This window comes from Sediminicola arcticus (assembly GCF_040566695.1).
GTDB lineage: Bacteria > Bacteroidota > Bacteroidia > Flavobacteriales > Flavobacteriaceae > Sediminicola > Sediminicola arcticus.
Window position 1 is genome coordinate 1 of sequence record NZ_JBEXAE010000008.1, and the last position, 106351, is coordinate 106351.

Genomic DNA, 106351 nt, shown 5'->3' on the forward strand with positions numbered 1-106351 from the left:
GCTGCAAACCTACAACCTTTCCACAATTCAACAACGCTTTTTTTTGCCTTTTTTTAATCTTTTCTTTTGCCATTCCCGAATAGCTTATAATACAAGGATTTACGGTTTCAATTATTTTCAGAAGTAGTGCGTAAAGGATAGAAATGATATCCCCACACCTCGTGTGGGATACAATAGATAGCCCGGCCTATCTTATATATAAGATAGGAAACGCCCAAAAACACATTTATTATTATTGTCCGCATCAATACTAGATAGTATATTTGCAACCTTATAATTAGGTATATATAGGTATGATCAAAATTACATTACCAGACGGAACGATTAAAGAACATGCAAAGGGGAGTTCCCCAATGGACGTGGCCAAAGGAATTAGTGAAGGTTTCGCAAGAAATGTCATCTCTGCAAAATACAATGACACCATTGTAGAAACGGAAACCTCCTTAACCGAGGATGGAACACTTACCTTATATACATGGAACGACAAAGATGGTAAAAAAGCTTTTTGGCATTCTACTTCTCACGTGGTGGCCCAAGCATTGGAAGAATTGTACCCTGGTATAAAACTAACCATTGGACCGGCCATTGATAATGGATTTTATTACGATGTTGATTTTGGTGACCGCAGCATATCCGAGAAGGACTTTCCAGAAATAGAGAAAAAGGCGCTTGAAATTGCCCGTGGCAAACACACCTATAAAATGCGTGCCGTGACCAAAGCGGAAGCATTGAGCAAATACAAACAACAAGGCAATGAATACAAGGTAGAATTAATAGAAAATCTTGAAGATGGCACCATCACCTTCTGCGACCATGACACCTTTACAGATCTTTGCCGCGGGGGACATATTCCTAACACAGGAATCATAAAAGCTATAAAAATATTAAGTGTTGCCGGTGCCTATTGGAGGGGTAACGAAAATAACAAACAGCTGACTAGGGTTTACGGAATCTCTTTTCCAAAACAAAAGGAACTTACAGAATACCTGGAGTTATTGGAACAGGCCAAGCAACGCGACCATAGAAAGCTAGGCAAGGAACTAGAACTTTTTACTTTTTCTGCCAAAGTTGGACAAGGCCTTCCTTTATGGCTTCCAAAAGGCGCAGCCCTTAGGGAACGTTTAGAAAACTTTTTAAAGAAAGCCCAAAAGAAGGCAGGTTACGAAATGGTAGTTACTCCACATATTGGTCAGAAAGAACTGTATGTAACTTCTGGTCATTATGCTAAATACGGCGAAGACAGCTTTCAGCCAATAAGGACTCCAAAAATGGATGAGGAATTTTTGTTAAAACCAATGAACTGCCCTCACCATTGTGAAATTTATAATTTCAAACCACATTCTTACAAAGATTTACCCAAACGTTTTGCCGAATTTGGGACCGTATATAGATATGAACAGAGTGGCGAATTGCACGGACTTACCAGGGTGCGCGGTTTTACTCAGGATGATGCCCATATATTTTGCACCCCGGACCAATTGGCAGAAGAGTTTAAAAATGTTATTGATCTAACCCTATATGTGCTGGGATCTTTAGGCTTTGGAAATTTCACGGCCCAAGTATCCGTTAGAGATCTCAATACCCCCGAGAAATACATTGGATCGGTAGAAAATTGGGAGAAAGCAGAAAATGCAATTATTAATGCTGCGAAAGAAAAAGGTTTAGATTTTGTCATTGAAAGTGGAGAAGCTGCCTTTTATGGCCCTAAGCTAGATTTCATGGTGAAAGACGCCTTGGGTAGACAATGGCAATTGGGAACCATCCAAGTAGATTACAACTTACCAGAGCGCTTTGACCTTACCTATAAGGGCAGCGACAATGAATTGCACAGACCGGTAATGATTCACCGCGCCCCCTTTGGAAGTATGGAACGATTTATCGCTCTTTTACTAGAACACACAGGAGGTAATTTTCCGTTGTGGCTCATCCCAGAACAAGCAATTGTACTGCCTATTAGTGAGAAGCATGAAAAATATGCTAAAAAAGTTTTAAATTCCCTAGAAAATCACGAAATTCGCGCCCTCGTAGACAAGAGAAGTGAGACTGTTGGCAAGAAAATACGAGAGGCAGAAATGAACAAGATCCCGTTTATGCTGATTGTAGGAGATAATGAGGAACAGGAAAACACGATTTCTGTTAGAAGACATGGAGGCGAAGATTTGGGCTCCATTTCCTTGACAGACTTCACCAACTTGGTTACTAATGAAATAAATAGTACCTTAAAGTCGTTTTAAAAAATTAATGTTTAACTAAAAATTATAAGCCATAGCAATACGAAAAAGATTTAGGCCACAGCCTAGAAGAGAAAATAAGAATCCGCACAATATTAATAGGTCTATCACCTCCCAAAATGTACGTTTGGTTGGTGACAATATCGAAGTGGGAGTTTACTCTTTAAAGGACGCACTAGCAAAATCTGAAGAATTAGAGTTGGATTTAGTGGAGATTTCTCCAAAAGCAGATCCACCCGTATGTAAAATTACGGATTACAAGAAGTTCCTTTACGAACAGAAGAAAAGGGAAAAAGTCATGAAAGCCAAAGCCACCAAAGTAGTGGTAAAGGAAATAAGATTTGGTCCACAGACAGATGATCATGATTATGAGTTCAAAAAGAAACATGCTGAAAAATTCTTAAAGGATGGCGCTAAGCTAAAAGCTTATGTCTTCTTTAAAGGACGATCTATCGTATACAAAGATCAAGGTGAGATATTGTTGCTGAAACTAGCCTCCGAATTGGAAGAACTAGGGAAGGTAGAACAGATGCCTCGATTAGAAGGAAAACGTATGACGATGTTCCTTGCTCCGAAAACAAAGAAATAAGAACCGTATTTCTTTTTATTTTCCACCGGCAATAGCAGAAAAAATACCTGTTGAGACTCCCTAAGTTCAGGGGCAACAGCCAAGATAATAAGCGAGATAAACCATAAATAGGAACAAGATGCCTAAGATGAAAACAAAATCCAGTACCAAAAAGCGTTTTAAGCTTACGGGTACCGGTAAAATCAAAAGAAAGCACGCTTTTAAGAGCCACATTCTAACGAAGAAGTCTAAAAAGCGTAAGCTGGCGTTAACCCACTCTACTTTAGTACACGAGGCGGATGTTAACAGTATTAAAGAACAATTACGTTTAAAGTAATCGTTTCTTTCGGTAATTAGTATTAACCCTGGAGTTAGGCCATAAAAGATTTTGAAATACATTCAAAACGCCTACTACAAAAAAACTTAAAATTATGCCAAGATCAGTAAATTCAGTTGCTTCACGCGCTAGAAGAAAAAAAGTGATGAAGCAAGCCAAAGGTTACTTTGGAAGACGTAAAAACGTTTGGACAGTAGCTAAAAATGCGGTTGAAAAAGCAATGTTATATGCTTACAGAGACCGTAGAAACAAGAAAAGAACTTTCCGTTCTTTATGGATCATCCGTATCAACGCAGGTGCTAGATTACACGGAATGTCCTATTCTCAGTTTATGGGCAGAGTAAAAGCCAACAACATTGAGCTTAACCGTAAGGTTTTAGCCGATTTGGCAATGAATCACCCAGACGCTTTTAAGGCTGTTGTGAATAAAATAAAGTAACATTAACAATACATCTCGCTTATAAAAAATCCGATTCAAGACGAATCGGATTTTTTTTATTTAATTTTTAATATTGCCTACTTAAACTACGCCCAATGTATAAGTTCATCCCCGGATTTATCGTACCCCCCACCAGTTTGGAAGACACCATTCCACTAATGAATCCATTGATCTCAGCTTTTTTTTAGCAGTTTCACAATCTCCCCTTTCGTCAATTAACCATCACTATCCTCGTTAAAGAAAGCAAATGCTTCTTCTGGAGATTTAAAGTGATTCGTTGTCAATATTTGAACTTTAGTTAAGATATTCTCTTTAGCTCGCATATTCCATTTAACCATTAAAGACCAAAGGCAGAAACTACCAGTTTTCTCCCCTCGGCCTGGTTTCTGTGTTCGCAAAGATACATGCCTTGCCATATCCCCATATTCAAAACTCCACTTGTAATTGGGATCTGAATAGATGCGCCCATCAATGAAGATTTAATGTGCGCTGGCATATCGTCCGAACCTTCATAATCATGTTGGTAATAGGGTGCATTTTCAGGAACCATTATATTCATATGACTCTCAAAATCGCTTCTCACTGTAGGATCGGCATTTTCATTGATGGTTAAACTAGCGGATGTATGTTTTATAAAAACCTGTAACATTCCTACTTTAATACCTTTAATTTCAGGAAGCGCCCTAACAACATGTTCCGTTATAATATGAAATCCTCGCTTATAGGGCGGCAACTTTAATTCTGATTGATAAAAATTCATAATATCCTGTTTATTGTAACGTCACAAAGATGCCAATCGTTCCTGAAATAACAAAAATACCACAAACTTAACTTTTCAAGTTCCTGCAATTAACCATAGAACAAATACCTTTGCACTCTAATACGAATGAACGAATGGATTTATCAAAAATTAGAATGGTTGTAACCGACATGGATGGTACCCTGTTGAATTCTAAGCATGAAGTGAGTAATCGGTTTTTTGAACTCTTTGAAGAGCTAAAAAAAAGGGATATTCTCTTTGTTGCAGCTAGCGGAAGACAATACAACAGTATTGTACAGAAGTTACAGCCCATTAAAAATGAGATAATCGTTATTGCAGAAAATGGTGGTTTTGCCATGCAACAAGATCAAGAGCTACTTTCCACTCCTTTGGAAAAAAGGCATATTGATATCATCTTGAAATCTTTAGAAAACACCCAAGGTGCACATGCCGTACTTTGCGGGAAAAGAAACGCCTATCTCAACGGGGATTCCAAGGAATTTTTAAGCACATTGAAGGAATACTATTCCGAATATACGGTTATGGATGATATTTCCACTTTTGAGGGGGAAATTCTAAAAGTTGCTGTATATCATTTTGAGAGTTCCGAAAAATTTATTTACCCCTCCGTAAAACATTTAGAAGCCCATCTAAAAGTTAAGATTTCTGGGGAGAACTGGTTAGATCTATCCCATCAGAATGCCCATAAAGGGTTTGCACTGGAACAATTGCAACAAAAACATAACATCTCTAAATCGGAAACATTAGTTTTTGGGGATTATAACAATGACTTGGAAATGTTAGGGTTGGCAGATTATAGCTTTGCTATGGCAAATGCGCATCCTAATGTGCTTGAGGCCGCCAATTACAAAACAAAAAGCAATGATGAAAATGGGGTTGAACTTATATTAGAAGAGCTCATTTCCCAAAGAAAAATCTAAGTTTTCTGTTTCTTTTTCTGAGCTGCGGGAAATAAGACGTTATTAAGAATTAACCTATACCCAGGGGAAGTAGGATGCAGCTCCAATTCTGTTTTGGGATCCCCTACTCTATGTTGGTAATCTTCAGGATCATGGCCACCATAAAAAGTAAAAAATCCCTTCCCTTTGATTCCATGAATGTATCTAGCCTCCCCGTTAATTTTATTTTCACCCAACACCATTACGGTTGGCTTTATTTCATCCCGCGTAAAAGCAGTAGTCTGCCCCATAAATCCTTTTACAAGGGAGGTGTGATTCTGGCACAACATGGTGGGCACCGGATCCCATTTTGCAGAAAAATCCATCAATGAAAAATAGTCAGACTCCTTAGGTACCATGCCTCTTTTGGTGGTCATATCTATGGAGGAAAACTCATACTGCAACGGACTTCTCTCTAAGGTAAAGTTGGTGAATGCAAAGGTTTTATTATAATTCAACTTATTTTGATAATTGGCCTCTGAGGGATCTCCGTCGAACATGGGTTCACAAATATCCACCCCATCGGCCGCTAGTGCAATATCAAAACTATCGGTAGCCGAGCACATAGCGAACATAAATCCACCCCCAATCACATAATTTCGAATTGCTTTTGCCACGTCCCTTTTTTCCTCAGAAACTTTACTATAACCCAATTTTGATGCTAAGGCTTCTGCTTGTTCCTTACCTTCTAAATACCAAGGAGCCGCCCTGTAGGCACTATAAAATTTACCATATTGACCAGTAAAATCCTCATGGTGCAAATGCAACCAATCAAAAAACAACAGTTTATTGTTTAAAACCTCCTCATCATAAATAGTTTCGTAGGGAATCTCAGCATAGGTAAGCACCATAGTCACGGCATCGTCCCATGGTAAATTTTCTTTAGGAGAATAGACTGCTATTTTTGGCGCTTTCTCTAAAATCACAGCTTCTTGATTTTTTGAGGGACTACTAATTTCTGATAAGATGGCCTCAGCCTGAGCATCTGAAATAATCTCAAAGGAAACGCCTCGTATCTGACATTCTTTGCGGATGTTATCCCCATCTGGCAGCAAAAAAGATCCACCCCTATAGTTCAACAACCATTGAACCTTTTGTTGTTTGGTGAGTACCCAATAAGTAATCCCGTACGCCTTTAAATGATTTTTTTGGCTATCTGCATCCATTGGAATAAGGATGTTGGAAGCTGAAGCGAACAAAGAAAAGAAGAATAAGAGCATAAAGCATCCTCTCGAAATTAGCCGAGTGGATGTCTTTCGATTTTTTTCTTTAAAACGGTACCTCACTGTCATCCATATCCATATCATCATTCATAGAACTTCCAAAGGCCTCATCGGCATTAGGTAGATTTTTTGTTATGAACGGATTATCCTCGTTGGCATTCATCTTTGACTGGAATTCGAAAGGAGAATCGAAGTCGTCCAAGTTATCAAATTTACCAAGTTGGCCAATAAATTTCAATCGAATGTTTTCCAAACCACCATTCCTGTGCTTGGCAACAATAAATTCACCCTGACCGGCAGTTGGGGTGCGCTCATCGTCATCCCATTCATCAATTTTGTAATATTCTGGGCGATAAATAAAGGCTACAATATCTGCATCCTGCTCAATTGCTCCTGATTCTCTAAGATCCGAAAGGATTGGCCTTTTACTTCCCCCTCTAGTTTCTACAGCCCTAGACAATTGTGACAGGGCTATAACGGGACAATTCAATTCTTTCGCTAAAGCCTTAAGGTTTCTAGAAATGGTAGATATTTCTTGTTCTCTATTCCCTCCTTTTTGACTCCCTCCTGCGGTCATCAACTGCAAATAATCAATAACGATCATTCGAATACCGTGTTGTGAAGCCAATCTCCTAGCCTTCGCCCTAAGGTCGAATATAGAAAGGGACGGGGTATCATCTATAAATAACGGGGCGCTTTCCAATGCCTTTACTTTAACATTTAACTGTTCCCATTCATGTTTTTCCAATTTACCAGTTCTCAACTTTTCAGAGGACAGTCCGGTTTCCGAAGAAATTAAACGGGTAATCAACTGAACAGAGGACATCTCCAAAGAGAAAAAGGCAACAGGAATATTATGATTTACGGCCATATTCCTTGCCATGGACAAGGTCAAAGCCGTTTTACCCATACCTGGACGGGCAGCGACAATAATCAAATCACTTGGTTGCCATCCTGAGGTTAGCTTATCCAATTTATCAAATCCGGAAGGAACTCCACTTAAACCTTCTTTATTAGCAATCTCTTCTATCCTCTTTTTGGCTTGAATCACCAAATTCTGAGCAGTCTCGGCGGAACGTTTTAAATTTCCTTGGGTAACATCGTATAATTTAGCTTCCGCAGTATCCAAGAGGTCAAATACGTCTGTGGCATCTTCGTAAGCTTCCTGTATAATCTCACTGGAGATTTTTATTAGACTTCGTTGAATGTATTTTTGAAGGATAATACGGGCATGGAACTCAATATGAGCCGAGGAAGCAACCTTTTGAGTGAGTTTTATCAGATAAAAATCTCCTCCAGCTGCCTCTAATTTCCCGTCCTTCTTCAATTGAGAAGAAACGGTTAATAAATCCACTGGCTCAGAGGTCTCAAACAGTTTGAAGATGGCCTCATAGATGAACCTATGGGCGTCCTTATAAAATACATCGGGATGTAAAATATCAATTACCTCATCTACCCCTTTCTTATCAATCATCATAGCCCCTATCACAACTTCCTCTAAATCAATAGCTTGAGGTGGTATTTTACCCCTCTCTAGATTGATTAATGAAGATTGGTCTATTTTACGACCGATAATTGGACTTGGTTTTTCCATGAGCGCTAAAGTATGCTATTTAACCTTTAGTTAACAATAAAATGGGTCATAGGATGTTCACCATTAGTTAACAATAGGGGTGTTGATAAGTTACGAAATTGTGTTGATAACGCGAAAAATCTGGAGTTTGATTCCTCCAGATTTTAAAAAAGTTTGTTAAACATGCTTATTAGCCGTTAAAGACACCCATATTGGCATATTTATCCATTCTGGCATTCACTAAATCTTTTGGTGATAACTTTTTTAACTCCTCATAATGAGAGGTAATCTTATTTTTTACAATTTCAAAAGTCTTTTCTCTATTAGAATGGGCTCCACCTGCTGGTTCTTTTACCACCTCATCAATAAGCTTTAACTTCTTCATATCGCTAGAGGTTAGTTTCAAAGATTCTGCCGCTTGTTCTTTATATTCCCAGCTTCTCCAAAGAATAGATGAACAAGACTCAGGTGAAATTACAGAGTACCATGTATTTTCCAACATCAACACCTTATCTCCAACACCTATTCCCAGAGCACCACCTGAAGCGCCTTCCCCAATAATCAAAACGATTATTGGCACCTTCAATCTGGTCATCTCCAAAATATTTCTTGCAATGGCCTCCCCTTGTCCGCGTTCCTCTGCTTCAATACCAGGATAAGCACCAGGAGTATCAATTAAACACACTACAGGCACACCAAATTTTTCTGCTGACTTCATCAAACGCAAAGCCTTCCTATACCCTTCGGGATTGGCCATCCCAAAATTTCTATATTGTCTTGTTTTGGTATTGTATCCTTTTTGCTGACCTATGAACATATAACTCTGGTCTCCAATCTTTCCAAGACCGCCAATCATGGCCTTATCGTCTTTCACGGTTCTATCTCCATGAAGTTCCAACCAGCTATCGCCACAAATTGCATTGATATAATCCAAGGTATACGGCCTATTTGGATGTCTCGAAAGTTGCACCCTTTGCCAAGCTGTAAGGTTTTTGTAGATTTCTTTTCGGGTTTCAGAAAGCTTTTTCTCTATCTGCTTGCAGGTCTCGGTTACATCAACATCGCTCTCCTTTCCAATGACCATGCACTTATCTAATTGTTCTTCAAGTTCTTTGATCGGAAGTTCAAAATCCAAATACTCCATGAAACTACAGTTTAAATTATAAAAGCAGACAAATATAAAACTTTAAAGGAGAACCTTAGCGAACTCTCTTACTTTTTAACCTTGTCCAATTCTTCAGAATACCGTTAGCAATAACGGTGGAAAGAATTACCAAGGCCCCAATGTAAAACATGGGGTCCATTTTCTCACTTTCTCCTAGTATAATAAATGCCAAGAAAATACCATAAATAGGTTCCAAATTAATGGTTAGCATTACCGTGTAGGGGGTAATATATTTCATCACCTTTACCGAAGCTATAAAGGCATAAGCCGTACATATGGAAGCCAATATAAAAATATACATCCAATCATTGGAGGAGAGCTGAAAGAATTCCGTCGTAAAGCTTCCACTAAAGAAAAGGTAAATGGATAAAAAAACAACCCCACTGGCCATCTCGTAGATGGAAATAACAGATGGCTTCTCCTTTTGTATCAATTTACCATTGATCAGGGAAAAGGTTGCCGACAATAGGGCAGATATAAGGGCCAACACAATACCTTCTATATAAGTTGATTCTACATTAAAAATGAGGTATAGACCAAACATTACAATGATCCCAAAGAAAATCTCATACCATACAATTTTCCTACCATACCAAATGGGCTCTAATAAAGCAGTAAAAAAAGCTCCTGTGGACATGGTAGCAAGGGCCACAGAAACATTGGAAACTTTAATAGCCTTAAAAAAGGTTATCCAATGCAGGGTGATGACTATGCCTGCAATGATTAAGATGAGTAAAGTCTTAGTAGGTACCCGAAGTGAAAATTTCTTATAAGCGATATAAACAAAAATTAATCCCGAAGCCATGAACATGCGGTACCACACCAATGGTAAGGCATCTACGGTTATCAGTTTTCCTAGAACAGCAGTAAACCCCCAGATGAATACAATAAAATGAAGATGAAGGTAATTTTTGAGCTTATCGTTTGGCATTCTGCAGCAGATAAAATCCTACAATCCCGAAGGCTACGTTTGGTAAAACGACTGCTAACAATGGAGAAAATCCTGACTGTTCTGCCAAGGTCCCAAAAACCTTATCAAAAAAGATATAGATAAAGGCCACCCCAATACCGAAGGCAAGGTTCACACCCATCCCACCTCTGCGTTTTGCAGCAGATACCGCAACGGCAATAATAGTCAATATAAAGGCGGTTACGGGTAAGGCCCATCTCCTATACTTTACCAATACATAACTATTTATGTTAGAAGCTCCCTTTTTTCGCTGGGCATCGATAAAGCTATTTAATTCAAATAAATTTTTTGTTTCCGCTATATAGGACACTGGCGTAAGATCATCTATCTTAAAATTAAAAATGGTATCCAATTTACGCTTGGTCTCTACAACTTCTTTATTATTCACTAGTTTTCTTTTCATGTAAGAGGTAAGCTCATAGACACTATCTTTTTCTTTCCATCGGATATTGCCTGCAGAAATTTTATACTCTAACTGGTCTTGATCGTTAAAATGCTCGAGGGTGAAATTATACCCTCGTTGCCTGGCTGGATCAAAACTGCTGACATAAATGAAATCGTTTTCATTCAATTGATTGAATATATTGCTAGTAACCCTATCTTGTTTTCCCTTTTTAAGATATTTAAATTTAAACTCATTGAACCCCTTGCTGGCGTTGGGCACTACGAACATCCCCATAACGAACATGATGATCGCAATAATTGAAGCTCCTATGAAATAAGGTCGCAAGAAACGACCATAGGAAACTCCAGAACTTAAAATGGCTACGATTTCTGTATTATTTGCAAGTTTTGAAGTAAAGAAGATTACGGATAAAAACAAAAAGATTGGAAACAGTAAACTACCAATGTAGATGGTAAAGTTAAGATAGTAATAAGCAATCTCGTTTAAGGGTGCATCGTTGTCTATCATTTTGCCAATCTGCTCAGCCAGATTTGCCATGATCCCGATGGGGATAAAAAGCAACAACATCACTGTAAAGGTTACGAGATAACGCTTTAGTATGTATTTATCCAGTATGGTTAACATTACAGTCTCTTATCCATTTGTTTTACCATTATATTTTTCCAGTCGTAAAAATCCCCAGCTAAAATATGCTTTCTTGCCTCACGGGTCAACCAAAGATAAAAACCTAAGTTATGTATGGTAGCAATCTGTTTGCCTAAATATTCATTAGCAGCGAACAAATGCCTTAAATAGGCCTTCGTATATTCTGTATCTACAAAGGTGATTCCCATTTCGTCTATAGGAGAAAAATCATCTTCCCATTTTTTATTTTTTATATTGATGGTCCCATGAGCTGTAAATAACATCCCGTTTCTAGCGTTACGCGTTGGCATTACACAATCGAACATATCAATCCCCAAAGCTATATTCTCTAATATATTAATAGGGGTTCCTACGCCCATAAGGTAACGAGGTTTATCTTCTGGTAAAATTTCTGTTACCACCTCGGTCATGGCGTACATTTCCTCTGCCGGTTCTCCAACGGACAACCCTCCTATGGCATTCCCAACAGCCCCTACCCCTGCAATATATTCTGCAGATTGCCTTCTAAGGTCTTTATATGTTGATCCTTGAACAATAGGAAAAAAGGCTTGTGAGTACCCATACTTAAAAGGTATTTTATCTAAATGTGTCAAACAGCGTTCCAACCACCTATGGGTCATGTGCATAGACCTCTTTGCGTAATTGTAATCGCATGGATATGGGGTACACTCGTCAAAGGCCATGATAATATCGGCGCCAATGGTGCGCTGTATTTCCATAACATTTTCGGGAGTAAAGACATGATAGGACCCATCTATATGAGATTTAAACTTCACCCCTTCTTCCTTTATCTTGCGGTTATCGGAAAGAGAATATACTTGGTAGCCTCCGCTATCGGTCAATATATTCCTATCCCAATTCATAAATTTATGCAAACCTCCAGCCTGTTCTAAAATATTTGTTTTGGGTCTGAGATATAAATGATATGTATTTCCAAGAATAATATCCGGATTTATGTCTTCCTTCAATTCCCTCTGATGCACTCCTTTAACCGAGGCTACGGTACCAACTGGCATAAAAATAGGAGTTTCTATGGTTCCGTGATCTGTCACCATTTTACCGGCACGTGCTTTACTCTTGGGGTCTGTATGTAATAGTGTAAATTCCAAATCCTAGTTTAAGACGGCAAATATAATCAACTAAGCCTCAAATGTCCTTAACAAAAAAATAAAGTTCACCATTGCCCTGACAGTTAACAAAATATAACAAATCATACTTGTGTACGCAAAAGATTGCGTTTACTTTTGAAAAGTATAAAACAACATAAGAAATGCCAACAACACGAGAATTACAGGATATTACGTTACAAACACGTAGGGATATTGTACGGATGGTACATAAAGTGAACTCAGGACACCCTGGAGGCTCTTTGGGCTGCACAGAATTTTTAGTAGCCTTGTACAATGAAATTATGGAACTTAACCCAGGGTTTGATATGGATGGTATTGGAGAAGACCTTTTCTTTTTATCCAATGGTCACATCTCTCCTGTATTCTACAGCGTTTTGGCACGAAAGGGATATTTCCCTGTTAAAGAATTGAATACTTTTAGGTTAATTAACTCCAGACTGCAGGGACACCCAACGACCCATGAAGGACTTCCTGGCGTAAGAATAGCATCTGGCTCTTTAGGACAAGGAATGTCCGTTGCCTTAGGCGCCGCCCAAGCAAAAAAATTGAACAAGGATTCCAAATTGGTGTATACCTTACATGGTGATGGTGAATTACAAGAAGGTCAGAACTGGGAAGCCATTATGTATGCCGCTGGTAAAAAAGTAGACAATATCATTGCTACGATCGACTATAATGGTCAGCAAATTGATGGAGCTACCAATGATGTAATGCCCATGGGTGACCTAAGAAAGAAATTTGAAGCTTTTGGATGGGATGTTTTAGATGTTATGGAAGGAAATAATTTAGAGGCCATTATTAAAGGACTTAGGGAAGCAAAAAGCAGAACCGGGAAAGGCAAACCAGTGTGTATTTTATTACATACCATTATGGGACATGGGGTAGACTTCATGATGTATACCCATGCATGGCATGGTAAAGCACCCAATGATGCGCAACTAGCTACAGCCTTGGCCCAGAATCCTGAAACCTTAGGGGACTATTAACCTTATCCAAACTCATACTACAAACAGGTGTCCTTAGGACAATACATTAAAGAAATACACAAATGAAAAAATATATAGATCAAGGAAAAAACGATACACGAAGCGGTTTTGGAGATGGGTTAACAGAATTGGGAAGAACAAACCCCAACGTTGTAGCACTTTGTGCCGATTTGGTAGGTTCCTTAAAAATGGAAAAATTCATAGAGGAGAACCCTGAACGCTTTTTCCAAATTGGGATTGCCGAGGCTAACATGATGGGAATAGCTGCTGGATTGACCATTGGAGGCAAAATTCCGTTTACAGGCACCTTTGCAAACTTTTCCACAGGTAGGGTTTACGATCAGATCAGGCAATCTATTGCCTATTCGGATAAAAATGTAAAAATCTGTGCTTCACACGCAGGGGTAACCTTGGGTGAAGATGGTGCCACCCATCAAATATTGGAAGATATAGGACTTATGAAAATGCTTCCCGGCATGGTGGTTATCAACCCTTGTGACTATAACCAGACCAAGGCAGCTACGATAGCCATCGCAGATTATGAAGGTCCTGTTTATTTGAGATTCGGAAGACCAAAAGTGGCCAACTTTACACCGATCGACCAAAAGTTTGAAATAGGAAAAGCAGTAATGCTCAACGAAGGTACGGATGTAACCATCATCGCGACCGGACATTTGGTTTGGGAAGCCCTAATTGCGGCAGAAGCATTGGAGGCCCAAGGGATTTCAGCAGAAGTGATCAATATTCATACGATTAAGCCATTGGACGAAAAGGCCATTTTAAAATCTGTAAAGAAAACAGGTTGTGTCGTTACTTGTGAAGAGCACAATTTCTTGGGCGGATTGGGAGAGAGCGTTGCTAGGACCTTAACCTTGAATCACCCAGCACCACAGGAATTTGTTGCTACCAACGACACTTTTGGTGAAAGTGGTACTCCAGAAGAATTAATGGAAAAATACGGCTTAAATAATAAAGCAATAGAAAAGGCCGTTTTGAAAGTTTTGAAAAGAAAATAGAGATTGGCATCTTTTTTGGAACTAGGTTATTCATAAAACAAAACACATTATGAAAAAAAATTTTTTAGTAGCAGCTTTTGCATTGATCGGCGCTTTTTCATTTGCTCAAAATGGATCAGGATTTGGTATCAAAGGGGGTCTTAACTACGCTGGTAACGGAGACTATTTTGATTCCGCGGAACAAGCTTACAGAAACCCAGACAGAAATGTGGGGTATCATTTAGGATTCTTTGGAAAGATTGGGGACAAAATCTACTTCAGACCGGAATTAATGTATACCAAAACAAAGTCCGACTACGAAAACAATAGTTTGGCTATGAGCAAATTGGACGCTCCCTTATTGGTTGGAGTAAACATTATTGGCCCATTAAATGTTTTTGCAGGACCTGCTTTTCAGTACATTTTAAATACTGATTTTGATGGCGTTATTATTGGTGATGTTGAAAAAGACGTTACCGTTGGGTTGAACATTGGAGCTGGTTTAAGTTTTGGAAAATTTGGATTAGACCTTAGATATGAAAGAGGTTTCAGTGAAAATGAAGTGGCTGTATTTTCAGCTAATAATGTTCCAACAGGAGATAGAATCGACACAAGACCAGACCAACTAATCTTGAGTTTATCCTTGAAGATGTAATTTTCATCAAATGACTTTTATAAAAAAAGCCCGCTACTAGTAGCGGGCTTTTTTTATATGGTAACAGAAAAAATGTTATTTAGTATCCTTATCCAAATAATCGGGAATACCGTCACCATCTGTATCAGGGAAGGTAATATTACCTTCTGCATCAATTACGATCTCATCTCTAGTAGGCGTTCCATCCCCATCATCATCCGCATCCAGATAGTTTGGCGCTTGATTCGTTCTGGCCTTTACCTCAGCATCTATATCTGTATTGTCGTTGAACAAATAACCGTCTCTATCTAGATCTTCCTGAATAGATGGTATACCATCTCTATCATGATCGGTTGCGTTGTAGGCATACAAGTCTATTTTGAAAACTAAAGGACTGTAGGCCGGAATGATTGATTGTGATGTATTGAAATAACCAAGACCTGAAGGAAAAATCATTAATCCAACTCCTGAACCATCTACGGAAAATGTTCCATCATTATTGATGATTGGTTGCCCTCCAGTCTTAAATTCTGACATTGCTTCCGTAAACCCGCGAGTTCCTTGCAAAGGAGCCTGGATTCTTGCTAGATCAAACCATACAGGTGTTTGAGTAGATCCATCAAAAATTCTACCATTCAATAAGCTTCCTTCATATTTGACAAATGCAGAATCTGCAATAGTTGGACTAACTCCAATTCCACTACGAGCGATAATATAATAATAGGTATGAACAACACTTTCATTCCCATCTATACCAAATTCATCTGACGACACTGTCACTGATCCGGTTTGAGCTTGATTTATCAGAGCTATTTTATCCGCATTAGCTCCCGCAATGGTATCTATCTTAATTTTAAAATCGAATTCTGCAGATGGGTTGTCAAACTCTTCATAATTGTAAAAATGGGTCTCTAAAAATTCTTTTATGGATGCATCATCCTCGGCAGCTACCTCATCCAACGCCCTAGGAGGTATTGCCTCCAACCCAGTTCCGTCATCTTTTTTGCATGACCATACCATTCCTATTAATAAAAACAGTAAAAATATTCTGTTTACTCTCATGAATCTCCTTTTAAGGCTCGCAAGATACAATTTTCCCTTATTTTTGTGGAAGTCATCAATAAAGAATTTCAATAGTTTATGCGCATAGATAAATTCCTTTGGAGTGTTCGGTATTTTAAGACTAGGAACATCGCTACAGAGGCTTGCAAGAAAGGTCATATCAAAATTAACGGACAGGCGGTTAAGCCTTCCAGAGAAGTGTATGTTACCGATAAAATTGTGGTCCGCAAAGATCAAATCAATTACGAGTTTACCGTATTGGATATCCCTCCAAGTCGCGTTGGAGCCAAACTAGTTGACATCTACAGGGTAGATACTACACCTAAGGAAGCTTTCGCCCAAAACGACCTTTTAAAATATTCCAAAGACTATTACCGCAAAAAGGGTGCTGGAAGGCCAACAAAAAAAGATCGCAGGGACATAGATGATTATGTAGATGAATCTGAATAGAGATTTTTGGGAGGAGAAATATAAAAATGGCCATTTAAAATGGGACATTGGTTATATTTCCACGCCATTAAAAGAATATATTGACCAATTAGAACATAAGGAGATCAAAATTTTGGTCCCAGGTGCAGGTCATGGGCATGAAGTGGCCTACCTACTCCAATTGGGATTTAAAAATGTATATGTGGTTGATCTGGCCAAACAACCTCTTAAACACATTGCTTCAGTTTGTCCAGGATTTCCAAAGGACAGATTGATACAAGCAGATTTTTTTGATCTCAAGCAAGATAAATTTGATCTGATTCTGGAACAGACCTTTTTTTGCGCGTTGCTTCCCGGTCGTCGTGCAGATTATGTTCAAAAAATGGCAGAATTATTGAGCCCTAAAAGTAAAATTGTAGGCTTGTTATTTGATTTTCCTTTAACAGAAGCCGGCCCCCCATTTGGAGGCATCAAAACAGAGTACGAAACATTATTTAAACCATCTTTTCATATAAAAGTATTGGAGAGGGCCTATAATTCCATTCAACCACGAAAAGATAAAGAACTGTTCTTTATCTTTGAAAAGTAAACCAATACCTCATGCAAAACCAAATTCTTTCACATACGCAGATACAGCACAAGATAAAACGTATTTCTTACCAGATCTACGAGGCTAATGTTGAAGAGTCGGAAATAGTCATTGCTGGTATTGAGGGCGGGGGCTTGTTGTTCGCAAAGAAGATCAGAAGGGTACTTCAAAAAATAACGGATGCCGAAATTATCTTATGCAAGGTATCCATGGATAAAAAAAATCCTGTTGCCAGTGGTGTGCAGACCTCTATTCCTGAAGAGGAGTATGCCAATAAATCTGTGGTATTGGTAGATGATGTGCTAAATTCCGGCACAACCCTAATCTATGGGGTTCACCACTTTCTTAGGGTCCCTTTAAAACAGCTAAAGACTGCTGTTTTAGTAAATAGGAACCATAAAAAATATCCGGTAAAAGCAGATTATAAAGGTATTTCCCTATCTACTTCTTTACAAGAGCATATAAAAGTTGAGTTTAAGGCGAAGAACGACTCTGTTTCTTTAGCGTAATCGCGATTTTATTTCCAAGGCAATATCCTGAGGGGTTCCATCACTAGGTATGGTATGTGTGGCCAAGGAATAAAATGGTGAACGCTCAAATAAATGTTTTCCAAAAAATTCTGGTAAAGCCTCGTCTTCAATATGGGCAATCAAGGGTCTCTTGGACTTTTCTTTGGAAAGACGTTTTACCAGCTCCGGTATGGACACCCTAAGATAAAACACATTGTTTGTATGCCTCGAAATCACTTCCATATTTCCACTGTAACATGGGGTACCTCCGCCCGTGGATAGAACAACATCTAAATTATTTTCCAGAATCTCCAATACAAATTGATGCTCTAATTTTCTAAAACTAAGCTCTCCTTTTTCCTTAAATATTGCGGCAATTTTCATTCCGGTCTTATCCTCAATATAAGCATCTAAGTCTAAAAACCTGAAACCCAAATATTTGGACAACTCCTTGCCCACAGTGGTTTTACCACTCCCCATATAACCAACCAAAACAATTTTCATCTGTAAATTTTGAGTAAAAATGATTCAAATAAAGGGGATTTCAAAAAAAAATAAATTTATTCCAAAAAACACTTGTGAAATAAAATAATGCCCTTATATTTGCACCCGCAAACAGCAATACGCTAGAGCTAAAATAATGACCTGGTAGCTCAGTTGGTAGAGCATCTCCCTTTTAAGGAGAGGGTCCTGGGTTCGAGCCCCAGCCCGGTCACAAAATCTTAAATGATTAAAAAAAGCCCAAAACTTGATGTTTATGGGCTTTTTAAATTTTATGATACCACTGCTGGTATTTGTCCAATCTAAATTGAATCTACACGTTCACAATCTAACTTCAATTAACAATTTAGGTCAATAATTCCTTTACTTTTTCAGCCGTCTATGGCTTACTAATCATATTTATGACCATATCATATTCTTTTAATTTTTCCTTGTCCCTAATATCTAAAGAGGAGCCAACGACATAAATATCTATTTTTTCAGGGATATCCAATTTTGCAAATTCGTCCAAAAACTCCCAACCATCAATAACTGGCATATTTAAATCTAAAAATATTACCTCTGGCAGGCTTTTTTTTGCCTTTAGCATAAACTTTAAATTCTCTAAGGCTTATTTCCCGTTTTCATATACTATAATATTGGAGCAAAAACTACCGTCATAATTCAGCAACACCTTTGTTCCATAAACAAAAATCGGATCATCGTCAAAGATATAAAAGGGTGTTTAATCTAAATTCGGGTAAAAATCAATCAACTACTCGAATATGAGCGATTTTTTTTAAAGAAAATATAATTTATTCCAATTTATTTAAAAAAATTGAAAACATTTAGGCAATACTTTTTTTTTACTCTAGATGGGTATAACAATCGTATGATCCGAAAACCACACGCAACCCTTATAATAATTATTGTTGGGCTTATATTTTCACTGCTCAACTCAAATTACGGTATTTGGTTTCAATCAATTATGGATTCATAAGGTCATCTACTACAAGGAAAGGTCTTTACGTGAGGTGTAAAAAAGAATATTATAATTGTTGTGAAAAATTATTACTTCCCACAATTGTATTTAAAGATCTGAGTAATTTGTCATAACTGTACCAAAACGTAACAGTCTTTAATACAAGACCATGAAAAACATCAAAATCCTGTGGTTTGGTGATAAACCCTGACGCATCATTCTCCTACGCCTTTTTAACATCATGCATTGATGAAGAAGTACTTAAGATAACAACTGGAATATGTATTGTTAATTCTTGACTTTTAATAAAATTCCAAGACCTCATGACCATTCTTTTTAGGCAGATTGATGTCTAGAAATATCAATTCCGGAAGGTTAGTGGTTTTACTCAAAATTCCAATAGCTCATGCACTATCTAACCTTACAGAAATTTTTCTGATTCCAATGTATGCCAAGACTTCACTCATGAGACAGAGATCAACTTCATTATCATCTACTACCAAAATATGTGTATTTTTCATTTATTTAGGATATACCGCATTTATATTTATTTGGATATATCCAAATTTCCCCATCTTACATTTGTACTCTTTTTTTTACAAACAATACCAATTCCCGCCCGTTAATATTCTGGATGCTGTTTTAGCGGTATAAACAGGAAAAAGGGAAGGGCATGATTTTCTTCGTCTACACCATTATCCGTAATCTTAAACAACCAATTTTATTTTTGTGGCACCGCAGTTTACATTGTTGAGGGCTACCCTCTGGGTCGTATTTAAGTACATCCCCTATAATAATTATGCTTTTTACTTGGGTAATTCTCTCCAATTGGCGCTTGGCAGGCATTACCAAGAAGAAAGATTTTTAATCTGAAAGTGCTGAAAATATTTTCAACAACCTTGCCAGTGAAATGGTATACTTAAAAAACATGTCTATATTTGCATCCTCTTATTAAGCCCACGTGGTGAAATTGGTAGACATGCCACCTTGAGGGGGTGGTGTTCGCAAGGACGTGCTGGTTCGAATCCAGTCGTGGGCACAAAACCGCTTTTATAGCGGTTTTTTTATGTGAAATTTTAACGAAGACAGATGGTTCATGAATTACTTCATCCGTACGAACATCCTGATACCATATAAATGATGTGATGGCTCCCCAGAAGCATCGGGTCTGTCGTGTGCACAAAACCGGTTTTATATTGGTTTTTCTTATACTATTTAGTGTCTCACAATGATCGATGATTTAAAAATTAAACGTCCATGCGAATATCAAAAATATTTTAAAAACCACTTTTATCATGTCAATTCACATCAAACATGTGATATTTTAAGGAGTAATAATTTACTGTAAAATACCATTAAAAAGATTTTTCCTGTTATCATCTACTCAATCTTATTCTTTGTAATTTAGTTTCTTTGACCACATCCTATTTGGATGTTAGATATATACTTAAAATATGGGAAAGAATGTCATTATTATTGGTGGTGGGATCATTGGTTTAAGCAGTGCCTATTATTTACTTAAGAATGGACATCAGGTTACCGTTATAGACAAATCGGACCTTACTAAAGGTGCTTCTTTTGTAAACGCTGGGTATATTACACCAAGTCATATTATTCCATTGGCCTCTCCCGGAATGATGGCCAAAGGCATTAAAATGATGTTCAATAGTAGCAGCCCTTTTTATATTAAACCCCGTTTGGATTTTGACTTCCTAAAATGGACCTTGAATTTTAATGCTTCCTCCACCAAAAAAAACGTGGAAAAAGCCATCCCGTTGATCAAGGATATTAATCTTTTAAGTAGAGATTTATACACGGAGATATTCGATTCTGGTGATTTGGGCAACTTCCAGCTAGAAAAAAAGGGATTGCTCATGCTTTATAAAACAACAAAAGAGGGAAATCATGAGGCAGAAGTTGCAAAAAGGGCCGAAGATGAAGGACTAGAGGTAAAAATGCTGACCTTAAAAGAGCTTAATGCCCTGCAACCCAATTTGAGCCAGGATATCTTAGGCGCCATACATTACGAATGTGATGCCCATACCACCCCTACAGAGTTGATGCCCAAATTAGTAGACTATTTAAAACGAATGGGAGTAGTGCTAAAGACCAATGAAGAAGTTACGGACTTTTCATTTCTAAACAGAAAAATTTCATCAGTAACAACCAATAAAGAAACTTATACCGCGGATGAATTTGTTTTGGCATCTGGATCTTGGAGTGAGGGAATAGCTAAAAAATTAAAATTGAAGTTGTTGGTACAACCTGGAAAAGGGTATCGAATTAACGTACATAGAAAAACAGGAATACTTCTTCCAGCTATCTTAATGGAAGCAAAAGTTGCAGTTACCCCCATGCAGGGCTTTACAAGATTCGCCGGGACCATGGAACTTTCTGGTATCAACCATGATATAAAAGCAGAACGTGTGCATGCCATAGCCAATGCTGCAACATCTTATTACAATGAACTGGACATCACGGAAACCGAAAAAAATGATGCTCAGTGCGGCCTGCGGCCTGTTTCCCCTGACGGACTCCCCTACATCGGCCGCACCTCAAGATATGATAATTTGACCATAGCTACAGGACACGCCATGATGGGATGGAGTTTAGGTCCGGCTACAGGAAAATTGGTGACTGAAATAATATCAGATCAAAAACTGTCTATGGATCTTGCTGGATTTCATCCTGATCGCTGCTTTTAGATATAATAGAACTGTTTATTTTTAAAACAAAACCCTGTCCCCATGATCTTGGGAGACTCAATTACTATTGTTACTTTTACCGTGATACAAATAACCCATGCATCTCAGTATTAAATTCAAAACATCACAGATTATTACCCAGAACACCTGAATTTTTTATTAAAATTTAACGATGTATTTAACATTTACTAGGGTTTTTCTTGTAACTTTGTTTAACTATTTTAACCAAATCATGAACAACGTAAAAAAGATTTTTAGCATTAGGGATTTGGAGAACCTTTCGGGCATAAAGGCTCATACAATTAGAATTTGGGAGAAAAGGTACAACCTGTTATCTCCAGAAAGAACTTCAACAAACATTCGAAATTACAGTTTGGTAAGTCTACAGAAATTGCTAAACATTACGCTTCTTTACAACAATGGTTATAAAATATCAAAAATAGCTAAAATTGAGGAGCATGATATTCCTTTGCTAGTGAAAGAAATTGTAGCGAAAAATAGTTTTAAAAACCATGCCATTAATGCATTTAAATTGGCTATGGTTAATTTTGACCAGACCATGTTTTTTAATACCTACAATAGATTATTAGCAGATAAATCTTTTAGGGATATTTTCAATGATGTGTTTATTCCTCTGCTTAACGAATTGGGACTCCTATGGCAAACTGATACCATCAGCCCAGCCCATGAACATTTCATTACCAATTTGATTAAACAAAAAATAATAATAAATACTGAAAAATTACAGAGTATTGAGCCTACCCGAAAAGATAAAACTTTTGTACTCTTCTTGCCAGAAAATGAAATACATGAATTAGGACTTCTTTTTGTCAATTATGAGATTATTCTTAGGGGATACAAGTCTATTTATCTCGGACAAACAGTGCCATTAGAATGTTTGATAGACTTGACCAAATATTACGAAACGCTTCATTTCGTATCTTATTTTACAGTAGAACCCTCAAAAGATAAGATCGATAAATATCTAGAAGAATTCACTACTAACGTTAACCAAGATGGTAAGTCCAAATTATGGATTCTAGGGTATCAAGTTCAAAATTTGAACAAAACCAAACTACCAGCTACCTTAAGCACCTTCAATTCCATTGAGCAATTGGTCCAAGAAATATAAAACATAGCATACCACAACACCCCTTCATGAGTAAAAAAATAATTATTATAGGTTCAGGGTTTTCTGCCTTATCAGCTTCTTGCTACTTGGCTAAAGAGGGATATGAAGTTGTCATATTTGAAAAAAACGATACTGTAGGAGGTAGGGCCAGACAGCTAATAAGAGATGGTTTTACCTTTGATATTGGACCAAGTTGGTATTGGATGCCTGATATTTTTGATAAGTTCTTCAATGATTTTCAGAAAAAAACTTCGGATTATTACCAATTAGACAAATTGAGTCCCGCATACAAAATTTTCTTTTCAGATGACGTTATTACCATTGGTGATCACATGGATAAAATCTGTGAAGAATTTGAACGCATAGAAAAAGGAAGTTCGGCTCGCTTGCGTAAGTTTATAAAAACTGCCCAAGAGAATTATGATATTGCCATCAATAAAATTGTTTTAAGACCAGGGTTATCCCCATTGGAACTTGTAACCAAAGAAACCATATTACGCGTAGATCAATTTTTTAAGACGATAAGTCAGCAAGTACGCAAAGATTTTAAAAACCCAAAATTAGTATCTACCTTGGAGTTTCCTGTATTATTTCTAGGTGCAAAACCCAATAAAACTCCATCTTTTTACAACTTCATGAACTTTGCTGATTTTGGTCTTGGAACTTGGCATCCCAAAGGAGGAATGTATGAAATTGTAAAGGCGATGAAGAGCCTTGCTGAGGAATTAGGAGTGACAATCCACACCAATAGTCCTGTGGAAAAAATCATTATATCTAATAAAAAAGTCAAGGGTATCATTGTAAACGGGGAAGAAATAGATGCTGATGTCATTCTAAGCGGAGCCGATTACCACCATTCTGAAACCTTATTGGATAAAGAACACAGGCAATATTCTGAAGCCTATTGGGACAGTAAGACCTTCGCCCCTTCCTCTTTGCTATTCTATGTAGGTTTTAACAAGAAATTAAAAAATATAGAGCATCATAATCTCTTTTTTGACACAGATTTTGAAAAGCATGCTGAAGAAATTTATGATGAGCCCCAATGGCCAAGCGACCCTTTATTCTATGTTAACTTTCCTTCAATAACAGATGCTAGTATGGCTCCCGAGGGATGTGAAACTGGATTTTTTCTAGTTCCAATCGCTCCTGGCCTGGAAGATACTCCAAAGTTAAGGTCACACTATTTTGATTTAATCCTAAAACGATTTGAGAAGCGCACTGGTGAAAAGGTGAAAAAAAATATTATATTTCAGGAATCGTTTTGTGTAAATGATTTTAAGGAAGCGTATAATTCCTACAAGGGAAATGCCTACGGAATGGCAAATACCTTGTTACAGACGGCCTTCCTAAGACCCAAGTTGAAAAGTAAGAAAGTGGAAAATCTTTATTTTACTGGTCAACTTACAGTTCCCGGACCAGGAGTTCCGCCGGCATTAATATCCGGAAAACTTGTATCTGAACTAATTGCTATGAAAAATTAATATCTGGATTATGAAAGACATTTTTGATAACGTCTCCTTTCAATGCAGCAAGACTGTAACGGAATCTTACAGTACTTCTTTTGCTCTGGCTACAAAAATGTTAGCCACTTCAATTAGGGGTGACATCTACAATATCTACGGTTTTGTGCGATTTGCAGATGAAATTGTGGATACCTTTCATGACTATAACAAACCAGAATTATTCGATAAATTTGAACAAGATTTAGAACATGCTCTTATCCATAAAATAAGCTTAAACCCTATTTTAAACTCTTTTCAATATACATTTCACAAATACCAGATACCAATGCATCTAGTCTCCTCTTTTATGAAGAGCATGCGCATGGACCTCACTAAAAATGTGTATAGAACAGATGAAGAATATAAAGAATACATCTATGGTTCTGCAGATGTTGTTGGTCTTATGTGCCTCATGGTCTTTGTGAATGGTGATGAAAAAGAATATGAACGTTTAAAGGTTTCCGCAATGGCACTGGGAAGTGCCTTCCAAAAAGTAAATTTTCTTAGGGATCTGAAAGCTGATTTTGAAATCCTAAATAGAACTTATTTTCCAAATACAAATTTGAACGAGTTGAACGAATCTTCAAAATCTAGAATAGTAGCAGAGATCAAAGCAGATTTCGATTTAGCCTATTCTGGAATAGTTCAACTACCCAATGAAGCTAAATTTGGTGTGTATACGGCATTCAAATATTATTCCAAATTATTACAGAAACTTCAGAACACTCCCCCTTTGGAAATTAAAAATGCTAGAATAAGCGTACCCAACTATCAAAAATTTCAATTGTTGGCCAAATCTTACGTCAACTGTAAATTAAAATTAGTGTAATGAACATCTTAATTGGATTACTCATATTTTTAGGGACCTTCTCTATCATGGAATTTATGGCTTGGTTTACTCATAAATATGTTATGCACGGCTTCTTATGGTCACTACACAAGGATCATCACAGAAAGGATCATGATTCCTGGTTCGAGAGAAACGACGTATTCTTTATTTTCTATGCCGTTATTAGTATGAGCTGTTTCTATATTTCTTCAAATACAACATTTTGGTATGCCATACCCATTGGTTTTGGTATTATGGCCTATGGTGCTACCTATTTTTTGGTACATGACATGTTTATACACCAACGCTTCAAAATATTTAGAAATGCTAGCAACTGGTATGCAAAAGGCGTACGGAGAGCACACAAAATGCACCATAAACATTTAGGCAAGGGACAAGGCGAATGTTTTGGAATGTTATTTGTCCCCTTCAAATACTTTAAGAAATAGGAATGCCCAACGCCATAGTAATCGGTGCAGGAATTGGTGGTATAGCCACTGCCCTGCGGTTAAATAAAATTGGCTATGATGTTACCGTTTTAGAAGCCAACAGTTACCCCGGCGGAAAACTATACACCAAGGACGTACACGGCTACCGATTTGATCTAGGACCTTCCCTTTTTACGATGCCACACTTAGTGGATGAATTATTTACACTTTTTGATATTGACCCTAAGTCCTTTTTTGAATATTCAAAAAAAGAAGTGATCTGTAATTACTTTTGGGAAGATGGCACTACTTTTTCAGCCAACGGGGATAGTGACGTCTTTATTAAAGAGGCCGCCAAAACCTTTGGGGAAAGCGAGTCTCATTTAAAGAGTTATGTAAATAGCAACACCAAAAAATACGATCTTACTTCCTCCCTTTTTTTAGAGAAATCCCTTCATAAAGCAAGCACATATCTATCTGTAGATACCATAAAAGCCATCTTACAAATAGGAAAATTGGACGTAGACATTACCCTGAATGCCCTTAATGAGAAAACATTTCAAAGTGCAAAATTAGTTCAGTTGTTCAATAGGTTTGCTACCTATAATGGATCTTCACCCTATCAAACCCCGGGTATCATGTCTATGATCCCACATTTGGAAATGAATTATGGCACATTCTTTCCCAAGGGAGGTATGGTTCAAATAAGTAAAAGCCTATATGAATTGGCTGTTAGGCAAGGTGTGACTTTTAAGTTTAACGAGAAAGTAAATCATATTAAAGTAGAACAAAACAAAGCTATTGGAGTTGCTTCTACCAAAAGAGATTATATGGCGGATATTACCGTATCCAATATGGACATATTTCCCACCTATAAAAATTTGCTCCAGGATCAGTCTCATCCTACCAAAGTCCTCGAACAAGAACGCTCTAGTTCTGCTTTGATATTCTACTGGGGTATTTCCCGAGAGTTTCCTGAACTAGACCTTCATAATATATTTTTTAGCGAAAATTACCAAGAGGAATTTTCTGCTATCTTTGAGAAAAGAACCATCTTCAAAGATCCAACAGTCTATATTAATATTACTAGTAAGGAAGAAAAAGTTGACGCTCCTGAAGGACATGAAAATTGGTTTGTAATGATTAATGTACCAGGAAATTATGGACAGGATTGGGAACAATTAAAAACTGAAGCTCGTATTCATATTATTTCAAAGATCAATAAGATCTTAGGTGTAGATATTGAACCATTGATTATGGCTGAACATATTTTAGATCCCATAGGCATTGAGAGAGATACGAGTTCCTATAGGGGCTCTTTGTACGGGGCTGCAAGCAATAGTAAATTTGCTGCCTTTCTACGACATCCAAATTTCAGCAATTCCATTAAAAACCTATATTTCTGTGGAGGATCGGTTCATCCAGGCGGTGGTATTCCTTTGTGTTTATTATCAGCCAAAATAGTTGGGGATTTAGTCCCTAAAGTTTAATATGCTGGATAAAATAATTAAAAATAAAACTACAGTAGCGATAGGGGTTGTATGGTTATTCCATGTTGCAGCGCTTATTGGGATCAGCATAGGATACCAAGAATGGTTTGTATCTAAAACCACTTTAAATCTTTCTATAAGCCTACTTTTGTTCTTTTGGGTATACCCCATGGATAATATAAAAAAATATGTGGCCTTCGCATTATTTTTTGTGGGGGGGATGTTTGCAGAATGGTTAGGTGTTAATTACAGCATTCTTTTTGGCACATACAGCTACGGGAGTAATTTTGGACCCAAGCTAGATGGAGTACCTTATTTGATTGGGGTATATTGGGGTATTCTTACCTTCATATCTGCTACTTTGGCTTCGCATGTCTTCTCAAAAGCCCCACTTAAAATTATACTTGCAGCCGTATTGATGGTCTTACTCGATTTCTTTATGGAACACAGTGCTCCTATTTTCGACTTTTGGACGTTTAAGGGCGGTTCTGCACCCTTAGAAAATTATACTACCTGGTTCGCGATAGCAGCCATCTTTCAGACCGTATTACATTTTTTAAAACAAGAAGGTAACCTTACGTTTGCCCTGCATTTATATACCGCCCAATTGGTCTTTTTTGGGTATTTCTTTCTAATCCTGGGATAGCCCTGGTAATTGCTGTTTTCCATTCCAAGTGCCCATAGAACGATAGGGCTGAAAACGGGAAAACAATTCTTCCTTATACCATTCCAGTTTTCTAGTCTGCTGTATTGCACTTTGATGCTCCTTGCTGCCATAAGCGAACTCCATTAGGGCTTCTTTGTTCTTCCAAACACTAAATGTAGCCATTTGTGTGACAGGAACCTCTCCAATACCTTTTGTAAAAAGAAGGCCCTTATTCCCGACTAAAGAGGCTTGTGAGGTAGGTACGTATTTCCAAAATCTATACAATAACTTTTTCTTGATGGTAGCCCTAGTGATAACAGCTATAAATGGGTTATCAGGATCTATGTTATTACTTTTCTCGAAAGGATTTTTTCCCGACCATTCCCCTTTAGCAACAAGATTTTTCATATAGAGCGTCCAACATTCTTCACTATTATTTTTATATTTTTCTATAAGTTCGGAAGAGCTAAAAAAATTATTTGCAGACACTTCATTATCCCATATTTGTAGAACTGCATATACCGACCAATCTGGAAAAGGATCAAAACCCTCTTTACCACTTCCCATCAACTTATAAAATAGCTGGCCAGATAGCTTGGACATGGGTGCATGACCAAATTGCATCATACCAAAAGCCCATAACTTCTGCCATAAACTGCGATATCTGTAAAATGTAAGCGTAGTGATCTGTGACATAAAGTTACTCCTCTAATAGGGAATCCAACAATTTTCTAGTAGCTGCACTATTCCAATCAGCAGCTCCTGTTTCAGCTACCTTTATTTTTCCCTCCTTATTGATAATATAGGTTGTTGGAAGTACTTTGGAGCTCAACACTTTTGGTTCTTGGGACTGTGGAAAATACACAGGAAGATTGTATTTTTTTTTGTTCAAAAAATCTAACGCTTTTTGCTCCTCCTCATTGGTGACAAACATAAAGGCAACCCTATCCCCATAGTCATTATAAAGTTCCTGCATACTCGGCATTTCAGCTATACAGGGCGGACACCATGTGGCCCAAAAATTAACCAAGATTACCTTTCCCTTTTGAGATTCAAAATTAAAATATTGCATTTTAGAATCTTTCAATTCCCATCTATAGGAATCCAAAGGCACCTGAAACTCAGCCTTTACCATTGCGGCACTACTGGAAAGCAATCTGCTCGCTAGAACCTTAACTTTAAATCCAATAGGCGTAAACAACAAAAGGATAACCCCCAATATTAAAGCAGCATTCAACCATTGTTTCTTGCCTATTTTTAATGACATATTTACTCTTTTATGAGTCCGTCTAAAATCGCACGAACTTTACTATTGTCCCAATCTGCTATCCCCTCCTTATGTATTACAATATTCCCTAATTTATCTAGTAAATATGACGCAGGCACCACTTCATCACTAATGGGCATCTTTTCCCCAATAATTAAATAAGTCACCGGAAAAGTAAAATTGTGTTCTTTCATAAAGGCTTCTACAGGTTCCCGCTCTTCATTGGTAATGATATAAAAATCCATTTTGTCCTTATACTGATCGTATAGATCCTGTATACTGGCCAATTCTGCAACACAAGGTAATTTCCATGAAGCCCAAAGATTGATTAATACGACATTACCTTTGGATTTTTTGAAGTTAAAAAAGTTCCAATTCGCATCTTTCAACCTCCAATTATAATCCGTTATTCGTTCCCTATCCGATACTTCAGTAACATCTGGACTAAATGAAAATATTTTATTCAACAAAACCTTTCCATAATACCCAACAGGCGTTACAAAAAACGATACTATAAAGGCAATAAGCAATATGTTTAGAAAGGTCTTTTTTGTAATTTTCATATGTTAATTTATTTCCAATCAAAACTAAAAAACTCCTGATGATAATCAGGAGTTTTTGTGAACTATTTAAAAAATGAATTTAGGAAGCATTTTCCCTTTTTATCACGTTTAAGGCAGAACCTTCATTGAACCAATCTATTTGGGATTGGTTGTAGGTATGGTTTACTTTTATGGTATCCTTAGTACTATCATTATGAACCACTTCTATAGTTAGTTCTTTGTCTGGTGCAAATGCTGATATATCTAGGAAGTTAAAAGTATCGTCTTCCTGAATAAGATCATAATCTCCTTCATTAGCGAACGTTAAGCCCAACATCCCTTGTTTTTTGAGGTTTGTTTCGTGTATCCGTGCAAAAGATTTTACCAATACCGCTGCTACTCCCAAATGCCTTGGTTGCATGGCCGCATGTTCCCTTGAAGAACCTTCACCATAGTTGTGGTCACCCACTACAATGGTGTTAATGCCCGCAGCCTTATAGGCTCTTTGTGCATCTGGTACCCCAACATACTCTCCAGTAAGCTGGTTCTTTACAAAATTAGTCTTCTTATTATAGGCGTTTACAGCACCAATTAAGGTATTATTTGCAATATTGTCCAAATGACCCCTGTAACGTAACCATGGACCTGCCATAGAAATGTGGTCTGTGGTACATTTTCCGAAGGCTTTGATTAATAATTTTACGCCTTTCAAGCTTTCCGATGTGATGGGAGTGAACGGTTCTAATAATTGTAATCTCTCTGACTTTGGATCTACTCTTACGATCACACTGGATCCATCTTCTTTAGGTGCTAAATATCCGGCATCCTCTACGTCAAATCCTAATGGTGGAAGTTCAATTCCTAAAGGTTCGTCCAATTTCACCTCTTCCCCATTCTCGTTCAACAGGGTATCGGTCATTGGATTAAAATCTAATCGCCCTGAAATTGCTATTGCAGCTACCATTTCCGGTGATCCCACAAAGGCATGGGTATTTGGATTCCCATCTGCCCTTTTTGAGAAGTTTCTATTAAAAGAATGTACGATGGTATTCTTCTCCTCCCCTTTTAGATCACTTCTATCCCATTGCCCAATACATGGACCACAGGCATTGGTAAAAATGGTGGCTCCTAGATTTTCAAAAATCTGTAATAAACCATCTCTTTCTGCTGTGAACCTAATTTGTTCTGAACCTGGATTGATTCCAAAATCTGACTTTGGCTTTATTTTTTTATCTACGGCTTGCTTGGCAATTGAGGCAGCACGTGTCAAATCTTCATAAGAAGAATTGGTACAAGAACCTATCAATCCCCAATCTACCTTTATTGGCCATCCATTTTCTCTGGCTTTTATTCCCAATTCACCAACTGGAGTGGCTAAATCTGGCGTAAATGGACCATTTAAATGAGGTCTTAATTCATCTAGGTTGATCTCTATCAACTCGTCAAAATATTTTTCCGGATTGGCGTATACTTCTGCATCAGCTGTTAAGTGTTCCTTTACGGCATTAGCGGCATCGGCAACATCACTCCTGTCCGTTGCTCTTAGGTAACGCTCCATAGATTCGTCATACCCAAAAGTAGATGTGGTAGCACCAACCTCGGCACCCATATTACAAATGGTTCCTTTACCGGTACAGGAAAGGTTTTTAGCACCTTCACCAAAATATTCTATTATGGCTCCGGTTCCACCTTTTACGGTAAGAATCCCAGCCACTTTCAATATTACATCCTTAGAGGAGGTCCAACCAGAAATATTACCGGTCAATTTAACTCCAATTAGTTTTGGGAATTTCAATTCCCATGCCATTCCGGCCATCACATCTACCGCATCAGCGCCACCAACTCCTATGGCTACCATTCCCAATCCTCCAGCATTCACTGTATGCGAATCTGTACCGATCATCATTCCTCCTGGAAAAGCATAATTCTCCAATACCACTTGGTGAATAATTCCTGCCCCTGGCTTCCAGAATCCTATTCCGTATTTATTAGATACCGATTCCAGAAAATCAAATACCTCAGCGCTTGTGCTATTAGCAACCTTTAAATCGGCGGCTGCACCACTTTTTGCTTGGATCAAGTGATCACAATGTACTGTAGTAGGAACGGCAACCTGAGGCTTTCCGGCCTGCATAAACTGCAATAAAGCCATTTGTGCAGTCGCATCCTGACATGCTATACGATCTGGTTTAAAGTCTACGTAGTCTTTACCCCTTTTAAATTCCTTTGTAGAATTTCCATCCCATAAATGGGAGTATAAAATTTTCTCCGAAAGGGTCAGTGGTCTTCCAACGATCTCGCGTGCTTTATCAACTCGCTCGGCCATATTGGAATACAATCCCTTGATCATATCGATATCAAATGCCATTATTATGTTTTTTGTTTAAGTTAATGCAATCCAACAAAAATAATAAAATAGAAGGGGCAAACGAAATTTTAGGCCTACGATTCATATCATTTTCATTGAAAAATCAATGAATGCTTCACAAAAAAATGAATTTGTTAATTTTTTGGAAGAAAATAAGCATATTCGCTTACGATAACGTTTGAAATTTGAGTATTGGAACTAAAGTAAACGGCGAATTAGATCGTCTTCTGAGATCCCTTCGGCCTCTGCCTTGTAGTTTTTAATGATTCTGTGCCTTAAAATACCCCAAGCAACCGCTTTTACATCTTCTATATCTGGAGAGAATTTACCATTAACGGCAGCATGTGCCTTTGCTGCTAAAATAAGATTTTGTGATGCCCTTGGTCCTGCTCCCCAATCTATATATTGTTTAACGTAATCTGAGGCTGTAGGTAAATTTGGCCTGGTGCTGTTCACCAATCGCACAGCGTATTCAACCACATTATCAGGGACAGGAATCCTGCGGATCAGATGTTGTACATCCACAATTTCCTGTGCACTGAAAAGGGAATTTATAGAAGCGGTATGATCAGAGGTTGTAGACTTAACCACTTCAATTTCTTCTTCAATGGAAGGATACTGTAATTCTATAGCGAACATAAATCTATCCAATTGCGCTTCTGGCAAAGGATAGGTCCCTTCTTGTTCTATAGGGTTCTGGGTTGCGAGCACAAAATAAGGCTCCGCCAATTTATATTGGGTCCCTGCAATGGTAACGGATCTTTCCTGCATGGCCTCCAGAAGGGCTGCCTGAGTTTTAGGTGGGGTACGGTTAATTTCATCCGCAAGGACGATATTGGAAAATATTGGTCCTTTTATAAACTTAAAATTACGGTTTTGGTCCAAAATCTCACTTCCTAGAATATCACTAGGCATAAGATCTGGTGTAAACTGTATCCTTTTAAAATCTAAGCCCAAGGTCTGGGCAATGGTGTGAACCATTAAGGTTTTTGCCAATCCGGGCACACCAATTAAAAGGGAATGCCCACCAGTATAGATGGACAATAGTATTTGGTTTACTACCTCATCTTGACCTATGATCACCTTTGCAATTTCTTGCTTTAGTGCTTTGTGTTTTTCTACTAAGCTATTGATGGAAGCAACGTCTGACATGCACTTACTGCTTTACCCAATTGTTTGCAAAATCGCATCCCTTATTGTCCTTGTTTACGCTGATATAGGTGTCCTCAATATGTTCTGACATCCACTTTTCAATAGCCTTGAACTGCTTATCACGAAGTGCCAACTCCTGAATCTTTAAATAATCCTTGGAAAAATTTGCCTCGTGCTCATCATACCTATTGGTAATCTTCATAATCTTATATTTTGGAGCCCCTCCTCTTGGATCTTCCTCTAAAATAGGCTGAGAAATCTCATTATCCTTCAAGTTACGAACCTGATTGTAAAGGGTAGGATCCATTTTTGTCAATTCAAAATGGGAATCAAAATTGGTAGGGTTCCTCAATAGACCACCATCAAATTTGGTTTCCTTTTCATCTGAAAAATTTTGGGCTGCCTCAGCGAAGGTATATTTTTCATCCATCACATTTTGACGCACACTATCCAGTTCTACCTTGGCGGCATCCATAGCTTTTTGAGGGATTTCTGGTGCAATCAATATGTGCCTAAGATCTACTTCTTGACCTCTTATTTTTTCAATATAAATAATATGATAACCAAATGTGGTCTCAAATGGCTCTGATATCTCCCCTTCTCTTAAACTAAAGGCAACGTCCTTAAATTCTTTAACGAACCCTGTCTGTCTGGTCATACTGTAAAAACCACCTTTGGATTTTGATCCTGGGTCTTGAGAGTAAAGAATGGCCTTTACACTAAAACTGGCGCTATTATCTTCTACATCAGCTTTTATGGCCTTCAATTTGTCTATTACCTTTTGCTTTTCCACTTCTGGGGCTGCGGGCTCCTTTACTATTTGTGCAATTTCTAATTCGGCCCCAAATACAGGACGCTCATCTGTAGGGATCTTGTTAAAGAATTGGCGCACCTCTTCTGGGGTAATCTCTATTTCGCCTACAATCTTTTGCTGCATTTTCTCTGACAGCATTCTTAACTTATTGATCTTAAAAAGCTCCTCTCTAAAACTCTCCTCATCGTTCTTGCGATAGAACTTTAGAACTTTTTCAATAGAACCTACTTGGGATACAAGAGATTGCAACTGTCTTTCACTAGTGGAATTCACCTCGTCGTCTGAAACCAAAATACTATCCTGAACTGCCTGATGGGCATACAAACGATCTTCCATTAATTTTCCCAGTAAGCCACAGCGGGTGATATCTTCTGTAGAGGCTCCCTGACTTCGCAAATCGATCAAGGTTTTTTCTATATCCGATTCCAGAATTACATAATCTCCTACCACAGCTGCTACCCCGTCTAATTTTATTCTTTTAAAATTGTTTACGGTATCTTTTTTATACCCTTCATTAGCTTCCACTGCAGTATCTTGTGGTTCTACCTGAGTATCAGGCGTTTTATCGTTTTCCTGTGCATACCCCATTACCGTTAAAAGTAAAGCGGTTAAAAAAGTGATCGTCTTATTCATCTTGTACATATATCTCAAATTCTTTTTCTTTTATAGCCTCATCAATAATTTCGGTCTCTAGCTTTCGCATATAATCCAACCTTCTTCTGTTCATGAGAACCTGTCTTATGGAAGGCCTTATAAATGATAATGGGGCAATATCATTAACTTCTAACACATCAATTACCTTGCCCAAATATACCCCTAATGAATCCTGAATTTCAAAAAATTGTGATTTTTTTAAGTACAACGCCTCATTTTCAAGACTTAAGGGAGTTATTTCCTTTACAATTCTAGAAACCTTTACCCAAACAGAATCATTAAGGTTTAGCTTCCTAAATTGCATGCTTATAGAGTCTAAAAAAGCTATATCCTTCTTATTGAAACGCTTTAGTTTCTCTGCTACAGCATCTTTTTTCAAAAATTGCGGGGGTAATTCCACAAATCGGATCATCATGAGTTTCTCCCTTAACTTAAAATTTTCTTTTTCATTCTCATAAAAGGCGAATAGCCCTTCTTCATTCACAATAGTATCTAGAGCCTGCTGTACCAATGCTTCTTTATAAGCCCTAGTATATAGATCTATCCTATAATCGTCTACTAGCTTATCAAACTCGGCAAGTTTATCTACTGGTAGGTTAATCCTTGATTTTGAGAGTAGCAATTGCTTAGATGCCCATGTATTTATATAATTGGATACAAGCAATACACTATCAGCTTTAGACATGTTATCCGTTATTAGAGGGGCAATATCCTCTTCATAGAGATACACTTCTCCAACACGGGCTATAGCCTTGTTATCCTTCTTTTTTTTCCAGATTCCTTCGCATGAAGCTCCTAGAAAAAGTAACGCAAACGCGGATAGTAGGACAAGAAGTTTAATGAAATGTCGAGTTATTAAAAACATCCTGCAAAAGTAACAAATAACCATCGCTGTGCAAGTTCTGATTTTCTGCCAAAAATCAACTATTTTTAACAAATGTTTAGAAATACTAAGCTTTTGTAACCCAAAAACACCTTTAGGATCTATATCCTTGCAACGTATGAGCAATAGAAGAATAAAATTGATTTGGGACTTTAGGGGCCCCGCTGCCGCTAAAACAGCTGAACACCACGAAATACATTTAACAGATTATATAATTGCAGAAAAATTAGATTTAGGAATAACAGGCTGCAAAACCTTTAGTGAAATGCACAGCATTGCCTTTTTGGTAGTGGATGAATCAAAAATGATTGAGGTCCGTGACGCCTTAAAACCTCATAGGGGAGAAGTTTATGAAGACTAAACCCTTACCTATTATTAGTTTCTTTTAACCTTACTATGAGCACCCGTGAAAAATAAATATTTATACGTTTTTTGGATTCTCCTAACGGTCATTGGTTGTAAGGATGACGTGCCCCTTCCTGATAATCCATTGGCATATGTTCTAAAATCAAAAAATCAAAAAATTAAAAGGGTACTAGACAGTATCGACAAATACGAAGTGCAGATAAGATTTACCTCGATCTTCCGAAGAAACGATAGTATTATTTTAGAGGATCACGATTTTCAGGTGAATTCAGAAAATTATTTTTACCCTGCAAGTACTGTTAAATTTCCCTTAGCTATTCTTGCCTTAGAAAAACTAAACGAGAATGATAGCCTTACTATGGATACACGTTTTTTTGTGGAAGGAGACACCATCACTACCACTTTTGCAGAGGAAATCAACAAAATATTCGCAGTTAGCGATAATGAGGCCTACAATCGCTTATTCGAATTTTTAGGAACAAATGAGATCAACCTGCGTTTGGCAAACAAAGGAATTAGCCCTGTACGCATCTCACACCGCTTGTCTACCGAAAATGCAGACCGTACCACCACCAAGCCCCTTGTTGTTTATTTAAACGATAGCACCCTTACCAATAGACGAAAATCATACAACAAAGCTCCAGAAAGACTGTCCTTGAATGGTGTAAAAAAAGGCCGAGGGTATTATAATGAAGAGGAACTTATTTTGGAACCCTTTGATTTTTCCCTTAAAAACTATTATACCATTGAAGCGCAACATGCAGTCTTGAAACGGATTATTTTTCCAGAATTATTTTCAAGAAAGGAACAATTTCGCATTAGTAATGAACAACGACAACGGCTTTTGAAAGCGATGAGTACCGTCCCAAGACAAGCTGGTTATAATGCAACTAAATTCTACGATAGTTATGGAAAATTCTTTATCTACGGTGATACAAAAGAGCCTATCCCAAAGACCGTAAAAATTTATAACAAAGTTGGCTATGCATATGGTACTTTAACCGACTGTGCTTATATAAAGGATACGGTTAACAACATAGAATTTTTGATCACCGCCACTATTCTAGTGAATAGCAATGAGACTTTCAATGATGACCAATACGAATATGAAACAATAGGCATCCCGTTCCTGGCAGAACTAGGTAGAGAACTTTACCAATTACAACTATCCATAAAAAACGGAACCTTTGGAACTTCTACACCTTGATTTGTGTACCTAGAAATACGTATAATAGTGCTCTTGGCAGAATTGCGTTGGTAATGTGCCCCTTTTAGCATCATGTCTTAGAGCTAAAGAATGGTAGAATACCAATTAGAGGAGGTTGCCATCATAGAGCCCAGACTACCATGAACAAACTCATGCTAATAGGCTAGTAATTCCTTCATTAGGATGGACTAGAGAAAAAGGTGTTTTCTAGTTCCTAAAGATCTTAAATTTTTAGACATCCGCTTCCGAGGGAATTGCGTAGTAGCCAAGACCTTCAAATATAAAGCCCTGCCAGATTGGTTGTCCTTAAACAACACCATAATCCTGCAGACGAGTATGGCTAGTTGGCAATTTATACCTAGGTGATCCTTAGAAAAGGGCAAAATAAAATTCATTTATGGTTCATATTAGAACAACTTAAGCAAGGGAAAAGAACACCGAAAAATAAATATTATAAGAGCTATAGGTCAGACCAATAATAAGAAGTAGCTTTGCGCCCAGTTAAAAAAAAATGACAGTACTCCACTCAAAACCAATTCTTTACAAACGGCTAGTTGGAGTTAAAAAAAAGAAGATGCATGAAGCGTATTAATGAATACAAGAAATTGTTCAATGTTGAAAAGGAATTAGACCTAAAACAGCTGAAAACAACCTATAGGAATTTGGTAAAGGAGTGGCACCCAGATAAATTCCAGAAAGAAGATGCCTTATTTGAAGAAGCTCAGATAAAAAGTCAAAAGATCATAGATGGTTATCACTTTTTGGTTAGCATAGCACCTGAAACCAAGCAAGCAAATTTGGAAGAGTACAAGGTAACCACAAATGAATCTGGTATTGCAGATTTCACCCATAAAGGCTTGTTAATGGAAATTACCTTTTTGGATGGTAATACCTACGAGTTTTTTGGAGTTACTAAGAACATATACGTAAAGATGATTAATTCTGATAAGCAACTGAGATTTGCCAAAAGGAACATTTTTAATTCATATCTCTACCGAAAATCGAAAAAAAGCGCATAATAATAAAAGATTAACGTTAATATAATGTGAGAATTAATTTTTTAATGCGATCTTTGCCAACTATTTAGTAATTAATTTAATTTTTATAATGAGTACAGGAACAGTAAAATTTTTCAACGACGCAAAAGGATTTGGTTTTATAACTGAAGAAGGTTCTAACAAAGAACATTTTGTACACGTATCAGGTTTAATCGACGAAATCCGTGAAGGAGACGAAGTTGAATTTGAATTGGAGCAAGGAAAAAAAGGATTGAACGCAGTTAACGTTAAAGTTATCGACTAATTACGTTTCTTTTCTAGAAATAAGGCCTATCTATTGATAGGCTTTTTTTATGCCCAAAAATGAGATTCATACATTGTTTATTTTATAATGCTTGTTTTTACTTTGCCTATATTGTTCACAGAAAAACAACAGCATGGCACTATTGGCGAAGTGGATCCTTATTTTTTTTGGAATATTCCTTATAGGTACAGCAGTCCTAATGCTTTTATTACCAAGTAAGGCCAGAGAAATCCTTAGAAAAGCCGGAAGCACACCTTTTATCAATTATATGGAAATATCGGTTCGTATGATTCCATCAGCTGCCTTGATACTTTATGCCGATTACTCCAGATTCACCATGGTATTTCTTTTGTTAGGATGGTTTATGTTAGGCACTTCCGTTATACTTTATTTTATACCTAGAAAGATGAACCACCAATATGCCTTAAAATCTGCAGATATATTAAATCCACTTTATATACGATGCATCTCCCCTTTATCTTTTCTTTTTGGCATCTTTATCATCTACGGGACTCATTCTTAGCATTTTTTTAATTAAATGGTATCCGTATCGCTACAACCAATTAATTTTTTATTTCTCTTGGGGTGACCCTCTTATTTAAAGTCTGACTGCATCCTATACTACGTATTTAGACATTATTTTATATCTTTAAGTAATCCCCAATTAAAGGTCAACCCATATCTTCTTGGCACCCCATGAAGATATGCTAATAAAATTAGGTAGTTGTTTATACTTCTAAACGTGAATATACGTCTGGAACTCAAACCAACAAGCGAAAACATTGGAAGATAAGATTCTGTAGCTTGAAGCACAGAACGCCAAGAAAACATGATCTACTTATAAAAATGGCATTAAAAAAAACAGATTATACCTTCATTTTTGGTATTCTCTAAAGCTGTGTATTTTAGATACCATAATATCTAATATACAATGGGATCAGGACTTGGACCCAAGATGACATTTCAATTTGTAGAAGTATTAAAGGTGATAGTAGAATTTACAATTACAACAAGTAAAGAAACTCCCTTTATTGTATTTCTTCTTATTAAACTTTAAAAAAGTAAATCGAATAACCTAAAAACAAGCATTATGAAAAAAGCCATCAGGAATGTTTTAGCGATCATTTTAGGGTTGGTCCTTGGAAGTGTGGTGAATATGGGACTCATTATGACCGGTGGCGACGTTGTCTCCCCTCCCCAAGGTGCAGATATCACAACCATGGAAGGACTTAAGGCTTCCATGCACCTATTCGAAGCCAAAAACTTTATTTTTCCTTTCTTGGCACATGCTTTAGGTACTTTTGTGGGTGCTGTAATTACAGCATTGATTGCCGCCAACTACAAAATGAGGTATGCTTTTGGTATAGGGGCCACCTTTATGTTAGGAGGCATCATCAATAGTTTTCTATTCCCTGCCCCATCGTGGTTTATTGTCTTAGACCTTATGGCTGCTTATATTCCCATGGCTTGGTTTGGCGGTAAATTAGCATTGGCCTTACACCAAAAAAGCACCAACACAAACCTTTAGAACTCATAAAATATAGTGTTTCTATAGAAATTAACAGCGCTATTGATCAGGTTATTGAACTTTTTGACAATCCAGATAATTTAAAGGAATGGATGGAAGGTCTGCTGAGCTTTGAACATCTGAGTGGCACCCCTTGACAAATTGGGGCCAAATCCAAATTGAGATTTAAAATGGGAAAACGGGACGTTGAAATGATTGAGACTATTACCGTTCGCAAACTGCCTCAAGAATTTAGTGGCACCTATAAGGTCAAAGGAGTCTTTAACATAGCAAAAAACAAGTTTGTAGAACTCTCGGATACGAAGACCAAGTAGATCTCGGAGCAGGAGTTTGAATTTATGGGCATAATGAAATTTATGGGTGTTCTGATGCCATGGGCCTTTAAAAAACAATCCTTGAAATACCTGAAAGCATTTAAAAAATTTGCAGAAAGCCAAGCGTATTAGGAAATAATCTAACACAATACCTAATTCAGCATGAGAGATGTATTCCATATTATCATAAGGGTACTATTACTCGCCACCTTGGTCAGTTGCCAAGGTCTAACAAAGGGCAATACCATTAAAAAAGCCGCTGTCCAAACACCTTAGTTGATCGGGGGTGGATGTGATGGTTGCGAACTGATGTATGTGGGCATGCCCAAAAATATTGCTGCAGTTGACACCAGTGCTGGATGGTCCGAAGTGGGTCATAAATTACTCATGACTGGTACAGTATTTAAATTTGGCGGCAAAATACCAGCGCCCAATGTAATAATCTACTACTGGCAGACCGATTCCAATGGGTTCTACTCCCCTGTTAAGGGAATGGACGCCAAAGCGAGAAGGCATGGACATTTAAGAGGCTGGGTGAAGACCGATAATAAAGGACATTATGCCATTTATACTATTCGGCCCGCACCTTACCCGAAGGATGTGATGCCTTCCCATATCCATACGTCCATCAAGGAACCCAACATAACCAATGAATACTATATAGACGAATTTGTTTTTGATGACGATCCCCTACTGCTCCCCGCTTGGAAAAAGAATCCACCAGAAAATAGAGGCGGAAGTGGCCTTTTAAGAGTGATGCTTTCCAATAATCTACAAATTGCCGAACACAACATTGTTTTGGGGTTAAACATTCCCAATTATCCCGAAAAACCTGCTTATGGTAAGCAACCCGGATTGGAAATTGGGGAAGACCAACCATCATTTACCCCATACATGCCTTGGGGCCAGACAAAGGCACCAAAACCTGTCCTGTTTGTAAGTATGGGAGCTACCATGTCATCATCTATTTTGCGGGCAACAACACTAACTGGAAAGGTATTAAGCAGTGGTTGGTGTATTTGGAACAGGAAAGAAAAAACCGTAACACGTATTTAAAGGCCTATTTCGTTTACGGAAATAGCAATAGCTATTCCAAAGAAAAGAGGATAGCGGAGTTGGAACAGGTGGGCATTGGATTGAATTTGAAACATATGGCTCTGAAGTTTGTACCATTCTTTTCGGATAAGGGCAGTGAGATAAATCTCAACAAGTTAGATCCCAAAGTGGAAAATACCTTTATCATTTACAAATACCGAACTATTATAGATAAGTATGTAGACCTAAAGCCCACAGCTGCTAATTTCCTGAAACTATCCAAAACCTTGGATGCCACTACCAATAACTATTTTGGCCTGCCCATACCCAAACAAGACTAATTCCTTGGCGTTACTAATTACACTATAATTTTGATTGTTGTATGCTAAAGGTTTGTTATTAACACCACCTTAGATATGGGTCTTTTTTGTTTTTTAATTTGAGCATCAAAGGGCTATATTTTGTACTTTTCCCTATTACAATTAATCCCTTTATGGACCAACTTTTAGATTTCATACTTCATACCGATGATGCTTTACTGTCTTTGGTTGCCGAAAATATTTACAAGGCCTACTTTATCCTTTTCCTAATTATAATGCTGGAAACCGGGCTGATTGTTTTCCCTTTTTTACCTGGAGACGGACTCCTCTTTTCTGCTGGGGTAGTTGCTGCTTCTACAGATATGAATGTATGGGTGTTATTGCTATTGCTTATCATAGCTGCAATCATGGGAAATATTATCAACTACTATGTGGGCATGACCCTAGGTGCCGGTTTAAAGGAGAGCAACAATTACATCATTAAAAATTATATCATGATCCATGTCCCCAAGGCAGAAGCATTTTATGCAAAACATGGCGGCCGCGCTATTATCATTGGTCGGTTTTTTCCTTTTGTACGCACCTATATCCCATTTTTGGCAGGGATTGTACGTATGGAACGCCCTACCTTCATTAAAAACAGCGTATTGGGTGCTCTTTATTGGATCTCATTGTTTCTCTTGACAGGATTTTTTGTAGGAGATATCCCTTGGGTAAAAAACAATTATGGACTTATATTTATATGCCTCATTATAATTACCATGTTACCCTTATTATTTTCGATGCTAAAGAAATTATTCAAAAAACTGAACTTAATTTAGAGTATTCTTAAAAGTACATTATGCCCTATACCCTTACAAATAAACTTTTGGAACTCCATGTAGATTTTCCCTCAGAAAATTATACAGGTTCACGTTTCGATTGGTCTGGAAAAATAACCTCTGTGAAATTCCAGAATATATCCATTACAGGCGTGGAACAAACAAACCTAGCGGAAGGCATCCACCGTGGTAAAGGATTTTACAATGAATTTGGGATTAACTCCCCCCTAGGTTTTGATACTACGGAGATTGGGGATTGGTTCCATAAGATTGGGGTGGGACTCTTAAAAAAAGATTCAGATATCTACGACTTCCAAAAAAACTACGAAGTGCACCCTGCCGAATTTAATGTTATCAAAAGCAAAACTCAAATAACTAGTACTTGTATTGCTAAGCTTTACAATGGTTTTGGGTATATTCTAAACAAAGAAATAGCGCTATTTAAAAGTGGTTTTACGATCCGTTATCAATTAAAGAATACAGGTGATAAAACTATAAAAACCAATGAATACAACCACAATTTTTTGGCCGTAGACAAAAGTTTAATTGGAATTGACTATCACTTAAAATTTTCATTTCCCTTACAGCCCAATCTTTTTGGGGAAACGGTAAACCCTGAAAAGAAGGCGATCTTAGGTAAAGATGACGTTTCCTTTATAGGAACGCCCCAAGAACAATTCTTTTTTAGTAATCTGTCTGGAGGTAAAACCGTCTATGCCCAATGGGAACTGCTGAATCTCAAAAGTAATATCGGGATCCGTGAAACCGGAAGTTTCCCGACTAATTCCTTTAACCTCTGGGGATGGACCCATGTGATCAGTCCTGAAATATATCATACAATTGCCCTTAATCCCGGAGAAACCACGTCTTGGTCTAGAACGTACGATATTTTTACCATAGCCTAGTCCAACGAATCTAAAGAAGAGGTTCCCATCTTTTTCAGTGGGCAAGTAATCGTGAACTGAATTTCAAGCAATGTAAAAAAATCCATAAACAACTGTTATGTAGTAATTTATGTTCGTTTTATTTTTGCTGATCAGCAATTATATTCTGTATTAGGTATGTCAAATCCCCCCTTACTTTTAAAATTAAAGGTTTGGATAAAGTGTTGCAATCCGATTTATTCATATGCTATGCTAGATCCTGATACCATACAGGCATATATTCAAGGTATTATCATTCTTAAGTTTTAAACGGGAAAGCCGAAAACCAATCCAAGTAAGCACCAACAAATGAAACCAAATGAAAACTAAAAACACCTTCATCCTCTTCATTACTCTTGTAAGTATGGCGACCACCTTCGCCCAAAAAAGCAACATTAACAAAGACCTTAAAATGTATTCCCAAGTTTGGGACGACATTGTAAACAAGGGTCAGATAGACCGCATTAATACCGAAAATTTCGCCACGGACATTACTTTGGTCACAAGTCCAGAGAACATTGTAGGGATTGAAGGTTTTAAAGCCTATTACCAAAAAACCTCACAGGGTTTTCGGATGTTTCCTTTACCATTCTCGATGTCTTTGGACAAAACGATAAAATAGTAAAAAAATGGAATTTTAAGGGCACACACACGGACGACTTCTTTGGTATCCCCGCCACAGGAAAAATGGTGGACATAGATGGGGTGACCTTGGTGAAAATGAAAAACGGAAAAATTGCCCAAGAACAGGATTTTATGGACAATATGTTGTTTATGACTCAATTGGGAATGCTGTCCAATCCAGAAAATACGTGTATTGTGGACAACCTCTATAAGGCCTTTGCTGTTGGGGATATTCCTTCTGTACTCAGCACAATGGACGCCAATATTGTTTGGAACGAGGCCGAAGGCAATGCATATGCCGACGGTAATCCGTACATAGGACCAGATCCTATTTTAAATGCCGTTTTTGCACGCCTCGGAGCAGATCACGAATACTATAACCTTACCGATATCCAATTACATGAGATGAGCAATGACCAAGTGCTTGCCACCTTACGCTATGATGCCAAATTGAAGGAAAATGGTGTCTTAATAGATGCCCAGGCCGCCCACCTTTGGACCCTGAAAGATGGAAAAGTGATCGGCTTTCAGCAGTTTGTAGATACCAACCAATTAGCGGATACTCTCAGTAAATAAGCAAACACTATATAAAGGAAAAGCGGAAATTTGTTGAGCCTATTCCTTTAATAATGCCGAATAATCTTAAAAAAAAGCTACTAAAGCGCAAGTGATCACGGCTTGTGCTTTTTTAATATATTTATAATATCCGTTCAACCATAACTTTTCGTCTCGATAGCCATTGGGATTATAAGGATGGGTATAACCTAACCACCAATGGAAAACATGATCAAGCTTTTTAGGAGAATTCGGCAAAACCTGTTGACTGAAAATAAGTTCAACAAATACCTTCTTTATGCCATTGGGGAGATTGTACTAGTGGTTATTGGTATTTTGATCGCTTTACAGATCAATAATCTAAATGAGGAAAGCAAGATCAATACCTCTGTTGCCAAACATTTAATTATTCTAAAGTAAAACATACTGGAGGATCAAATACAATTGAGGGAATTACAACACATTATGATGGAAAATTCCCATTACGCAGACTCATCCGTGTTGCAAATAAGAACCTTGATTCCTCTTGATAATCAAATTAAAAAGTATTTAAGCAAATTAATACAAGAATATCAGTTTAGACCCAATACCAATGCCATAGAAACCATTACACAATCCAATGAAATTCCTTCCTTAGATTCTGAACTACAAACTGCTATTCTTAATTATTATGCCCTGATAGAACGAACAAAAGAACGGGAACACATTTCAAACACCCAAAGACAAAGTAAGTATGAGAACCATATAAATAATTATTATCCCGAAATATTTCAAAAGGACAATGAATGGGACTTCGTTAAAACATTCTATAAAAATGACCCCAGACCTATAACCCCTATTAATGAAAACAAATTCCTTTTGGATAGACCTCTGGAAGCATTGTTAGTCTCAAGATATTTTCAGAGTAGTGTTCTTCAGGAGTATTACACCGATTTATTGGAGTCCTCAGAAACTATTCTGAAATTATTGTCAGAAGAATCATAGCGGTAAACTTTTATCTATAAAAACCTATAGGTATGAAAACAATGACCTGCAGACAATTGGGAGGGGTCTATGATCTGCCATTTAGGACCAACACTTTTGATGAAATAGCCGAGATGAGCAAAAAGCAAGAGCTTATAAAACCCCCTAAAGCCATGAAAGAGTAGTTCTAAAAAAAGAGAACTGAATTTAATGCTCTATGAAAGGATAAATAAAATATTCCAGAAAGGCAGGAGCAATAGCAAATACCGGTATATCAACGTATACTGGACAAATATTAACTAATCTCGGTGCTATATCGGGCTTTGAAACCGCTACTCATTATGGAGAAATTGTTCCTCCTAGTGGAGATGTTGAGATAATTAAGGAGATTGATGGTACTGCTACTTTTAGCCTGTATCAAAATGGAGTGCTAATACCCAATTCTAGCAGAATTAGAACAACAAAAGTTAATACGGTCGATGTTACTTTACGAGCAATGGCTACTATCGCTCAAGATGAAAATATTGAGGTGAGATGGATTGCGTGTAATGAGCGCTGCGAAATACCCCATCTATATGGATTTTGTCCGTTGGGAATTAATTGCTAGATCAAAATCATTAAAAGCCATTGTAAAAAGAGGACTTGCACCAACATTAGGTTCCCAAAAGATTATTTACAGAAAACCTTTAAAAATCTGGTCAAAATTTGATGTGGTATTGGAGAGTGTTGGCATGGATGATAAGTGGATTTACAATATTCATTATTTTGAACAAGAAAATGAAGTTAAGGCAATAGGCATTACAGGAATACTTATTTGGAGAAAAAATATTCCCACTGACCTCACGGATATCATGAAAGAAGTTGGTGAAAATGGAAAAATAGTTCCCCCCTCTTGGGTCTTAAAAATCTTTAAAGAGGATAAAAAAATTATAGAAAATGCCAACGAAATAATCTATAGCCAGCAAGGCACTAGTATTTCATAGAAACATACTGCCCCTCGCGCACAATGGAGAGGGCTGGACACAAAACCCCAATAAATTCATGATGATGAGTAAAATAGGTTTCGACTGCGCTGAACCTGACAATGAAAAATTTCATAAGATTCCCCGATGCCACCTCTAAGGCAGGCGGGGATCTTTCTTTATAACTAAATTCTCACTACATACAAGAGGTCCCACCCTAGCTAAGAACTCCATCCTATTCCCAATAACCTTTATGAAGAATAAAGCCACTTAAATTTTTTAACCCATCTTTGGACTACCCTGAAAAGAAGTAGTATGAAAGATAACATAAAACTTGGACTAAAAGAAAACTGGCCACAATTCACCATTTTGGTGATTGTTAATGCCTTTGTAGGTGGTATGGTAGGTTTGGAACGCACCATTATCCCCAAATTTGCTGAATTGGAATTTGGGATGGCTTCCAAAACCGCAATCCTTTCCTTTATTATCGCCTTTGGCATCACCAAGGCCGTCACCAATTACTTTACAGGAAAATTGGCCAATAGGTTTGGCAGAAGGAATCTTTTGGTACTGGGTTGGATCATTGCCCTTCCCATTCCTTTTCTATTGATCTACGCCCCTTCCTGGAACTGGGTTATTTTTGCCAATATCCTTTTGGGTGTAAATCAAGGATTGACATGGAGCAGTACCGTGGTGATGAAAATAGATCTGGTAGGGCAAAAAGATCGCGGCTTGGCCATGGGCATTAATGAGTTTGCCGGCTATTTCGCCGTAGGGGTGGTCGCCTTTCTAACGGGTATTATTGCACAAGAATATGGGGTTACTCCCTACCCTTTTTATTTGGGAATCGGTATTTCTATTATTGGTCTATTATTAACGGTATTCTTTGTTAAGGATACCCGAAAATTTGTGGACCAGGAACAAAAGACCACCGAGACCAATACCTTGGAAAACGTCTTTTTGGAAACCTCATTTAAGGACAGAACATTAAGTTCCATTACCCAAGCAGGGTTGGTGAACAATTTAAATGATGGGATGATCTGGGGTCTTTTGCCCATCCTCCTATTTTCCTTTAATTATGATTCAAAAAGCATAGGTCTTATTGCCGCCATTTACCCTGCCGTTTGGGGAATAGGTCAGCTTTTTACAGGAAAAATGGCAGATCTCTATTCTAAAAAAGGCATGCTTTTTTGGGGCATGCTCTTGCAGGGACTAGCCATATTGTTCATTCCTGTTTTTACAGGTTTTTATGAATTGGCCAGTATTGCTGCCCTCTTGGGTCTTGGAACAGCCTTGGTATACCCTACATTTCTATCGGCCATTGCAGAGGCTACCTCACCAAGACAACGGGCAGAAAGTATTGGGGTCTTTAGGTTATGGCGAGATTTGGGCTACGCCATAGGTGCCATTGTATCTGGGGTCATTGCGGACATGTTTGGGATAACCTATGCCGTATTGACCATTGGGGTTCTCACAGTGCTGTCTTCATTGGTGATTCAATTTAGAATGCCAAAGGATCGCAAAAAGTAGTTTTACAGTGCCCTCATTTTCCCAGCACACACTATTACCTCTTAACTGCGCCCGAGGCGACAATTACTTCCATTAGTATTTCATAATTAAAATCTTTTTGGTTTAAATAGGTGTTTTTTCTATATTGTCGAAATTAACGAACTACGATACTAAAATTATACTTGTAGATTTCAGTAATTAATTAAGTGCCATTACATAAAAAATCAGTGATAAAATTATGAAAACTGCATTTCGAGTAATTTCAACATTTATATCATTTATTAGTAGCTACCTTTTTATATATTGGGTTCCATTCTCCTTGATTCCCGGAGCACACACTATTGCTTGGATTCCCAATGTTGTTTCATTGCTTTTGGCAATGGGTATTGCCTTTTTTATTTGGAAAAAAACGAGAGCTATGTCAAACAACTTGGCTCTATATATTATCATGGGTGGGGTCATCACGGGAGCTATCGGATTTATATTAGGCTTTTTCGGCCCCATTATTTTCACCCCAAATTCTGCCCAAGGCCCTTTACTTGGAATTTTCATCACAGGACCAATTGGTTTTCTGATTGGAATTGTGGTAGGTGGAATTTATTGGAGGGTTAAAGTAAGAAACAATCCATCTTAATTAAGATAGCAAGGCACGAGGTTTAAGCCCCGAAATATGCCAATATTTTATACTATTAAAAGAAAAAATAACTGGATAAAACGGTTGCCAACAAGGACTATTACATATTGTAACCCACAATATCCTCTCGAGCGCAGTCGATATGTTCTTTTTTAGCTCCAACCCACCTGGTTTGCTAAAATTTTTTAAAGTTTAATAGATTATATTTTCTAAATTGGAGCAAAGAATAACCTCTTTAAGCCAAAGAAAACCAATGGCCTTCTGTAATTAATTAACTATATCCAAAAACCCGCATGATTTATTACTGGTGCAGTATTTTAAAAATATTGGTCCTGAGAAATTTACAAAGTGAAGTGAAATATGACCAGACCATAAGAAGATCTTTTAGGGTCGGACTCTTTGATTGTGACGGATTGCGAGTAATGACGGCCGCCAAATACCCTATCTATATGGACTTTGTTCGATGGGAGTTAATTGCCAGATCTAAACTATTCAACGCTATTGTAAAAAGAGGTCTTGCACCAACGTTGGGATCCCAAAAGATTATTTACAGAAAGCCTTTGAAAATTTGGTCAAAATTTGATGTGGTACTGAAGAGTGTTGGCATGGATGACAAGTGGATCTACCATGTTCATTATTTTGAACAAGAAAATGAAGTCAAGGCAATAGGCATTACCCGTGCACTGATATGGAAAAGAAATGTTCCCACTGCGCTTACAGATATCATGAAAGAAGTTGGTGCCACTGAAAAAACAGTCCCCCCCTCTTGGGTTTTAAAAATATTTGAAGATGATAAAGAAATTATAGAACATGCCAACCATTTGAAACAGCCTAAATGAAAAAGACACGAATCAGTTTAACCATTATTGGTCTCCTTCTTTTGGCCTCCTGCTCAAAAAGGCTCACCGCCATCCAAAATAAAACACCTGAACAGATTGGAACTGCTTACACTATACATAAAGATGTTTCATATGGTTCGGATGTCGAATAGAAGATGGACATGTATCTTTCTAAGCATGCTACATCTTATGGCAATAAGAATTACACCATTGTATTCCTTCACGGGGGCGGCTATTATGTAAGCGATAAAACCCAAGAGGAAAAATACATTGAGCCTTATCTTAAAAAAGGCCTTAACATTATCAACATGAATTACCGACTAAAAAAGGGAATTCCATTGGCAACAAGTGACTTAACAAATGCTTTAAACTTTCTCCACACGAATAACAGCGCTTATAAGTTAAATTTATACAATGTAATTGTGACCGGTTTTTCTGCGGGAGCACATATAGCTACAAATGTTGGGGTTAACCCAAAATAATCCTGAATATCCCAATCAATTACATGATGGAATTTCCATCACTGGAATCATTAACTTTTCTGGTCCCGTAGCCGGCTTGGACATTGTGGAAAAAATTTTTTCGGATAGTGATATTGAAATAATGAGCGAAATAGGCAGGGCACTATTTCCGTTGAGCGAAGGTTATGAATCTAAGGAGAACATAGCAGTCTATGAACCTATAACCTACTTTGACCAAAACGATCCACCAATATTCTTGTGGCACGGAGGTAATGATAATCAGGTACCCCCAAAAACATTTGAAAGGTTCGTTCCAATGCTTCAACCTCAAAAGGACGTGGTGATGTTCTTAGCAGAGGGACAACACAGCCCAAACCTTGAAGAATTACAGAATGCCTATAATACCATCTTTCTCTTTTTAGATACTTTATAAAAAAACTCCTTCCAACATGCGCATTGGGTATACCTTCATATCCCCTAGCGCGCAGTCGAGAGGTATGGACACGCAATCCTTGATTCCAGTCAAGCGGTTTCGTCTGCGCTCAACCTGAAAAACGAACACTCCCTTACACTTTACCAAAAACCTTCAAATTAAAAATTTCATCCTTCTAAGGCACTGGAAAACAAATTAATACACTTAGGTTTAGGCAGTTACCTTTATTTTATAAATGGCCATTGTTAACTTAATCTCTGGATTTTAAGACAGTATTAATACAATTTGAGTATTAAATTTTTATACTGCGAACTAACTATTAAAACAAGTATATATGAGTACTACTTTTTTGAATACAAAGTCAAGAGGAATGACCAAAACAGTAGCTGAATTCTCCAAAGAGGAGGGTCAGAGCAATAAAGAGTTCCGTGAATTCATCAAAGAACAAGTGTTGGAGTATAGAAAAGAGGGATTAGACGTATTTAAGTCACCAAGACCAGGAGATGATCAAAGGAACTAAATACTTCATATCCAGATCGGATAAAGAAGGAAATAACAGAGAACTAAAAGGCTATTTGCCTTCGCTAAATAGCCTTTTAGAAATTTAAACCAAAAATTATAGCATATGACGATTCAAATTAATACCGACAAAACGATTTCTGGAGAAAAAAGAAGTGAAGATTATTTTACCTCGCTCATTGCCGAAGCCCTGCAAAGATTCGATTCTCATATTACCAGAATTGAGGTACATTTAAAAGATGAGAATGGAAAAAAAGATGGAATCAATGATATCTCATGTTTAATAGAAGCCAGACTTGAAGGTAGGCAACCCATTGCAATCACTAATCAGGCAGACTCTGTAGATCTGGCAGTAACAGGTGCCATTGATAAAATAAAAACGGCGGTAGAAAGCATTATTGGAAAAATGCAAAAACACTAATATTTTTTAAAAATGAAAGTTGGTCATTAACTAACCTCCTTCCCTTGCTTTCCCCTCGAGCGCAGTCGAAAGGTATGGACACGCATACCCCGTGCAATCCATAATTCCAGTCAAGAGGTTTCGACTACGCCCCTCCTCCCAACATTTCCTACCACGTTACGGGAAACCGTAAAGAAAAACTAATAGTTATTCTCTTCTTTGTGATCGTAAATATCCAAGAAAAAACGATTACATATTATGAAAAATATCACCTTACTTCTTTTATTAGTTGCCATCAGTTTAGTTCCTAAAAGTACCATGGCCCAAAACAAAGGTGCAGGCGTTGCAGCTGCTGCAGGAGCGCTTTTAGCTATAGGCGCAGGGGTTGCGGCCGTAGAACAGATGAAAGAGCGTGCAGAACTTACGGCTACTGAATATATGCTGGCCAACAACCCAGAGTTTGAAAATTTCTCGTTAAAGACACTCGATTTTGAAGGAAAAAAACTGAGCGATATGTCTGCGGCTTCTGTGATCACCTTTAAGATCCAGGAGTTCGTACCTGCCGACAAGCCAGAGCTGAACGGAAAAAAACATATCCTCTTTGGCTTTACCAGCTATGGTTGGATTAGTGAATACGGAATTGATTTTGATAAGGTAAAATGGTATTTGATTGACTCCACCGAATGGCTCAACATGATGACCTCCTATGTCTCTGTAGCTTCTGGAGAGGACAATGGCGTTGTTAAATCCCAATTGGCCGATGGTAAAATTGTAAATAGAGGCGTAAAAGTAGGCAGTAAAATGACCATCCCTTTTTACCAACTGGAAGGGGATATGTATGTGGTGACCGACTATTCCCCGGACATGAAATTTATTTATAACGAACGTTCCTTGGGTATCTTTTTAAAGGAGACCAGAAACCTCATCCAAATTAGACGTAGCAATATCATAGAGATACACGACTTCTTCTTTGAAGGATAAGCATATCTAAGCAACAAACTACCTCTTGTCCCTAACCTGGGCAAGAGGTTTTTAGTTTTCTGCTACTAGTATCCATAAAACAACCAAATACACCTCAAGACACTTAATTCCTACAGCGTTAATAACTTCTTACAACATCATAGAATTTTAGCTAAAATTAAGGCAATACACTCTATATTGCTCTTGTTTTAAAAACAAGGTTGGATAAAGTGACCTGGTGGACTTTAGCCATTAGTTATGAGTAATAATAAAACCACTACAATATGAAGTCATTAAAGAAAGTGCTTTTACTAATAGTATCACTAATTTTAGTTTTTGCAATCTATCTAGTTATTAATACCCTAAATTTTAAGTCAACTCAAATAACTTATGAATCTGCTAAAGTTCTTGAAGTTAATTTCTCTTCAGTAGAAAATTTCTCTAAGGCAATAAAAATAAAAACAATATCACCTGAGAATACAATAGATTTTGACTCAATTCAATTCCAACTCTTTTCAGATTTTTTAAAAAACACTTATCCATTAGCAGATTCTCTTCTAGAAAAGAAAACGTTTAATTCATATAGTTTTCTTTATAAATGGAGGGGTTCAGATCTAACTCTTAAACCAATTGTTTTAATGGCACATCTAGACGTTGTTCCTGTTATTGAAGAAAATCGGGCTAAGTGGAAACACGATTCGTTTGGTGGAGAAATTATAAATGATACTATTTGGGGACGAGGATCTATAGATGATAAAGTTGGTGTTGTTGGAATAATGGAATCATTAGAACTTTTATTGAAAGATGGTTTTTTACCAAAACGGAGTATTTATATTGCTTTAGGACATGATGAGGAAATAGGTGGGGTAAATGGCGCTAAAACAATTGCTCAATACTTAGAAGAAAAAAAAATTAAAGCAGAATTTGTTTTAGATGAAGGGGGAAGTATTATACAGAAACTAATTCCCGATATTGAAAAAGAGGTTGCTCTTATAGGTATTGCAGAAAAAGGCTTTGTTTCTTTAGAATTATCAGTGAGTTTAGAAGGTGGTCATTCATCAATGCCAGAGAGAGAAACGGCAATAGATGTACTCTCTAATGCTATAGTTAAACTTAAAGAAAATCCTTTCCCAGCTGTAATTTCGCCAACAATTGAAGAGTTTATAGAGAATCTAGGTCCCGAGATGCCATTTGCAAATAAATTAGTATTTGCAAATAAATCAATTTTCAAGTCTTTGATTACAGGCATATACGAAGAATCTGCTTCAGGCAATGCACTTGTAAGAACAACTACTTCGCCCACTATCTTTAATAGTGGAGTAAAGGATAATATTATACCACTATCAGCAAGTGCTGTGATAAATTTCAGAATTATTCCAGGAGAAACAATTTCTACGGTTACAAATCGCGTCAATCAAATTATAAATGATGAACGCATTACAATTAAAACAGGTGCGTTTGTTTCCGAACCATCAAAAGTGTCTAGCACAAGTTCCTTTGGCTATAGAACACTTAATAAAACTATTTCAGAAATTTACCCAACTGCACTTGTAGCACCATACCTAGTAGTAGGTGCAACAGATTCGAGACATTTCAATGCTATTTCTGATAATATTTATAGGTTTTCTGCGATCAAAATAAATAAGGAAAACATAAAATCTTTTCATGGATTTAACGAACGATTACCAATTAGTGATTATGAAAATTCAATTCGCTTTTATCATCAATTAATAAAAAATAGTACTTCAAAATAAATACTCATAACACCATGTATAAAAAATAGGTCAGTGATAATCCGAAAAGTTAGTGTCTTTTTAATACGCTATGTTTCATAATCAAACCGTTGTACGTAAGTTAACAAAACAAAAAGTTATGGACAAAAAAACACTGATTGCCTCTATTTTTGAGATTGCAGCTTTTACAGGTGGAATATTAGCCTTCATCCATTTCAATAACGACCATATAGAATGTGAAAATACTATTGAATATTCTGTTGATCAAAATGGTTAAAAAATATCGACTTAAAGGCACATTTGCCAAGAAAGGTTTAATCTTTAAAGTCAATATTATTGGATAAAATAAATTGAAATTAAGACCTCGACATTATATGTTAACCAATAAACTATATAATAACCTACGTACGACAAGGGCTATAATTCATTGTGAAGGTCTGTAAGAAACAATAATTTTAAACACCAAACAGACTGTTTTCATAATTGAAAAATGAATTTTACAGAATTGTCGGCAAAAATATCTGAACGAAAGGCAAAACAATGAAAAAAATATTATTTATCATTTTTCAAGTTTTAATTGGAATTGTTTTAATCGGAAAAATATCCAATTGGTTTTTGAATTATAGCGACGAAACGAATCAAATTCTGAACACTGTAATGTTTACTCTGATCGGAATTGCATATTTGGCTGGAGGTTTCATCTGGGACAAAAAACTGACCACTATAATTTTTCTGATTTGTGGAATTTATTTAGTTTCGGTAAATTTCATTGGTGATTTCGGATTGAAATCAATAATCAAAATTATCTGTATTTTGACACCACTCTTAATTGCAAGATTCTCACCAGAAGAAAATGACGAAAAGGAATTAGCTGAAAATTAAACATACTATTGCCGATAAGGGACAAAATCCATAGTTTAGTATATTTACTGCAATTCAAAAGATTTCGTACATTTAATCCGGCACAATTCATGGCTCTTTTTGCTTAACATCAAATATTAACAACGGAATCTGAGCCTAACCGCAGGCCCATAACAAAAAAAGCTTTGAGATTTTTAAAACGGTATTTCATTGGATTAATATTTTTTTATCTAATCATCTTTGTTGTAATTTTCATCTTTCTGATAAAGATTAATAAGATCGATTCTGATATTATAATTCCCCGTATCTCATTAGAAAATCAATTTGGAGAATTGAAAACATTTAGTGATTATAAGGGAAAAGTGCTTTTGGTGGATTTTTGGTATCAAGGCTGTCAACCATGTTTGGAAGAAATGAAATACTTCCCTGAATTATTAAATAAATATAATTCAGAATTGGCTATTATGAGCATAAGTATTGACTCTAAAGAAGACACTCAAGATCTACTTGAATTAAAGCCAAAGCCTTGGAATTTTCTACAATCTAAAAACTCGGATTGGACTTTTTACAATGACGATAAAAAAAATAGTTTAGTTAAAGAATTAAAAGTTAGCGAATACCCAACGTATCTATTATTCAACAAAGAAGGAGAATTAATAAGCTCACCATACAGCGGCGTTGCAGCAGTCGAAAATAAATTAAGTGGTATTTTCGGTTTAAATCTGGCTTATGTAATACAAAAAGAAAATTTAAAAAAATTACCAGCTTTGGTAATTCCTTATACAGTATTTGTTCTTTTAATTCTATTTATAGAATTTTTAGTATATCTGTTCAAAAAATTATTTCAAAAAAAAATACCAATGCCAATACATTACAAAATTAATTGCTAGTGCCAGCCTACTCACGAATCCTGAAGCATTAGGGCTTACAGGCATGCGAATAGACAACATGTCCACCAAACCTATACACAACCCATCCTAAAACATCCAAATACCAAGGATGCAATACATCCTACACCTTCAGATCTATCTCCTTTAAATTCTCTATACGGTTACGGATCAGGAAGGCATCTATGGTCTCAAAATGCTCTATCACCCGTTTCTCCTTAAACTCAAATACCTTCTGGCTCAATCCCTGTAAAAAGTCACGGTCGTGGGACACCAATATCAGCGTTCCGTCAAAAGACAACAACGCCTCTTTCAATACGTCCTTGGACTTCAGGTCCAAATGGTTGGTAGGCTCATCTAGGATCAATAGGTTCACCGGTTCCAATAATAATTTTACCATCGCCAATCGCGTCTTTTCCCCTCCAGAGAGGACACTTACCTTTTTCTCCAGATCGTCCCCGCTAAACATAAACCTGCCCAAGATATTTTTTATCTGGGTACGAATATCCCCTGCCGCCACTTCATCCACCGTCTGGAAGATGGTCAGGTCTGGATCCAATAAGGACGCTTGGTTCTGGGCAAAATACCCCACTTTAACGTTATGGCCCAAGGAACATTCCCCCTCAAAATCAATCTCGCCCATAATAGCTTTGATCATGGTAGATTTTCCTTCCCCGTTCCTACCCACAAATGAGACCTTCTCCCCCCTGCTGATAGACATATTGGCATCCTGGAACACCACATGGTCCCCATATTTCTTGGTAAGGCTGTTCACCGTTACAGGATAATCCCCTGAACGTATGGAAGGTGGGAAACGCAATTTTAGGGCAGACGTATCTATCTCATCGATCTCTATGATCTGCAGCTTCTCTAACATGCGCTCCCTAGAGGTCACCTGGTTGGTCTTGGAATAGGTGCCTTTGAACCTGTCTATAAACTGTTGGTTGTCCGCAATAAAACGCTGCTGCTCTTGGAAGGCCTTTATCTGGTGGGCACGCCTGTCTTCCCGCAATTGCAGGTAATGGGTGTAGTTGGCCTTATAGTCATAGATGCGGCCCATGGTCACCTCTATGGTCCTATTGGTAATGTTGTCTATAAAGGTTTTGTCGTGGGAAATGACCACTACGGCCTTGGCCTTGTTCAACAAGAAGTCTTCCAACCAGATCACGGATTCTATATCCACGTGGTTGGTAGGCTCATCCAAGAGGATCAAGTCCGGCTTTTGTAACAAGATCTTGGCCAGTTCTATACGCATACGATATCCGCCACTGAACTCATTGGTCTGGCGTCCAAAATCTTCCCGTCTAAAGCCAAGTCCCCTCAGGGCCTTTTCCACTTCTGCCTCATAGTTGATCTCCTCTAGGGCGTAGTATTTCTCCCCTAGGTCGGACACCTTGCCAATGATTTTCATATAGGCATCGGACTCATAGTCGGTCCGAGTTTCCAGTTCCTTGTTCAGGCGGTCCATTTCGTCCCTCATTTCAAAAATTTCCTTAAAGGCCTTGGAAGCCTCCTCAAAAACGGTACAATTGTCATTGGTGAGCAAATGCTGTGGTAAATAGGCAATCACAGCATCCTTGGGAAAGCGGATATGTCCACGGGTAGCCTTTTGCTCCCCAGCGATGATCTTCATCATGGTAGATTTCCCCGCCCCGTTCTTCCCCATAAGGGCAATCTTGTCGTTCTCATTGATCACGAAAGACACGTCACTAAAGAGCGTATCCCCACTAAATTCTACTGCAATTGCGTCTACGGAAATCATACCATTTTCTTTGAAGCTGCAAAACTAAAAAAAAGCGGGTCACTACAAAGAAATTGAGCGCTATAATGCAGTCCGTCAGTCAATAAAAAACGCAAGTACCAAAAGCTATTTTTAGTACATTAGCTCTTTTAAGTACCCTATGAACAAGCCACGTTTAGCCTTGGTGATCGGCATTTTTGCCATCTCTGTGTATCCCATCCTCATAAAACTGGAGCTTGCCCCTGGGCTTATCTCTGCCTTTTACCGTATGGCCATTGCCTTGGCGCTCCTATTGCCCTATGCGTGGTATACCAAACAGTTAGGCGTACCCTCCTTAGAAGTATTAGGCCTGGCGGCTTTGAGCGGCATCCTTTTTGGCGCCGATGTGGCGGTATGGAACATCTCTATACAGGAATCCACGGCTACCCAAGCTTCGTTGTTGACCAACCTCTCCCCGGTATGGGTAGGGATCACCACCTTTTTGTTTTTGGAGAATAAGCCTACCAAGAATTTTTGGATAGGGACCGTTATTGCCCTTTTGGGAATGGTCACTTTGGTAGGGTTTGGAGTCTTTGCTAATTTCGCTTTTGATAGGGCCTTTGTGTTTGGGGTGCTTTCGGGCATCTTCTATTCGGGATACCTCATGGTGAGCAAGGAAGCCCTTGCCAAGATTTCTATAGTCACTTTGATGGTTTATAGTTTAATGGCGTCTTCATTGTTCTTGGGTCTTGCAAGTTGGTTTTGGGATGAACCTTTTAGTGGTTTTGGGACGGCAGGATGGTTATTACTGGGATTACAGGCGGTACTCTGCCAGTTAGTGGCGTGGCTCTTGGTGAGCTTTGCCCTGCAACATATGAAAACCACCAGGGTGTCCTTGGCAGTCTTAAGTCAGGCGCTTATCTCCGCCTTTTTAGCATGGGTGTTTTTGAAAGAGGTGATTACCCTACAAATGATTTTGGGTGGTATTATCCTCCTTTTTGGGATACGGGTGACGTTTTACAATAAGCCTATAACGATAAAAAGGTGGCTTACGAAGCCACCCTTGGTATCAAATAGGAGCGCAGCTCCACAATAGTACTATATACTTCTTTTTTTTTTTAAACCGGTTCCCCGTAAAGGTCAAAATCTGCCGCTTCGGTAATTTTCACATTGGTGAACTCCCCTATTTTTACATAGTGTTTGGCAGCATCTATCAACACCTCATTGTCCACATCCGGAGAATCGAACTCGGTTCTCCCTACAAAATAAGGTCCTTCTTTACGGTCAATAATACAACGGAAGGTCTGTCCTACTTTTTCCTGGTTCAGTTCCCAAGAGATCTGTGATTGTATTTCCATGATTTCAGCAGCGCGTTCCAATTTTACCTCTTCTGGCACATCGTCCTCCAAATTAAAGGCATGGGTATTTTCCTCATGACTATAGGTGAAGCATCCCAAACGTTCAAAACGCATTTCTTCTACCCAACTTTTTAGGGTCTGGAAATCCTCTTCGGTCTCTCCAGGGTATCCTACGATCAAGGTGGTACGGATGGTCATTTCTGGTACGGTAGCCCTAAAATCCTGCAATAATTTAGTTGTTTTGGCCTTGGTAGTACCACGACGCATACTCTTTAGAATAGGGTCTGCAATATGTTGTAATGGAATATCTAGATAGTTGCACACTTTTGGCTCTTGCTTCATCACGTCCAAGACATCCATAGGAAATCCTGTTGGGAAGGCATAGTGCAAGCGGATCCATTCGATCCCCTCTACTTTTACCAATTCTTTCAAAAGCTCTGCTAAGTTTCTCTTTTTGTAGATATCCAAACCGTAGTAGGTAAGGTCTTGGGCAATCAACACCAATTCCTTTACCCCCTTGGCGGCCAATTTATTGGCTTCCAATACCAAATCTTCAATAGGGGTACTCTTGTGCTTTCCACGCATTAGGGGAATGGCACAAAAGGAACAAGGCCTGTCACAACCTTCGGCAATTTTTAGATAGGCGTAGTTTTTTGGGGTTGTCGTTAAACGCTCCCCGATCAGCTCATGCTTATAATCGGCTCCCAGGGCTTTCAATAGATTAGGTAGGTCACTGGTCCCAAAATATTCGTCCACATTGGGAATCTCTTTTTGTAGGTCTGGCTTATAGCGCTCACTTAAACATCCGGTCACAAAAACCTTATCCACAAGACCTGCTTCTTTCTTCTGCACATACTCCAAGATGGTGTTTACACTCTCCTCCTTGGCATTGGCAATAAAACCACAGGTATTAATAACCACAACATTTCCCTCCTCTTCATGTACCACTTCTTTATTGTTGGCACGCAACTGTCCCATGAGCACTTCTGAATCGTACACATTCTTGGAACACCCTAGGGTTACTACGTTGATTTTGTTCTTCTTAAGAGTTTTTGTCCGCATGTTTTTTTCTAAATAGTGTGCAAAAGTACGATTTGATAAAAGAATGGCATCGTAATAAGACTAATATTAACGTTTTTACGTTAAACTATTACACGAAATAATGGTCAAAAACAAAAACCTAGTAGCATGAAAACCAAATCATTACTTCTGATCCTATGGACCACCGTAGTTTTTATGAGCTGCTCCACAGAAACCGAACCCGCTCCTAACCCCAATCCAGAACCGGAACCGGAACCGGAAACACAAAATCTCTATTTCCCTCCCATAGGGAATGATACTTGGGAAAGTGTTTCCTTAGAGACCTTGGCATGGAATGCAGATCAGGTAGATCCATTGTACACTTTTTTGGAGGATAACAATACAGACGCCTTTATTATCCTTAAAGATGGGAAGATCGTATTGGAACAGTATTTTAATGGATTTTCGGCTTCCCAAAACCATACTTGGAATTCGGCGGCCAAGACATTGACCTCTTTTACTGCAGGAATCGCCCAAGAAGAAGGGTTCCTAGCCTTGGATGATGCCTCTTCCGATTATATGGGTAGTGGCTGGTCTTCTTTAACTCCGGAACAAGAAGTTATGATCACGGTAAAAAATCATCTTACCATGACTACAGGACTAGATTATACCGTATCCAATAGTTTTTGTACCGATAAAGAATGTCTCCTCTATAAAAATGAACCCAACTCATATTGGTATTACCATAATGCTCCTTATACGCTTTTGGATGCTATTATTACAGGAGCTGTTCAACAAGATTTTAAGGACTATTTCAATACTAAAATAAGGGATAAAATAGGAATGCAAGGAACATGGGTAAAGACAGGATATCTCAACCTGTACTTTAGTACTGCCAGAAGTATGGCCCGCTTTGGGTTGTTGAATCTGAACGAAGGTACCTGGGAGGATGCCCCGATCATGACCGACAGGACCTATTTTAACGCCATGACCACTACCTCTCAGGAATTAAATTCTTCCTATGGGTATTTGTGGTGGCTGAATGGAAAAAATAGTTTCAGGATTCCAGGTTCTGAAGACTCCTTCCCTGGGAAATTGATCCCCGACGCCCCTGACGATCTAGTTGCAGGCTTAGGTGCCAATGACCAAAAATTATATGTAGTTCCCAGTATGGGACTCGTAATTGTACGTATGGGCGATGCTGCCAATAGCAGTGAATTGGGCCCAACCACATTCGATAACCAACTTTGGACCCAACTCAATGCATTAATGGAATAGGAAAACTCCCTTCCTAGTTTTTAAAAGTCTCTGGCATTTTACGGACTTTGGTGGCCATTTCATAGGCCTGGCCCAATTGCAACAACGTATTCTCTTGGAACTGTTTTCCAATGAAGGTAAGACTGATGGGTTCTCCTGTTTCCTTATATCCCATAGGTACCGTTAAGGCCGGGTATTTGGCCACGGCGGCATACCCTGCATGGTAATTGTTAATGGATAGGACGGCATCCAGATTCTCTTTATCCATGGCGGTATCAAAAAAGACCCTCCCTGTTTTTTCCAATCTGCTTTTTATTTCTTCCAAACCTTCAGCGGTAGTAGAGTCTGCCACGATCCCTTCAAACAAGGCTTGTCCGTAAGGAATACGCACCAAAGAATCCATATTGTTAAAGGCGATGGCATCTTGGATACTGCCGATTTTCACGGCATCCTTGTTTTTAACTTGGGTGTTCAGATAGGCAGGCAAATCGTTCTTCATATCAATATTCAAAATACTTAGGAAGCCTTCCATTTCTACGGTTGGTGGGGTCACCACTACAATCTCTGCCCCCAAATCCTTTAATTTCTCCACAGTATTCTTATAGATTTCGTTTTCTTCCATAAGGTTGGAGAATACGCCCAAGCGCTTTCCTTTTAAGGAACTGGTGGCAACCCCGTTCATATAATCGGTGGTAGAAGCCACAGATGTATTATCCGATAGGTCTTTCCCCAACATGGCCGATAATAAAATGGCATTGTCAATAACGTTTTTGGTCATGGGGCCAGGGGTATCCAAGGTACTGGAAATAGGTACTATTCCAGATCTGCTTAAAAGGCCAATAGTAGGTTTTAATCCCACTACCGAATTCTGACTGGAAGGAGACAAAATAGATCCAGAAGTTTCTGTACCTACAGCAGCTACCGCATAATTGGCAGCTACAGAAGTACCACTCCCAGCACTAGAACCACCGGTTTCAAATACTTTTCTCCCATAAGGGTTCAAGGTTTGTCCCCCAACGGCACTATACCCTACAGGACATCCTGTACAAAGGAAATAGGCCCACTCACTTAGGTTGACCTTCCCTAAAATAAGGGCTCCGTTCTTTTTTAATTGCTGTACGATAAAGGCATCATCGGTCTCATTATCCATCAAAGCAATGGATCCTGCAGTGGTGTTCATCCCCAAGGTATTTATATTGTCTTTCAACAAAATGGGCATACCGTAGATGGCATGATGCTTATCGCTCGGATTCTTTTTACGCAACTGGTCCATTTTACGGGCTTCTGAAACTACATCCTTATTCAACGCCAATATGGTGTTCAAGGTAGTGGCATTATCAAGCTCGTATTTATAAATTCTTTTCAAGTAGAAGAGCACCAACTTCTCATAGGATAGCTTCCCTTCCTTGATATAGGCTTGTAGGGTAGGAATATCCTGTTCCAAGACTAGTGGTTTTAGGCTTTCATAATCTCCATCGGACATTTTGGAAACCTCCTCGTAAAGGGGCAAGAACACCTCATTTTTATCCAACATCTTAGATTGGATGAGCTTATACTGCATTCTCCCTATTTCATGGTCGGTATTTGCCGCAACTTCTGCCGAATCGTTATAAGCTTCCCAAAGCACCACCGGTGCCTCTACCTTTTCTTGTTTTTGCTTGCAGGAGGTGAGTCCCAATGTTGCTGCTACACCTAAAATAAAGAGTCTTTTCATAGTTGTTATTTTTTCAATTAATTTTTTTCCAATTTATACTATTTTCCTGATTCATTCGCACAAATTCATCCTTTCCTTCCTTTGCTGCTATGACCATTGATTTTTGGGCAGAGACTAGGGCGGCCTTATAATCTCCCAACGCTGCTTCTACCAAAGATTTCACCCGATGAAAATAATAGGTATCCCCACCCAATGCAATGGCCTTGTTAAGGTATTCCAACGCCAAAGGGTATTCCATTCCCTGTTCCTGGTAATACCGCGCCGCTTCATAGTAGGTCTGTGCCGTAGGATTTTGATGCAGTTGTTTGGCGATCTCCCCCAACATGGCGTTATGGGTATCTACCGTCATGGGCACCACTATTTTAGCGTTTTCCCATATCCAGATCATATCCAGGCTATTATGTGTGATGTTGTCAAAGGTGATCAAAAAATTCTCTTGAGAATAAGGGATCTTTTCAGGGATCACGGTAACCCTCAGGGCATCTTCCGCTGGGTCATAAGCTGTCCGCCCGTCTCCCCAATGGGTGGTGGTATTATGAAACACTATTTCCCATGTGTTCTCATTTGGAAAGGCATAGAGGGCATAGATCCCTTTGGACAGTGTATTGCCAAGCACCTTTATATCTGAATCCAAGGTGATCTTAGTAGACGCATTTGCCCCAACCCGCCAAATACGACTATAAGGTACGAGCTGACCAAAGACGGTCCTCCCTTTAACGGCAGGTCTTGAATATTGAATGGTGATTTTGGAAAGTCCCACCTCCTGTTCCATTACAGAAAATGGACTGGCTTTGGGATGTGTAATTTGTGCGGCGCTATCTAGCGCTAAAAAGAGGAATAGTATGAATGTAGAAATTCTCAATTTTTGGCACCAAAAAAGGAATCTACGAACTCGTACTTATTAAAAATTTGAAGATCTTCGAGGCCTTCACCAACCCCTATATATTTTACTGGCACCTTAAATTGATCGGAGATCCCTATGACCACTCCACCTTTAGCAGTACCGTCCAATTTGGTGACGGCCAAGGAGGTTACTTCTGTAGCTTTGGTAAACTCTTTAGCCTGCTCAAAGGCATTCTGCCCTGTAGAACCATCAAGGACAAGCATTACATCATGAGGAGCATCTGGAACCACCTTTTGCATCACCCTTTTCACTTTGGTCAATTCGTTCATCAGGTTTATTTTATTATGCAAGCGACCAGCGGTGTCGATGATAACCACATCGGCACCTTGTTTCATAGCAGAACTTAAGGTATCAAAAGCTACCGAAGCAGGATCACTACCCATGGATTGTTTTACAATAGGCACGTCCACGCGGTCTGCCCACACCTGTAATTGGTCAATAGCCGCTGCACGGAACGTATCCGCGGCACCCAATATTACCTTATAGCCTTGTTTTTTAAATTGATATGCTAGTTTTCCAATAGTCGTAGTCTTGCCAGCACCATTAACTCCTACCACCATAATCACGTAGGGTTTTTTATCTTTAGGCACCACAAATTCTGTTTCCTCCCCTACGTTGGTCTCGGCAAGAAGGCCTGCAATTTCTTCTCTTAGGATTACATTGAGTTCATCCGTACCCATATATTTGTCGCGGGAAACCCTTGCCTCAATTCTTTCTATAATTTTAAGTGTAGTATTCACTCCAACATCCGAAGTGACCAATACTTCCTCTAGATTATCCAAGACATCATCATCTACCTTGGTTTTCCCGGCAACTGCTTTACCCAATTTTGAGAAAAAACTGGTTTTGGACTTCTCTAATCCCTTATCCAGGGTTTCCTTCTTTTCGGAAGAAAATATCTTTTTGAATAAACTCATTTCTTATACTACTTCTATTACCCAAAGATATGAAAATAAAAAAGCTACTTTCGATGGAAAGTAGCTTTAAAATCTATTTTGGCAAGTATTATTACTGCTTTGCCATCCAATCGTTTACCAATTCAGGAGCCATTACTGATTCCACAAAAGTGTAAGCACCAGTTTTTGGTGACTTCACCATTTTAATGGCTTTGGTTAATCTTTTTGAGCTTGTCTGTAAACTCGCTACGGTCTTCTTTGCCATGACGTATTATTTTATTTCTTTATGAACTGTCATTTTCTTCATGATAGGATTGAATTTCTTAATTTCCATCCTATCTGGAGTATTTTTTTTGTTCTTGGTAGTGATATACCTAGAAGTCCCAGGCATGCCGGAATCTTTATGCTCCGTGCACTCCAAAATAACCTGGATTCTATTTCCTTTCTTTGCCATTGTTATCTTTTTCTTTACGGATTACTTAACCAATCCTTTTGCTCTTGCTTCTTTTATAACTGCAGAAATCCCCTTTTTATTGATGGATTTCAACGCCTTAGAAGTTACCTTTAGGGTTACCCAACGGTCTTCTTCAGGGATATAAAAACGTTTTTTAGAAAGATTTACATCAAATCTTCTCTTGGTTTTGTTAATGGAAAAAGAGACGTTGTTACCAAACATAGCTTTTTTTCCAGTAATTTCACAAACTTTTGACATTTCGCTACTTTTAGTGTGATTTTAAACAGGATGCAAATTTATATCTTTTTTATGGGAAGGCAAAATTCTTTTTTCAGAATTTTAGAATTTCTTTTTGTAAAAGCTCAAAAGCCTTGTTTACGGTCTTCTGAATAATGCGCTCCCGATGGTTCCCCATCATAAATTTTTCTACATAAACTCCTGATGGTGATGCTATTGCAATAAAAACAGTTCCCACATCGGCATCCGAATCCCCTTTTGTGGGTCCGGCATTCCCCGTGGTGGCAATCGCAAAATCTGTACCCAAAAGTTCCTTTACGTTGCTCGCCATGGCCTCTGCTACGGGTGCACTGACCACGGAATGGGTCTTTATGACCTCCTCGGACACGTTTAAGAGCTTTATTTTAACTTCCGTGGCATAACAAACCACACTTCCCTTAAAATAAGCCGAAGCCCCTGGCACAGAAGTAATTCGTTCTGCAATTGCGCCCCCAGTACAACTTTCTGCCGTGGCTACAGTACATTGTTTTTTAGTCAATATTTTACCGACAATTTCTTCCAAAGCTCCATTTTGGTCTTCCCCAAAAATGATATCTCCAATAATTCCGTAGAGTTTTTGGATTTCCTCCTCCACTGCATTGGCAATCCCAACCTTATCGGTTCCTTTGGCCGTTAACCTAAGTCTTACTTTCCCTAGATTGGGGAGATAGGCCAACTTGATAAATAGCGGCAATGCATTCTCCCAATCTTCTATCTTCTCCGCAATGGCACTTTCCCCTACCCCATAAGTAATCAAGGTTCTGTGGAGTATAAATGGGCGGTGAAACTCCTTGACGATCCTAGGGATCACCTCGTTCTGTATAAGACCTTTCATTTCAAAAGGCACCCCAGGAAGGGAAACAAATACTTTGTTATTTCTTTTAATCCACATTCCAGGAGCGGTACCGGAAGCATTTTTGAGTACGATGGCCTTGGAAGGCACCAATGCCTGCCTGCGGTTCATATCTGAAATGGGTGTGGAAATATATTTTTTGAATAACTCTTCTACATGAGTCAAAACCTCTTTGCGCTCCACCAGCGTATCCCCAAAATACTCACATAGGGTTAGCTTGGTGATATCGTCCTTCGTAGGCCCCAGACCTCCCGTGATAATAATGACGTCTGCCCTAGATTCGGCTTCTTCAAAAGCCTTAAGAATATGACTCCGCTCATCCTGCACCGAAGTAATCTGATATACAGAGACCCCTATTTGGTTCAATTCTTGGGCAATAAAAGCAGAATTGGTATCAATAATTTGACCAATGAGGATTTCGTCTCCAATGGTTATAATTTCTGCAAGCATTATAGATTAAAGTCTTTTCTAAGCTCCGACACCACTTGATGAATATCATTTTTCAATAATGGAAATAATTTTTCTATTTCGGCACCACTTCCTGCCTTTTTACCAAGCGTCTCTATCTCCAAAGCATTGGCACGGGTCTGTTCCATGCCTAAAAGATCTACGTTTGGCTTTATTTTGTGTGCCAATTGGTACACATTGCCGTAATCTTTGTCTTTGATAGCCTGCTCCAATAACTCCAAATCGGTGGGCACTTCATCTAAAAATACAGCTACTACAGAGTTGATGAAGTCATCATCACCTTCCGCCATTTCATTTAATTTATCTAAACTGTATATCATTATTTTATTTTTACTGTAAATAGTTCCTCGTTTTCTAGCCTACCTGAAAGGTAGTCATTTGAAGTTATTTTCCCTACGCCGGCAGGTGTCCCCGTAAAAATTATATCTCCCTTTTTTAGCATAAAATATTTGGATACATAGGCAATGATCTCATCTATCTTCCAAAGCATAAAACTTGTATTCCCCTGCTGTACAATCTCTCCATTTTTAGTGAGTGAAAAATTTAAATTGTTCAAATCCGTAAAACTGGTCTTAGGCAACCAATTCCCAACCACGGCGGCACCATCAAAGCCTTTGGCCTTTTCCCAGGGCAATCCCTTTTCTTTTAGGGCAGCTTGTACATCCCTTGCCGTAAAATCTATCCCAAGGCCAACTTCGTCATAATAGGTATGGGCAAACTTTTCTTCTATATGTTTCCCTACTTTTTTGATTTTTACCAAAACTTCTACTTCATAATGCACATCTTTGGTAAATTCTGGAATATAAAAATCTTGCTCTTTAGGAAGCACCGAAGAATCGGGCTTTATAAAAACCACTGGATCCGTAGGCCTTTCATTATTCAATTCTTTAATATGGTCTGCATAATTACGACCTATACAAATAATCTTCATGGTCTGGTTTAGATAGTTGACACTGGGTAACTCATTTTGGAATTCTTAAAATCGGTTTTCTCCAAAATAAGAACAAAGATTGTATTTACCCTAATTTATTATTGAGCTTGCTTAGTTTTATTTGTGTGAGCACCTTTTTGGTATACAAAGGGAAATCAGCATTCAGTATCCATCCAAAATACCCTGGTTCCTTTTCCAATACATCATGCACCTTTCTTCCCTTATGCTTTCCAAAAGAAAATATTTCTTTCCCATCTTCATCAAGCCCAATGAAACCGGCAAAATCAACGAATTGACGGTGGGTAGAAAACTCCGCCAATTTTTTGATGTTGTTTTCCAACTCCGGATACCTATCCAATTGAGACAAAAGCACCTCGTATGTTGCATTGGTATCAGCTTCCGCACTATGGGCATCCGTCAGCTCCTTACCACAATAAAATTTAAAAGCAGCTGCCAGAGTTCTTTTTTCCATTTTATGAAAAATCGTCTGCACATCTACCGACACCGTATTTTTCATGTCAAAATCTATTTCAGCACGAAGCATTTCTTCTGCCAATAAAGGGATATCAAAGCGATCAGAATTAAACCCTCCCAGATCACTGTCCTTGATCATATTATAAATGTCCTTGGACAATTCTTTAAAGGTAGGCTCATTGACTACCTTCTCATCAGAAATACCATGAACCGCAACCACCTCTGCAGGTATTGGCATTTCTGGATTCACCAACCATGTTTTACTTTCCTTGTTCCCATTGGGATATACTTTTAAAATAGAAATTTCTACGATTCTATCCTTGGCCACATTGATTCCTGTTGTTTCCAAATCAAAAAAACAGATGGGCCTTGTGAGGTTTAATTGCATGCCTTCATTTAATTTACACAAAGATAGTTTTTAGAAATACAGTAGAAAAAAATTACTGTTTTATTCGACCAATGTCCAATGTTACTAGCCCTTTCTACTATAACCTGGTATTGATCACGTTGTTGAAGGCAGAACCAAAGGTATAGCTAAGGCCAACCCCAAATCTTATTTCGAAATTGGTTGCGATCTGTTTTTGCTGCAAAAGAACGTCCTCAAGGGAGGCCGAACCAGCTGGCAGGTTGATCTGGTCCTGTATAAATTTTAAATCCCCTGAAAAGCGCACGGATAGGCCTTTGAAGACACGGACAGACAAATAACTGTCCATCTCCAATCTGTTTTTGGACGAATCATTTAAAAAAGCGGATGCCGTAATTCGGGTAAAAACATTACCCCAAGGTTGTCTAAAACGCATTTCTACATTCAAGGAGTGACTAAACACGGTTTCTGTATCCTTTCCAAAAATAGTGGTTTCTAAATAATCATTGTACAAATACCCAACCTTGTAGGCAAAAACAATTTCCCTCCGCAAAACTTCGCGGTAAGGAAAAATATTGTACTCAAGAGCGGGACGCAGGTCTAGGGCACTATTCAGATTGGTATAGGTATCATGTTTGGCACCACCAAAAATTCCGGCAGACCAGTGGTCAGATAAACTACGTACCACACTTCCATTAGCAGAATACCGTTCCCTTTCACTAGTAAACTCCTCCCCCTCACTTTTAAACCTACTGCTAAAACGGCTCATTTCCATATCGGCCCTGATGCGCCATTTTTCCGTGACTCGATCGCTTTCAAAGCCCAACTCATATCTAAATTGATTCCTACTGGCCTCACTACTTACATCCACTTCGCCCCTAACCTCAAAAAGCCAATTGTTCCAAGGATCCTCAAAATTGATATCTTGTAGGTCTGCCAATCCTTTATCATTTATAGTGTATTCTATATTATCGGCTACATCTGATACCAATACAAACTTTAGGATTCCGGCCTTAATATTTTTAACCAATCCTTTTCGCACTTCGTCAGAAGACATGTTAACGTTTGTGTCATAGGATAGTTTATTTTCCAATTCCGAAAAACTGCCCTCCCCTGTAAACTCCAATTTGTAAGTGCGTCCACCACTAGCATTAGCAATATCGTAAATAAACAATTTTACATTGGCCAGACCTTGGTCTCTGACATGACTTACAAAATTAATTTCTTGTTGAACATACCTCTGGTCACAGTTACAATCGAGAAACATCTTTATTGACTCATTTTGGGAAAAAGCAGTTAATGAAAGAAATAATAAAATGAAAAAGCAAAGCCCTTTCAGTATCGAGAAACGAAAAATCATAAAAGTAAGGGTCTATTTTGATTAGGGGTTAAAGGTAGGGGTTGACATTTCTAATAACTAAGATCGCGGCACCAAAGCCCTAAAGAGCGGTGTTAAATATTTCAAAAAATAAGAGATTACAATAAAAATACTTCATTGATTAAGCTCATCAATATGGGCATTTTTAGTCTTTTACATTATAAAAATAAAAAATGCCCCGAACTATCGGGGCATTTTTTATATCTACTATTTAGGACTACTACACCTCTCTATTAACATCCCAAGCTTCCAAATAATCGGCCACGGCCTTAACGAACATACCTCCCAAGGCACCGTTTACTACCCTGTGGTCATAGCTATGTGAAAGATACATCTTACTCCTGATTCCTATTAGGTCTCCTTCTGGAGTTTCAATGACGGAAGGTATCTTACGAATTGCACCTAATGCCATAATACCTACCTGAGGTTGATTTATAATGGGTGTTCCGAAAACACTTCCAAAAGTACCCACATTAGTTACCGTATATGTGCCTTCCTTGATTTCATCTGGTTTTAAAGCGTTGTTTCTGGCCCTATTAGCCAAATCGTTTACGGCCTTCGCCATCCCTACCAAATTTAATTGGTCTGCATTTTTTATTACAGGAACTATGAGATTCCCATCGGGCAAGGCAGCCGCCATTCCCAAATTGATGTTTTTCTTTTTGATAATAGTGTCCCCATCCAACGAAATATTCATCATTGGATATTTTTTTAGCGCCTTAGCTATGGCTTCCATGAAGATTGGGGTAAACGTGAGTTTCTCTCCTTCTCTTTTTTCGAAGGCGTTTTTCATTTTATTTCTCCAGTTCACGACGTTGGTTACATCTACTTCCACAAAACTTTGAACATGAGCCGAGGTAGAAATACTTGCAGTCATATATTGGGCAATAAGCTTGCTCATGCGAGACATTGGAATTACTTCATCTCCACTTCCCACATGAACAGGAACGGCTTTAGGTTTTTCTTCAGTCATTATAGCTACAGCCGGTTGATCTTGTTTTACCGTTGTAGGTTGCGGAGCCGAAACAGCAGATTGTTTACCTGATGTCCTATTCTCCACATACTCCAAAATATCATTCTTAGTGACCCTGTTATCCTTGCCAGTACCATTAATAGTATCCAATTCAGCAATGGAAATACCCTCTTGTTTAGCGATGTTTTTCACCAGAGGAGAGTAAAATTTATCAGACTCATCAAACCCCATAACAGGAGTAGCTGCAGTTTCTTTTGCACCTACCATATTATCTTCCAATTCCGTTACCGCTTCTTGGGGCACTTCTTCCTCCTCCTTGGTAACTGATCCATCTTTATCTACTGGGCTGTCCCCACCTATCTCTATAATGGCCACAGTTTGCCCTACTTTGATCACATCATCTATATTGAACAATTTCTCCACCAAAACACCATCTACTTCACTAGGAACTTCAGAATCTACTTTATCGGTAGCTATCTCAAAAATGGCTTCATCCATTTCAATGGTGTCACCAACTTCCTTTAACCATGAGGTCAGGGTTGCTTCTGCAACACTTTCGCCCATCTGCGGCAATTTTAATTCGAATCTTGACATATTGATAGTTTGTATGCTTTTTTGGTTTAATAATTTGCAAAAATACTAAAAAAAAGACCTTATAATTATATTAATCCTATTTTTTAGTTTAATTCCTAGGATGATTTTAACGAATTCTCAAAGGGAATTCGGTTTATTATACTTCTACCTAAAGTGACCTCATCGGCATATTCCAATTCATCACCCACAGCGATACCCCTGGCAATGGTAGAGGTTTTTACCTCTGCGCCTTCTAACTGTTTATAAATATAAAAATTGGTGGTATCACCTTCCATAGTTGAACTCAGCGCAAAAATCAATTCCTTTATAATACCCTCTTTCACCTTAGTCAACAAAGATGAAATGGTCAAATTCTGTGGACCTATCCCCTCCATTGGAGAGATCTTACCTCCCAAAACATGATAGAGTCCTTTATATTGCCCTGTGTTCTCTATAGCCATGACATCCCTAATATCTTCTACCACGCAGACCAAGCTTTCATCCCTTTTTGGATTGGCACAAATCTCACACAAAGCAACATCGGAAATATTATGGCAATTGGAACAAAACTTGATATTATTCCTTACATGCTGAAGGGATGAAGTAAGTCTTAAAGTCTGTTCGCTAGGTTGCTTTAACATATGCAGCACAAGTCGCAATGCCGTCCGTTTGCCAATGCCTGGCAATTGTGACATTTCATAAACTGCATTTTCCAATAGTTTAGAAGAAAATTCCATAGTTGCAAAATTACGATTTTAGATTTATGTTTTATCTTTTTGTACTTTGCGATGTAAATTTATTTTTATGACCGCCACGCATATCCTGCTCCTTATAGGGTGTTATTTTTTGTTGCTTTTATTCATCTCCTTCCTTACCGGAAAAAATGATTCCAACAACGATTTTTTTAAAGCGGGTAAACAATCGCCTTGGTTTCTAGTGGCTTTTGGAATGGTAGGAGCCTCCTTATCAGGAGTTACCTTTATTTCTGTTCCGGGTTGGGTTGAAGCGTCACAGTTTAGCTATATGCAAGTGGTATTTGGATATCTGGTGGGGTATTTTGTGATTGCGTATGTACTACTCCCCATTTATTACCGACTCAACGTCACCTCCATCTATGAATATTTGGGACAGCGGTTTGGACAAGTGAGCTATAAAACTGGGGCGTTCTTTTTCTTTATCTCTAGGGTGCTAGGATCGGCATTCCGACTATTTTTGGTAGCCATAGTGTTACAGCAGTTTGTTTTTGACAAGCTGAACGTTCCTTTTGAAGTTACCGTAATACTATCCATCCTCTTAATCTGGATATATACTTTTAGGGGCGGCATTAAAACCATTGTTTGGACAGACACCTTACAGACCTTATTTATGCTGGTTTCCGTAGGATTGTGCATCTATTTTATAAATCAAGAAATGGGTTGGACTTTTTCGGAATTCTTGGCTTCGGAAGAATTAAAACAATACAATAAAATATTCTTTACAGATTCCCTTTTTAATAAAACACACTTCGTAAAATCGTTCATTGGCGGTATGTTCATTACCATCTGCATGACGGGTCTAGATCAGGATATGATGCAAAAGAACCTTACTTGCAAATCTTTAAAGGACGCACAGAAGAATATGATCTCCTTCACCGTGGTCCTTGTGGTCGTCAACTTTATCTTTTTGCTTTTAGGAGCCCTACTTTTTATATACGCAGCCAAATTTAATATCGCTATCCCTTTGATGGACGGGTCTCCAAAGTCCGACTTACTATTCCCGGAAATAGCACTTAACAGTGGTTTGGGAATTACTGTGGCGGTCACTTTTATGCTAGGACTTATTGCCGCGGCATATAGCAGTGCCGATAGTGCTCTGACTGCTTTAACCACCTCTTTCTGTGTAGATTTTTTGAATATTGAAAAGCGGCCAGAAGCTGTTCAAAAAAGCATCCGAAAGAAAACGCATATAGGCATGAGCATTCTTTTGATCATAGTAATCATAATTTTTAAATATATTCTTGACAAAAATGTTATTGATGGCCTGCTTACAGTAGCTACCTACACATACGGTCCTCTCTTGGGCTTATTCGCTTTTGGGATCTTCACCAAATACAAAATCAATGATCAATATGTTTGGATGGTAGCAATGGCATCGGTTCTGATCATTGTTGGAATCGCCAATATCCCTATGGAATATTTGGGTGGTTATGAGGTAGGCTATGAGCTACTACCCATTAATGGATTATTGACATTTACAGGATTGTGGTTGATCCGGATTAAGGGTAAATAGGAAATACTTAATATTGCCCTGTTCCCAAAAGTACCAGAGTGCAGGCTACCTCCACTTTAATACCTGCTTTTTTCAAAAGGTCATATAGTTCTGGGTTTTCAGTACCGGGATTAAAAATGACCCGTTTAGGGGACAAGTTCAAAATGGCATCATAGTAAGAAACCTGTCTTTCTGCTCCTATATAAAGGGTTATGGTGTGTATATCTTTCATCTCTTTAAGATCGGTCTTTACGGAAACCGAATCGATTTGTCCTTCTTTCAACCCAAAGGCTTCCGTTTCAATATGGTTGACTAATAAGCGTTTCACGGCCAAATAACTGTACCTATTTGCTTTAAGTGATGCGCCAAAAACTAGTGTTTTCTTCATATGTTAATGTCACTGTTAAATAATGTTAAGAACACCTTAGTTCACATTAATTTTTCGTCTCTTAAGGCAAACGAATTGAAAATTCAAGGTATTGATAAGGCTATATATTTATTATTAATGGTTAGTGTTTAGTATACCTTATCAATGAAAAAGCCCGGAGAAACTGCTTCGGGCTTTCTTTTTTACGACCTAATCCCATATCCCCAAATTGCACCTCAAAAGTACTCCATTCCAAATCAATTTAACAATCATCTTGCCATTTCGCCAAAAGACGATCGATGTTAAAATTTTTTTATAATACCCATCCTTGGCTTCCTTCACAATCACTTTTCATGTTAAAGTAATAAAAGGCACCTGATTTTTGTAACATTTAAAATTTTGGCTCGTCTTTTATATATCAATCATCAATAAACGAACAATCACATGAAAAAAGTAATCTTGCTTTTTGCACTGCTTTTCTGTGGAGTAAACTCAGCGAATCATCTAAAACATCCAACAGATTTAAAAAATGGAGAAGTAAGCGGTGTCATTTTGGACCAAAATACAAAGCAACCCATACCCTATGCATCCATTGTTATTAAATCTCAAACTGATTTAATAACAATTACAGGAGGTATTTCCCAAGATGATGGTAGCTTCTTAATAGCAGAACTTCCAGAAGGAAACCTCCTGTTGGAAATACAATTTATAGGTTACAAATCTTTTTCCAAAATCATTATTATTACAAAGGACATCATAAAATTGGAATTGGGAACAATTTTCTTGGAAGAAGTAACGGAAGAACTCTCAGGAGTAGAGGTTGTGGGCGAACGCACTACAATTGAGCAAAAAATAGATAGAAAGGTAATCAATATAGGTAAGGATCTTACTACTACAGGAGCAACGGCTTCTGATATAATGAACAATATACCTTCTGTCAATATAGACCAACAAACAGGGGAACTTAGTCTTAGGGGCAATTCCAACGTAAGGGTCATGGTAGATGGTAAATTATCCAATGTGCCAGTGGCCCAACTTTTGCGTCAGATTCCATCTACCTCTATAAAATCTATAGAATTGATCACCAATCCTTCCGCCAAATACAATCCGGAGGGGATGAGCGGTATTATCAATATTGTACTTCATAAAAACTCCAATATTGGCTTTAACGGAACCCTAAGTACGGGATTAACGGTAGGTGTTGAGGCAAAATTTAATAGTTCCATCGATTTGAACTATCGCAATGGAAAATTTAATCTTTACGGAAATTACGGAAATAACATAGGGAAATATGTTAATGATGGGACCATATATAGAGTAGATGAAAATTCGGAGCAATTGTTCGATTTTTTCAACAACAATAAGTCCCACCTATATAAATTGGGAGTTGATTTCTTTTTGAATGATAAAAACACCATTTCTTTTTTCACCAACCAAAACATGTTTGACGGCAAAGGAGAAGGCCTTACGGAAATATTATATTATGACGCTAACTCCAGAAATTCTAAACAGTTTTTCAACAATGTCAATAAAAATTTAAGTGAGCAATATAATTTTGATTATAAACTGGATTTTAAAAAAGATGGGCACAACTTGGAACTCGAGGTAGATTACAACCATTTTAATGATACCGAAGTAGCCGATTTTAGGTCTATCGGTTCAGTGCAATTTCCTGATTACCAAGATTATGTGGATACCGAAAGGATACAGACCATTGCAAACTTAGATTATGTAAACCCTTTGGATTCAATTTCTAAATTGGAAGTAGGTATAGAGACGAGGATTTTTGAAACCAAAGTGGGGTATTCTTCCACAGGTTTATCCTTTAATAATAACGGGGATTTACGACCTACACCGGACACTGATTTTGTATATGGAATGGATATCTATTCTGCTTATGCCACCTTTGGTCAAAATTATGAGAAATGGTCCTATCAATTAGGGATAAGAGTGGAAGATGTAGAGGTAAAGGCAGACACTAATACGGTCAGATCTTTTACCGATAAGTATACAGAAGTATATCCTTCTGGATTTTTGACGTATAGCCCGAGTGAAAAAAACCAATTTCAAATAAGTATAAGTAGGCGAGTGGATAGGCCTGGACTACAACAGGTAAATCCTATCCGAGAATGGTCCACCCCACTGATATCATCATTTGGAAATCCAAATCTAATACCACAATTTACCAATTCCTATGAAGTGAACTATACGCGAAGATTGGAAAATGGAAGCATCACAAGTGGTTTGTTTTATAGGACCATCTCAGATGAAATAAATAGAGCTGTTTATGTAGATCCTCTAGATCTAAATAAATTGATTTTAACTCATGATAATTTTGATAACACCTCTGCTTACGGCATGGAGATTTCCTTAAATTTGAAGCCTGCCAAATGGTGGAGTATCAATGGCAGCTTTGATCTTTTCTCCCAAACACAAAGAGGTATTACAGAGCGTTTGTCCATAAATGATGGAACACCAGCAGAAGATAATATTATTGTTGAAAAGGTTTCTGTTGATAATTTAGCATGGAACCTTAGAATGAACAACAGTTTTAAAGCAACAGATAAGCTAACCTTCCAATTATTTGGATTTTATAGGGGAGAAAACCAAAATATTCAGTTTTTGGTAAAACCCATGTATTTTATAAATACCGGAGCTCGTTATAGCTTCGCAGATGGGAAGGGAACATTTAGTCTTAATTTCAGCGATGTTTTTAATACTATGCGTTTTGCTTTCGAAGGCCAACGCCCATATCAGCAAATTGGTCAATTTAACTGGGAAAGTCAAAATGTCTATGCGGGACTGTCCTATCAATTTGGCAGCACAAAAAACAAATCCTCGAGCAGAAAAAGAAGAGATAACAATACCAAAGAAGGTGGCGGTGGAATATTTTAAAGGGTAGCTATGGGAACATTTTGGTTGGTTATGTTCCTAAGTGACCCTGATTGATAAATCCCTAGTGCAATTGCACTAGGGATTTATATGTTTTACTACCATTTTATTATGACACTGCCCCAAGTAAACCCGCTACCAAACGCGGCAAGGACGACAACATCACCCTCTTTGATCTTCCCTTTCTCCCAAGCTTCTGTTAAGGCAATAGGTATGGAAGCTGCTGTGGTATTCCCATATTTCATAATATTATTATAAACCTGGTCATCAGATAATCCGAACTTCTTTTGAATAAACTGGGAAATCCGAAGGTTCGCTTGGTGGGGCACCAACAAATCTATATCAGAAGCTTTAAGATTATTTTTTTCAAGTCCCTCATTGATTACTTCACTAAAACGCACTACGGCATTTTTAAAAACGAACTGTCCATTCATATATGGAAAATAAGACTCATCATTAGGGTCATTATCAGCAAGGATATCATTTACCCAACGCTTGCCCATTCCTGGGGCTATTAATGACAGTTCTTCGGCATGTTGACCTTCTGAATGAAGGTGTGTGGATAGTATTCCCTTTGAGGCATCCTCTTCCCTACTGATGATTGCAGCTCCTGCCCCATCACCAAAAATTACAGAAACACCCCTTCCTCGGGTAGTCATATCCAAACCGTGGGAATGCAGTTCAGAACCAATAACCAACACATTCTTGTACATACCAGTTTTTATGTACTGATCTGCAACGGATATGGCATAAACAAATCCTGAACATTGGTTACGCACGTCCAACGCTCCTACTGTTTTAATATCTAGGTCCCGTTGTACTAATACTCCTGGGCCAGGAAAATAGTAATCTGGACTTAGCGTAGCAAAAATGATGAAATCTATATCATCCTTATCTATTCCAGCCCTTTCAATTGCGATCTTGGCCGCTTTTACACCCATAGAAGTGGTCGTATCCTCTCCTTTAACAACATGCCTGCGCTCTTGTATTCCTGTCCGCTCTTGAATCCAAGCGTCATTGGTTTCCATTAGCTTAGAAAGATCATCATTGGTAACCACGTTTTCTGGCACAAAGTACCCTAATCCTATAATCTTTGAATTGTACATTTTAAGTTTATTAGTTTTCAGGAAATATGAAACTTTTCAATATCTCCTGGTCAATATAATAAAGAATGATGGTATTACATCTAAAAGACAAAAATAAAATAAAGTCCCTTAAAATTTGCATTATTACGCAAATCTCATCCAGTAATTTATCTACATTACTTCATTTTAACTTTTTTACAACATTTTAAGGAATTGTATTTGAGTAAATTGTCCAACAAATTAATGGGTATACTATCGTTATTCACTTTTTTAATACCAACCTAAAACTTTATTTCATGAAAAAATTATTACCCTTATTTCTCATATTCCTAGTTTTTTGGGGATATTCTCAAGAAAGCCTCACGTATCAAAAACCTTCTAAGGAAATCTTAAATTTAGTTGACGCCCCAATGGCTCCAACCGTTCTCATTACCGACAATGGTAATCACATGGTTATGCTGTACAGGGACGCTTATAAGACTATCGAAGAGCTTTCGGAGGACGAATTAAGACTAGCGGGACTCCGTATTAATCCAAAAACAAATATTGGTAGCCGCACCAATTACTACAATAACATTAAAATAAAGGCTACTACTGCTTCTCAGGAAATTCAAGTTAGCGGACTTCCTGAAAACCCAAGGCTGGCAAATTTTAGTTGGTCTCCAGACCAATCCAAGATTGCAGTAACCAACACCACAACAACCGGTGTAGAGGTATGGGTCTTGGATGTGGAAGAGTCCTCGGTAAAAAAACTTACCGAAGCCAATGTAAACGCAAATATGGGAGATGTACTCAACTGGTTCAAGGATGGTAATTCTATTTTGGTTAAAATGTTGCCCTCAGCTAGGAAAGCATTGATTAATGTAAGCGAGGCCATACCTGCGGGACCCACCGTCTCTTCTAATGATGGTAAAAAGGCTCAAAATAGAACCTATCAAGATTTGTTGAAAAATCCGAATGACGAATTTAATTTTGAACAGCTGGCATTATCAGAATTGCATAAGATAGATCTAAACGGAAATTCCTCTATATGGAAAGGTCAAGACATGTACAGTTCTTTGAGTTTCTCTCCAGATGGTTCTTATATTATGGCCGTGACTATAGATAGACCCTTTTCATATTTGGTTCCATATAACAGATTCCCTTCTATCACAACCATTTACAAAAATGATGGAAGCCTGGTACAACAAGTACTAAAAGTGCCCTTGATAGAGGATCTGCCCCAAGGGTTTATGGCAGAACGCACAGGGATGAGAGATATCAGTTGGAGAAGCGACAAACCTTCCACGCTAATCTATGCGCAAGTATTGGATGGAGGTGATCCTGAAATCGAAGTAGCCTTTAGGGACGAGGTATTTCAATTGGAGGCCCCTTTTAAGGGAGAGGGCAAAAGTATCCTCAAGACCATCAACAGATTTGCAAGCATACAGTGGGGTAACGATGGCATAGCTATTGCCTATGATCGCTGGTGGAATACTAGGAATACAAAGACCTATGTTTTCAATCCTTCCAATCCCTCTGAAAAGCCAAAAATAATTTCAGATCGCAATTACCAAGACGTTTATAACGATCCAGGTGAATTTGTAACTACTAAAAATGAATATAGTGTTAATGTCCTGGCCTTAGACGGCAAGAACAATGCTTTTCTGATGGGAGATGGATTTTCTGAAAAAGGACAATTCCCCTTCATTGACAAGATCAATTTGGTTTCTCAAGAAACCTTGCGTCTTTTCCAATCTACTCTTACAGACAAAAAAGAAACTTTAGTAGAATACCACCCAGAAAAGGACCAGCTTTTAGTTCGCATTGAATCCAAAAGCGAATATCCAAATTACTACTACAAAAATTTGATACGCAAAAAGGCACCACAACAGCTTACCTTTTTTGAAAATCCCTTTAAAAGTATCCAAAATGTAAATAAGGAGGTCATTACCTATAAAAGGGAAGATGGCCTGGAATTAACGGGTACCTTATATTTACCCGTGGGCTATGACAAGGTAAAAAAAGAAAAATTACCTATGATTTTGTGGGCCTATCCAAGAGAATTTAAGGATAAAAATAGCGCCTCCCAAAATACTCAAAATCCGAACGAGTTTACCTATCCTAGCTGGGGCTCACCTATTTATTGGGTCACAAAAGGCTACGTGGTATTGGATGATGCCGCCTTCCCAATTATTGGTGAGGGAGATGCACAGCCAAATGATACGTTTAGGAAACAATTGGTAGCCAATGCAAAGGCTGCAATTGATGCCGTAGACGCCAAAGGATATATAGACAGAAAAAGAGTGGCTGTTGGCGGACACAGTTACGGTGCCTTTATGGTGGCTAACCTACTTTCCCATTCCGATCTTTTTGCTGCAGGGATTGCAAGAAGTGGCGCCTACAATAGAACGCTTACTCCTTTTGGATTCCAAAGCGAAGAACGAAACTACTGGGAAGCACCTGAAGTCTATTACACCATGTCACCCTTTATGCATGCCGATAAAATGAAAACTCCATTATTATTAACCCATGGGGAAGCTGATAATAATTCTGGAACATACCCAATGCAGAGTGAACGTTATTTTAATGCCCTAAAAGGTTTAGGAGCAACGGTTAGATTGGTCATGTTTCCAAAGGAAAGTCATGGCTATAGGGCCAAAGAAAGTATTTTGCACTTGCTTTGGGAACAAGACCAATGGCTAGAGAAATACGTAAAACAAAAAGAAGAAATTATAGACGCCCCTTTGATGGGTAAAGATTAAAAAAAAGCCCCAAAATATTTCGGGGCTTTTTTTAAATGTATTGTCTAAAATCATTGACCACTACCTTGGCCTTGAGATCATGAAGTAAATTGTACAAACCGAAAAAGGTCCTATTTAAATATAAGAAATGTTTGGAACCGCGGTTGCCATTCATTTTCCTTATCTGGGGATCCTTTGAATAACGCTCACTTAAATTAGCGATTTTACTCCAAAATTCATCTGCACCAAAATCAAAATTATCCTCGTTAAATGGAGTTGTAAAAATGGTAAGCAGTTCCTTGAATAGAGCCTTGAAAAATTTCAACTCCTCCGGAGAATCGGCCTCCGATAATATTTCCAATTCATAGAGCTTCTCCATAAATATAGCATCATTCTCTATATTTTCTTTTTTGGCAAGCTCAAAATAAGGTATATAAAATTCGTCAGGTAATTCTTTGATACATCCAAAATCTATGGCTATCAAAGTTTCCTTTTCACTGACCAAAAAATTACCAGGATGTGGATCTGCGTGTACCTTTTTTAAGCCATGAATTTGAAACATATAAAAATCCCATAGCGCTTGTCCTAGCTTGTTCCCTAAACGTTCGTCGAAATCAGTTTTTGCAAATTCACTAAGGTGTTTCCCGTTCATCCAGTCCATTGTAAGGATACGCTCACTAGACAGTTCTTCATAATATTTAGGAAACTCCATATTTGGTATTTCGCTACAGGCCTCCGTAATTTCTTTACTATGTTTTAATTCCAATATGTAATTGGTCTCTTCTATCAACTTGTTTTCTACTTCCTTGAAGAATTTATCAGAATCTTTTCCTTTTAAGTTGAACATTCTAATAGCTACCGGCTTCACCAGTGCCAAATCACTGCTAATACTTTCAGCAACCCCTGGATATTGAATTTTGACTGCTAATTTCTTACCGTCCTTTTCAGCCCTATGTACCTGACCAATGCTAGCAGCGTTAATGGAATCCTTTTCAAATTCGTCAAAAATTTCTTCAGGGTATTTCCCAAGGTATTTTTTAAACGTTTTTCGTACTAGTGGAGCTGATAATGGGGGAACAGAAAATTGTGATAAAGAGAATTTCTCTACATAAGCGCTCGGCAAAAGGCTTTTCTCCATGCTTAACATTTGGGCAACCTTTAATGCACTACCCTTTAAGCTCTTTAAACCATCATAAATATCACCTGCATTATCTTCATTAAGCTCATCCTTGGTCATTGTAGGGTCTACCAATTTCTTACCGTAATATTTCATGTAGTTTCCCCCAACTTTGACGCCGGTTGTAACTAATTTGCCAGCTCTTTCTATTTTCCCAGTGGGAATTCTATCTAATGTTTTCATGCAATGCGATTTTTCGACCTTTTGAGGCCTAAGGGTTTAGAAGCACAATATAGTATTCAGAGGTTAACTAAGAAAAGTTCTCTTTGTACAAGAATTTTCCAAAATCCAAGATGCTTTCTAATGGCGTATTATCAAAAAGATCGAAAATTGTGGTAACTGATTTTTCAATGGCTAAATCTGTTTTTTCAAATGCCGGTGAAGAATCATTCATCCAAAATTTTAAAAGAAACATAAACTGCAACCATGCACCCTCAGAAAATAATTTAGGAGGATGTTGGGTTAGTTTAGAAGATTTGTTTGCATTACCCTCTTCTATCAAATCAGTTGCGAACGATTTTATATTCTGACGGAGCCCCTTAAGTTGTTCCATATTCTTGAGCATATTCTGGTTTTCATTCAATGAAAACAACACATAACTTCTATTGAGGGTCACTAATTCAAAAAATGTAAAAAAGAAGGTAAGCATCTTATCCTTATTTGAAAAAGAATTATACGCTTCATTTTTATTGATCAATGCTTCGGTATTGGTATAAAAAGTGTTCCAAATAGCCTTTTGCAAGCCATCTACCGATCCAAAAAAATTATAAAATTCTTCCTCCTTTATCTTATTGGCTTTACAAAATTTATAGATTGACTTAGGGACTTCTTCATGCTCTAATACGTAATCCATATAAGCACCTATAATGGCATCTTCCGTTACTTTTTTAGTATTTGCTTTAGCTGGCATAACAATCTTATTTTGTTGATGTAAAAATACAATTATCTAAACATAAATGTGTTAAACATTTATGAAATGATTAAAGCACACAAAAAAAGCGTGTTTTTAAAAACACGCTTTTTAAACAACCTAACCAATAAATAAACAAACTTGTCACAGAAATAATTCTTTTTCATAGCATTTCTTTCCTGCAACATAACAAATATAAGTATTGTTTAGTTATATGGGCAAATAATTAAACAAAATAATATGTTAATGTTTTTAGGAAGCTATGTGTTTCCGTGGCAATATGTCAGTTTGTCACTAAAGCAAAGTATGGTATTTTTTTTGACATAGTATTAATTATAAAATTAAAAACTATTTCAAAATATGGCTACAGGTAAGATTAATGTGTCCGTTGAAAACATATTTCCGTTGATTAAGAAATTCTTATACAGCGATCATGAAATATTTTTACGGGAATTGGTGTCTAATGCGACAGATGCAACTTTAAAGTTAAAGCACCTGACTACTATTGGAGAAACAACCGTGGAATACGGTAACCCAATGATTGAGATCAAAATTGATAAGGAAGGTAAAAAAATCCATATCACAGATCAAGGATTGGGAATGACAGAGGAGGAAGTTCAAAAATACATCAATGAAGTTGCGTTTTCAGGTGCAGAAGAGTTTTTGGATAAGTATAAAGACTCTGCAAAGGATTCTGGAATTATAGGTCATTTTGGTCTAGGTTTTTACTCCGCCTTTATGGTGGCAGAAAAAGTGGAGATCATCACCAAGAGTTATAAAGATGAGCCAGCGGCCCATTGGACCTGTGATGGCTCTCCTAACTTTATCATGGAACCAAGTGATAAAACAGATCGTGGAACTGAGATTATCCTTCATATTGCTGAAGACTCTACAGAATTCTTGGAAAAAAATAGGATATCTGAGCTATTGGGCAAATACAATAAGTTTATGCCCGTTCCAATTAAATTTGGAACAAGAACAGAAACTCTTCCTAAACCAGAAGGCGCCAAAAAAGAAGACAAAGCGCCTACCATAGAGGTAGACAATATCATTAACAATCCAAATCCGGCTTGGACTAAAATGCCTGCCGATTTAAAGGAGGAAGATTACAAAGGATTTTATAGGGAACTCTATCCTATGCAGTTTGAAGAGCCCCTTTTCCATATTCATTTGAATGTAGACTATCCCTTTAACCTTACAGGTATTCTCTACTTCCCTAAATTGAAAAACGATCTCAATGTTCAAAAAGATCGTATTCAATTATATCAAAATCAGGTGTTTGTTACGGATAATGTTGAAGGTATTGTACCTGAATTCCTCACCATGCTTAGAGGAGTGATCGATTCTCCGGACATTCCATTAAATGTTTCCCGTTCCTATTTACAGGCAGATGGTGCTGTCAAAAAAATAGCTTCTTACATCACTAGAAAAGTAGCAGATAAGCTTAGCTCTTTGTTCAAAAACAATAGAGAAGATTTTGAAGCCAAATGGAACGATATTAAGATCGTGATAGAATACGGTATGCTTTCCGAGGATAAATTCTTTGAAAAAGCAGATAAGTTTGCACTCTACCCAACAGTAGATGGTAATTTCTATACTTTCGAAGAACTACAAAAAAAAATAAAGGATAACCATACTGATAAGGACGACAAATTAGTAATCCTTTACGCATCCAACAAAGAGGCTCAACACAGTTATATAGAAACAGCCAAGGCCAGAGGTTTTGAAGTTTTGCTGTTAGATTCACCTATTGTGCCTCACTTGATTCAAAAATTGGAGACTTCTAAAGAAAACATATCTTTTGCAAGAGTAGATGCCGATCATTTGGACAACCTAATTAAAAAGGAGGATACCCAAATTTCTAAATTATCCGAAGAGGAAAAAGAGCAATTAAAGACTGTATTAGATGAGGTTATCCAAAATAAAAGTTATACCGTTCAATTAGAAGCTATGGATAGCGATGCGGTCCCTTTCATCATTACAGAACCTGAGTTTTTAAGGAGGATGAAAGAAATGCAGCAGACTGGTGGTGGCGGAATGTTCGGCATGGGCAACATGCCAGAAATGTACAATCTGATCGTAAACACCAATTCTGATCTTGTAAATGAGATTCTAAATACCAAAACGGCTAAAAAGAAGGAGCGATTAATCAATCAATCCCTAGATTTAGCGAGGTTATCCAAAGGACTACTCAAAGGTGAAGAATTAACAAACTTCATTAAGAGGAGCTACGAGATCATTAAGTAATAAGAGTATTAATCTTTAGGAAAAAAGGGACTGCTTTGAAAAGTAGTCCCTTTTTTATTATTATATTCATGCCATGATTTATCCATGGCATCTATATGTAATGTCCGTAATGTATTTTTTTGCGGGCATTATGCATTTTGTAAAACCAAAGGCATATTTAAGAATAATGCCGCGATATCTCCCACAACACAAATTACTAGTGTTCTTGAGTGGACTGGTGGAAATTGCACTTGCAATAGGACTTTGTTTTGAAGAAACAAAAGACCTCTCTATCTTAGGTATTATAGCAATGCTTGCTGTATTCTTACTAGTACATTTCTACATGCTTACAGGTAAAAAGGCAGCTGCGGGCATACCTGTATGGGTCCTAGTATTTCGTATCCCATTGCAATTTGTGCTGATGTTTTGGGCTTTATGGTATTTACAGTTTTAATATCTTTAGGGTGATTAAAAAAATCAGCAATGCCTAAATTTTCCTACCTAGTAATACGGATCATAATAGTTTTTTAATGAAAGTAATAGCAACCAATATCAGTAAGGGCACCACTATTAATTGGCACGGGAAGGAAGAAAAAACAGGCATCTTCAAAACGCCTACCACAGCACCTATTTTTCTTAGCAAAACAGATGTTGAAAAGGATACTGTTGTGGATAGAAAGTACCATGGCGGATTGGATAAGGCCTGCTATCTTTTTTCTGCAGAGGAATACACATACTGGAAAGAATTGTATTCCAACCTTGATTGGGATTGGGGTATGTTTGGTGAAAACCTAAGCATAGAAGGATTGGATGAAGCCCAAATACGAATTGGTGATATCTATAGGATTGGAAGTGCTTTGGTACAAATATCCCAACCTAGGGAACCTTGTTATAAACTAGGAGTACGATTTCAGACCCAGAATATTCTAAAACAGTTTATTGACAGATCTTATCCTGGCACTTATGTGCGAATTTTAGAGGAAGGTTTAGTTTCGCAAGGGGATAGCATGATTTTGGAAGAACAATCTGAAAATAGTCTTACAGTCCAACAATTTTACATCCTTTTGTTCGCCAAGACAAAATCTAAGGAACTATTACATCTTGCTATGAAAAATAAGGCTTTGCCCCTTAAAAAAAGAGAAAGTTTAGAAAAGTACTTATAATGATGCCCAATCTTTGAGACCACTACCTTTAACAAAAATCAATTTTATGTAGGGTACAACGCTCCATGTAATTCTATAAAAGAATTAAAAAGTAAGTAAATAGCAAAAAAATCATCGCATTATCTCCATGGTCTTTGCTTAAACGGTTTGTTAAAACAAACTATAAGCGTGGTAAGACGATGCTGTGGCTTAAAATGATACGCGCTAAAAGTTACTTAAGAAAGTAACGGTAGGTACATTATATTTTCCTTAACTAGCTATTAGAGGATTCCATGTCAAGGGACGGACAAAGCAACAGACCATATAATAATTAGTAGAAATCGGGTGTTTTATGGCAAATACAGGCCACAAACTTTCTTATGAAATTAGGCACTTAAAATAGTTAAACTACGAGCCATGGGAGAAAAGGAAGTGTAAAAAGGCTTCAACTGAATAATTCAATAACCAAGTCATAGAAACAGGATACGTTCCTTTGGAACTATTACCAGTCAAAATTAAGGGTTAGATCTCATCCAATAAAAAAAGGGGCGAGCTAGCCCCTATTTTTCCGAATAAAATTAACTAAACTAAACTAAACTATTTTATTAGGATATTTTCAAAATACGTCTTATTTCCTTCTTTAAGAATAACTCTGTAACGACCTTCATCGGCCTTTTCAAAATTGAATGCTTTTTCTACAATTATAGTCTGGTTAAACGTAGTTTCATAGATTACATTCCCAGAAGCATCTTGAACCATTACCTCTACTTTTTTACCATCTAGGTTCAAGTGGTTCATGTAAACCATTTTTCCTTTTGTACGGAATGTTGGTTTAATGATTTCATTAGATGTCAAATTAAGTACTAAAGGTTTAACCTCGTTCACTTGAGTTGAATCAAATTTAACTTCTTTGGCCGAAACAACTACTGAAGTTATCATTAAGGTCAATACTGCTGTGATTTTTAATGCTTTTTTCATAATTTTTTAGATTTAAGATTACTAAATCATTTACACTGCAAACTTACAGCGATACACCTCCCCCCACTACACCTCATTTTTCCTATTTATGTGCTATTTTACCAGCTTAACACATCAATAACATAGGTAGTGTTAATACAGAACATATTTTAGGTAATTTTGTCGATAATTGAAATTGAGACCTTGTCTAAATTTACAATGAAAGTAAATTAGTCCTATGAAACAGAAACCTGCATTCGAATCTATTGAACCGGATTTTGGACATTCGTTTACCTATCAAAAATTTGATGCTAATCGTTCCAACAAAAACCATATATGGCACTATCACCCAGAAATAGAATTGGTTTATGTAAATGGGGGTAGCGGAAAACGCCAAATAGGAAGTCATGTATCTTATTATACCAATGGAGACCTTATATTAATTGGCTCCAATCTTCCACACTGCGGTTTTACGGATAAACTAACAGGAAATACCAGTGAAACAGTAGTTCAAATGAAAATTGATTTTTTAGGAACCGATTTTTTTGGAATTCCTGAGATGAAAAAAATTCAAAAACTTTTTGAAATTGCTAAAGGAGGGGTTGCCTTCAACGGGAATACCAAACGGAAGATTGGGGAAAAGATGGAAATTTTAGAATATCAGTCTGATTTTCAGCGGTTGCTTTCCATTTTAAACATATTGAACGAATTGGGAAATTCCCAAGAATTTAAAGTTTTGAATGCGGCAGGCTTTTCCATGGAAACCGAAGTAAAAGACAATGACAGAATCAATATTATCTTTAATCATGTGAAAATAAATTTTAAAGAGGAGATTACCTTGGAAGAAGTAGCAGATTTGGCAAGTATGACAGTACCGTCTTTTTGTAGGTATTTTAAAAAGGTTACTAACAAAACCTTCACCCAATTTGTAAACGAGTATCGCTTAGTGCATGCCTCTAAATTATTGGCAGAGCAACCCATAAGTATCACCGAAGTCTGTTTTGAGAGTGGCTTCAATAATTTTTCCCATTTTAACAAACTATTTAAAGCCTTCACAGGTCAAAATCCTTCTGAATATCGTAACCAATTAAAAGCTGTATTGCAATAATGCACAATTTATTTTCAGATTTCCATCAATTAGTGCTTCCTGATGCGGATGTCACCTATTACCCCAACTTTTTAGATCTTATAAAGGCGGATTCCTATTTTGAAGAATTTAAGAACACCATTCCATGGCAACAAGACGATATAAAGGTATTTGGTAAAATTTATGCTCAACCTAGACTTACTGCCCTCTATAGCACTAATGGAAAGCCATACTCCTATTCCAACATTACCATGCAACCCCATAATTTCACGAAAGAATTATTAGATATTAAGGAAAAGATAGAAGTAGTTTCAAAAAACAGTTTCACTACCTGTCTTTTGAATCTATATAGGGATGGTAAGGATAGTAACGGCTGGCATGCCGATAATGAAAAGGAATTAGGTGAAAATCCGGTAATAGCCTCCATAACTCTTGGACAGGAACGGTATTTCCATTTAAAACATAGAACTCAGAAAGAATTAAAATACAAGTTGTTATTGGAGCATGGCAGTCTCCTATTGATGAAAGGAACCACACAGCATCATTGGTTGCATCAAATCCCTAAAACGGCCAAACCTATATCCGAACGCATTAATCTGACGTATAGAGTACTAACCTAAGGAACCTCTTTAGCGCCTTCTTTTGTTGGATTTGGCAGGTATCTTTAAACTAATAAAGAACACATTTTAAAAGAGATCGTTCAACACTTTTGCTAAACGAAGTCCTCCCTTTTGTAATTGCTTACGAACGGTATTGGTGTATTTATAACTGTACTCATACCCTAACTTGTCCCCTACCTCAACAGAGCCATAAACTTCCTTAGCTAAATCTTGGGATTCTTCAACCCAATCGTAAACATCTCCCTCTTGGATAGCATTGCGTTCTTCTTTAGAAAGTGAAGGTAGGTTATCTGCAATTTCTGTGTAGCTCATGCCAAATTCATCAATTAAATTGCTATCCCATACCCTATGTAAATTAGTCCCTTTACCAAACCACTGTAGTTGTATATCGTTACCTCCTTTATCTTCTTCCCGTCCGGCATGTAAGGGCTGGTGTAGATCCCCAATAAAATGTACCAACATTTTTAGGTAAAAGGCCCTATCTTCATCTGAGCTGTTCTCATCCTTTACTATGGTTATGCATATTTCAATGCCCTTGACCAAATCTCCATAGGTACTTGGAACCACTTCAATATATTTTTTATCCATAGGATAATTTACATAATGCCATGGCCCATATTTAGAATAGCTTCGATCAGATTTAATATCATCCGCATAATTGGATACTAATGCTAAACTTTCTCCTTTTAAGATCTCTTTGATGGCTCTTTTTGCCTTCCCTGTAAGGTGTTGTGAAGCAACTTCCCCCACTGTTCTATGACCTGTTTTTCCCCAAAAAATTTCATTGCCAAAAGAGAATTGAACTACCAAGAATACCAAAAAAATGATTTTTTTCATGCTTTGTATTGCTATAGAATTAAGAATATATGTGTTAGTAGCACACTTGAGTTGGGCGACGCTATACCTTTGTGCAAAAATAGAGAATCATACATTAAGGTATTGTTAATAGTCTAAGGATTTTGCGTTTTTTGCGCCATCTTGCAATATCAAATATTTAAAATATTGATTTCCAATCATATAAAAAATAAGGTACTTAAAAATACGATTCGAATTACGTTGGGACTGGCCACGGTTTTTGTGTTATTCTATTTATCTATCTATTCAGGCGTGTGGGGAAAAGTTCCCTCAAAAAAAGACCTTTCTGAATTTAATTACCAAAGAGCTTCGGAGGTGTATTCTGCCGACAGTATTCTAATAGGAAAATACTATTTATTTGATCGGCAACCTATTATTTACGATGCCCTGCCCCAACATCTAATAGATGCTTTGGTGGCTATTGAAGACGAACGCTTCTACGGGCATCACGGTATTGACTATCCCAGTTTGTTTAGGGTTGTCTTCAAGACTATTTTACTACAAGACCAATCGGCCGGAGGAGGAAGTACCCTGACCCAACAACTGGCTAAAAATCTGTATCCGCGGATACCTAACGGCAAAGTACGTTTGGCTATTGATAAAGTAAAGGAAATGATGGTTGCCTCCAGATTGGAAGATCTATACACTAAGGAGGAATTAATCACCCTTTATCTAAATACTGTTTCTTTTGGAGACAATACCTTTGGAATTGAAAGTGCCTCTCTGAAATTTTTCAACAAAAAAACAAAAGAATTGAAGGTGGAAGAAGCTGCCACCCTTGTGGGTATGCTCAAAGCTACTTATGGCTACAATCCGAGGGTATTCCCTGAGAATAGCCTAAACAGACGTAACCTTGTTTTACAGGCCATGGCCAACAACTCCTATCTCAGCTCTAAACAAAAAGATTCCCTTACCCAACTTCCCGCCCAATTGAATTATAGGGAATTTGACTATAATGATGGTATAGCACCCTATTTTAGAGAGGAAGTCAGGAAACAGCTATTGCAATGGGTAAAAGAACAAAACGCCAATGACAAAGAGTACAATATCTATACCTCTGGACTTAAAATTTACACCACTTTGGATTATAGAATGCAAGTCTTGGCAGAAGAGGCCATGACCGAACATATGAGAGCTTTGCAACAAAGTTTTGAAAAGAGTTATGGTTCCAATGCTCCATGGCTAAAAGACACTGAACTAATCCAGAAAAAAATTCAAAATTCATTGGCTTATAAAAAGTTAGAAGGTAATGGCCTCAGTAAAGATCAAATTTTGGATAGTCTACAAAAAAAACACCCTATGACGTTGATGGACTGGGCAGGAGAGAAAAACGTTCAGGCCAGTAGTATGGATAGTATACAACATTATATGAAATTCCTTAATACTGGATCCTTATCTATAGATCCTACTACAGGAGCGGTTAAGACATGGATTGGCGGGGTTAATTTCAAATATTTTAAGTACGACCATATTTCCCAAAGCAAAAGACAAGTAGGCTCTACTTTTAAACCTATCGTCTATACCGCCGCCATAGAAAAAGGTATTGACCCTTGTACGTATTTTTCTGCCCAGGAAGTATCCTATGATAACCTGGAAGGCTGGTCTCCCAGTAATTCAGGAAAGACAGATGAGACCTATCTCAACTATTCTATGGAACAAGCGCTGAGCAATTCTATAAATACGGTAGCCGTTAAGGTATTGGAAGAAACGGGCATCCCCAATGTAATAGCACAAGCTAAGAAAATGGGAATAACGAGTACTTTGCCCAACCTTCCTTCCCTTGCATTGGGTACAGCAGAAATAAAAATAAATGAACTCATTGGAGCCTATGCCAGTTATGTAAATAAAGGAAAGGCGGTAAAACCATTTACCATTACCCGTATTGTCAATGCTAAAGACTCTATTCTAGTAAACTTTCAGCCTGAGATCACAAAGGAACCTGCCTTCTCAAAAGAAACCGGCATGCTGCTATTGGAAATGATGAAAGCAACCGTTGATAAAGGAACTGCTTCCAGAATAAGAACAAAATACAACCTACCCAATGCCATTGCGGGTAAAACCGGTACAACCCAAAACAATAAAGATGCCTGGTTTGTTGGTATAACCCCTAAGCTTGTTAGTATAACCTGGGTAGGATTGGACACCTATGAAATAGGCTTTAAAAGCACCAGTTTAGGACAGGGAGCCAATGCGGCACTTCCGATTTTTGCTTTGTGGTTGCAAAAATTAAATAAAGAGAAAGAATTTAATTTCATCACCAAAGCCCGATTTGACAACCCTAGCAAAGCAGTATTGGATCAATTAGATTGTGAACCTATAAAAAGAGATGGATTTTTTAAACGGTTGTTCAAAAACCCGAATAAAACAAAAACAAAAAAGTTTAAGAATAACAGCAATTCAAAATAACACACTGTTACACACTATTTTATTTCAATATAAATTTTTTTGTTATATCTTTATGATATCATAATAATATCATTTTAAATTTACTGGTATGACAAACGAAAAAAATCTAGTTCCGTTCAATGGCTACATCATGCTATTGCTGTTTTTTATTGTAACTATAGGAAGTACCATCCTATTGATCACTAATGAATCGCTCATATTTGGCATAGGCATTATCCTTGCCCTATTTATGTTACCCGGTTTTGTATTGGTCAACCCGAATAACTCCAGGGTTTTGCTGCTTTTTGGAAAATATATTGGAACCATTAAGAAAAATGGTCTGTTCTGGGTCCTTCCATTTTACACGAAAACATCAATCTCCTTAAGAGCAAGTAATTTTGATAGTGAACGGCTTAAGGTCAACGACAAGTTGGGAAACCCCATCATGATCAGTACTATTTTGGTCTGGCGGGTCACTGACACCTACAAGGCCGCTTTTGATGTGGACGATTACAAAAATTTTGTTCGCGTCCAAACGGATGCTGCAGTGCGAAAGCTGGCAAGCATGTATCCTTATGACAATTTTGCCGATGAAGGCCATATTGAAGACATCACTCTCCGCTCCAGTGTCAATGAAGTGAGTGAAGCTCTCGAAAAAGAAGTACAGGAAAGGCTTTCCATGGCCGGGATAGAGGTGTTGGAAGCCAGAATTGGGTATTTAGCTTACGCACAAGAAATAGCCAATGCGATGCTTAAAAGACAACAGGCCACAGCCATTGTGGCTGCCAGACACAAAATTGTGGAAGGTGCCGTAAGTATGGTGGAAATGGCCTTGGACCAGTTGAGTAAAAAACAGGTGGTGGATTTGGATGATGAACGAAAAGCGGCCATGGTGAGTAATCTAATGGTAGTACTGTGTTCAGATAAAGACGTCTCTCCCATCGTGAACGCTGGCACTTTAAATCATTAATAATGCGGGTTTTTCAAGAGACACAACGGTTTAATCAATGGTATATGCGACTCATATCATTGGGCCTGTTGGCATTCCTATTGTTTTCTTTATATCAATGGTTTATAGCCAAAGATGCAGTGGGCAATGTTCCCCCAGACGATAGTATTGGTCAGTTGGTGGTCATATTTGTTCTTGTACTTACCATTTTGCTGTTATTCCTTATTCAATTAAAAACGGAGATCGATGAAAGAGGAGTGCATTATCGTTTTATTCCATTCCATTTTAAAAATAAAACCATCACATGGGGAGATATAAAAGAATGCTATGTCAGAACCTATAGTCCAATTATGGAATATGGGGGCTGGGGATATAGGTTAACCTTTAAAAATGGAAAGGCATTTAACGTTTCTGGAAATGAGGGCATACAGCTTGTTTTAAAATCCGGAAAGAAAATATTGATCGGAACACAGAAGGAATCCGAAGCGATGGTTGTCATTACTAAATATAAGAAAAATGAAAGAATATAAAATTGTAAAACAGAAAGGAAAGGTCTTTGGAAACTCTGATCAAGAATTTGAAGATGAACTAAACTCCCTAGCCAAAGAAGGCTGGAAGGTAATCAGTGTTTGTGGCATGACTCATTCTACATTGGTAAAGGCATATTTGGAAAGGGATAAATTCAGGTAAACCTAAATACTATGAAAAACCTTTTTTTAATTATTGTAGTATTGCCTTTTGTACTCTTTTCTCAAAAAATAATACAAGAGGAGTTACCTCTAAAGAATAGGGAAATTGAATTACCCGGTACCCTTTCCTTTTCTGAGACCCAAACCAAACAACCCCTAGTTATCTTTATACATGGTTCCGGCAATATTGACAGAAATGGCAACCAAGCAAGCGTAGGTATTAAGGCAAATTACATAAAGACCCTTGCCGACAGTCTAAACAAAAGGGGGATTGCCTTCTACAGATATGATAAAAGAACGGCCACCTTGTCCAACCTAAACAAACTAGGCACTATTACCCTTTTGGATTTTGTGGACGATGCCAAAATTGCTATTGCCCAGTTTAAAAAAGATACCAGGTTTAGCTCACTATTTTTAATTGGACATAGTCAGGGATCCCTAATTGGCATGATGAGTATTACTCCTGAGATCAGTGGCTATATATCCATCGCAGGCCCAGGGCAATCTATTGATAAAACAATTATAGAACAACTAAATTCACAGAATCCTGATTTAGCAAAATTGGCTAAGGAACACTTTGAAGAATTAATGGCTACGGATACCGTAGCTAGTGTTCATCCCTTTCTAATACAGATATTTGCACCACAGAATCAGCAATTTCTCAAATCATGGATGTTCTTGGACCCCATAGCGGAAATTAAAAAAGTTGCCATTCCCATTTTATTGGTAAACGGAGAAGAGGACCTTCAGGTAACTCAAAAAGATTTTCAAAAATTAAAAATGGCTCAACCAAATGCAAAAACAGAGCTCGTACCGCACATGAACCACGTCCTAAAAGACGTATACTCCAAGACAGAAAATCAGAATTCCTATTTTCAGGAAAATTTTCCGTTATCGAGCAAACTTGTCGACCTTATAACATTATTTATTAATCCTTGAACATGAGCAAGAAAAAAGCATTCGCCCTGCGCCTAAATGAAGACATGCTAAAGGCCATTGAAAAATGGTCTGCCGATGAATTTCGTAGTGTAAACGGACAAATAGAATGGATGCTAATGAATAGTTTGAAAGAGGCAAAAAGAGCTCCTAAAAAAGAAAAGGAATGATCCAATATTAAGTTTTGGGATTTACTTAACATTTTATTCCCCTACTTTTAAGCGCCAAAAAATAAATATTCAATGTTTAGAATACTTTTTTTCCTTGTAATCGTACTTTTTACGACCAGCACCTACAGCCAAAATGAAAAAAAATCATTCAATGTAAAGTACACTACAGACAAAATTACAATAGACGGAGTTTTGGATTATCCCGCTTGGGACCAGGCAGAAACATTAGGGCAAATGCAACAATATTTCCCCTCGGACTCCATACCAGCCATACAACAGACTGAAATTAGAATGCTATATGACGATACCAACTTATACGTTAGTATTAAGGCATATACAGAAGGTAGTAATTTTATCATCCCTTCTCTTAAGCGCGACTTTAGGGCGGGTGGCAATGACAATATAAGTCTGATGTTCGACACTTTTAATGACGGTACCAACGCTTTTTTATTCGGCACAAACCCGCTAGGAGTGCAAAGGGAAGCTCTTATTTCTGGAGGAGGATCGGATAATAGCGGCTTTAATACTTCTTGGGACATCAAATGGAAAGGAGAATCCAAAATTTATGATGGGTATTATATTGCAGAAATGGAAATACCGCTTACTTCATTCAAATATAATGAAGGAGAAACCAAATGGCGCTTCAATACGTATCGGTTCGATATGCAAACCAACGAGACCAGTACTTATGCTAAAATTCCCCAAAACCAATTGATCTATAGTTTGGCATTTATGGAGGATATGGTATTTGAACTACCTTTGAAGAAATCAAAATCCCTTGTAGCTTTAATTCCATATATCAATACCATAGCCCAAAAGAATTTTGAAAATGATGAAAGTCTATCTGATTTTAAATTTGGAGGGGATGCTAAATTGGCCATAGGTAATGGTATGAACTTGGATATTACCTTAAACCCTGATTTCTCAAATGTTGAAGTAGATGACGTTGTTACCAATCTAACCCGTTTTGAAATTGGCCTACCGGAAAAAAGACAATTTTTTATAGACAATAGTGATCTTTTTGGCAATTTTGGTGGCAGAAGGGACGCGAACCCATTCTTTTCTAGGCGTATAGGAATAGCTAAGGATACCGCAAACAACTCTATACAAAATAATATTTTGGGAGGGGTGCGATTAAGTGGAAAGATAAGTAATGACTGGCGACTAGGGTTCTTGAACATTCAAACGGACGAGGATTTAGCCAATGAAATAGCCTCTAACAATAATACCATGTTGGTGCTCCAAAAGAAAATGTTCTCCAGATCTAACATTGGAATGTTTTTCGTAAACCGACAATCGTTCAAGGATTATGATTTCTTGGAAGAAGATGAACGCTATAACAGGGTGGTGGGAATTGATTACAACCTAGCTTCAGCTGATAACATTTGGACCGGTAAGGCATATACCCACAAATCTTTCGAACCCAATGGAAAGGGTAAAGATTTCTCCTCTGGTCTGAACTTAAATTATAAGAGCCGCTTTTTCAATGTTACCATGGATGGTATTTATATTGGAGAGGACTTTAGATCTGACCTTGGTTTTGTGAGAAGAACAGATATTATTAAGGCAGTAACAGGTTTTGAACGTATTTTCTGGCCCAAATCTGGAAAGATCAATAGTCATTCTTTTAATTTTTTCCCAGTCTTTACCTGGGTTCCCGGGCTAGATTATAAGAATACCGATTATGAAATAAGAAGTTCTTGGGGAGCAGAGTTTAAAAATCTGTCTAAATTGGAAGCCCGCATGGTGAACAATTATACTTATTTAATTGATGGTTTTGACCCTTCCAATACCGATGGAGGTATCCTATTACCTTCCGATCTAGGTTATTATTACTCAAATTTTGAAATGGAGTTCAATTCCGATAGAAGAAAAGTTTTCTCTTATAGGATTCAACCATCTTACGGAAAATTCTTCAATGGCGAAAAACTTTCCATAAACAGTGAGTTAAGCCTTAGATTTCAACCAAAGGTCTTTTTATCCCTTCTAATTGATTATAACAATATTACTCTACCAGAACCTTATTCCAGTGCCGACCTTTGGCTTATTAGTCCAAAAGTGGAGATCACGTTCAGCAAGTCTATTTTTTGGTCGACCTTAGTCCAGTACAGTAATCAAATTGACAACTTAGGATTAAATTCCAGATTACAGTGGCGTTTTGCACCACTTTCAGATTTGTTCATTGTGTACAACGATAATTATTTTGTAAATAGTTTTGAGCCAAAGAATAGATCCATTAATCTTAAATTGTCCTACTGGCTAAATATTTAACATGAAGTTCAAGATTTTATGTTCCGATTTGGATGGCACCCTGCTATCCAACAAAAACAATGTTTCGGATTTTACCATCAGCGAAATACAACGTATCAAAAACGCGATTAAGATTATTTTGGTATCCGCTAGAATGCCCCAATCAATGACCTACCTCCAGCGGAATTTAGGAATTGAAGACCAACCTATCATTTGTTATAATGGAGCCTTGATCTTGGACGGCAAAAAAGAACTGGCCTCCACAGTCATGACCATTGACCATCTGGATCAAATCTATGATTTATCCGAATCCCTTGGTATCAAATTAGGTTTATACCACAAAGATGAATGGTATGTGGAAGACAATACAGAACGCGTTAGAAAAGAGATATACCATACACAATCTACCCCTATTTTCAGAGATACCACGGTATCTATCACTGATTGGAAAAATCGCCATATTGGCGCACACAAAATAATGCTCATGGGTAACAAAACAGCTACGGACATGGCATTTGTACAACTCGAAAAACAATTGGGCCAAGAGCTTCATATTTATAGATCAAATGAAACCCTGATTGAACTGTCTCCAAAATCCATATCCAAACTTTCTGCGATACAAATCTTACTAACAGCAGGGGAAACTCTTGAGGACGTTATTGCATTTGGGGATAATTACAATGACATGGAGATGTTAAAACATGTTGGTTACGGGGTGGCCGTAGGCAACGCAAGGGAGGAGTTAAAACAGATAGCGAAAAGTGTAACCCTGCAAAATACAGAAGATGGGGTCGCTTATTTCATTAAGCAGCATATTATAATTTAATTATATTTGGCAAGCAACCAATTCCTATTTACATGAATGATCCCCTAATAACAAACGATACCGTTGTTTTTGGCCTTATAGCACTTTGTTTAGGTTTTATATTTTACACCTCATCCCGTAAAACTGGATTTTGGAATTCCTATTACAGCGTAGTTCCAGCAGTTTTAATGTGTTACCTCTTACCCGCAATTTTAGCAAGTTTGGGTATTGTTTCCGACGAAAAATCGAACCTATATTTTATGGCCAGTCGGTATTTACTACCCGCTGCCTTGGTATTGATGACCCTAAGCATTGATCTTAAGGCCATTCTGAACCTTGGCTCCAAGGCTTTAATCATGTTTTTGACAGGTTCTGTAGGGATCATAATTGGAGGTCCAATTGCTATCTTGATTGTTTCCATCTTCTCCCCTGAAACCGTAGGAGGGAACGATTTTGATGCGATTTGGAGAGGGTTGTCTACCATTGCTGGTAGTTGGATAGGTGGCGGTGCCAACCAAGCAGCTATGCTAGAGATTTTTCAATATAATCCCGAAAAATATGGAGGAATGGTCCTTATTGATATTGTGGTTGCCAATGTTTGGATGGCCATTATTCTACTAGGAGTTGGTAAAACTAAAAAAATAGACAAATGGCTTAAAGCGGATACCTCTGCCATAGAATCCTTAAAAGTTAAAGTAGCTAATTATACGGACAAAATTACTCGGGTACCAACGCTGAATGACTATATGATCATTTTATGTTTTGCGTTTACCGCTGTTGGTGTTTCCCACTTTTTTGGAGATTACTTAAGTGAACTTTTAACTAGTTCCTTCGAATCTGTAAGGGATACGAAAAGCTTTTTGTCCTTCTTGGGTTCCAATTTCTTTTGGATGGTGGTCATAGCAACAGTTTTGGGCATCCTCCTATCTTTTACCAAGGCTAGAACGTACGAAGGTGCCGGTGCCAGTAAAATAGGAAGTGTATTTATATACATCTTAGTAGCCACCATTGGAATGAAAATGGACTTGGCCATGGTACTAGATAATCCAGGATTAATAGCTATTGGATTTATTTGGATCGGTATACATGCAGGACTATTAATACTAGTAGCAAAATTAATAAAGGCTCCCTTTTTCTTTTTGGCCGTTGGCAGTCAGGCAAACGTTGGTGGCGCAGCCTCCGCACCTGTTGTCGCGGCAGAATTTCACCCATCATTGACCTCAGTAGGAGTCCTTTTAGCCGTCTTTGGATATGTGGTTGGCACTGGAGGCGCTTTATTATGTGCTTACCTTATGGAAATTGCCTCAAAAATTTAATTTTTAATAAACTTTCATCATATTTGCGGCACTAAACAAACAACATGAAGAATATTTTATTTTTGGCCGTAATCGGCATTTTTATGATCTCCTGTGCTGGTGATACAGAGCAGACAATGACCGTTTCTGGAAATGTAAAAGGACTTAAAAAAGGGACCCTATATTTGCAAAAGATACAGGATTCCACTTTAATCACCATAGATTCCTTAACCGTTGAAGGCAATGGTAATTTTGAATTCAAAACTGAAATGGAAAGTCCAGAGATATTTTACCTATATCTAAAGAAAGAAGATAATAATGACATTAATGACCGAATCACCTTTTTTGGTGAACCTGGAAACATTACTATCAATACCTCTTGGGACACTTTTGATACCAAAGCAAAAATTGAAGGTTCTGAAACCCAAAAAAAATTGGAGGAATATAGAGGCGTAATGTCAAAATTTAATACTAGAAATTTAGAATACCTCAAATTTAGATTCGATCCACAAGTCTTAAAGGATTCCACTGCATTGGACTCTGTAAAAAAGCTAAGTGACAAAAATATTCTAAGAGGGTATTTGTATGCACTTAACTTCGCTTTAAATAATAGAAATTCTTATATTTCCCCTTATATCGCTTTAACTGAAGTATCGGATGCCAATACCAAATACTTGGATTCCATCAATAATTCGTTTAGCCCAGAAGTAGCAAATTCTAAATATGGAAAGGAACTGAAAAAATATCTGGAAGAAATAAAGAAAAATGAGTAACAAAAAAAACATCCACCAAATGGTGGATGTTTTTTTATATGCTAAAGCTAAATTAAGATTAGCCCAAATTATTCAATTGTTCTACCAAGGTAGTTGCCTTAACTTCCAAGTCAGTCTTAACAGACTTTAAATGCTTGGCTCTATCATCAACATCTTTTTTATTTACTTTTACGATTAATTCATCGAATGTTGTAATCGCATTTTCTATCACAGTAGATCCTTCTTTTGAATTTCTATTGTTGGTAGATGCTTCCCACAAATAAACTGCTTCGATAATATCTCCTAAAACATAATTGATGTCCTTTTTTAAATCTCTTATACTTGCCATTTGTACTACTTTTAATTTTTTACAAAAGTACACTTTTTGATAGTAATCAAATATTTTATAGTTCTCTTTTTAATTCTTCTAAAATTCTCTTAAATATAAGCGTAATACCTTATAAAATGAGCTATTTTAGACAATTTCTATCTGATTCTTAGATGGTCACCTCCAACAACTTAGCCCCAGAGGTTTGTATCCCGATCTTTTTTGAATCTGCAGGAACCAAAACTGTTTCTCCTTTTTGGATTTTCGCCTTACCATATTCATTGGAAATAGAGGCTTTTCCACCCACACACATATAGATGGTAAATGAATCCCTTTCTGTAACATCTTGATCCATATCATCCGTCAATTGAAGAAAGTTAGTCTTAAAATAAGGACAATCAACCATAGTATTCACAGTATCCATTTCTTTGGGATAGGCTACCTTAAAATCGTCCTTCATTTCATAATCAATGGCATCCAATGCCATTTCTGTATGAAGTTCCCTGAAATTCCCATCTTTGTCTTTTCTATTGAAATCGAAAACTCTATACGTCACATCCGATGTTTGCTGAATCTCCGCCAATAGTACTCCAGCACCAATGGCGTGGATCTTTCCGGTATTGATAAAAAAAGTATCTCCCTCTTGAACGGTTTCGTAGTTCATCAAATCCAGTAAAGTGTCATTTTCTAAACTTTGGGAGTACTCTTCTTTGTTGACTTCTTTATTAAAACCTACTATTAAATTAGCGTCTTTATCTGCATCCATGATATACCACATCTCAGTTTTTCCAAAAGAATCATGTCGCTTTTTTGCGAGTTCATCGCTAGGATGTAGTTGTATGGAAAGGTCTTGCTTGGCATCTATAAATTTAATAAGGATAGGAAATTCCTTTCCAAATCGATTAGTTACACCTTTTCCCAAAAGCTCTTCTGAATATGAGTTTATAAGTTCCTGTAGGGAAGTTCCGGCAAGTTCCCCATTGGAAACAACGGATACATCCCCCTTCACTGTGGATAGTTCCCAGCTTTCCCCGGTGATATCGCTATCAATGAATTTTCCCAAAACCCCTTTTAACTTGGTGCCTCCCCATAAACGTTCTTTAAGTATTGGGTGAAATTTTAATGGATATATATTCATTCTGCTACACCTGATTTTAAGACCTCCAGAGCTTTCTCCATATGTTTTGAAGCACTTATACTATTAAAGACCATGATTACTTTCCCTTTTTTATCGATGACATAAGTTTCCCTCCCTGGCAACAAATTAAACAGATTATTATCTACTTTAAAGGCTTTTCTAATCTTTTTGTTCTCATCAGACAACAAAATAAAGGGCAATCTATATTTTGAAGCAAATTTTTGGTGAGATTTCTCAGAATCTGAGCTAATGCCTATCACTTCTGCACCAAGATCCCTAAACTCCTCGTAGCTGTCCCTAAAAGAACAAGCTTCCTTGGTACAACCCGGTGTATCGTCCTTGGGATAAAAGAAAATGACCATAGCTTTGCTTCCTGTGATGGCAGTAGTAGAAAACAAATTTCCATGCTGATCTTTCAAAGAAAATTCTGGTATACTATCCCCTATTTGTAATGCCATGATTTAGCCGTTAAAGGTTACAAAATTCCTTGGGGTCTCATAAAGAACCACCTCTAAATCGCTGGAAGCCTCAATATGGGGTCTCAATTTTTGCCAAATCACCACTGCAATATTTTCTGCAGTTGGGTTCAATTCCTTGAAATCGGGCACTTCAACATTCAGGTTTTTATGATCAAAGGCATCCTCAACCTCGGCTTTTATCAAATCTTTTAATATTTTAACATCTATCACAAAGCCAGTTTCCGGGTCTATTTCTCCAGTAACACTAACTATCAATTCATAATTATGCCCATGGAAATTGGGATTATTGCATTTCCCAAAAATAGCATCGTTCTTTTCAAAGCTCCAATCCTTTCGGTACAATCTGTGTGCTGAATTAAAATGTGCCTTTCTACTTACTTTGACTTTCATGTTACTTAGGGGTTTGGATTAGATGATTGTAAAATCGTTCAAAAATAATTTTGAACCATGCCGTATAGGTATCTGGATTTTTGGAAATATCATTTTTCACCTCTTCGGGTTTCATCCATTTCCAATCTGCTACCTCTTCGGGATTAATAGCAGGATCTGCTTTATAGTTCCCGATCATCACATGATCAAATTCATGTTCTGTAAGTCCATTGTCAAACGGGGCTTTGTAAATAAATGAAAAAAGTTCGGTCAATTCGGTTGAAAATCCCATTTCCTCTTGAAGTCTACGTTTACCTGCCGAAATATTTGTCTCACCTACCCTTTGATGACTGCAACAGGTATTGGTCCATAATAATGGAGAGTGATATTTATGAGCAGCCCGTTGTTGGAGCATGGTCTCCCCCTCTTCATTCATCACAAATACCGAGAATGCCCTATGGAGGAGGGCCTTTTCATGGGCTTCCATCTTGGGCATGGTACCGATCTGCTCATCGGATTCGTTAACTAATATTACATTTTCTTCTTTCATACGGTAAAAATAAGACCTTTACCTAATTTTAAAAGTTAACTACAGCATAAAAAAACCACTTTTTAACAAAAAGCGGTTTTAATACTAGATAACAAAGCTTTTTTCAAAAGAATCTTGGCGATTTTAGATTGTCCAACGCCTTTATAAAGTCATACCTCAAAATCACCTCAAATGATCCATCGTTGAACATAGCGCTTCCCAATGCTGTGGTTTCCCTATCATAGGCCAAACCAATGAGCATATTATTTTTTAGGTTAAAACCGATCATTCCACTCACGGCTGCGTCCCACCGATAGGCTGCTCCCAATATAAATTTATCGTTGTACATGACATTAGCGGAAACATCCACCTGTAATGGTGCTCCCTGTACCACTTTGGTCAATAAAGCGGGCTTAAATTTCCAAAAAGAATCCAATTCAAACACATAGCCGGTAATCAAATAGAAATTCATTTGTTCCTTTGCTGTAGAAAGGGATGATTCTTCAAAATGTGAAGTTTCCAAAAACCTGGGAACGGATAGACCCAAATAATAATTTTCTGTGTGGTAATAGACTCCAGCCCCAACATTTGGCGATAGTTTGTTTTGAATATCCTGTTGTAAGGTTGGGTCCTGCCCATTGGAATAATCTTGATTCAATTGAGAAAAACGAACATCCAGGAGATTTGCACTTGCCTTTAAACCAAAAGACAACCGACCTTCTGTTGATGTGTAAATAGTGTAAGAAAAATCTAGATCAAAATTGGTTTCCGAAGTTGGTCCTATTTCGTCATTCACAATAGAAAACCCTAAACCTACCCCTCTATATCCTATTGGGGAATGAACGTTTAAACTCTGTGTTGTAGGAGCACCTTCAAGACCTACCCACTGTGACCTGTAAAGAGCTGCAATACTCATATGACCCCTAGAGCCCGCATATCCTGGATTTACCGTTACCGTATTGTACATATATTGGGTGTATTGCGCATCTTGTTGCGCAATAACAGTTGTAGCACAACTAAAGGAAAATACAAAAAGTATGAAGCTTAATGCGAAAGAGGTAGGTATATATCGATGTAAGGTCTTCATGTGTATTATCTATTTATATAAATGTATCCTGATAGAGATTTCGTATTACCAGACTGCTCCTTATAATCTAATATATAGAAATACGTTCCTACCGGAAGTTGGTTGTCTTGATCTACCGTTACCCTGCCATTAGAGGTGCCATCAAAATAGTTTCCTTCGGTGTCATAAGCATTGGTGCTATAAACCAGTACACCCCATCTATTGAATATTTTCAGGGTATTTTCCGGATAATTTTCCAAGCCTGTAATTTTTAAAGTATCGTGTATCCCATCACCATTAGGGGTAACCACATTAAATACTTCTATATTTCCTGTATTAAGTTCAATTAAATCTGAATCTAGGTAATCTGGAATACCATCCCCATCTGCATCGTCATTAGTATAATCACCATCCCCATTAAGATCTTCATCTCTAGTTTCTATACCATCATCATCATCATCCGCATCCCTATAGTTTGATTCTTCATCTCCATCAGTATTCGGTAAATCTGAATAAGGATCGTTAAACTCGTCATTTACATCTATATCGATAACTGTGGTACCCTCAAAACCATCATCAAGACCATCATTGTCCTTATCGGAACCAAGTAGAACAAAATCGGCAATACCATCAAAATTATAATCATGTCCTTCTACTAGGTCTAGAATATTGTCATTGTCACTGTCTTCATCCAAATAGTCTGGCAAACTGTCCCCATCTGTATCTATAGGGAAGAGTCCAAATAATCCATTCTGCTCATAGTTGTCATCCAAGCCGTTGCCATTATTGTCCTGTCCGCTTGGTGGTATGTAACCAGATGTTGATTGTGCCTCAACGTTGTCAGGTATACCATCATCATCACTATCGATATCTAAATAATCGGGAATCCCGTCCCCATCAAAATCTGTTGGGTTGGTGGATGGGTCACCATCTGCATCTAAATTAAGATCTTCAAAAGCATCCAATATGCCATCATCATCACTATCAAGATCAACAACGGAGGTAGAATTCACCACTATTGTGATATTTGCCGTGCTACAATTTCCAGCATTGTCGCAAATGGTGTAAGTAAAGGTATCAGTCCCAACAAATCCAGGAAAAGGCGTGTAGACCACTACATCATCTGATGGATCTGTTGCGCTGCCATTGTTGTTAATGGTTATTGTTCCATTGGAAGGATTGGTAGCCGTTAACGTTCCAATAGTTGGGATGTCATTGTCATTATTGGACCAAATAGCAATAGCCAAAATGGTATCCTGATTCATCGCAACCATATCATCGTAAGCGTCTACAATTGGCAATACATTTATATTGACTGTGGCAGTACTGCAATCTCCCGTCGTATTACAAATAGTATACGTAAAAGAATCAGACCCATTGTAATCTGGGTTTGGTATGTAGGTCACAATATCATCTGTAGGATTATTTGGCGTACCATTATTATTGATATTTACTATGCCATTGGAAGGGTTTGAGGTTGTTAAACTTCCAGTAGTAGGCAAATCATTATCGTTATCATAAATTGGGACTACGACCGATTTGTCCTCATCTACGGTCACAAAGTCGTCCTGAAGATCAGCAGATTGATCTAAGCACACTACGGTAAAATTGGGTAGATCTATACTGTTGCCCGCTTTCATTAAAGTAGCGGTATACCTTACCACATTTTGGTCTGCAGTGACTATTGGTCTCAATGGATCACCGCTTACTGCTGGAGACCAAGTTACTGTGGCACTAGCTCCTACATTGGCAGATATATCCAACGTAACTTGATTGTTTGGACTATTGCAATTGGTAACAATAAAATACCCAGTGGCATTATGGCCACACAAGGTACCGTCATAGGTGGCGAAATAAACTCCTGGCAAAGTCACCTCATAAAAGAAATCTGTGCTCAATACCGTGGCAATATCCGAAGCTTCATACCACTTATAATTATTTTCATCACTACTGTTCGGAGCTTGCAGCAAAAACTGTGCATCCGCTCTGGTAATACTCATTAGAGTAATTACCAAAGTGATAAATAGCAGATGATATAGGTTGGTCAGTTTCAAATTATTTTTGGTTCGTTGAGGCTTAATTTCTATTATTTTACTACGAATACTACATTAATCAACGAGTTATAATCTGAAGGTTGCCCTATGATTGTATACGTTAATTTGCCATCGGCAGCAATACTCATTGTCCCTGTATTAAATACTGTTGGATCCGCATAGGTCACATAATAGTACAATTCAGCCGAGGTATAGGTAGGCACCGCTGCCGGTGCCCCAGCACTTCCTACTGTTGGGGAACCATATTGGGCTATATACTGCGCATATAGATCAATGGTAAATGTTCCGTTAGTTGAAGCATCAACCGCTATGGAAGGCGGGTAAAAAATCCTGGCTGCTTTTGAAACAATAGGTGCTATATCTTGAATAGCTTCTTCAACGGTACCTTCCGTTGCACCGTCTCCGTCTACATCTATAGGAGTTACAACATTTACTTCTGTTGCGGTTTGATCATCTGTTCCACTATTATTAAGACTTGAAAGGTCTACCGTAGTAGAAGATCCATTCTCGATATCTATTTGAAGGATATTACTTGCATTTAAAGAAGCCCCAGTAAGATTCTGGTCATCTGTGCCCAAAGAAGCCAAAGGTACCGTCAAGGTTCCGTTTGAAT

Annotated in this window: 115 protein-coding genes and 2 tRNA genes; 71 read left to right on the plus strand and 46 right to left on the minus strand. The window is 37.8% G+C overall.

The genetic code is table 11. The features are described 5' to 3' along the window. Positions 1-293: 293 nt before the first annotated feature. The 4 genes from thrS (at position 294) to rplT (ending at position 3575) form a co-directional block, all read left to right on the plus strand. Entirely contained in the window at positions 294-2234 is a 1941-nt protein-coding gene (gene thrS / locus ABXZ36_RS13900) for a threonine--tRNA ligase (protein ID WP_354616290.1), read from the plus strand. A gap of 31 nt (positions 2235-2265) precedes the next feature. Further along, positions 2266-2820: a translation initiation factor IF-3 gene (gene infC, locus ABXZ36_RS13905; RefSeq protein ID WP_435602576.1), complete on the plus strand. Its 555-nt coding sequence runs from the start codon at positions 2266-2268 to the stop codon at positions 2818-2820. Positions 2821-2938: 118 nt separating this feature from the next. Then, the gene (rpmI, locus tag ABXZ36_RS13910; protein WP_082591053.1) at positions 2939-3136 is read left to right on the plus strand and encodes a 50S ribosomal protein L35; all 198 of its coding nucleotides are present in this window, start codon (positions 2939-2941) and stop codon (positions 3134-3136) included. A 94-nt stretch (positions 3137-3230) separates the two neighbouring features. Continuing rightward, positions 3231-3575 carry a 50S ribosomal protein L20 gene (gene rplT / locus ABXZ36_RS13915; protein ID WP_354616291.1) on the plus strand — a complete coding sequence of 115 codons (345 nt, stop codon included), beginning with the start codon at positions 3231-3233 and terminating at the stop codon, positions 3573-3575. Positions 3576-3912: 337 nt separating this feature from the next. Here rplT and ABXZ36_RS13920 read toward each other — a convergent pair whose 3' ends face one another. Next, positions 3913-4335 carry a secondary thiamine-phosphate synthase enzyme YjbQ gene (locus tag ABXZ36_RS13920; RefSeq protein ID WP_354616292.1) on the minus strand — a complete coding sequence of 141 codons (423 nt, stop codon included), beginning with the start codon at positions 4333-4335 and terminating at the stop codon, positions 3913-3915. Positions 4336-4469: 134 nt separating this feature from the next. Between ABXZ36_RS13920 and ABXZ36_RS13925 the strand changes: the two genes are divergently transcribed. Next, positions 4470-5276, plus strand: a complete 807-nt coding sequence (locus ABXZ36_RS13925; protein WP_354616293.1) for an HAD family hydrolase — start codon at positions 4470-4472, stop codon at positions 5274-5276. Here the strand turns inward: ABXZ36_RS13925 and ABXZ36_RS13930 are convergent. The 6 genes from ABXZ36_RS13930 to tgt form a co-directional block, all read right to left on the minus strand. Next, the gene (locus tag ABXZ36_RS13930) at positions 5273-6514 is read right to left on the minus strand and encodes an asparagine synthetase B (RefSeq protein WP_354616294.1); all 1242 of its coding nucleotides are present in this window, start codon (positions 6512-6514) and stop codon (positions 5273-5275) included. The two genes, ABXZ36_RS13925 and ABXZ36_RS13930, sit on opposite strands and share 4 nt — an antisense overlap. Before the next feature lie 49 nt (positions 6515-6563). Beyond that, entirely contained in the window at positions 6564-8111 is a 1548-nt protein-coding gene (gene dnaB / locus ABXZ36_RS13935) for a replicative DNA helicase (protein WP_354616295.1), read from the minus strand. 169 nt (positions 8112-8280) lie between these two features. Continuing rightward, positions 8281-9234: an acetyl-CoA carboxylase carboxyltransferase subunit alpha gene (locus ABXZ36_RS13940; RefSeq protein ID WP_354616296.1), complete on the minus strand. Its 954-nt coding sequence runs from the start codon at positions 9232-9234 to the stop codon at positions 8281-8283. Positions 9235-9289: 55 nt separating this feature from the next. Continuing rightward, positions 9290-10186 (minus strand): DMT family transporter, encoded by an 897-nt coding sequence (locus ABXZ36_RS13945; protein ID WP_354616297.1) that lies wholly within the window; start codon positions 10184-10186, stop codon positions 9290-9292. Further along, positions 10173-11255, minus strand: coding sequence for an LptF/LptG family permease (locus tag ABXZ36_RS13950; protein WP_354616298.1), 1083 nt, complete (start codon positions 11253-11255; stop codon positions 10173-10175). The genes ABXZ36_RS13945 and ABXZ36_RS13950 overlap by 14 nt, the downstream gene beginning before the upstream one ends. Further along, positions 11255-12385 carry a tRNA guanosine(34) transglycosylase Tgt gene (tgt, locus tag ABXZ36_RS13955; RefSeq protein WP_354616299.1) on the minus strand — a complete coding sequence of 377 codons (1131 nt, stop codon included), beginning with the start codon at positions 12383-12385 and terminating at the stop codon, positions 11255-11257. The genes ABXZ36_RS13950 and tgt overlap by 1 nt, the downstream gene beginning before the upstream one ends. Positions 12386-12546: 161 nt before the next feature. Between tgt and ABXZ36_RS13960 the strand changes: the two genes are divergently transcribed. From ABXZ36_RS13960 to ABXZ36_RS13970, 3 genes are all read left to right on the plus strand, one after another. Then, positions 12547-13392, plus strand: coding sequence for a transketolase (locus ABXZ36_RS13960; RefSeq protein ID WP_354616300.1), 846 nt, complete (start codon positions 12547-12549; stop codon positions 13390-13392). A 62-nt stretch (positions 13393-13454) separates the two neighbouring features. Beyond that, the gene (locus ABXZ36_RS13965) at positions 13455-14408 is read left to right on the plus strand and encodes a transketolase family protein (RefSeq protein WP_354616301.1); all 954 of its coding nucleotides are present in this window, start codon (positions 13455-13457) and stop codon (positions 14406-14408) included. A gap of 49 nt (positions 14409-14457) precedes the next feature. Further along, positions 14458-15042 (plus strand): outer membrane beta-barrel protein, encoded by a 585-nt coding sequence (locus ABXZ36_RS13970; RefSeq protein ID WP_354616302.1) that lies wholly within the window; start codon positions 14458-14460, stop codon positions 15040-15042. Between the two features lie 75 nt (positions 15043-15117). Here the strand turns inward: ABXZ36_RS13970 and ABXZ36_RS13975 are convergent, their stop codons facing one another. Then, positions 15118-16083, minus strand: a complete 966-nt coding sequence (locus ABXZ36_RS13975; protein WP_354616303.1) for an FKBP-type peptidyl-prolyl cis-trans isomerase — start codon at positions 16081-16083, stop codon at positions 15118-15120. Between the two features lie 78 nt (positions 16084-16161). On the opposite strand from ABXZ36_RS13975, the gene ABXZ36_RS13980 reads away from it, so the two are divergent. From ABXZ36_RS13980 to ABXZ36_RS13990, 3 genes are read left to right on the plus strand one after another with little or no spacing between them, the layout of a single operon-like run. After that, entirely contained in the window at positions 16162-16533 is a 372-nt protein-coding gene (locus ABXZ36_RS13980) for an RNA-binding S4 domain-containing protein (RefSeq protein ID WP_354616304.1), read from the plus strand. Then, positions 16520-17101, plus strand: coding sequence for a methyltransferase domain-containing protein (locus ABXZ36_RS13985; protein WP_354616305.1), 582 nt, complete (start codon positions 16520-16522; stop codon positions 17099-17101). The genes ABXZ36_RS13980 and ABXZ36_RS13985 overlap by 14 nt, the downstream gene beginning before the upstream one ends. An 11-nt stretch (positions 17102-17112) precedes the next feature. After that, positions 17113-17610: a phosphoribosyltransferase domain-containing protein gene (locus tag ABXZ36_RS13990; protein WP_354616306.1), complete on the plus strand. Its 498-nt coding sequence runs from the start codon at positions 17113-17115 to the stop codon at positions 17608-17610. Here the strand turns inward: ABXZ36_RS13990 and ABXZ36_RS13995 are convergent. After that, entirely contained in the window at positions 17602-18114 is a 513-nt protein-coding gene (locus tag ABXZ36_RS13995; RefSeq protein WP_354616307.1) for a shikimate kinase, read from the minus strand. The genes ABXZ36_RS13990 and ABXZ36_RS13995 overlap by 9 nt on opposite strands. 138 nt (positions 18115-18252) lie before the next feature. Between ABXZ36_RS13995 and ABXZ36_RS14000 the strand changes: the two genes are divergently transcribed. Then, positions 18253-18325, plus strand: a tRNA-Lys gene (locus ABXZ36_RS14000). Between the two features lie 165 nt (positions 18326-18490). Here ABXZ36_RS14000 and ABXZ36_RS14005 read toward each other — a convergent pair. Then, a complete protein-coding gene (locus ABXZ36_RS14005; protein ID WP_354616308.1) occupies positions 18491-18700 on the minus strand; it encodes a response regulator in 210 nt (69 codons plus the stop codon). A 1327-nt stretch (positions 18701-20027) separates the two neighbouring features. Here ABXZ36_RS14005 and ABXZ36_RS14010 point away from each other — a divergent pair. The 8 genes from ABXZ36_RS14010 to ABXZ36_RS14045 all read left to right on the plus strand — a co-directional run bounded on the left by ABXZ36_RS14010 (position 20028) and on the right by ABXZ36_RS14045 (position 27807). Further along, positions 20028-20111 (plus strand) — tRNA-Leu (locus ABXZ36_RS14010). Between the two features lie 415 nt (positions 20112-20526). After that, positions 20527-21777, plus strand: a complete 1251-nt coding sequence (locus ABXZ36_RS14015; protein ID WP_354616309.1) for an NAD(P)/FAD-dependent oxidoreductase — start codon at positions 20527-20529, stop codon at positions 21775-21777. Positions 21778-22009: 232 nt separating this feature from the next. Continuing rightward, the gene (locus ABXZ36_RS14020; protein WP_354616310.1) at positions 22010-22909 is read left to right on the plus strand and encodes a MerR family transcriptional regulator; all 900 of its coding nucleotides are present in this window, start codon (positions 22010-22012) and stop codon (positions 22907-22909) included. A 26-nt stretch (positions 22910-22935) separates the two neighbouring features. Beyond that, positions 22936-24393 carry a bifunctional phytoene desaturase/3,4-desaturase gene (gene crtID, locus ABXZ36_RS14025; protein ID WP_354616311.1) on the plus strand — a complete coding sequence of 486 codons (1458 nt, stop codon included), beginning with the start codon at positions 22936-22938 and terminating at the stop codon, positions 24391-24393. A gap of 10 nt (positions 24394-24403) precedes the next feature. After that, positions 24404-25243, plus strand: coding sequence for a phytoene/squalene synthase family protein (locus ABXZ36_RS14030; protein ID WP_354616312.1), 840 nt, complete (start codon positions 24404-24406; stop codon positions 25241-25243). Beyond that, positions 25243-25692: a sterol desaturase family protein gene (locus ABXZ36_RS14035; protein ID WP_354616313.1), complete on the plus strand. Its 450-nt coding sequence runs from the start codon at positions 25243-25245 to the stop codon at positions 25690-25692. Before ABXZ36_RS14030 ends, ABXZ36_RS14035 begins: the two co-directional genes overlap by 1 nt. 2 nt (positions 25693-25694) lie before the next feature. Continuing rightward, entirely contained in the window at positions 25695-27161 is a 1467-nt protein-coding gene (crtD, locus tag ABXZ36_RS14040; RefSeq protein ID WP_354616314.1) for a 1-hydroxycarotenoid 3,4-desaturase CrtD, read from the plus strand. Between the two features lies 1 nt (position 27162). Further along, a complete protein-coding gene (locus tag ABXZ36_RS14045; protein WP_354616315.1) occupies positions 27163-27807 on the plus strand; it encodes a carotenoid biosynthesis protein in 645 nt (214 codons plus the stop codon). On the opposite strand, the gene ABXZ36_RS14050 is transcribed toward ABXZ36_RS14045, so the two are convergent. From ABXZ36_RS14050 to ABXZ36_RS14080, 7 genes are all read right to left on the minus strand, one after another. After that, positions 27793-28503, minus strand: coding sequence for a DUF3291 domain-containing protein (locus ABXZ36_RS14050; RefSeq protein WP_354616316.1), 711 nt, complete (start codon positions 28501-28503; stop codon positions 27793-27795). The two genes, ABXZ36_RS14045 and ABXZ36_RS14050, sit on opposite strands and share 15 nt — an antisense overlap. Positions 28504-28507: 4 nt before the next feature. Further along, positions 28508-29074 (minus strand): TlpA family protein disulfide reductase, encoded by a 567-nt coding sequence (locus ABXZ36_RS14055; protein WP_354616317.1) that lies wholly within the window; start codon positions 29072-29074, stop codon positions 28508-28510. A 2-nt stretch (positions 29075-29076) separates the two neighbouring features. Further along, positions 29077-29637, minus strand: coding sequence for a TlpA family protein disulfide reductase (locus tag ABXZ36_RS14060; protein ID WP_354616318.1), 561 nt, complete (start codon positions 29635-29637; stop codon positions 29077-29079). A gap of 79 nt (positions 29638-29716) precedes the next feature. Continuing rightward, entirely contained in the window at positions 29717-31984 is a 2268-nt protein-coding gene (locus ABXZ36_RS14065) for an aconitate hydratase (RefSeq protein WP_354616319.1), read from the minus strand. Between the two features lie 198 nt (positions 31985-32182). Beyond that, positions 32183-33136 (minus strand): AAA family ATPase, encoded by a 954-nt coding sequence (locus ABXZ36_RS14070; protein ID WP_354616320.1) that lies wholly within the window; start codon positions 33134-33136, stop codon positions 32183-32185. A 4-nt stretch (positions 33137-33140) separates the two neighbouring features. After that, on the minus strand, positions 33141-34583 hold the full coding sequence (locus tag ABXZ36_RS14075; RefSeq protein WP_435602561.1) for a peptidylprolyl isomerase: 1443 nt from the start codon (positions 34581-34583) through the stop codon (positions 33141-33143). Then, on the minus strand, positions 34576-35469 hold the full coding sequence (locus tag ABXZ36_RS14080) for a peptidyl-prolyl cis-trans isomerase (RefSeq protein ID WP_354616322.1): 894 nt from the start codon (positions 35467-35469) through the stop codon (positions 34576-34578). The genes ABXZ36_RS14075 and ABXZ36_RS14080 overlap by 8 nt, the downstream gene beginning before the upstream one ends. Before the next feature lie 136 nt (positions 35470-35605). Here ABXZ36_RS14080 and ABXZ36_RS14085 point away from each other — a divergent pair, with 136 nt between their 5' ends. From ABXZ36_RS14085 to ABXZ36_RS14230, 30 genes are all read left to right on the plus strand, one after another. After that, positions 35606-35848, plus strand: a complete 243-nt coding sequence (locus ABXZ36_RS14085; RefSeq protein WP_354616323.1) for a hypothetical protein — start codon at positions 35606-35608, stop codon at positions 35846-35848. 45 nt (positions 35849-35893) lie between these two features. Then, a complete protein-coding gene (locus tag ABXZ36_RS14090) occupies positions 35894-37060 on the plus strand; it encodes a serine hydrolase (protein ID WP_354616324.1) in 1167 nt (388 codons plus the stop codon). A gap of 578 nt (positions 37061-37638) precedes the next feature. Further along, positions 37639-38079, plus strand: a complete 441-nt coding sequence (locus ABXZ36_RS14095; protein ID WP_354616325.1) for a KTSC domain-containing protein — start codon at positions 37639-37641, stop codon at positions 38077-38079. Positions 38080-38167: 88 nt separating this feature from the next. Continuing rightward, positions 38168-38362 carry a cold-shock protein gene (locus ABXZ36_RS14100; protein ID WP_062053153.1) on the plus strand — a complete coding sequence of 65 codons (195 nt, stop codon included), beginning with the start codon at positions 38168-38170 and terminating at the stop codon, positions 38360-38362. Between the two features lie 133 nt (positions 38363-38495). Next, on the plus strand, positions 38496-38885 hold the full coding sequence (locus tag ABXZ36_RS14105; RefSeq protein ID WP_354616326.1) for a hypothetical protein: 390 nt from the start codon (positions 38496-38498) through the stop codon (positions 38883-38885). 567 nt (positions 38886-39452) lie between these two features. Then, positions 39453-39890 (plus strand): hypothetical protein, encoded by a 438-nt coding sequence (locus tag ABXZ36_RS14110; protein ID WP_354616327.1) that lies wholly within the window; start codon positions 39453-39455, stop codon positions 39888-39890. Between the two features lie 170 nt (positions 39891-40060). Continuing rightward, a complete protein-coding gene (locus ABXZ36_RS14115) occupies positions 40061-40204 on the plus strand; it encodes a hypothetical protein (RefSeq protein ID WP_354616328.1) in 144 nt (47 codons plus the stop codon). A 276-nt stretch (positions 40205-40480) separates the two neighbouring features. Continuing rightward, positions 40481-41260: a dioxygenase family protein gene (locus tag ABXZ36_RS14120; protein WP_354616329.1), complete on the plus strand. Its 780-nt coding sequence runs from the start codon at positions 40481-40483 to the stop codon at positions 41258-41260. Next, on the plus strand, positions 41224-41580 hold the full coding sequence (locus ABXZ36_RS14125) for a hypothetical protein (RefSeq protein WP_354616330.1): 357 nt from the start codon (positions 41224-41226) through the stop codon (positions 41578-41580). The genes ABXZ36_RS14120 and ABXZ36_RS14125 overlap by 37 nt, the downstream gene beginning before the upstream one ends. Positions 41581-41732: 152 nt before the next feature. After that, positions 41733-42380, plus strand: coding sequence for a VTT domain-containing protein (locus tag ABXZ36_RS14130; protein WP_354616331.1), 648 nt, complete (start codon positions 41733-41735; stop codon positions 42378-42380). Positions 42381-42400: 20 nt separating this feature from the next. Further along, complete coding sequence (locus tag ABXZ36_RS14135; RefSeq protein ID WP_354616332.1) at positions 42401-43285, plus strand: hypothetical protein; 885 nt, start codon at positions 42401-42403, stop codon at positions 43283-43285. 337 nt (positions 43286-43622) lie between these two features. After that, positions 43623-43925, plus strand: a complete 303-nt coding sequence (locus ABXZ36_RS14140) for a hypothetical protein (RefSeq protein ID WP_354616333.1) — start codon at positions 43623-43625, stop codon at positions 43923-43925. Beyond that, positions 43892-44503: an ester cyclase gene (locus ABXZ36_RS14145; protein ID WP_354616398.1), complete on the plus strand. Its 612-nt coding sequence runs from the start codon at positions 43892-43894 to the stop codon at positions 44501-44503. The genes ABXZ36_RS14140 and ABXZ36_RS14145 overlap by 34 nt, the downstream gene beginning before the upstream one ends. A 198-nt stretch (positions 44504-44701) precedes the next feature. After that, positions 44702-44902, plus strand: coding sequence for a hypothetical protein (locus tag ABXZ36_RS14150; protein WP_354616334.1), 201 nt, complete (start codon positions 44702-44704; stop codon positions 44900-44902). Between the two features lie 45 nt (positions 44903-44947). After that, the gene (locus ABXZ36_RS14155) at positions 44948-45466 is read left to right on the plus strand and encodes a hypothetical protein (RefSeq protein WP_354616335.1); all 519 of its coding nucleotides are present in this window, start codon (positions 44948-44950) and stop codon (positions 45464-45466) included. A gap of 32 nt (positions 45467-45498) precedes the next feature. Beyond that, on the plus strand, positions 45499-45630 hold the full coding sequence (locus ABXZ36_RS14160) for a hypothetical protein (RefSeq protein WP_354616336.1): 132 nt from the start codon (positions 45499-45501) through the stop codon (positions 45628-45630). A 363-nt stretch (positions 45631-45993) separates the two neighbouring features. Then, positions 45994-46428: a thioesterase family protein gene (locus ABXZ36_RS14165; protein ID WP_354616337.1), complete on the plus strand. Its 435-nt coding sequence runs from the start codon at positions 45994-45996 to the stop codon at positions 46426-46428. 294 nt (positions 46429-46722) lie between these two features. After that, a complete protein-coding gene (locus ABXZ36_RS14170) occupies positions 46723-47937 on the plus strand; it encodes an MFS transporter (protein WP_354616338.1) in 1215 nt (404 codons plus the stop codon). A 217-nt stretch (positions 47938-48154) separates the two neighbouring features. Then, positions 48155-48550: a hypothetical protein gene (locus ABXZ36_RS14175; protein ID WP_354616339.1), complete on the plus strand. Its 396-nt coding sequence runs from the start codon at positions 48155-48157 to the stop codon at positions 48548-48550. Positions 48551-48843: 293 nt separating this feature from the next. Then, positions 48844-49389: a thioesterase family protein gene (locus ABXZ36_RS14180; protein ID WP_354616340.1), complete on the plus strand. Its 546-nt coding sequence runs from the start codon at positions 48844-48846 to the stop codon at positions 49387-49389. Then, positions 49386-49541: a hypothetical protein gene (locus ABXZ36_RS14185; protein ID WP_354616341.1), complete on the plus strand. Its 156-nt coding sequence runs from the start codon at positions 49386-49388 to the stop codon at positions 49539-49541. Before ABXZ36_RS14180 ends, ABXZ36_RS14185 begins: the two co-directional genes overlap by 4 nt. A 3-nt stretch (positions 49542-49544) precedes the next feature. Further along, positions 49545-49871 carry an alpha/beta hydrolase fold domain-containing protein gene (locus tag ABXZ36_RS14190; protein ID WP_354616342.1) on the plus strand — a complete coding sequence of 109 codons (327 nt, stop codon included), beginning with the start codon at positions 49545-49547 and terminating at the stop codon, positions 49869-49871. Beyond that, the gene (locus ABXZ36_RS14195) at positions 49849-50283 is read left to right on the plus strand and encodes an alpha/beta hydrolase family protein (RefSeq protein ID WP_354616343.1); all 435 of its coding nucleotides are present in this window, start codon (positions 49849-49851) and stop codon (positions 50281-50283) included. The genes ABXZ36_RS14190 and ABXZ36_RS14195 overlap by 23 nt, the downstream gene beginning before the upstream one ends. A 334-nt stretch (positions 50284-50617) precedes the next feature. Then, positions 50618-50803, plus strand: coding sequence for a hypothetical protein (locus tag ABXZ36_RS14200; protein ID WP_354616344.1), 186 nt, complete (start codon positions 50618-50620; stop codon positions 50801-50803). A 105-nt stretch (positions 50804-50908) separates the two neighbouring features. Next, positions 50909-51223 carry an HPF/RaiA family ribosome-associated protein gene (locus tag ABXZ36_RS14205; RefSeq protein ID WP_354616345.1) on the plus strand — a complete coding sequence of 105 codons (315 nt, stop codon included), beginning with the start codon at positions 50909-50911 and terminating at the stop codon, positions 51221-51223. A gap of 237 nt (positions 51224-51460) precedes the next feature. Next, entirely contained in the window at positions 51461-52183 is a 723-nt protein-coding gene (locus tag ABXZ36_RS14210) for a hypothetical protein (protein ID WP_354616346.1), read from the plus strand. Positions 52184-52446: 263 nt separating this feature from the next. Next, positions 52447-53916, plus strand: coding sequence for a M20 family peptidase (locus ABXZ36_RS14215; protein WP_354616347.1), 1470 nt, complete (start codon positions 52447-52449; stop codon positions 53914-53916). A gap of 118 nt (positions 53917-54034) precedes the next feature. Further along, positions 54035-54172, plus strand: coding sequence for a hypothetical protein (locus tag ABXZ36_RS14220; RefSeq protein WP_354616348.1), 138 nt, complete (start codon positions 54035-54037; stop codon positions 54170-54172). A 263-nt stretch (positions 54173-54435) separates the two neighbouring features. After that, positions 54436-54777 carry a hypothetical protein gene (locus tag ABXZ36_RS14225; protein ID WP_354616349.1) on the plus strand — a complete coding sequence of 114 codons (342 nt, stop codon included), beginning with the start codon at positions 54436-54438 and terminating at the stop codon, positions 54775-54777. A 164-nt stretch (positions 54778-54941) separates the two neighbouring features. Continuing rightward, positions 54942-55646 carry a TlpA family protein disulfide reductase gene (locus ABXZ36_RS14230; RefSeq protein WP_354616350.1) on the plus strand — a complete coding sequence of 235 codons (705 nt, stop codon included), beginning with the start codon at positions 54942-54944 and terminating at the stop codon, positions 55644-55646. Between the two features lie 121 nt (positions 55647-55767). On the opposite strand, the gene ABXZ36_RS14235 is transcribed toward ABXZ36_RS14230, so the two are convergent. Then, positions 55768-57405 (minus strand): ABC-F family ATP-binding cassette domain-containing protein, encoded by a 1638-nt coding sequence (locus ABXZ36_RS14235; protein ID WP_354616351.1) that lies wholly within the window; start codon positions 57403-57405, stop codon positions 55768-55770. 139 nt (positions 57406-57544) lie between these two features. Here ABXZ36_RS14235 and ABXZ36_RS14240 point away from each other — a divergent pair, with 139 nt between their 5' ends. Beyond that, positions 57545-58459 carry a DMT family transporter gene (locus ABXZ36_RS14240; protein WP_354616352.1) on the plus strand — a complete coding sequence of 305 codons (915 nt, stop codon included), beginning with the start codon at positions 57545-57547 and terminating at the stop codon, positions 58457-58459. A 22-nt stretch (positions 58460-58481) separates the two neighbouring features. Here the strand turns inward: ABXZ36_RS14240 and rimO are convergent, their stop codons facing one another. After that, positions 58482-59783, minus strand: coding sequence for a 30S ribosomal protein S12 methylthiotransferase RimO (rimO, locus tag ABXZ36_RS14245; protein WP_354616353.1), 1302 nt, complete (start codon positions 59781-59783; stop codon positions 58482-58484). Between the two features lie 126 nt (positions 59784-59909). On the opposite strand from rimO, the gene ABXZ36_RS14250 reads away from it, so the two are divergent. Then, on the plus strand, positions 59910-61019 hold the full coding sequence (locus ABXZ36_RS14250; protein ID WP_354616354.1) for a serine hydrolase domain-containing protein: 1110 nt from the start codon (positions 59910-59912) through the stop codon (positions 61017-61019). A gap of 13 nt (positions 61020-61032) precedes the next feature. Here the strand turns inward: ABXZ36_RS14250 and ABXZ36_RS14255 are convergent, their stop codons facing one another. The 13 genes from ABXZ36_RS14255 to recR all read right to left on the minus strand — a co-directional run bounded on the left by ABXZ36_RS14255 (position 61033) and on the right by recR (position 71993). Further along, positions 61033-62712 (minus strand): amidase family protein, encoded by a 1680-nt coding sequence (locus ABXZ36_RS14255; protein WP_354616355.1) that lies wholly within the window; start codon positions 62710-62712, stop codon positions 61033-61035. A gap of 13 nt (positions 62713-62725) precedes the next feature. Next, entirely contained in the window at positions 62726-63574 is an 849-nt protein-coding gene (locus ABXZ36_RS14260; protein ID WP_354616356.1) for a DUF2911 domain-containing protein, read from the minus strand. Then, the gene (gene ftsY / locus ABXZ36_RS14265; protein WP_354616357.1) at positions 63571-64533 is read right to left on the minus strand and encodes a signal recognition particle-docking protein FtsY; all 963 of its coding nucleotides are present in this window, start codon (positions 64531-64533) and stop codon (positions 63571-63573) included. The genes ABXZ36_RS14260 and ftsY overlap by 4 nt, the downstream gene beginning before the upstream one ends. Before the next feature lie 91 nt (positions 64534-64624). Beyond that, positions 64625-64777 carry a DUF4295 domain-containing protein gene (locus tag ABXZ36_RS14270; RefSeq protein WP_354616358.1) on the minus strand — a complete coding sequence of 51 codons (153 nt, stop codon included), beginning with the start codon at positions 64775-64777 and terminating at the stop codon, positions 64625-64627. A 6-nt stretch (positions 64778-64783) separates the two neighbouring features. Continuing rightward, on the minus strand, positions 64784-64966 hold the full coding sequence (gene rpmG, locus ABXZ36_RS14275) for a 50S ribosomal protein L33 (RefSeq protein WP_337301720.1): 183 nt from the start codon (positions 64964-64966) through the stop codon (positions 64784-64786). A 21-nt stretch (positions 64967-64987) separates the two neighbouring features. After that, entirely contained in the window at positions 64988-65224 is a 237-nt protein-coding gene (rpmB, locus tag ABXZ36_RS14280) for a 50S ribosomal protein L28 (protein WP_062053089.1), read from the minus strand. A gap of 73 nt (positions 65225-65297) precedes the next feature. Continuing rightward, a complete protein-coding gene (locus ABXZ36_RS14285) occupies positions 65298-66545 on the minus strand; it encodes a competence/damage-inducible protein A (RefSeq protein WP_354616359.1) in 1248 nt (415 codons plus the stop codon). Further along, on the minus strand, positions 66545-66883 hold the full coding sequence (locus tag ABXZ36_RS14290; RefSeq protein WP_354616360.1) for an Hpt domain-containing protein: 339 nt from the start codon (positions 66881-66883) through the stop codon (positions 66545-66547). Before ABXZ36_RS14290 ends, ABXZ36_RS14285 begins: the two co-directional genes overlap by 1 nt. Next, a complete protein-coding gene (locus ABXZ36_RS14295; protein ID WP_354616361.1) occupies positions 66883-67494 on the minus strand; it encodes a fumarylacetoacetate hydrolase family protein in 612 nt (203 codons plus the stop codon). Before ABXZ36_RS14295 ends, ABXZ36_RS14290 begins: the two co-directional genes overlap by 1 nt. Positions 67495-67579: 85 nt before the next feature. Then, positions 67580-68356 carry an exonuclease domain-containing protein gene (locus tag ABXZ36_RS14300; RefSeq protein WP_354616399.1) on the minus strand — a complete coding sequence of 259 codons (777 nt, stop codon included), beginning with the start codon at positions 68354-68356 and terminating at the stop codon, positions 67580-67582. A gap of 97 nt (positions 68357-68453) precedes the next feature. Next, positions 68454-69599 (minus strand): DUF481 domain-containing protein, encoded by a 1146-nt coding sequence (locus tag ABXZ36_RS14305; protein ID WP_354616362.1) that lies wholly within the window; start codon positions 69597-69599, stop codon positions 68454-68456. 331 nt (positions 69600-69930) lie between these two features. After that, entirely contained in the window at positions 69931-71277 is a 1347-nt protein-coding gene (locus ABXZ36_RS14310; protein ID WP_354616363.1) for a dihydrolipoamide acetyltransferase family protein, read from the minus strand. A 95-nt stretch (positions 71278-71372) separates the two neighbouring features. Then, complete coding sequence (recR, locus tag ABXZ36_RS14315; RefSeq protein WP_354616364.1) at positions 71373-71993, minus strand: recombination mediator RecR; 621 nt, start codon at positions 71991-71993, stop codon at positions 71373-71375. 67 nt (positions 71994-72060) lie between these two features. Between recR and ABXZ36_RS14320 the strand changes: the two genes are divergently transcribed. Beyond that, a complete protein-coding gene (locus ABXZ36_RS14320; RefSeq protein WP_354616365.1) occupies positions 72061-73524 on the plus strand; it encodes a sodium:solute symporter in 1464 nt (487 codons plus the stop codon). A 7-nt stretch (positions 73525-73531) separates the two neighbouring features. On the opposite strand, the gene ABXZ36_RS14325 is transcribed toward ABXZ36_RS14320, so the two are convergent. After that, a complete protein-coding gene (locus ABXZ36_RS14325; protein ID WP_354616366.1) occupies positions 73532-73891 on the minus strand; it encodes a CoA-binding protein in 360 nt (119 codons plus the stop codon). Between the two features lie 144 nt (positions 73892-74035). Here ABXZ36_RS14325 and ABXZ36_RS14330 point away from each other — a divergent pair, with 144 nt between their 5' ends. Next, positions 74036-74176 carry a hypothetical protein gene (locus ABXZ36_RS14330; RefSeq protein ID WP_354616367.1) on the plus strand — a complete coding sequence of 47 codons (141 nt, stop codon included), beginning with the start codon at positions 74036-74038 and terminating at the stop codon, positions 74174-74176. 138 nt (positions 74177-74314) lie between these two features. Then, on the plus strand, positions 74315-76765 hold the full coding sequence (locus tag ABXZ36_RS14335) for a TonB-dependent receptor (protein WP_354616368.1): 2451 nt from the start codon (positions 74315-74317) through the stop codon (positions 76763-76765). 95 nt (positions 76766-76860) lie between these two features. Here ABXZ36_RS14335 and ABXZ36_RS14340 read toward each other — a convergent pair whose 3' ends face one another. Next, positions 76861-77868: a 3-oxoacyl-ACP synthase III family protein gene (locus ABXZ36_RS14340; protein WP_354616369.1), complete on the minus strand. Its 1008-nt coding sequence runs from the start codon at positions 77866-77868 to the stop codon at positions 76861-76863. 275 nt (positions 77869-78143) lie between these two features. On the opposite strand from ABXZ36_RS14340, the gene ABXZ36_RS14345 reads away from it, so the two are divergent. Beyond that, a complete protein-coding gene (locus tag ABXZ36_RS14345; RefSeq protein WP_354616370.1) occupies positions 78144-80591 on the plus strand; it encodes an alpha/beta hydrolase family protein in 2448 nt (815 codons plus the stop codon). A gap of 31 nt (positions 80592-80622) precedes the next feature. Here the strand turns inward: ABXZ36_RS14345 and ABXZ36_RS14350 are convergent, their stop codons facing one another. Together ABXZ36_RS14350 and ABXZ36_RS14355 are read right to left on the minus strand one after the other, a co-directional pair. Further along, on the minus strand, positions 80623-81930 hold the full coding sequence (locus ABXZ36_RS14350) for an ABC1 kinase family protein (protein WP_354616371.1): 1308 nt from the start codon (positions 81928-81930) through the stop codon (positions 80623-80625). Positions 81931-81997: 67 nt separating this feature from the next. Further along, positions 81998-82657 (minus strand): TetR family transcriptional regulator C-terminal domain-containing protein, encoded by a 660-nt coding sequence (locus ABXZ36_RS14355; RefSeq protein ID WP_354616372.1) that lies wholly within the window; start codon positions 82655-82657, stop codon positions 81998-82000. Between the two features lie 360 nt (positions 82658-83017). On the opposite strand from ABXZ36_RS14355, the gene htpG reads away from it, so the two are divergent. From htpG to ABXZ36_RS14370, 3 genes are all read left to right on the plus strand, one after another. After that, positions 83018-84904, plus strand: coding sequence for a molecular chaperone HtpG (gene htpG / locus ABXZ36_RS14360; protein WP_354616373.1), 1887 nt, complete (start codon positions 83018-83020; stop codon positions 84902-84904). Positions 84905-84977: 73 nt separating this feature from the next. Then, positions 84978-85337 carry a DoxX family protein gene (locus ABXZ36_RS14365; protein WP_354616374.1) on the plus strand — a complete coding sequence of 120 codons (360 nt, stop codon included), beginning with the start codon at positions 84978-84980 and terminating at the stop codon, positions 85335-85337. 76 nt (positions 85338-85413) lie between these two features. Beyond that, positions 85414-86046, plus strand: coding sequence for an MOSC domain-containing protein (locus ABXZ36_RS14370; RefSeq protein WP_354616375.1), 633 nt, complete (start codon positions 85414-85416; stop codon positions 86044-86046). Between the two features lie 576 nt (positions 86047-86622). Here the strand turns inward: ABXZ36_RS14370 and ABXZ36_RS14375 are convergent. Further along, positions 86623-87003, minus strand: coding sequence for a T9SS type A sorting domain-containing protein (locus tag ABXZ36_RS14375; RefSeq protein ID WP_354616376.1), 381 nt, complete (start codon positions 87001-87003; stop codon positions 86623-86625). Between the two features lie 217 nt (positions 87004-87220). On the opposite strand from ABXZ36_RS14375, the gene ABXZ36_RS14380 reads away from it, so the two are divergent. Both ABXZ36_RS14380 and ABXZ36_RS14385 read left to right on the plus strand, forming a co-directional pair. Further along, entirely contained in the window at positions 87221-88090 is an 870-nt protein-coding gene (locus tag ABXZ36_RS14380; RefSeq protein ID WP_354616377.1) for an AraC family transcriptional regulator, read from the plus strand. Next, positions 88090-88689, plus strand: a complete 600-nt coding sequence (locus ABXZ36_RS14385; protein WP_354616378.1) for an alpha-ketoglutarate-dependent dioxygenase AlkB family protein — start codon at positions 88090-88092, stop codon at positions 88687-88689. Before ABXZ36_RS14380 ends, ABXZ36_RS14385 begins: the two co-directional genes overlap by 1 nt. Before the next feature lie 66 nt (positions 88690-88755). Here the strand turns inward: ABXZ36_RS14385 and ABXZ36_RS14390 are convergent, their stop codons facing one another. Further along, positions 88756-89526, minus strand: a complete 771-nt coding sequence (locus ABXZ36_RS14390) for a S1/P1 nuclease (RefSeq protein WP_354616379.1) — start codon at positions 89524-89526, stop codon at positions 88756-88758. A gap of 165 nt (positions 89527-89691) precedes the next feature. Here ABXZ36_RS14390 and ABXZ36_RS14395 point away from each other — a divergent pair, with 165 nt between their 5' ends. The 10 genes from ABXZ36_RS14395 to ABXZ36_RS14440 all read left to right on the plus strand — a co-directional run bounded on the left by ABXZ36_RS14395 (position 89692) and on the right by ABXZ36_RS14440 (position 99796). Continuing rightward, the gene (locus tag ABXZ36_RS14395; RefSeq protein ID WP_354616380.1) at positions 89692-91950 is read left to right on the plus strand and encodes a transglycosylase domain-containing protein; all 2259 of its coding nucleotides are present in this window, start codon (positions 89692-89694) and stop codon (positions 91948-91950) included. A gap of 88 nt (positions 91951-92038) precedes the next feature. Beyond that, positions 92039-92899, plus strand: coding sequence for an SPFH domain-containing protein (locus tag ABXZ36_RS14400; RefSeq protein WP_354616381.1), 861 nt, complete (start codon positions 92039-92041; stop codon positions 92897-92899). A gap of 2 nt (positions 92900-92901) precedes the next feature. Continuing rightward, complete coding sequence (locus tag ABXZ36_RS14405; protein ID WP_354616382.1) at positions 92902-93408, plus strand: DUF6141 family protein; 507 nt, start codon at positions 92902-92904, stop codon at positions 93406-93408. Further along, positions 93395-93568, plus strand: coding sequence for a DUF4177 domain-containing protein (locus tag ABXZ36_RS14410; RefSeq protein WP_354616383.1), 174 nt, complete (start codon positions 93395-93397; stop codon positions 93566-93568). The genes ABXZ36_RS14405 and ABXZ36_RS14410 overlap by 14 nt, the downstream gene beginning before the upstream one ends. An 11-nt stretch (positions 93569-93579) precedes the next feature. Next, on the plus strand, positions 93580-94506 hold the full coding sequence (locus ABXZ36_RS14415; protein WP_354616384.1) for an alpha/beta hydrolase: 927 nt from the start codon (positions 93580-93582) through the stop codon (positions 94504-94506). A 2-nt stretch (positions 94507-94508) separates the two neighbouring features. Then, on the plus strand, positions 94509-94673 hold the full coding sequence (locus tag ABXZ36_RS14420; RefSeq protein ID WP_354616385.1) for a type II toxin-antitoxin system antitoxin: 165 nt from the start codon (positions 94509-94511) through the stop codon (positions 94671-94673). A 72-nt stretch (positions 94674-94745) separates the two neighbouring features. Then, positions 94746-96944 (plus strand): DUF5916 domain-containing protein, encoded by a 2199-nt coding sequence (locus tag ABXZ36_RS14425; protein WP_354616386.1) that lies wholly within the window; start codon positions 94746-94748, stop codon positions 96942-96944. Position 96945: 1 nt separating this feature from the next. Next, positions 96946-97749: a Cof-type HAD-IIB family hydrolase gene (locus ABXZ36_RS14430; protein WP_354616387.1), complete on the plus strand. Its 804-nt coding sequence runs from the start codon at positions 96946-96948 to the stop codon at positions 97747-97749. Between the two features lie 32 nt (positions 97750-97781). Beyond that, a complete protein-coding gene (locus tag ABXZ36_RS14435; RefSeq protein WP_354616388.1) occupies positions 97782-99044 on the plus strand; it encodes a DUF819 family protein in 1263 nt (420 codons plus the stop codon). Between the two features lie 44 nt (positions 99045-99088). Beyond that, positions 99089-99796 carry a DUF4369 domain-containing protein gene (locus ABXZ36_RS14440; RefSeq protein ID WP_354616389.1) on the plus strand — a complete coding sequence of 236 codons (708 nt, stop codon included), beginning with the start codon at positions 99089-99091 and terminating at the stop codon, positions 99794-99796. A gap of 58 nt (positions 99797-99854) precedes the next feature. Here ABXZ36_RS14440 and ABXZ36_RS14445 read toward each other — a convergent pair whose 3' ends face one another. From ABXZ36_RS14445 to ABXZ36_RS14480, 8 genes are all read right to left on the minus strand, one after another. Then, the gene (locus ABXZ36_RS14445; protein WP_354616390.1) at positions 99855-100124 is read right to left on the minus strand and encodes a hypothetical protein; all 270 of its coding nucleotides are present in this window, start codon (positions 100122-100124) and stop codon (positions 99855-99857) included. A gap of 148 nt (positions 100125-100272) precedes the next feature. Beyond that, the gene (locus tag ABXZ36_RS14450) at positions 100273-101235 is read right to left on the minus strand and encodes a type I phosphomannose isomerase catalytic subunit (protein ID WP_354616400.1); all 963 of its coding nucleotides are present in this window, start codon (positions 101233-101235) and stop codon (positions 100273-100275) included. Between the two features lie 2 nt (positions 101236-101237). Further along, positions 101238-101699 (minus strand): peroxiredoxin, encoded by a 462-nt coding sequence (locus ABXZ36_RS14455; RefSeq protein WP_354616391.1) that lies wholly within the window; start codon positions 101697-101699, stop codon positions 101238-101240. Between the two features lie 3 nt (positions 101700-101702). After that, the gene (locus ABXZ36_RS14460; RefSeq protein ID WP_354616392.1) at positions 101703-102110 is read right to left on the minus strand and encodes a 6-pyruvoyl trahydropterin synthase family protein; all 408 of its coding nucleotides are present in this window, start codon (positions 102108-102110) and stop codon (positions 101703-101705) included. Between the two features lies 1 nt (position 102111). Continuing rightward, positions 102112-102639: an isopentenyl-diphosphate Delta-isomerase gene (idi, locus tag ABXZ36_RS14465; RefSeq protein WP_354616393.1), complete on the minus strand. Its 528-nt coding sequence runs from the start codon at positions 102637-102639 to the stop codon at positions 102112-102114. A gap of 103 nt (positions 102640-102742) precedes the next feature. Then, positions 102743-103705 carry a PorP/SprF family type IX secretion system membrane protein gene (locus ABXZ36_RS14470; RefSeq protein WP_354616394.1) on the minus strand — a complete coding sequence of 321 codons (963 nt, stop codon included), beginning with the start codon at positions 103703-103705 and terminating at the stop codon, positions 102743-102745. 5 nt (positions 103706-103710) lie between these two features. Beyond that, on the minus strand, positions 103711-105684 hold the full coding sequence (locus ABXZ36_RS14475) for a T9SS type B sorting domain-containing protein (protein ID WP_354616395.1): 1974 nt from the start codon (positions 105682-105684) through the stop codon (positions 103711-103713). Between the two features lie 86 nt (positions 105685-105770). After that, the coding region (locus tag ABXZ36_RS14480) for a hypothetical protein (RefSeq protein WP_354616396.1) at positions 105771-106351 on the minus strand (581 nt) is incomplete at its 5' end.

What these genes read in the sequence shown, in the direction of transcription:
- rpmI (WP_082591053.1), top strand. Translation starts at nt 2,939, where the DNA reads ATGCCTAAGATGAAAACAAAATCCAGTACCAAAAAGCGTTTTAAGCTT.
- ABXZ36_RS14350 (WP_354616371.1), bottom strand. Translation starts at nt 81,930, where the DNA reads ATGAAAACATTAGATAGAATTCCCACTGGGAAAATAGAAAGAGCTGGC.
- ABXZ36_RS14055 (WP_354616317.1), bottom strand. Translation starts at nt 29,074, where the DNA reads ATGTCATTAAAAATAGGCAAGAAACAATGGTTGAATGCTGCTTTAATA.
- ABXZ36_RS14205 (WP_354616345.1), top strand. Translation starts at nt 50,909, where the DNA reads ATGACGATTCAAATTAATACCGACAAAACGATTTCTGGAGAAAAAAGA.
- ABXZ36_RS14415 (WP_354616384.1), top strand. Translation starts at nt 93,580, where the DNA reads ATGAAAAACCTTTTTTTAATTATTGTAGTATTGCCTTTTGTACTCTTT.
- ABXZ36_RS14155 (WP_354616335.1), top strand. Translation starts at nt 44,948, where the DNA reads ATGATGGAAAATTCCCATTACGCAGACTCATCCGTGTTGCAAATAAGA.
- ABXZ36_RS13930 (WP_354616294.1), bottom strand. Translation starts at nt 6,514, where the DNA reads ATGCTCTTATTCTTCTTTTCTTTGTTCGCTTCAGCTTCCAACATCCTT.
- thrS (WP_354616290.1), top strand. Translation starts at nt 294, where the DNA reads ATGATCAAAATTACATTACCAGACGGAACGATTAAAGAACATGCAAAG.
- ABXZ36_RS14425 (WP_354616386.1), top strand. Translation starts at nt 94,746, where the DNA reads ATGTTTAGAATACTTTTTTTCCTTGTAATCGTACTTTTTACGACCAGC.
- ABXZ36_RS14400 (WP_354616381.1), top strand. Translation starts at nt 92,039, where the DNA reads ATGACAAACGAAAAAAATCTAGTTCCGTTCAATGGCTACATCATGCTA.
- ABXZ36_RS14380 (WP_354616377.1), top strand. Translation starts at nt 87,221, where the DNA reads ATGAAACAGAAACCTGCATTCGAATCTATTGAACCGGATTTTGGACAT.
- ABXZ36_RS14390 (WP_354616379.1), bottom strand. Translation starts at nt 89,526, where the DNA reads ATGAAAAAAATCATTTTTTTGGTATTCTTGGTAGTTCAATTCTCTTTT.
- crtD (WP_354616314.1), top strand. Translation starts at nt 25,695, where the DNA reads ATGCCCAACGCCATAGTAATCGGTGCAGGAATTGGTGGTATAGCCACT.
- ABXZ36_RS14170 (WP_354616338.1), top strand. Translation starts at nt 46,723, where the DNA reads ATGAAAGATAACATAAAACTTGGACTAAAAGAAAACTGGCCACAATTC.
- ABXZ36_RS14130 (WP_354616331.1), top strand. Translation starts at nt 41,733, where the DNA reads ATGGACCAACTTTTAGATTTCATACTTCATACCGATGATGCTTTACTG.
- ABXZ36_RS14255 (WP_354616355.1), bottom strand. Translation starts at nt 62,712, where the DNA reads ATGAAAAGACTCTTTATTTTAGGTGTAGCAGCAACATTGGGACTCACC.
- ABXZ36_RS13925 (WP_354616293.1), top strand. Translation starts at nt 4,470, where the DNA reads ATGGATTTATCAAAAATTAGAATGGTTGTAACCGACATGGATGGTACC.
- ABXZ36_RS14075 (WP_435602561.1), bottom strand. Translation starts at nt 34,583, where the DNA reads ATGAATAAGACGATCACTTTTTTAACCGCTTTACTTTTAACGGTAATG.
- ABXZ36_RS13950 (WP_354616298.1), bottom strand. Translation starts at nt 11,255, where the DNA reads ATGTTAACCATACTGGATAAATACATACTAAAGCGTTATCTCGTAACC.
- ABXZ36_RS14335 (WP_354616368.1), top strand. Translation starts at nt 74,315, where the DNA reads ATGAAAAAAGTAATCTTGCTTTTTGCACTGCTTTTCTGTGGAGTAAAC.
- ABXZ36_RS14355 (WP_354616372.1), bottom strand. Translation starts at nt 82,657, where the DNA reads ATGCCAGCTAAAGCAAATACTAAAAAAGTAACGGAAGATGCCATTATA.
- ABXZ36_RS14455 (WP_354616391.1), bottom strand. Translation starts at nt 101,699, where the DNA reads ATGGCATTACAAATAGGGGATAGTATACCAGAATTTTCTTTGAAAGAT.
- ABXZ36_RS13990 (WP_354616306.1), top strand. Translation starts at nt 17,113, where the DNA reads ATGCAAAACCAAATTCTTTCACATACGCAGATACAGCACAAGATAAAA.
- ABXZ36_RS14095 (WP_354616325.1), top strand. Translation starts at nt 37,639, where the DNA reads ATGAAGCGTATTAATGAATACAAGAAATTGTTCAATGTTGAAAAGGAA.
- ABXZ36_RS14440 (WP_354616389.1), top strand. Translation starts at nt 99,089, where the DNA reads ATGAAGAATATTTTATTTTTGGCCGTAATCGGCATTTTTATGATCTCC.
- ABXZ36_RS14325 (WP_354616366.1), bottom strand. Translation starts at nt 73,891, where the DNA reads ATGAAGAAAACACTAGTTTTTGGCGCATCACTTAAAGCAAATAGGTAC.
- crtID (WP_354616311.1), top strand. Translation starts at nt 22,936, where the DNA reads ATGAGTAAAAAAATAATTATTATAGGTTCAGGGTTTTCTGCCTTATCA.
- ABXZ36_RS14085 (WP_354616323.1), top strand. Translation starts at nt 35,606, where the DNA reads ATGAGCAATAGAAGAATAAAATTGATTTGGGACTTTAGGGGCCCCGCT.
- ABXZ36_RS13980 (WP_354616304.1), top strand. Translation starts at nt 16,162, where the DNA reads ATGCGCATAGATAAATTCCTTTGGAGTGTTCGGTATTTTAAGACTAGG.
- ABXZ36_RS14220 (WP_354616348.1), top strand. Translation starts at nt 54,035, where the DNA reads ATGGACAAAAAAACACTGATTGCCTCTATTTTTGAGATTGCAGCTTTT.
- ABXZ36_RS14175 (WP_354616339.1), top strand. Translation starts at nt 48,155, where the DNA reads ATGAAAACTGCATTTCGAGTAATTTCAACATTTATATCATTTATTAGT.
- ABXZ36_RS14235 (WP_354616351.1), bottom strand. Translation starts at nt 57,405, where the DNA reads ATGATTTCCGTAGACGCAATTGCAGTAGAATTTAGTGGGGATACGCTC.
- ABXZ36_RS14060 (WP_354616318.1), bottom strand. Translation starts at nt 29,637, where the DNA reads ATGAAAATTACAAAAAAGACCTTTCTAAACATATTGCTTATTGCCTTT.
- ABXZ36_RS14320 (WP_354616365.1), top strand. Translation starts at nt 72,061, where the DNA reads ATGACCGCCACGCATATCCTGCTCCTTATAGGGTGTTATTTTTTGTTG.
- ABXZ36_RS14445 (WP_354616390.1), bottom strand. Translation starts at nt 100,124, where the DNA reads ATGGCAAGTATAAGAGATTTAAAAAAGGACATCAATTATGTTTTAGGA.
- ABXZ36_RS14185 (WP_354616341.1), top strand. Translation starts at nt 49,386, where the DNA reads ATGAAAAAGACACGAATCAGTTTAACCATTATTGGTCTCCTTCTTTTG.
- rimO (WP_354616353.1), bottom strand. Translation starts at nt 59,783, where the DNA reads ATGCGGACAAAAACTCTTAAGAAGAACAAAATCAACGTAGTAACCCTA.
- ABXZ36_RS14140 (WP_354616333.1), top strand. Translation starts at nt 43,623, where the DNA reads ATGAAAACTAAAAACACCTTCATCCTCTTCATTACTCTTGTAAGTATG.
- ABXZ36_RS14410 (WP_354616383.1), top strand. Translation starts at nt 93,395, where the DNA reads ATGAAAGAATATAAAATTGTAAAACAGAAAGGAAAGGTCTTTGGAAAC.
- ABXZ36_RS14135 (WP_354616332.1), top strand. Translation starts at nt 42,401, where the DNA reads ATGCCCTATACCCTTACAAATAAACTTTTGGAACTCCATGTAGATTTT.
- ABXZ36_RS13940 (WP_354616296.1), bottom strand. Translation starts at nt 9,234, where the DNA reads ATGGAGTATTTGGATTTTGAACTTCCGATCAAAGAACTTGAAGAACAA.
- rpmB (WP_062053089.1), bottom strand. Translation starts at nt 65,224, where the DNA reads ATGTCAAAAGTTTGTGAAATTACTGGAAAAAAAGCTATGTTTGGTAAC.
- ABXZ36_RS14030 (WP_354616312.1), top strand. Translation starts at nt 24,404, where the DNA reads ATGAAAGACATTTTTGATAACGTCTCCTTTCAATGCAGCAAGACTGTA.
- ABXZ36_RS14190 (WP_354616342.1), top strand. Translation starts at nt 49,545, where the DNA reads ATGGACATGTATCTTTCTAAGCATGCTACATCTTATGGCAATAAGAAT.
- ABXZ36_RS13970 (WP_354616302.1), top strand. Translation starts at nt 14,458, where the DNA reads ATGAAAAAAAATTTTTTAGTAGCAGCTTTTGCATTGATCGGCGCTTTT.
- dnaB (WP_354616295.1), bottom strand. Translation starts at nt 8,111, where the DNA reads ATGGAAAAACCAAGTCCAATTATCGGTCGTAAAATAGACCAATCTTCA.
- ABXZ36_RS13995 (WP_354616307.1), bottom strand. Translation starts at nt 18,114, where the DNA reads ATGAAAATTGTTTTGGTTGGTTATATGGGGAGTGGTAAAACCACTGTG.
- ABXZ36_RS13985 (WP_354616305.1), top strand. Translation starts at nt 16,520, where the DNA reads ATGAATCTGAATAGAGATTTTTGGGAGGAGAAATATAAAAATGGCCAT.
- ABXZ36_RS14300 (WP_354616399.1), bottom strand. Translation starts at nt 68,356, where the DNA reads ATGCAATTAAACCTCACAAGGCCCATCTGTTTTTTTGATTTGGAAACA.
- ABXZ36_RS14195 (WP_354616343.1), top strand. Translation starts at nt 49,849, where the DNA reads ATGTTGGGGTTAACCCAAAATAATCCTGAATATCCCAATCAATTACAT.
- ABXZ36_RS14460 (WP_354616392.1), bottom strand. Translation starts at nt 102,110, where the DNA reads ATGAAAGTCAAAGTAAGTAGAAAGGCACATTTTAATTCAGCACACAGA.
- ABXZ36_RS14115 (WP_354616328.1), top strand. Translation starts at nt 40,061, where the DNA reads ATGGGAAAACGGGACGTTGAAATGATTGAGACTATTACCGTTCGCAAA.
- rpmG (WP_337301720.1), bottom strand. Translation starts at nt 64,966, where the DNA reads ATGGCAAAGAAAGGAAATAGAATCCAGGTTATTTTGGAGTGCACGGAG.
- ABXZ36_RS14165 (WP_354616337.1), top strand. Translation starts at nt 45,994, where the DNA reads ATGAGCGCTGCGAAATACCCCATCTATATGGATTTTGTCCGTTGGGAA.
- ABXZ36_RS14250 (WP_354616354.1), top strand. Translation starts at nt 59,910, where the DNA reads ATGAAAACCAAATCATTACTTCTGATCCTATGGACCACCGTAGTTTTT.
- htpG (WP_354616373.1), top strand. Translation starts at nt 83,018, where the DNA reads ATGGCTACAGGTAAGATTAATGTGTCCGTTGAAAACATATTTCCGTTG.
- ABXZ36_RS14340 (WP_354616369.1), bottom strand. Translation starts at nt 77,868, where the DNA reads ATGTACAATTCAAAGATTATAGGATTAGGGTACTTTGTGCCAGAAAAC.
- ABXZ36_RS14435 (WP_354616388.1), top strand. Translation starts at nt 97,782, where the DNA reads ATGAATGATCCCCTAATAACAAACGATACCGTTGTTTTTGGCCTTATA.
- ABXZ36_RS14365 (WP_354616374.1), top strand. Translation starts at nt 84,978, where the DNA reads ATGATTTATCCATGGCATCTATATGTAATGTCCGTAATGTATTTTTTT.
- ABXZ36_RS14385 (WP_354616378.1), top strand. Translation starts at nt 88,090, where the DNA reads ATGCACAATTTATTTTCAGATTTCCATCAATTAGTGCTTCCTGATGCG.
- ABXZ36_RS14370 (WP_354616375.1), top strand. Translation starts at nt 85,414, where the DNA reads ATGAAAGTAATAGCAACCAATATCAGTAAGGGCACCACTATTAATTGG.
- ABXZ36_RS14295 (WP_354616361.1), bottom strand. Translation starts at nt 67,494, where the DNA reads ATGAAGATTATTTGTATAGGTCGTAATTATGCAGACCATATTAAAGAA.
- rplT (WP_354616291.1), top strand. Translation starts at nt 3,231, where the DNA reads ATGCCAAGATCAGTAAATTCAGTTGCTTCACGCGCTAGAAGAAAAAAA.
- ABXZ36_RS14160 (WP_354616336.1), top strand. Translation starts at nt 45,499, where the DNA reads ATGAAAACAATGACCTGCAGACAATTGGGAGGGGTCTATGATCTGCCA.
- ABXZ36_RS14200 (WP_354616344.1), top strand. Translation starts at nt 50,618, where the DNA reads ATGAGTACTACTTTTTTGAATACAAAGTCAAGAGGAATGACCAAAACA.
- ABXZ36_RS13920 (WP_354616292.1), bottom strand. Translation starts at nt 4,335, where the DNA reads ATGAATTTTTATCAATCAGAATTAAAGTTGCCGCCCTATAAGCGAGGA.
- ABXZ36_RS14345 (WP_354616370.1), top strand. Translation starts at nt 78,144, where the DNA reads ATGAAAAAATTATTACCCTTATTTCTCATATTCCTAGTTTTTTGGGGA.
- ABXZ36_RS14310 (WP_354616363.1), bottom strand. Translation starts at nt 71,277, where the DNA reads ATGTCAAGATTCGAATTAAAATTGCCGCAGATGGGCGAAAGTGTTGCA.
- idi (WP_354616393.1), bottom strand. Translation starts at nt 102,639, where the DNA reads ATGAAAGAAGAAAATGTAATATTAGTTAACGAATCCGATGAGCAGATC.
- ABXZ36_RS14110 (WP_354616327.1), top strand. Translation starts at nt 39,453, where the DNA reads ATGAAAAAAGCCATCAGGAATGTTTTAGCGATCATTTTAGGGTTGGTC.
- ABXZ36_RS14020 (WP_354616310.1), top strand. Translation starts at nt 22,010, where the DNA reads ATGAACAACGTAAAAAAGATTTTTAGCATTAGGGATTTGGAGAACCTT.
- ABXZ36_RS14475 (WP_354616395.1), bottom strand. Translation starts at nt 105,684, where the DNA reads ATGAGTATTACCAGAGCGGATGCACAGTTTTTGCTGCAAGCTCCGAAC.
- ABXZ36_RS14045 (WP_354616315.1), top strand. Translation starts at nt 27,163, where the DNA reads ATGCTGGATAAAATAATTAAAAATAAAACTACAGTAGCGATAGGGGTT.
- ABXZ36_RS14270 (WP_354616358.1), bottom strand. Translation starts at nt 64,777, where the DNA reads ATGGCAAAGAAGACCGTAGCGAGTTTACAGACAAGCTCAAAAAGATTA.
- ftsY (WP_354616357.1), bottom strand. Translation starts at nt 64,533, where the DNA reads ATGAGTTTATTCAAAAAGATATTTTCTTCCGAAAAGAAGGAAACCCTG.
- ABXZ36_RS13965 (WP_354616301.1), top strand. Translation starts at nt 13,455, where the DNA reads ATGAAAAAATATATAGATCAAGGAAAAAACGATACACGAAGCGGTTTT.
- ABXZ36_RS14330 (WP_354616367.1), top strand. Translation starts at nt 74,036, where the DNA reads ATGAAAAAGCCCGGAGAAACTGCTTCGGGCTTTCTTTTTTACGACCTA.
- ABXZ36_RS14420 (WP_354616385.1), top strand. Translation starts at nt 94,509, where the DNA reads ATGAGCAAGAAAAAAGCATTCGCCCTGCGCCTAAATGAAGACATGCTA.
- ABXZ36_RS14100 (WP_062053153.1), top strand. Translation starts at nt 38,168, where the DNA reads ATGAGTACAGGAACAGTAAAATTTTTCAACGACGCAAAAGGATTTGGT.
- ABXZ36_RS14180 (WP_354616340.1), top strand. Translation starts at nt 48,844, where the DNA reads ATGATTTATTACTGGTGCAGTATTTTAAAAATATTGGTCCTGAGAAAT.
- ABXZ36_RS13975 (WP_354616303.1), bottom strand. Translation starts at nt 16,083, where the DNA reads ATGAGAGTAAACAGAATATTTTTACTGTTTTTATTAATAGGAATGGTA.
- ABXZ36_RS14305 (WP_354616362.1), bottom strand. Translation starts at nt 69,599, where the DNA reads ATGTTTCTCGATTGTAACTGTGACCAGAGGTATGTTCAACAAGAAATT.
- ABXZ36_RS14210 (WP_354616346.1), top strand. Translation starts at nt 51,461, where the DNA reads ATGAAAAATATCACCTTACTTCTTTTATTAGTTGCCATCAGTTTAGTT.
- ABXZ36_RS14290 (WP_354616360.1), bottom strand. Translation starts at nt 66,883, where the DNA reads ATGATATACAGTTTAGATAAATTAAATGAAATGGCGGAAGGTGATGAT.
- ABXZ36_RS14215 (WP_354616347.1), top strand. Translation starts at nt 52,447, where the DNA reads ATGAAGTCATTAAAGAAAGTGCTTTTACTAATAGTATCACTAATTTTA.
- ABXZ36_RS14050 (WP_354616316.1), bottom strand. Translation starts at nt 28,503, where the DNA reads ATGTCACAGATCACTACGCTTACATTTTACAGATATCGCAGTTTATGG.
- ABXZ36_RS14405 (WP_354616382.1), top strand. Translation starts at nt 92,902, where the DNA reads ATGCGGGTTTTTCAAGAGACACAACGGTTTAATCAATGGTATATGCGA.
- ABXZ36_RS14375 (WP_354616376.1), bottom strand. Translation starts at nt 87,003, where the DNA reads ATGAAAAAAGCATTAAAAATCACAGCAGTATTGACCTTAATGATAACT.
- ABXZ36_RS13960 (WP_354616300.1), top strand. Translation starts at nt 12,547, where the DNA reads ATGCCAACAACACGAGAATTACAGGATATTACGTTACAAACACGTAGG.
- ABXZ36_RS14065 (WP_354616319.1), bottom strand. Translation starts at nt 31,984, where the DNA reads ATGGCATTTGATATCGATATGATCAAGGGATTGTATTCCAATATGGCC.
- ABXZ36_RS14240 (WP_354616352.1), top strand. Translation starts at nt 57,545, where the DNA reads ATGAACAAGCCACGTTTAGCCTTGGTGATCGGCATTTTTGCCATCTCT.
- ABXZ36_RS14005 (WP_354616308.1), bottom strand. Translation starts at nt 18,700, where the DNA reads ATGCTAAAGGCAAAAAAAAGCCTGCCAGAGGTAATATTTTTAGATTTA.
- ABXZ36_RS14225 (WP_354616349.1), top strand. Translation starts at nt 54,436, where the DNA reads ATGAAAAAAATATTATTTATCATTTTTCAAGTTTTAATTGGAATTGTT.
- ABXZ36_RS14080 (WP_354616322.1), bottom strand. Translation starts at nt 35,469, where the DNA reads ATGTTTTTAATAACTCGACATTTCATTAAACTTCTTGTCCTACTATCC.
- ABXZ36_RS14015 (WP_354616309.1), top strand. Translation starts at nt 20,527, where the DNA reads ATGGGAAAGAATGTCATTATTATTGGTGGTGGGATCATTGGTTTAAGC.
- ABXZ36_RS14070 (WP_354616320.1), bottom strand. Translation starts at nt 33,136, where the DNA reads ATGTCAGACGTTGCTTCCATCAATAGCTTAGTAGAAAAACACAAAGCA.
- ABXZ36_RS14430 (WP_354616387.1), top strand. Translation starts at nt 96,946, where the DNA reads ATGAAGTTCAAGATTTTATGTTCCGATTTGGATGGCACCCTGCTATCC.
- ABXZ36_RS13945 (WP_354616297.1), bottom strand. Translation starts at nt 10,186, where the DNA reads ATGCCAAACGATAAGCTCAAAAATTACCTTCATCTTCATTTTATTGTA.
- ABXZ36_RS14150 (WP_354616334.1), top strand. Translation starts at nt 44,702, where the DNA reads ATGGAAAACATGATCAAGCTTTTTAGGAGAATTCGGCAAAACCTGTTG.
- ABXZ36_RS14035 (WP_354616313.1), top strand. Translation starts at nt 25,243, where the DNA reads ATGAACATCTTAATTGGATTACTCATATTTTTAGGGACCTTCTCTATC.
- recR (WP_354616364.1), bottom strand. Translation starts at nt 71,993, where the DNA reads ATGGAATTTTCTTCTAAACTATTGGAAAATGCAGTTTATGAAATGTCA.
- ABXZ36_RS14105 (WP_354616326.1), top strand. Translation starts at nt 38,496, where the DNA reads ATGGCACTATTGGCGAAGTGGATCCTTATTTTTTTTGGAATATTCCTT.
- ABXZ36_RS14285 (WP_354616359.1), bottom strand. Translation starts at nt 66,545, where the DNA reads ATGCTTGCAGAAATTATAACCATTGGAGACGAAATCCTCATTGGTCAA.
- ABXZ36_RS14470 (WP_354616394.1), bottom strand. Translation starts at nt 103,705, where the DNA reads ATGAAGACCTTACATCGATATATACCTACCTCTTTCGCATTAAGCTTC.